At 63.3% G+C, this 112,936-nt stretch carries 105 protein-coding genes, 1 tRNA gene and 3 pseudogenes (2 of these 109 only partly in view); 56 read left to right on the plus strand and 53 right to left on the minus strand.

Translation table 11 applies throughout. The features are described from left to right. Window positions 1-514: the 3' portion of a ParB/RepB/Spo0J family partition protein gene (locus X771_RS154925; protein ID WP_023687600.1), read on the plus strand. Its footprint begins 374 nt before the window's first position; the window shows 514 of its 888 coding nt (coding positions 375-888); its start codon lies off the left edge, out of view; its stop codon occupies window positions 512-514. 272 nt (window positions 515-786) lie between these two features. Here the strand turns inward: X771_RS154925 and holA are convergent, their stop codons facing one another. Continuing rightward, window positions 787-1,830 (minus strand): DNA polymerase III subunit delta, encoded by a 1,044-nt coding sequence (gene holA, locus X771_RS154920; protein ID WP_023687601.1) that lies wholly within the window; start codon window positions 1,828-1,830, stop codon window positions 787-789. Between the two features lie 513 nt (window positions 1,831-2,343). Between holA and X771_RS154915 the strand changes: the two genes are divergently transcribed. The 4 genes from X771_RS154915 (at window position 2,344) to lpdA (ending at window position 7,622) form a co-directional block, all read left to right on the plus strand. Beyond that, window positions 2,344-3,576 carry a 3-methyl-2-oxobutanoate dehydrogenase (2-methylpropanoyl-transferring) subunit alpha gene (locus tag X771_RS154915; protein ID WP_023687602.1) on the plus strand — a complete coding sequence of 411 codons (1,233 nt, stop codon included), beginning with the start codon at window positions 2,344-2,346 and terminating at the stop codon, window positions 3,574-3,576. 2 nt (window positions 3,577-3,578) lie between these two features. Then, window positions 3,579-4,592 (plus strand): alpha-ketoacid dehydrogenase subunit beta, encoded by a 1,014-nt coding sequence (locus tag X771_RS154910; RefSeq protein ID WP_023687603.1) that lies wholly within the window; start codon window positions 3,579-3,581, stop codon window positions 4,590-4,592. Window positions 4,593-4,594: 2 nt separating this feature from the next. Then, on the plus strand, window positions 4,595-5,998 hold the full coding sequence (locus X771_RS154905) for a dihydrolipoamide acetyltransferase family protein (RefSeq protein ID WP_023687604.1): 1,404 nt from the start codon (window positions 4,595-4,597) through the stop codon (window positions 5,996-5,998). 235 nt (window positions 5,999-6,233) lie between these two features. Next, a complete protein-coding gene (lpdA, locus tag X771_RS154900) occupies window positions 6,234-7,622 on the plus strand; it encodes a dihydrolipoyl dehydrogenase (protein WP_023672169.1) in 1,389 nt (462 codons plus the stop codon). Window positions 7,623-7,782: 160 nt separating this feature from the next. Here lpdA and X771_RS154895 read toward each other — a convergent pair whose 3' ends face one another. Further along, window positions 7,783-8,886 carry a saccharopine dehydrogenase family protein gene (locus tag X771_RS154895; RefSeq protein WP_023672168.1) on the minus strand — a complete coding sequence of 368 codons (1,104 nt, stop codon included), beginning with the start codon at window positions 8,884-8,886 and terminating at the stop codon, window positions 7,783-7,785. Window positions 8,887-9,036: 150 nt separating this feature from the next. On the opposite strand from X771_RS154895, the gene X771_RS154890 reads away from it, so the two are divergent. Then, complete coding sequence (locus tag X771_RS154890; protein ID WP_023672167.1) at window positions 9,037-9,465, plus strand: Lrp/AsnC family transcriptional regulator; 429 nt, start codon at window positions 9,037-9,039, stop codon at window positions 9,463-9,465. 178 nt (window positions 9,466-9,643) lie between these two features. On the opposite strand, the gene X771_RS154885 is transcribed toward X771_RS154890, so the two are convergent. From X771_RS154885 to X771_RS154865, 5 genes are all read right to left on the minus strand, one after another. After that, on the minus strand, window positions 9,644-11,677 hold the full coding sequence (locus tag X771_RS154885; RefSeq protein WP_023687605.1) for an aldo/keto reductase: 2,034 nt from the start codon (window positions 11,675-11,677) through the stop codon (window positions 9,644-9,646). Window positions 11,678-11,706: 29 nt separating this feature from the next. Continuing rightward, the gene (gene ugpC / locus X771_RS154880) at window positions 11,707-12,786 is read right to left on the minus strand and encodes a sn-glycerol-3-phosphate ABC transporter ATP-binding protein UgpC (protein ID WP_023687606.1); all 1,080 of its coding nucleotides are present in this window, start codon (window positions 12,784-12,786) and stop codon (window positions 11,707-11,709) included. A 12-nt stretch (window positions 12,787-12,798) separates the two neighbouring features. Next, window positions 12,799-13,635, minus strand: a complete 837-nt coding sequence (locus tag X771_RS154875) for a carbohydrate ABC transporter permease (protein WP_023687607.1) — start codon at window positions 13,633-13,635, stop codon at window positions 12,799-12,801. Window positions 13,636-13,648: 13 nt separating this feature from the next. Further along, window positions 13,649-14,509: a sugar ABC transporter permease gene (locus X771_RS154870; RefSeq protein WP_023672163.1), complete on the minus strand. Its 861-nt coding sequence runs from the start codon at window positions 14,507-14,509 to the stop codon at window positions 13,649-13,651. Window positions 14,510-14,793: 284 nt separating this feature from the next. Then, window positions 14,794-16,062, minus strand: a complete 1,269-nt coding sequence (locus X771_RS154865; RefSeq protein WP_023687608.1) for an ABC transporter substrate-binding protein — start codon at window positions 16,060-16,062, stop codon at window positions 14,794-14,796. A gap of 106 nt (window positions 16,063-16,168) precedes the next feature. Between X771_RS154865 and X771_RS154860 the strand changes: the two genes are divergently transcribed. Beyond that, a complete protein-coding gene (locus tag X771_RS154860; protein ID WP_023687609.1) occupies window positions 16,169-17,038 on the plus strand; it encodes a helix-turn-helix domain-containing protein in 870 nt (289 codons plus the stop codon). A gap of 192 nt (window positions 17,039-17,230) precedes the next feature. Here the strand turns inward: X771_RS154860 and X771_RS154855 are convergent, their stop codons facing one another. From X771_RS154855 to X771_RS1000000169140, 3 genes and pseudogenes are all read right to left on the minus strand, one after another. Next, window positions 17,231-18,619, minus strand: coding sequence for an ATP-binding protein (locus X771_RS154855; protein WP_023687610.1), 1,389 nt, complete (start codon window positions 18,617-18,619; stop codon window positions 17,231-17,233). Window positions 18,620-18,675: 56 nt separating this feature from the next. Next, window positions 18,676-19,347 (minus strand): winged helix-turn-helix domain-containing protein, encoded by a 672-nt coding sequence (locus tag X771_RS154850; protein ID WP_023672160.1) that lies wholly within the window; start codon window positions 19,345-19,347, stop codon window positions 18,676-18,678. Between the two features lie 120 nt (window positions 19,348-19,467). Further along, a pseudogene (locus X771_RS1000000169140) lies at window positions 19,468-19,837 on the minus strand (hypothetical protein); the annotation flags it as partial. Between the two features lie 56 nt (window positions 19,838-19,893). Here X771_RS1000000169140 and X771_RS154840 point away from each other — a divergent pair. Beyond that, window positions 19,894-20,526 carry an isoprenylcysteine carboxylmethyltransferase family protein gene (locus X771_RS154840; protein WP_023687613.1) on the plus strand — a complete coding sequence of 211 codons (633 nt, stop codon included), beginning with the start codon at window positions 19,894-19,896 and terminating at the stop codon, window positions 20,524-20,526. Here the strand turns inward: X771_RS154840 and X771_RS154835 are convergent. Together X771_RS154835 and X771_RS154830 are read right to left on the minus strand one after the other, a co-directional pair. After that, window positions 20,520-20,735, minus strand: a complete 216-nt coding sequence (locus tag X771_RS154835; protein WP_023672157.1) for a hypothetical protein — start codon at window positions 20,733-20,735, stop codon at window positions 20,520-20,522. The two genes, X771_RS154840 and X771_RS154835, sit on opposite strands and share 7 nt — an antisense overlap. After that, on the minus strand, window positions 20,732-21,487 hold the full coding sequence (locus X771_RS154830; protein WP_023687614.1) for a COG4280 domain-containing protein: 756 nt from the start codon (window positions 21,485-21,487) through the stop codon (window positions 20,732-20,734). Before X771_RS154830 ends, X771_RS154835 begins: the two co-directional genes overlap by 4 nt. A gap of 137 nt (window positions 21,488-21,624) precedes the next feature. Here X771_RS154830 and X771_RS1000000168050 point away from each other — a divergent pair. Both X771_RS1000000168050 and X771_RS154825 read left to right on the plus strand, forming a co-directional pair. After that, window positions 21,625-21,732, plus strand: a pseudogene (locus X771_RS1000000168050) (ABC transporter permease); the annotation flags it as partial. 90 nt (window positions 21,733-21,822) lie between these two features. Then, entirely contained in the window at window positions 21,823-22,824 is a 1,002-nt protein-coding gene (locus X771_RS154825; RefSeq protein ID WP_023687616.1) for a LacI family DNA-binding transcriptional regulator, read from the plus strand. A 5-nt stretch (window positions 22,825-22,829) separates the two neighbouring features. Here the strand turns inward: X771_RS154825 and X771_RS154820 are convergent, their stop codons facing one another. Both X771_RS154820 and rocF read right to left on the minus strand, forming a co-directional pair. Continuing rightward, window positions 22,830-23,891: an ornithine cyclodeaminase gene (locus X771_RS154820; protein WP_023687617.1), complete on the minus strand. Its 1,062-nt coding sequence runs from the start codon at window positions 23,889-23,891 to the stop codon at window positions 22,830-22,832. Beyond that, window positions 23,888-24,823: an arginase gene (rocF, locus tag X771_RS154815; RefSeq protein ID WP_023687618.1), complete on the minus strand. Its 936-nt coding sequence runs from the start codon at window positions 24,821-24,823 to the stop codon at window positions 23,888-23,890. The genes X771_RS154820 and rocF overlap by 4 nt, the downstream gene beginning before the upstream one ends. Before the next feature lie 146 nt (window positions 24,824-24,969). On the opposite strand from rocF, the gene X771_RS154810 reads away from it, so the two are divergent. The 5 genes from X771_RS154810 to X771_RS154790 all read left to right on the plus strand — a co-directional run bounded on the left by X771_RS154810 (window position 24,970) and on the right by X771_RS154790 (window position 29,606). Continuing rightward, window positions 24,970-25,410, plus strand: a complete 441-nt coding sequence (locus tag X771_RS154810) for an Lrp/AsnC family transcriptional regulator (protein ID WP_023685065.1) — start codon at window positions 24,970-24,972, stop codon at window positions 25,408-25,410. Between the two features lie 99 nt (window positions 25,411-25,509). Next, the gene (locus X771_RS154805) at window positions 25,510-25,770 is read left to right on the plus strand and encodes a hypothetical protein (RefSeq protein ID WP_023672151.1); all 261 of its coding nucleotides are present in this window, start codon (window positions 25,510-25,512) and stop codon (window positions 25,768-25,770) included. A 230-nt stretch (window positions 25,771-26,000) separates the two neighbouring features. Next, complete coding sequence (locus X771_RS154800; RefSeq protein WP_023672150.1) at window positions 26,001-27,215, plus strand: glycosyltransferase family protein; 1,215 nt, start codon at window positions 26,001-26,003, stop codon at window positions 27,213-27,215. A gap of 1 nt (window position 27,216) precedes the next feature. Continuing rightward, window positions 27,217-28,461, plus strand: a complete 1,245-nt coding sequence (locus X771_RS154795) for a glycosyltransferase (RefSeq protein ID WP_023687620.1) — start codon at window positions 27,217-27,219, stop codon at window positions 28,459-28,461. Continuing rightward, on the plus strand, window positions 28,458-29,606 hold the full coding sequence (locus X771_RS154790; RefSeq protein WP_023687621.1) for a glycosyltransferase family protein: 1,149 nt from the start codon (window positions 28,458-28,460) through the stop codon (window positions 29,604-29,606). Before X771_RS154795 ends, X771_RS154790 begins: the two co-directional genes overlap by 4 nt. Here the strand turns inward: X771_RS154790 and X771_RS154785 are convergent. Then, window positions 29,584-30,255 (minus strand): class I SAM-dependent methyltransferase, encoded by a 672-nt coding sequence (locus tag X771_RS154785; RefSeq protein WP_081732427.1) that lies wholly within the window; start codon window positions 30,253-30,255, stop codon window positions 29,584-29,586. The genes X771_RS154790 and X771_RS154785 overlap by 23 nt on opposite strands. A 262-nt stretch (window positions 30,256-30,517) precedes the next feature. On the opposite strand from X771_RS154785, the gene X771_RS154780 reads away from it, so the two are divergent. The 3 genes from X771_RS154780 to X771_RS154770 all read left to right on the plus strand — a co-directional run bounded on the left by X771_RS154780 (window position 30,518) and on the right by X771_RS154770 (window position 34,697). Next, window positions 30,518-33,232 (plus strand): ABC transporter ATP-binding protein, encoded by a 2,715-nt coding sequence (locus X771_RS154780; protein ID WP_023687623.1) that lies wholly within the window; start codon window positions 30,518-30,520, stop codon window positions 33,230-33,232. 34 nt (window positions 33,233-33,266) lie between these two features. Then, complete coding sequence (locus tag X771_RS154775; protein WP_023672144.1) at window positions 33,267-33,734, plus strand: cyclic nucleotide-binding domain-containing protein; 468 nt, start codon at window positions 33,267-33,269, stop codon at window positions 33,732-33,734. Window positions 33,735-33,845: 111 nt separating this feature from the next. Continuing rightward, the gene (locus X771_RS154770) at window positions 33,846-34,697 is read left to right on the plus strand and encodes an MBL fold metallo-hydrolase (RefSeq protein WP_023687624.1); all 852 of its coding nucleotides are present in this window, start codon (window positions 33,846-33,848) and stop codon (window positions 34,695-34,697) included. Between the two features lies 1 nt (window position 34,698). On the opposite strand, the gene X771_RS154765 is transcribed toward X771_RS154770, so the two are convergent. After that, window positions 34,699-35,457 carry a polysaccharide deacetylase family protein gene (locus X771_RS154765; protein ID WP_023687625.1) on the minus strand — a complete coding sequence of 253 codons (759 nt, stop codon included), beginning with the start codon at window positions 35,455-35,457 and terminating at the stop codon, window positions 34,699-34,701. Further along, window positions 35,454-36,542, minus strand: coding sequence for a glycosyltransferase family 4 protein (locus X771_RS154760; RefSeq protein WP_023687626.1), 1,089 nt, complete (start codon window positions 36,540-36,542; stop codon window positions 35,454-35,456). The genes X771_RS154765 and X771_RS154760 overlap by 4 nt, the downstream gene beginning before the upstream one ends. A gap of 74 nt (window positions 36,543-36,616) precedes the next feature. On the opposite strand from X771_RS154760, the gene X771_RS154755 reads away from it, so the two are divergent. The 7 genes from X771_RS154755 (at window position 36,617) to X771_RS154725 (ending at window position 46,188) form a co-directional block, all read left to right on the plus strand. Next, a complete protein-coding gene (locus tag X771_RS154755) occupies window positions 36,617-37,795 on the plus strand; it encodes a DUF3095 domain-containing protein (protein ID WP_027050460.1) in 1,179 nt (392 codons plus the stop codon). Between the two features lie 303 nt (window positions 37,796-38,098). Continuing rightward, the gene (locus tag X771_RS154750) at window positions 38,099-39,439 is read left to right on the plus strand and encodes an adenylate/guanylate cyclase domain-containing protein (protein ID WP_023672139.1); all 1,341 of its coding nucleotides are present in this window, start codon (window positions 38,099-38,101) and stop codon (window positions 39,437-39,439) included. Between the two features lie 152 nt (window positions 39,440-39,591). Further along, window positions 39,592-41,487 (plus strand): ABC transporter ATP-binding protein, encoded by a 1,896-nt coding sequence (locus X771_RS154745; protein ID WP_023672138.1) that lies wholly within the window; start codon window positions 39,592-39,594, stop codon window positions 41,485-41,487. Beyond that, window positions 41,484-43,382, plus strand: coding sequence for an ABC transporter substrate-binding protein (locus tag X771_RS154740; protein WP_023687628.1), 1,899 nt, complete (start codon window positions 41,484-41,486; stop codon window positions 43,380-43,382). The genes X771_RS154745 and X771_RS154740 overlap by 4 nt, the downstream gene beginning before the upstream one ends. A 2-nt stretch (window positions 43,383-43,384) precedes the next feature. After that, the gene (locus tag X771_RS154735; RefSeq protein ID WP_023672136.1) at window positions 43,385-44,383 is read left to right on the plus strand and encodes an ABC transporter permease; all 999 of its coding nucleotides are present in this window, start codon (window positions 43,385-43,387) and stop codon (window positions 44,381-44,383) included. Next, window positions 44,380-45,561, plus strand: a complete 1,182-nt coding sequence (locus tag X771_RS154730) for an ABC transporter permease (RefSeq protein ID WP_031196756.1) — start codon at window positions 44,380-44,382, stop codon at window positions 45,559-45,561. The genes X771_RS154735 and X771_RS154730 overlap by 4 nt, the downstream gene beginning before the upstream one ends. Window positions 45,562-45,708: 147 nt before the next feature. Then, a complete protein-coding gene (locus X771_RS154725) occupies window positions 45,709-46,188 on the plus strand; it encodes a class I SAM-dependent methyltransferase (RefSeq protein ID WP_023672134.1) in 480 nt (159 codons plus the stop codon). Window positions 46,189-46,203: 15 nt separating this feature from the next. Here X771_RS154725 and X771_RS154720 read toward each other — a convergent pair whose 3' ends face one another. Beyond that, entirely contained in the window at window positions 46,204-47,619 is a 1,416-nt protein-coding gene (locus tag X771_RS154720) for an adenylate/guanylate cyclase domain-containing protein (protein ID WP_023685078.1), read from the minus strand. 301 nt (window positions 47,620-47,920) lie between these two features. Here X771_RS154720 and X771_RS154715 point away from each other — a divergent pair, with 301 nt between their 5' ends. The 3 genes from X771_RS154715 to X771_RS154705 all read left to right on the plus strand — a co-directional run bounded on the left by X771_RS154715 (window position 47,921) and on the right by X771_RS154705 (window position 50,770). Then, entirely contained in the window at window positions 47,921-48,742 is an 822-nt protein-coding gene (locus X771_RS154715) for a hypothetical protein (protein WP_023687629.1), read from the plus strand. 136 nt (window positions 48,743-48,878) lie between these two features. Further along, window positions 48,879-49,397: a GNAT family N-acetyltransferase gene (locus X771_RS154710; RefSeq protein ID WP_023672131.1), complete on the plus strand. Its 519-nt coding sequence runs from the start codon at window positions 48,879-48,881 to the stop codon at window positions 49,395-49,397. Next, window positions 49,397-50,770 (plus strand): hypothetical protein, encoded by a 1,374-nt coding sequence (locus X771_RS154705; protein WP_031195611.1) that lies wholly within the window; start codon window positions 49,397-49,399, stop codon window positions 50,768-50,770. The genes X771_RS154710 and X771_RS154705 overlap by 1 nt, the downstream gene beginning before the upstream one ends. Before the next feature lie 20 nt (window positions 50,771-50,790). Here X771_RS154705 and X771_RS154700 read toward each other — a convergent pair whose 3' ends face one another. After that, window positions 50,791-52,554 (minus strand): adenylate/guanylate cyclase domain-containing protein, encoded by a 1,764-nt coding sequence (locus tag X771_RS154700; RefSeq protein WP_023687631.1) that lies wholly within the window; start codon window positions 52,552-52,554, stop codon window positions 50,791-50,793. A 290-nt stretch (window positions 52,555-52,844) separates the two neighbouring features. Here X771_RS154700 and X771_RS154695 point away from each other — a divergent pair, with 290 nt between their 5' ends. Beyond that, window positions 52,845-56,063: an adenylate/guanylate cyclase domain-containing protein gene (locus X771_RS154695; RefSeq protein ID WP_023687632.1), complete on the plus strand. Its 3,219-nt coding sequence runs from the start codon at window positions 52,845-52,847 to the stop codon at window positions 56,061-56,063. A gap of 19 nt (window positions 56,064-56,082) precedes the next feature. Further along, the gene (locus X771_RS154690; RefSeq protein WP_023672127.1) at window positions 56,083-56,763 is read left to right on the plus strand and encodes a redoxin domain-containing protein; all 681 of its coding nucleotides are present in this window, start codon (window positions 56,083-56,085) and stop codon (window positions 56,761-56,763) included. Window positions 56,764-56,783: 20 nt separating this feature from the next. Here the strand turns inward: X771_RS154690 and X771_RS1000000165865 are convergent, their stop codons facing one another. Further along, complete coding sequence (locus X771_RS1000000165865; RefSeq protein ID WP_023687633.1) at window positions 56,784-59,006, minus strand: SAM-dependent methyltransferase; 2,223 nt, start codon at window positions 59,004-59,006, stop codon at window positions 56,784-56,786. 129 nt (window positions 59,007-59,135) lie between these two features. Continuing rightward, window positions 59,136-59,210, minus strand: a tRNA-Gly gene (locus X771_RS154685). A 217-nt stretch (window positions 59,211-59,427) separates the two neighbouring features. Here X771_RS154685 and X771_RS154680 point away from each other — a divergent pair. The 4 genes from X771_RS154680 (at window position 59,428) to X771_RS154665 (ending at window position 62,069) form a co-directional block, all read left to right on the plus strand. Continuing rightward, window positions 59,428-59,925, plus strand: coding sequence for a prolyl-tRNA synthetase associated domain-containing protein (locus X771_RS154680; RefSeq protein ID WP_023687634.1), 498 nt, complete (start codon window positions 59,428-59,430; stop codon window positions 59,923-59,925). An 80-nt stretch (window positions 59,926-60,005) separates the two neighbouring features. Next, window positions 60,006-61,013 carry a thioredoxin gene (gene trxA, locus X771_RS154675; protein ID WP_023687635.1) on the plus strand — a complete coding sequence of 336 codons (1,008 nt, stop codon included), beginning with the start codon at window positions 60,006-60,008 and terminating at the stop codon, window positions 61,011-61,013. Between the two features lie 111 nt (window positions 61,014-61,124). Then, window positions 61,125-61,796, plus strand: a complete 672-nt coding sequence (locus X771_RS154670) for an LON peptidase substrate-binding domain-containing protein (RefSeq protein ID WP_023685086.1) — start codon at window positions 61,125-61,127, stop codon at window positions 61,794-61,796. Window positions 61,797-61,826: 30 nt separating this feature from the next. Beyond that, window positions 61,827-62,069, plus strand: a complete 243-nt coding sequence (locus X771_RS154665) for a Trm112 family protein (RefSeq protein WP_023687636.1) — start codon at window positions 61,827-61,829, stop codon at window positions 62,067-62,069. 237 nt (window positions 62,070-62,306) lie between these two features. Here the strand turns inward: X771_RS154665 and X771_RS154660 are convergent, their stop codons facing one another. The 3 genes from X771_RS154660 to X771_RS1000000169145 are packed head-to-tail and all read right to left on the minus strand — an operon-like array spanning window position 62,307 to window position 68,048. Further along, window positions 62,307-65,579: an error-prone DNA polymerase gene (locus X771_RS154660; RefSeq protein ID WP_023687637.1), complete on the minus strand. Its 3,273-nt coding sequence runs from the start codon at window positions 65,577-65,579 to the stop codon at window positions 62,307-62,309. Then, window positions 65,576-67,054: a DUF6504 family protein gene (locus X771_RS154655; RefSeq protein ID WP_023687638.1), complete on the minus strand. Its 1,479-nt coding sequence runs from the start codon at window positions 67,052-67,054 to the stop codon at window positions 65,576-65,578. Before X771_RS154655 ends, X771_RS154660 begins: the two co-directional genes overlap by 4 nt. After that, window positions 66,996-68,048 (minus strand): hypothetical protein, encoded by a 1,053-nt coding sequence (locus X771_RS1000000169145; protein ID WP_023687639.1) that lies wholly within the window; start codon window positions 68,046-68,048, stop codon window positions 66,996-66,998. Before X771_RS1000000169145 ends, X771_RS154655 begins: the two co-directional genes overlap by 59 nt. Window positions 68,049-68,269: 221 nt before the next feature. Between X771_RS1000000169145 and X771_RS154645 the strand changes: the two genes are divergently transcribed. Continuing rightward, window positions 68,270-68,692 (plus strand): metallopeptidase family protein, encoded by a 423-nt coding sequence (locus X771_RS154645; RefSeq protein WP_023673918.1) that lies wholly within the window; start codon window positions 68,270-68,272, stop codon window positions 68,690-68,692. A gap of 91 nt (window positions 68,693-68,783) precedes the next feature. On the opposite strand, the gene X771_RS154640 is transcribed toward X771_RS154645, so the two are convergent. Further along, complete coding sequence (locus X771_RS154640) at window positions 68,784-68,990, minus strand: DUF1737 domain-containing protein (protein ID WP_023687640.1); 207 nt, start codon at window positions 68,988-68,990, stop codon at window positions 68,784-68,786. Between the two features lie 39 nt (window positions 68,991-69,029). Beyond that, window positions 69,030-69,911 (minus strand): CoA ester lyase, encoded by an 882-nt coding sequence (locus X771_RS154635; protein WP_023687641.1) that lies wholly within the window; start codon window positions 69,909-69,911, stop codon window positions 69,030-69,032. Between the two features lie 613 nt (window positions 69,912-70,524). Here X771_RS154635 and X771_RS154630 point away from each other — a divergent pair. The 4 genes from X771_RS154630 to X771_RS154615 are packed head-to-tail and all read left to right on the plus strand — an operon-like array spanning window position 70,525 to window position 75,549. Continuing rightward, on the plus strand, window positions 70,525-72,069 hold the full coding sequence (locus tag X771_RS154630; protein ID WP_023687642.1) for a DUF4173 domain-containing protein: 1,545 nt from the start codon (window positions 70,525-70,527) through the stop codon (window positions 72,067-72,069). A 4-nt stretch (window positions 72,070-72,073) separates the two neighbouring features. Beyond that, window positions 72,074-72,769: a response regulator transcription factor gene (locus X771_RS154625; protein WP_023687643.1), complete on the plus strand. Its 696-nt coding sequence runs from the start codon at window positions 72,074-72,076 to the stop codon at window positions 72,767-72,769. Beyond that, entirely contained in the window at window positions 72,757-74,352 is a 1,596-nt protein-coding gene (locus tag X771_RS154620; protein ID WP_023687644.1) for a HAMP domain-containing sensor histidine kinase, read from the plus strand. The genes X771_RS154625 and X771_RS154620 overlap by 13 nt, the downstream gene beginning before the upstream one ends. Window positions 74,353-74,382: 30 nt before the next feature. Further along, window positions 74,383-75,549 (plus strand): FAD-binding oxidoreductase, encoded by a 1,167-nt coding sequence (locus X771_RS154615; protein ID WP_023687645.1) that lies wholly within the window; start codon window positions 74,383-74,385, stop codon window positions 75,547-75,549. Between the two features lie 209 nt (window positions 75,550-75,758). Here the strand turns inward: X771_RS154615 and X771_RS154610 are convergent, their stop codons facing one another. Further along, a complete protein-coding gene (locus tag X771_RS154610; protein WP_023687646.1) occupies window positions 75,759-76,490 on the minus strand; it encodes a DUF72 domain-containing protein in 732 nt (243 codons plus the stop codon). Between the two features lie 144 nt (window positions 76,491-76,634). Beyond that, the gene (locus X771_RS154605) at window positions 76,635-77,060 is read right to left on the minus strand and encodes a GNAT family N-acetyltransferase (protein WP_023687647.1); all 426 of its coding nucleotides are present in this window, start codon (window positions 77,058-77,060) and stop codon (window positions 76,635-76,637) included. Window positions 77,061-77,227: 167 nt separating this feature from the next. On the opposite strand from X771_RS154605, the gene leuD reads away from it, so the two are divergent. The 5 genes from leuD to leuB all read left to right on the plus strand — a co-directional run bounded on the left by leuD (window position 77,228) and on the right by leuB (window position 81,151). After that, window positions 77,228-77,833: a 3-isopropylmalate dehydratase small subunit gene (gene leuD, locus X771_RS154600; RefSeq protein ID WP_023687648.1), complete on the plus strand. Its 606-nt coding sequence runs from the start codon at window positions 77,228-77,230 to the stop codon at window positions 77,831-77,833. Window positions 77,834-77,897: 64 nt separating this feature from the next. Continuing rightward, on the plus strand, window positions 77,898-78,815 hold the full coding sequence (locus X771_RS154595) for a hypothetical protein (protein ID WP_023687649.1): 918 nt from the start codon (window positions 77,898-77,900) through the stop codon (window positions 78,813-78,815). A gap of 337 nt (window positions 78,816-79,152) precedes the next feature. Next, on the plus strand, window positions 79,153-79,536 hold the full coding sequence (locus tag X771_RS154590; protein WP_031202537.1) for a RidA family protein: 384 nt from the start codon (window positions 79,153-79,155) through the stop codon (window positions 79,534-79,536). A 12-nt stretch (window positions 79,537-79,548) separates the two neighbouring features. Then, window positions 79,549-79,899, plus strand: coding sequence for a VOC family protein (locus X771_RS154585; protein ID WP_023687651.1), 351 nt, complete (start codon window positions 79,549-79,551; stop codon window positions 79,897-79,899). A 148-nt stretch (window positions 79,900-80,047) separates the two neighbouring features. Continuing rightward, the gene (gene leuB / locus X771_RS154580; protein WP_023671692.1) at window positions 80,048-81,151 is read left to right on the plus strand and encodes a 3-isopropylmalate dehydrogenase; all 1,104 of its coding nucleotides are present in this window, start codon (window positions 80,048-80,050) and stop codon (window positions 81,149-81,151) included. Window positions 81,152-81,159: 8 nt separating this feature from the next. Here leuB and X771_RS154575 read toward each other — a convergent pair whose 3' ends face one another. The 4 genes from X771_RS154575 to X771_RS154560 all read right to left on the minus strand — a co-directional run bounded on the left by X771_RS154575 (window position 81,160) and on the right by X771_RS154560 (window position 85,114). Next, window positions 81,160-81,537, minus strand: coding sequence for a MarR family winged helix-turn-helix transcriptional regulator (locus X771_RS154575; RefSeq protein ID WP_023671693.1), 378 nt, complete (start codon window positions 81,535-81,537; stop codon window positions 81,160-81,162). A 70-nt stretch (window positions 81,538-81,607) separates the two neighbouring features. Continuing rightward, window positions 81,608-82,036, minus strand: a complete 429-nt coding sequence (locus X771_RS154570; RefSeq protein ID WP_023671694.1) for a polyketide cyclase — start codon at window positions 82,034-82,036, stop codon at window positions 81,608-81,610. A gap of 191 nt (window positions 82,037-82,227) precedes the next feature. Then, a complete protein-coding gene (locus tag X771_RS154565; RefSeq protein ID WP_023687653.1) occupies window positions 82,228-82,950 on the minus strand; it encodes a DUF805 domain-containing protein in 723 nt (240 codons plus the stop codon). 325 nt (window positions 82,951-83,275) lie between these two features. Continuing rightward, on the minus strand, window positions 83,276-85,114 hold the full coding sequence (locus X771_RS154560) for a DEAD/DEAH box helicase (RefSeq protein ID WP_023687654.1): 1,839 nt from the start codon (window positions 85,112-85,114) through the stop codon (window positions 83,276-83,278). Window positions 85,115-85,538: 424 nt separating this feature from the next. On the opposite strand from X771_RS154560, the gene X771_RS154555 reads away from it, so the two are divergent. Together X771_RS154555 and X771_RS154550 are read left to right on the plus strand one after the other, a co-directional pair. Beyond that, window positions 85,539-86,573, plus strand: coding sequence for an aspartate-semialdehyde dehydrogenase (locus X771_RS154555; RefSeq protein ID WP_023671698.1), 1,035 nt, complete (start codon window positions 85,539-85,541; stop codon window positions 86,571-86,573). A 225-nt stretch (window positions 86,574-86,798) separates the two neighbouring features. Next, window positions 86,799-87,251: a GNAT family N-acetyltransferase gene (locus tag X771_RS154550; protein ID WP_023671699.1), complete on the plus strand. Its 453-nt coding sequence runs from the start codon at window positions 86,799-86,801 to the stop codon at window positions 87,249-87,251. Between the two features lie 3 nt (window positions 87,252-87,254). Here the strand turns inward: X771_RS154550 and X771_RS154545 are convergent, their stop codons facing one another. Then, window positions 87,255-87,662, minus strand: a complete 408-nt coding sequence (locus tag X771_RS154545) for an ACT domain-containing protein (RefSeq protein WP_023671700.1) — start codon at window positions 87,660-87,662, stop codon at window positions 87,255-87,257. Between the two features lie 356 nt (window positions 87,663-88,018). On the opposite strand from X771_RS154545, the gene X771_RS154540 reads away from it, so the two are divergent. The 3 genes from X771_RS154540 to X771_RS154530 all read left to right on the plus strand — a co-directional run bounded on the left by X771_RS154540 (window position 88,019) and on the right by X771_RS154530 (window position 89,388). Then, on the plus strand, window positions 88,019-88,429 hold the full coding sequence (locus X771_RS154540; RefSeq protein ID WP_023687655.1) for a DoxX family protein: 411 nt from the start codon (window positions 88,019-88,021) through the stop codon (window positions 88,427-88,429). Between the two features lie 14 nt (window positions 88,430-88,443). Next, window positions 88,444-88,971 carry an SRPBCC family protein gene (locus X771_RS154535; protein ID WP_023687656.1) on the plus strand — a complete coding sequence of 176 codons (528 nt, stop codon included), beginning with the start codon at window positions 88,444-88,446 and terminating at the stop codon, window positions 88,969-88,971. Between the two features lie 153 nt (window positions 88,972-89,124). Continuing rightward, window positions 89,125-89,388 (plus strand): YMGG-like glycine zipper-containing protein, encoded by a 264-nt coding sequence (locus X771_RS154530; RefSeq protein WP_023687657.1) that lies wholly within the window; start codon window positions 89,125-89,127, stop codon window positions 89,386-89,388. A gap of 88 nt (window positions 89,389-89,476) precedes the next feature. Here X771_RS154530 and X771_RS154525 read toward each other — a convergent pair whose 3' ends face one another. The 7 genes from X771_RS154525 to X771_RS154495 form a co-directional block, all read right to left on the minus strand. Continuing rightward, window positions 89,477-90,322, minus strand: coding sequence for an acyl-CoA thioester hydrolase/BAAT C-terminal domain-containing protein (locus tag X771_RS154525; RefSeq protein WP_023687658.1), 846 nt, complete (start codon window positions 90,320-90,322; stop codon window positions 89,477-89,479). 87 nt (window positions 90,323-90,409) lie between these two features. Beyond that, window positions 90,410-90,811: a 30S ribosomal protein S16 gene (rpsP, locus tag X771_RS154520; RefSeq protein WP_023671705.1), complete on the minus strand. Its 402-nt coding sequence runs from the start codon at window positions 90,809-90,811 to the stop codon at window positions 90,410-90,412. A 104-nt stretch (window positions 90,812-90,915) separates the two neighbouring features. Further along, a complete protein-coding gene (locus tag X771_RS154515; protein ID WP_023671706.1) occupies window positions 90,916-91,242 on the minus strand; it encodes a chorismate mutase in 327 nt (108 codons plus the stop codon). A gap of 7 nt (window positions 91,243-91,249) precedes the next feature. Continuing rightward, window positions 91,250-92,797, minus strand: coding sequence for a signal recognition particle protein (gene ffh / locus X771_RS154510; RefSeq protein WP_023687660.1), 1,548 nt, complete (start codon window positions 92,795-92,797; stop codon window positions 91,250-91,252). Window positions 92,798-93,180: 383 nt separating this feature from the next. Beyond that, window positions 93,181-94,131, minus strand: coding sequence for a type II CAAX endopeptidase family protein (locus tag X771_RS154505; RefSeq protein WP_023687661.1), 951 nt, complete (start codon window positions 94,129-94,131; stop codon window positions 93,181-93,183). 147 nt (window positions 94,132-94,278) lie between these two features. Then, window positions 94,279-94,878: a DUF1236 domain-containing protein gene (locus X771_RS154500; protein WP_023671709.1), complete on the minus strand. Its 600-nt coding sequence runs from the start codon at window positions 94,876-94,878 to the stop codon at window positions 94,279-94,281. Window positions 94,879-94,940: 62 nt separating this feature from the next. After that, window positions 94,941-96,038, minus strand: coding sequence for a putative zinc-binding metallopeptidase (locus X771_RS154495; protein WP_023687662.1), 1,098 nt, complete (start codon window positions 96,036-96,038; stop codon window positions 94,941-94,943). 294 nt (window positions 96,039-96,332) lie between these two features. On the opposite strand from X771_RS154495, the gene X771_RS154490 reads away from it, so the two are divergent. Next, a complete protein-coding gene (locus X771_RS154490) occupies window positions 96,333-97,130 on the plus strand; it encodes a lytic transglycosylase domain-containing protein (RefSeq protein WP_023687663.1) in 798 nt (265 codons plus the stop codon). Between the two features lie 100 nt (window positions 97,131-97,230). On the opposite strand, the gene X771_RS154485 is transcribed toward X771_RS154490, so the two are convergent. The 3 genes from X771_RS154485 to X771_RS154480 form a co-directional block, all read right to left on the minus strand. After that, window positions 97,231-97,695, minus strand: coding sequence for a hypothetical protein (locus tag X771_RS154485; protein ID WP_023687664.1), 465 nt, complete (start codon window positions 97,693-97,695; stop codon window positions 97,231-97,233). A gap of 45 nt (window positions 97,696-97,740) precedes the next feature. Next, entirely contained in the window at window positions 97,741-98,049 is a 309-nt protein-coding gene (locus tag X771_RS0133745) for a hypothetical protein (protein ID WP_156935980.1), read from the minus strand. Window positions 98,050-98,193: 144 nt separating this feature from the next. Next, window positions 98,194-99,417 (minus strand): argininosuccinate synthase, encoded by a 1,224-nt coding sequence (locus X771_RS154480; protein ID WP_023687666.1) that lies wholly within the window; start codon window positions 99,415-99,417, stop codon window positions 98,194-98,196. 187 nt (window positions 99,418-99,604) lie between these two features. Between X771_RS154480 and X771_RS0133750 the strand changes: the two are divergent. Beyond that, window positions 99,605-100,241: pseudogene (locus X771_RS0133750) on the plus strand (LysE family translocator). On the opposite strand, the gene X771_RS154475 reads toward X771_RS0133750, so the two are convergent. The 5 genes from X771_RS154475 to X771_RS154455 form a co-directional block, all read right to left on the minus strand. Beyond that, on the minus strand, window positions 100,213-100,680 hold the full coding sequence (locus tag X771_RS154475) for a hypothetical protein (protein ID WP_023687667.1): 468 nt from the start codon (window positions 100,678-100,680) through the stop codon (window positions 100,213-100,215). The pseudogene X771_RS0133750 and the gene X771_RS154475 sit on opposite strands and share 29 nt — an antisense overlap. Then, window positions 100,677-101,909: a 23S rRNA (adenine(2503)-C(2))-methyltransferase RlmN gene (gene rlmN, locus X771_RS154470; RefSeq protein ID WP_023687668.1), complete on the minus strand. Its 1,233-nt coding sequence runs from the start codon at window positions 101,907-101,909 to the stop codon at window positions 100,677-100,679. The genes X771_RS154475 and rlmN overlap by 4 nt, the downstream gene beginning before the upstream one ends. A gap of 115 nt (window positions 101,910-102,024) precedes the next feature. After that, entirely contained in the window at window positions 102,025-102,528 is a 504-nt protein-coding gene (locus X771_RS154465) for an invasion associated locus B family protein (protein ID WP_023671718.1), read from the minus strand. Between the two features lie 314 nt (window positions 102,529-102,842). After that, the gene (locus tag X771_RS154460; RefSeq protein WP_023687669.1) at window positions 102,843-103,205 is read right to left on the minus strand and encodes a YkvA family protein; all 363 of its coding nucleotides are present in this window, start codon (window positions 103,203-103,205) and stop codon (window positions 102,843-102,845) included. A 119-nt stretch (window positions 103,206-103,324) separates the two neighbouring features. Then, entirely contained in the window at window positions 103,325-103,621 is a 297-nt protein-coding gene (locus X771_RS154455; protein ID WP_023687670.1) for a 4a-hydroxytetrahydrobiopterin dehydratase, read from the minus strand. Between the two features lie 104 nt (window positions 103,622-103,725). Between X771_RS154455 and X771_RS154450 the strand changes: the two genes are divergently transcribed. Then, window positions 103,726-104,253: a low molecular weight protein-tyrosine-phosphatase gene (locus tag X771_RS154450; RefSeq protein ID WP_023687671.1), complete on the plus strand. Its 528-nt coding sequence runs from the start codon at window positions 103,726-103,728 to the stop codon at window positions 104,251-104,253. Here the strand turns inward: X771_RS154450 and thpR are convergent. Both thpR and X771_RS154440 read right to left on the minus strand, forming a co-directional pair. Beyond that, window positions 104,157-104,753, minus strand: coding sequence for an RNA 2',3'-cyclic phosphodiesterase (thpR, locus tag X771_RS154445; protein ID WP_023671722.1), 597 nt, complete (start codon window positions 104,751-104,753; stop codon window positions 104,157-104,159). The genes X771_RS154450 and thpR overlap by 97 nt on opposite strands. A gap of 182 nt (window positions 104,754-104,935) precedes the next feature. Next, window positions 104,936-105,580: an arylesterase gene (locus X771_RS154440; RefSeq protein WP_023687672.1), complete on the minus strand. Its 645-nt coding sequence runs from the start codon at window positions 105,578-105,580 to the stop codon at window positions 104,936-104,938. A gap of 104 nt (window positions 105,581-105,684) precedes the next feature. Here X771_RS154440 and X771_RS154435 point away from each other — a divergent pair, with 104 nt between their 5' ends. From X771_RS154435 to X771_RS154420, 4 genes are all read left to right on the plus strand, one after another. Next, on the plus strand, window positions 105,685-106,386 hold the full coding sequence (locus X771_RS154435; protein WP_023687673.1) for an ABC transporter ATP-binding protein: 702 nt from the start codon (window positions 105,685-105,687) through the stop codon (window positions 106,384-106,386). Continuing rightward, the gene (locus X771_RS154430) at window positions 106,386-108,935 is read left to right on the plus strand and encodes an ABC transporter permease (RefSeq protein WP_023687674.1); all 2,550 of its coding nucleotides are present in this window, start codon (window positions 106,386-106,388) and stop codon (window positions 108,933-108,935) included. The genes X771_RS154435 and X771_RS154430 overlap by 1 nt, the downstream gene beginning before the upstream one ends. Before the next feature lie 239 nt (window positions 108,936-109,174). After that, the gene (locus X771_RS154425; protein ID WP_023671726.1) at window positions 109,175-109,915 is read left to right on the plus strand and encodes a Bax inhibitor-1/YccA family protein; all 741 of its coding nucleotides are present in this window, start codon (window positions 109,175-109,177) and stop codon (window positions 109,913-109,915) included. Window positions 109,916-110,032: 117 nt separating this feature from the next. After that, window positions 110,033-110,614, plus strand: coding sequence for a GNAT family N-acetyltransferase (locus X771_RS154420; RefSeq protein WP_023687675.1), 582 nt, complete (start codon window positions 110,033-110,035; stop codon window positions 110,612-110,614). Between the two features lie 116 nt (window positions 110,615-110,730). Here X771_RS154420 and X771_RS154415 read toward each other — a convergent pair whose 3' ends face one another. The 3 genes from X771_RS154415 to acnA all read right to left on the minus strand — a co-directional run. Next, a complete protein-coding gene (locus tag X771_RS154415; RefSeq protein WP_023683844.1) occupies window positions 110,731-111,117 on the minus strand; it encodes a DUF2794 domain-containing protein in 387 nt (128 codons plus the stop codon). Window positions 111,118-111,699: 582 nt separating this feature from the next. Continuing rightward, window positions 111,700-112,479, minus strand: coding sequence for a thioredoxin family protein (locus X771_RS154410; protein ID WP_023683845.1), 780 nt, complete (start codon window positions 112,477-112,479; stop codon window positions 111,700-111,702). A 413-nt stretch (window positions 112,480-112,892) separates the two neighbouring features. After that, on the minus strand, window positions 112,893-112,936 hold the end of the coding sequence (gene acnA, locus X771_RS154405) for an aconitate hydratase AcnA (RefSeq protein ID WP_023687676.1). Its footprint extends 2,647 nt past the window's final position; only the last 44 of its 2,691 coding nucleotides appear in the window; its start codon lies beyond the right edge, outside the window — the gene reads right to left on this strand; it ends in the stop codon at window positions 112,893-112,895.

The raw sequence follows: 112,936 nt of genomic DNA on the forward strand, positions 1-112,936 counted from the left end.
AGAAAACGTGCAGCGCACGGACCTCAACCCGGTCGAAGAGGCGCTGGGTTACCAGCAGTTGATCGACGACCACGGCTACACACAGGCCGACCTCGGCAATGTCATCGGCAAGAGCCGCAGCCACGTCGCCAACACGCTGCGGCTGCTGAAGCTGCCCGACGTGATCCGCGACATGCTGGTCGACGGCGCGCTGTCGGCCGGCCATGCCCGGACGCTGGTGACGGCGCAGGATCCCGCCGGGCTAGCCAAGCAGATCGTCGAAGAAGGGCTTTCGGTGCGCCAGGCCGAGGCGCTGGCGCAAATGCCGGCGGGCGGCACGCCGCCCAAGGCAAAACCAGCACACGCCGCATCGGGCAAGGATGCCGACACGCTGGCGCTGGAAAGGCTGATGACCAACACGATCGGCATGATCGTGACCATCGAGCACAAGGGCAAAGGCGGCGCGATTCGCGTGGACTACCGCAGTCTGGAGCAGCTCGACGAGCTATGCCGGCGGTTGAAGGACGAGCGGTAGAGGGTTGGGGTTGCGCCATATTTAGCCGGCGAATGAAGTTCTGGCTTAGGATGAAGAAAGGGCTTGGCGGTTGCCTGCCCTTCTTTTTATTGGCGATTGCCGAAGGGATCTAACTGCTGATCTCCCCCCTTGAGGGGGAGATGGCCGGCAGGCCAGAAGGGTCGTCTCCCATCAAGCGCCGACCTCGTTTGTCGTTGCGAAAGGCGCCAGCGCTCCACGCGCCGCGACCCCCTCTGTCGCCTTTGGCGACATCTCCCCCTCAAGGGGGGAGATCACCGCTGCGCCAGCCTCGCGCTCTCCACCGCAATGCCGAGCAGCGCCTGACGCGCCAGCGCTTCCGACAAATCCGGCCTTCGCCGCGTCTGCAGCACGGCCGATTGCAGCCGGTTCAGCGCGCGGCTGAGCGCCTCGACGTTCCAGCGCTCCAGCGCCTTCTCCACCAGCTTGCGCCGCGAGAAAAACACCGGCGGACGGGCGCCGGCCACTGCCGAGGCGGCGTTGCGGCCGGCGGTGTCCATCTGGCCGCGCATGACCTGAAGCTGCTGCAGCTGCCGTATCGCCGAGGACAGTACCAGGAAAGGATGGCCGCCGGACAGGCAGTGGCGGGTGAAGGCGGTGTCGAAGTCACCGATCCTGCCCTCCAGCACAGCATCGACCGCGTCGTCGAAGGAGGCGCCGGAGACGTCGCCGGACATCGCCCTTACGTCGTCGAGGCTGATGTCCTTCTGGCCGTGGGCATAAAGCACCAGCTTTTCGATCTCGCCGCGCGAGGCCAGCCGGTCACCGCCGAGATTGCGGCGCAGCGCCTGGCGCGCATCGAGCGCCATCGACATGCCGGCCTTGCGCAGCTCGTCGTCGATGACGCTGTCGATGTCGCGGGCTTCATCGGCATAGCAAGGCAGCGCCATGGCGTTGTCGGCCGCCTCGACCACGGCGCGCAGCCCGACGCCCTTTTTGAGATCGCCGGCCTCGATGAGAATGATGGCGTCGCGCGCGGGCTCCGCCGTCAGCGCCTTGACGTCGTCGGCCAGCGCCTTCTGACCGCTGGCATTTCGCACCCACAGAAGCCGCCGGTCGGAGAACATCGGCACGGTGCGGGCTTCATCGAGCAGCCGGCCCTGGTCGCGATCGACCTCCGCGCCATCGAGCCGGACGACTGAGAACGGATCGTCGAGCGACAGGCCGGTTTTCGCGGCAAAGGCTTTGGCCCGCTCGGCGACCAAGCCGCGGTCGGGTCCGTAAAGCAGGACGATCGATATGCGCGCGTCCGGCTTCGCCAGCCACGAATCGACTTCGTATCCTTTTTTCTGCGCCATTAGCGGTGGTTAGCATGGGGAGAGGGCGGAGTGAACGTTCTCCAGAGAGTTCGAGACCCTATTGCCCTTCCTCTCCCTCCGGAGGGGGGGGAGGTGGCTCGGCGAAGCCGAGACGGAGTGGGGGAACCACCTGGCAATCGCCGCGAACGGACAAAGGAAGGGCACTATCTCAAGCGTTGCCTAGCGCCCAAGGGTCGACCCCCACTCCGTCGAGCTTCGCTCGACACCTCTCCCCCGATCGACGGGGGAGAGGAAAGCGCCAGTTCGCCGACCTTGATGCGTTCATCTCTCCCGGAGGCCGTGAAGTGACTATCTGCTGGAAATCCTGCAAAACTTTGCGCCTAATTGCGCGCCGCTCCCCAACATCGACAAGAAATTTCGCCGACATATCTGCATCTTGCGGTCGCCTGCCGGCCGTGACGCCGGATGGGTTGCGGCGCCCCATGAATTGGCGCTGTGCCGGGCGCGCGGATGTGCAAATATCGACGCCAGGCAAATGGGAGGACCATGGTCATGACCGATGCTGGGATGTTGCGGTTTCATGTGCCGGAGCCGGAAGTGCGGCCGGGCGGAACGCCCGACTTCTCCAACGTGCCGATCCCCAAGGCCGGCTCGGTGCCGCGACCGGACATCGATGTCGATCCGCGCACCATCCGCGACATGGCGTTTTCGATCATCCGTGTGCTCAACCGCACCGGTGAGGCGGTCGGGCCGTGGGCCGGGCTGCTCACCGACGAGGAGCTGCTCGAGGGGTTGCGCCACATGATGACGCTGCGCAGCTTCGATGCGCGCATGCAGATGGCGCAGCGCCAGGGCAAGACCTCGTTCTACATGCAGCATCTGGGCGAAGAGGCGGTGAGCTGCGCTTTCCGCAAGGCGCTGGCGCCAGGCGACATGAATTTCCCGACCTATCGGCAAGCCGGCCTGCTCATCGCCGACGGCTATCCGATGGTCACGATGATGAACCAGATCTATTCCAACGAGGCCGATCCGCTCAAAGGGCGGCAGCTGCCGATCATGTATTCGTCGAAGGAGCATGGCTTCTTCTCGATCTCCGGCAATCTGGCGACGCAATACATCCAGGCGGTCGGCTGGGCGATGGCTTCCGCTATCAGCAACGATTCGAAAATCGCGGCGGCGTGGATCGGCGACGGCTCGACGGCCGAATCCGATTTCCATTCCGCACTGGTGTTCGCCTCAACCTACAAGGCGCCGGTCATCCTCAACGTCGTCAACAACCAGTGGGCGATCTCGACGTTTCAAGGCATTGCGCGTGGCGGCTCCGGCACCTTTGCCGCGCGCGGACTCGGCTTCGGCATTCCGGCGCTGCGCGTCGACGGCAATGATTATCTCGCCGTGCATGCCGTGGCCAAATGGGCGGCGGAGCGGGCGCGGCAGAATCTCGGGCCGACGCTGATCGAATATGTCACCTACCGTGCCGGCGCGCATTCGAGCTCGGACGATCCGTCGGCCTATCGGCCGAAGACGGAATCCGACGCCTGGCCGCTCGGCGATCCGGTGATGCGGCTGAAGAACCATCTGATCCAACGCGGCGTCTGGTCGGACGAGCGTCACGCCCAGGCCGAAGCGGAAATCCTCGAGACGGTGATCGCGGCGCAGAAGGAAGCTGAAGGCCACGGCACGCTGCATGCCGGCGGCAAGCCGTCGACGCGCGAGATGTTCGAGGGCGTGTTTGCCGAGATGCCGCCGCATCTCAGGCGCCAGCGCCAGCAGGCGGGAGTCTGACCATGCCGAGACGGACCATGATCGAGGCGATCCGCGACGCCATGGACGTGTCGATGGCGCGCGACGAACGCGTCATCGTCTATGGCGAGGATGTCGGCTTCTTCGGGGGTGTCTTCCGCTGCACGGCAGGCCTGCAAGCGAAGTACGGCAAGAGCCGCTGCTTCGATGCGCCGATCAACGAATCCGGCATTGTCGGCTCCGCCATCGGCATGGCCGCCTATGGGCTGAAGCCATGCGTGGAAATTCAGTTTGCCGACTACATGTACCCGGCTTACGACCAGCTGACGCAGGAAGCAGCACGCCTGCGCTACCGCTCGAACGGCGATTTCACCTGCCCGATCGTTGTCCGCATGCCGACCGGCGGCGGCATTTTTGGCGGCCAGACGCACAGCCAGAGCCCGGAAGCGCTGTTCACCCATGTGTCGGGGCTGAAGACGGTGGTGCCGTCCAATCCTCATGATGCCAAGGGGCTGCTGATCGCGGCGATCGAGGATCCCGATCCGGTGATTTTTCTGGAGCCGAAGCGGCTCTATAACGGACCGTTCGATGGCCATCACGACCGACCGGTGACGCCATGGTCGAAGCATGAACTGGGCGAGGTCGCCGACGGCCATTACACGGTGCCGCTCGGCAAGGCGGCGATCCGCCGGGCGGGCTCGGCCGTCACCGTGCTCGCCTACGGCACCATGGTCTATGTCGCGCAGGCGGCCGTGGAAGAAACCGGCATCGATGCCGAGATCATCGATTTGCGGACCCTGCTGCCGCTCGATCTCGACGCGATAGTCGCTTCGGTGAAGAAGACCGGACGCTGCGTCGTCGTGCACGAGGCGACACTGACCTCCGGCTTCGGCGCCGAGCTGTCGGCGCTGGTGCAGGAAAATTGTTTCTACCATCTGGAAGCGCCGGTGGCGCGCGTTACCGGTTGGGACACGCCCTACCCGCATGCGCAGGAATGGGATTATTTCCCGGGGCCGGCCCGTGTCGGCCGCGCGCTTCTCGAAACCATGGGAGCCTAGGGATGGGCGAACACATCATCAAGCTGCCGGATGTCGGTGAAGGCGTCGCCGAGGCCGAACTTGTGGAATGGCACGTCAAGGTCGGCGACCTCGTGCGCGAGGACGCTTTGCTCGCCGCCGTGATGACCGACAAGGCGACGGTGGAAATACCTTCGCCGGTCGATGGCGAGATCCTGTGGCTGGGCGCCGAGATCGGCGACACGGTGGCGATCGGCTCGCCCATCGTGCGGCTGAAAGTGGCGGGGGAGGGCAATGTCGCCGAAGGCTCGAAATCGTCAGAGGTCACGGCGGCACCGACCCCCACCCCTGCCGGGGCGAGCCACGGGTCTCGCCCGTCCTCCGGACCCCCACAAGAGGGAGGCGTTTCGGCCACGAAATCCGACGCCAAGTCGCCACCACCTGCACCAGCAGCCAAAAGCGCACGGGCAGCTGAGACTGAATCCCCCTCCCCCTTGTGGGGAGGGGCTAAGGGTGGGGGTGCTGCGCCGACATCTAAAGGTGCGGCACCCTCCGGCGCGCCGCGCCCGGAGGGCGAAAAGCCCCTGGCGTCGCCCGCCATCCGGCTCAGGGCGAAGGAGGCGGGGATCGATCTGCGCCAGGTGTCGGGTACCGGCCCTGCCGGCCGCATCAGCCACGAAGATATCGAGGCATTCCTGGCACGCGGACCGCAGGTAGCGAAGGCGTCGGGTCTGGCGCGCAATGACAGCGTCGAGGATATCAAGGTCATCGGACTGCGGCGCAAGATCGCCGAAAAAATGTCGCTGGCGAAGTCACGCATCCCGCACATCACCTATGTCGAGGAGATCGACGTCACAGCACTTGAGGAGTTGCGCGCGGCGCTCAACAAGGAAAAGCGCAAGGGTGTGGAGAGGCCGAAGCTGACGCTGCTGCCGTTCCTGATGCGGGCGATGGTCAAGGCGATTGCCGACCAGCCCAACATCAACGCGCTGTTCGACGACGAGGCCGGCATCATCCATCAGCATGGCGGCGTCCATATCGGCATTGCCGCGCAGACGCCGTCGGGCCTGGTGGTGCCGGTGGTCAAGCACGCCGAGGCGCGCGACCTCTGGGATTGCGCGGCCGAGCTCAACCGCCTGGCCGAAGCGGCGAAGTCCGGCACGGCCAGCCGCGACGAGCTGTCGGGATCGACCATCACCATCACCTCGCTCGGCGCCATGGGCGGCGTGGCGACGACGCCGGTCATCAATCATCCTGAGGTGGCGATCGTCGGCGTCAACAAGATGATGGTGCGGCCGGTCTGGGACGGCACCCAGTTCATCCCGCGCAAGATGATGAACCTGTCATCGAGCTTCGATCACCGGGTGGTCGACGGCTGGGATGCGGCGGTGTTTGTGCAGCGGATCAAGGCGCTGATTGAGACGCCAGCGCTGATATTTGTGGATTGAGGGGCGGAACGACCGAGATGACGGCGGGACAGCGCCCCCCTCTGCCTTACCAGGCATCTCCCCCACAAGGGGGGAGATTGGACGTCACGCAGGGTTTCGCCAATCTCCATCGTTGCAGGAATGAGCGAAGCGAAGAAGCTGCTGATCTCCCCCCTCGTGGGGGAGATGTCCGGCAGGACAGAGGGGGGCGCGAAGGATCGCGACGGAACATTCCCTCGCATCAAAGGGTCACGCCATGAAAGAAATCTCCTGCAAGCTGCTGGTCATCGGCGCCGGGCCCGGCGGCTACGTCTGCGCTATCCGTGCCGGCCAGCTCGGCATCGATACGGTGATCGTCGAAGCCGGCAAACCGGGCGGCACCTGTCTCAATGTCGGCTGCATCCCGTCCAAGGCGATGATCCATGCGGCGGAAGAGTTCGAGAAGGTCGCGCATATGGCCGGCGGCAGCAGTCCGCTCGGCATTTCTGTGGCGGCTCCGGTGCTCGATCTCGGCAAGACGGTTGCGTGGAAGGACGGCATTGTTAGCCGGCTGACCGGGGGCGTTGCCGGGCTACTGAAGAAGGCCAAGGTCAAGACCGTCTATGGCTGGGCGACGTTCCGCGACGGCAAGACCGTCGCGGTCGAGACCGAGACCGGCACCCAGATCATCCGCGCCGAAACGGTTGTGATCGCCACCGGCTCGGCGACGGTGGAACTGCCGTTCCTGCCGTTCGGCGGCCCGGTGATTTCATCCACAGAAGCGCTGGCTCTCGGCGAGGTGCCGAAAAAGCTCGCCGTGGTCGGCGGCGGCTATATCGGGCTGGAACTAGGCATGGCGTTCGCCAAAATGGGCGCCGCGGTGACCGTGGTCGAGGCGCTGCCGCGCGTGCTGGCGCAATATGATGCGGAACTGACCCGGCCGGTGGTGAAACGGCTGGCCCAGCTCGGCGTCGAGGTGATGCTTGGCGCCAAGGCCGAGGGGCTCAAGGGCGACGCGCTGCTGGTCGAGACCGCGGACGGCAAGAGCACCAAAATCGCGGCAGACAAGATCCTGGTCACGGTCGGCCGCAAGCCGGTGACGGAGGGCTGGGGCCTCGATCAGATCGATCTCGACATGGCCGGCAAGTTCATCAAGATCGACGACCAGTGCCGCACCTCGATGCGCGGCATCTATGCCATTGGCGACGTCACCGGCGAGCCGATGCTGGCGCACCGGGCGATGGCGCAAGGCGAAATGGTGGCCGAGATCGTCGCCGGCCACAAGCGCAGCTGGGACAAGCGCTCGATCCCGGCCGTCTGCTTCACCGATCCGGAGCTGGTGACGGCAGGGCTAACGCCGGAGGAGGCGAAGGCTTCAGGCGAAATCAAGATCGGCCAGTTCCCCTTCGCCGCCAACGGCCGGGCGATGACGAAACTCGGCGAGGACGGGTTTGTTCGTGTTGTCGCCCGCGCGGACAACCATCTGGTGCTGGGCATCCAGGCGGTCGGGCAAGGCGTGTCGGAACTGGCGGCGGCGTTCGGCCTAGCGCTGGAAATGGGCGCGCGGCTGGAGGATATCGCCGGGACCATCCATGCGCATCCGACGCAAGGCGAAGGCTTCCAGGAAGCGGCGCTGAAGGCGCTGGGCCACGCGCTGCATATTTGAAGTGCGCTTACCCTTCCCCTTGTGGGGAGGGTCGATCCGCGTAGCGGAGCGGGGTGGGGGTCCTCGCCGACCGTCAGCGCTCACCCCCACCCCGTCTCGCCATCTCCGCTTCGCTCCGATTGCGCGCCGACCCTCCCCACAAGGGGGAGGGTGAAGTAGCTCAGCTTGCGAGCCGGCTCACCATCTCGTGCTGCGCATAAGCGCGCCCAAAACGATTGGCGAGAAACGCATCCAGCGCGATGTCTTCCTGCTTGACGAAACCGGTCGCCGGCAAGGTGCCGTCGGCCAGCATGTCGAGCACGGCGCAGATGCCGGACGCGGTGGTGATCTGGATTGCGCTGCGCACCTGGTTGCCGATGCGCTGCGAATAGATCTTGTTGGCGTAGGTTTCCTGCAGCAGGCGGCCATTGCGGCGGCCCGAGACGGTGACGAAGACGATGACCACGTCCTGCAGCGTTGCCGGCAGGGCGCTCTCGAAGATATCCTTCAGCACGTCGCGGCGGTGGCGCAGGCCGAGATCGTTGAGCAGCGCCTTCATGATCGCCGCGTGGCCGGGATAGCGGATGGTGCGGTAGTTCAGCGTGCGCACCTTGCCCTTCAGCGTCTCGGCCAGCGTGCCGAGACCGCCAGAGGTGTTGAAGGCCTCATAGGTGACGCCGTCGAGCGAGAACTCTTCGCGCTCCTCCAGCGGCGGCACCTCGATCAGCTCGCCCTCGACGATCGCCTCGCAGGGTTCGCAATATTCGTTGATGACGCCGTCGGTGCTCCAGGTCAGATTGTAGTTCAGCGCATTGGACGGGTATTGCGGCAGCGCGCCGACGCGCATGCGAACGCTTTCCAGCGTGTCGAAGCGGCTGGCGAGATCGTTGGCGACGATCGAGATGAAGCCCGGCGCCAGGCCGCATTGCGGAATGAAGGCGCTGTTGCCCGACTTGGCCAGCTCCTTGACGCGGCGGGTCGAGACGACATCCTCGGTCAAATCGAGATAGTGCACGCCGGTGGCGGCGGCCGCTTCGGCGATGCGCGTGGTCAAATGGAAGGGGGCGGCGCTCAGCACGGCGAAGGCGCCGGCAAGGGCGGCCTCGAGTGCGCCCGGCGCTGCGATATCGAGCTCCAGCCCCTCGACGCCGGCGGGAAGTTCGGCCGCGGCAAGCTGCGCCGCCGCGCGGTCGATAACGGTGACGTGGTAGTCGCCGCTGTCGGCGAGCATGCCTGCAATGGTGGAGCCGATCTTGCCGGCGCCGACGACGATGATTTTCTTCATGACCTTGCCCCTCGTGAAAACTCTTTGGCCCAGACCGCCGCGCGGTGGACGCGATGCCTTCAAGAATCGCAGCTTGCCTGTCGAAAGGAAGCGTGGGATCGTTCGAAATGAACCCTGCAATTGAACGATACGCCGACGAGGTTCGTCGAAATGCTCAGTGACGCCGAACAAAAACTGCTTTCCCTGCTGCGCGCCAATGCCCGCGCGTCGACCACTGAGCTGGCGCGCCAGCTCGGCGTTTCGCGCACGACGGTGCAGAGCCGGATCGAGCGGCTGGAACAGCGCGGCATCATCACCGGCTATGGCGTGCGGATGGCGCCGGACTACGAGCAGGGGCTTGTGCGGGCGCATGTGCTGCTCACCGTCACGCCCAAGCTCGCCGACAAGGTGGTGCGGGCGCTGCAGGCGCTGCCGCCGGTACGGACGCTGCACTCGGTGAGCGGCAATTTCGACATGATCGTCATCGTCGACGCGCCGTCGATCAGGGATCTGGATGCGTTGCTGGACGAGATCGGGGCGATGGACGGGGTCGAGCGGACGTCGTCGTCGATTATTTTGTCGACACGGATCGATCGGTAGGTGGAACGCATGAGCCGCTAATCTCCCCCGTGCGGGGGAGATGGCCGGCAGGCCAGAGGGGGTCGGTTCGACTGGGCTCGGCCTACCTGCCGCTGCAGAAGGAGGTTAGCGCTCCACGCGAGGCGACCCCCTCTGTCGCCTTCGGCGACATCTCCCCCTCAAGGGGGGAGATTAGCTGCTAAGCCCGCCGCCTTTCCGGCCCGCTATCCAGCCACGCCACATCCTCCGCCGACAGCCTGATATCCAGCGCCTTCAAACTGTCCTCCAACTCGTCCAGCGTGCGCGGGCCGATCAACGGCACCGACGGAAAGGGCTGCGCCAGCACATAGGCGAGCGCGATGTGGATCGGACTTTTGCCCAGGCGCTGCGCCAGCTCGATGGCGCGGTCGCGGCGGCCGAAATTTTTCTCGGAATACCAGACCCGCACCAGCTCCTCATTGTCCTGCTTGTCGCGGCCGGCGCGGTCGGTGAAGAAGCCGCGGCCCTGGCTCGACCAGGCGAAGTTGGGCATCTGCCTTTTCGTCAGCCAGGATTTCCAGTCGTCGGTGGACGAGGTGATGCAGCCGGCCCAGATCGGCTCCAGCATCTCGGCCAGCGAGAAATTGTTGGAGAGCACGCCGGGCTTCTGCTTGCCGGTGCGCTCGGCATAGGCAATCGCCTCGTCCATGCGCGCCATCGTCCAGTTCGAGCCGCCGAACGGGCCACGGATGCGGCCGGCCTTGACCTCGGCGTCCATCGCATCGACGAATTCGCCGACCGGCACATCGGGGTTGTCGCGGTGCATGAAATAGAGGTCGACATGGTCGGTCTGCAGCCGGTCCAACGACTGGGCGAGCTGCTTGCCGATGACATCGGGATAACAGAGCGGCGAGTGCGCGCCCTTGGCGATGATCACCGACTGCTCGCGCACGCCGCGATTCCTGAGCCACTGGCCAAGCAGCGTTTCGGTGTAGCCGGCGCCGTAGACATAGCCGGTGTCGAACAGATTGCCGCCGGCCTCGAAGAAGGCGTCGAGCAGGATTGCGCCCGACGAGAAGGTGCGGAAATCCTCGAAGCCGAGCGCCACCACGGAGGCCGGCTTCGACAGGCCCGGAATCTTGCGCTTGCCGATGGCGGTGCCGCCGGTGCGCAGCGGCCGGCCCGAAAGGGTGTTGGTTCGCTTAGCCGGCTTTTCGATTTCATATTCGAGCCCTACGGCAGCGCGCCATTTGTCGAGCACACGCAGCGTGCCGAGACTGTCGGCCCAGCCCATGCCCGGCCAGGCGAATTCCTGTTTGCCGGCCAGGATCGCCTCGCCGGCGGCGTCGACCTCAAAGGAATAGAGATGGCGGGTTTCGTTGAGGCTGATGGTCTCGCGCGTGTCGTCGGCGAGAATTACATCGATCCGGCCAGGGCCGCCATCGCGGTTGCCGCCGCCGGCGAACCAGAAATCCGGCACCTCGATGCGGCCCTTGGTGCCGAGGATGCGCAGGACATTGTCCTGTTTGAGCGAGATGCTGCAGGATACCTCGGCAACGATTCCACCGGGAAAATGCAGCAGCGCCGAGGCCCATTCGTCGACGCCGGACTTGCCGAGATGGGCGGTGCCGACAACCTTGTCCGGCTCGGCGAAGGGTTTGCCTGTGGCAGCGCCCGCGATCAGCCGCACCATGGAGACGGGATAGCCGCCGACGTCGAGAATGCCGCCACCGGCGAGATCGTTGGCGTAGAGCCGGTGCTCGGGCATGAAGCCCGGCATGGCGAAGCCGAAGCTCGACTTGATCAGCCTGACATCGCCAATGACGCCCGACTGGATCACCTCGACCAGCTTCGCCGTCTGCGGGTGCAGGCGGTACATGAAGGCTTCGCCGAGGAAGGTGCCGGCCTTGCGCGCGGCATGGATCATGGCGTCGGCCTCGAAGGCGGTCAGCGCCAGCGGCTTTTCGCACAGCACATGCTTGCCGGCTTCCGCCGCCTTGATTCCCCATTCGGCATGGCCGGGATGCGGGATGGCGATATAGACGGCGTCGACCTCGGGGTCGGCGAGCAGCGCGTCGTAACCGTCGAGGATGCGGGCGCCGGGAAACGTCTCGGCCAGGCCTGCCTTGCCGGGATTGCGGGCGCCGAGCGCCACGATCGTGCCGGTGCGCGAGCCTGCCACGCCGCGGGCGAACGCTTTGGCGATGTCGCCGGGCCCAAGTATCCCCCAGCGGAGGGGCGCGGTTGCAGTCATGATCATTCTCCTTGCAAGGCTGGAAGCGCTCAGCGCAGCCGCTGGCCGTCTTCATCGAACAGATAGGATTTGCGGATGGACACGGTGATCTCCTGGGTGTCGGGGACCTTTGCCGCGTCGCGCTGGATCACCAGGTCTTCGCCATGGGCGGTCCTGGCATAGATGAAGCTGGTGCCGCCGAGATGCTCGACCACGTCGATGCCGACGGTGAGGTCGGCTTCGCCTTCGCCGCCATTGCCGAAATGTTCGGGCCGCACGCCGACAATGACCTTGGCTCCTGTTTCTGGCACGGCGCCGGTCAACGGTTGCATAATGCGGGTCTTTTCCTCGCCTACCAGCTCGACGGTGACGCTGCTCGTGTTGCGCCCGACGACGCGGCCCTTGATGAAATTCATCTTCGGCGAGCCTACAAAGCCGGCGACGAACTGGTTGTCGGGATTGTCGTAGAGATCGAGCGGCCGGCCGATCTGCTCGACATGGCCGCCGCGCAGCACGACGATCCGGTCGGCCAGCGTCATCGCTTCGGTCTGGTCGTGGGTGACATAGATCATCGTCGTGCCGAGCTCCTTGTGCAGGCGCGAGATCTCGACCCGCATCTGGACGCGCAGCTCGGCGTCGAGATTGCTCAACGGCTCGTCGAACAGGAAGACTTGCGGTTCGCGCACGATGGCGCGGCCAATGGCGACGCGCTGGCGCTGGCCGCCGGACAATTGCCTGGGCCGCCGCGTCATCAACTCTGTGATGCGCAGGATTTCGGAGGCCCGCTTCACCCGCCGCTCGGTGTCCTCCTTGGGGTTGCCGGTCATCCTGAGGCCAAAGCTCAGATTCTGCTCCACGCTCATGTGCGGGTAGAGCGCGTAGGACTGGAACACCATGGCGATGCCGCGCTCGGCCGGCTCGACATCGTTCATCACCTTGCCGCCAATGGCGATCTCGCCGCCGCTGATATCCTCCAGCCCGGCGATCATCCTGAGCAGCGTCGATTTTCCACAACCCGACGGGCCGACAAAGACGACGAACTCGCCATCGGCGATATCGATGTTGGCGCCATGGATGATCTCATAGACGCCGAAGCGTTTTACGACATTGGTGAGGGTGACTGCCGCCATATCGCTCTAGTCCTACTTGACGGCGCCGGCGGCGATGCCGGCGATGAAATGGCGCTGCAGCAGAACGAAGACGACCAGCATCGGCACGGTCAGCATGACGGCGCCGGCCATGATGCCGCCCCATGAGACCTTGGTCAGGCCGATCAGCGTGCCCAGCGCCACCGGTGCGGTCATCGCGCCGGGCTGGCTGTTGATCAAAAGCGGCCAGAGATAATTGTTCCACGAAGCGAGGAACAGAATGATGGCGAGCGCCGCCAGCATCGGCCGCGCCAGTGACAAAGCGACGAACAGGAAGATGCGCCATTCCTTGACGCCTTCGACACGTGCCGCGTCGAAGAGGTCGGCCGGCATCATCGAGAAAGCCTGGCGCATGAACAGCACGCCCAGCGAATTGAACAAGGGTGGCACGATCAACGCAATCCAGGTGTTGGCGAGCTGGAAGTCGCGCGCCACCATGATGAATTGCGGGATCAGCACCACCGCATAGGGCAGCGTGATGGTGCCGAGGATGATCGCCACCACCGCGCCCTTGCCGAAGAACTGATAGCGGGCGAGCGCCCAGCCGGCCATCGAGGTCAGCAGCACCGAGAAGAAGGTGTAGGTCACCGCCACCGCCACCGAAATGCCGATGGCGCCGACGAAATTGGTGTCGCGCTGCAGGTTGTTGAAATTGTCGACGAAATTGCCGTGCGGCAGAAGCTCGATGCCGGGGCTGAAAATGCCGTTGTCGGGCATGGTCGAAAACACCACCATCATCCACAGCGGAAACAGCCAGATCACCGCCAGCGGCGTCAGGACCAGATGCAGCAGGACGCTACGGCCGAGCCGGCGTTGCGAGAGCGAACTCACTTCGGCTCCCCTCTCATTTCGGCTCTCTTGTCAGCCACAGCTGCACCAGCGTGATGGCGATGGCCAGCCCCGCCATCGTGTAGGCGACGGCCGAGGCGTAGCCGAAATTGAGCGAGCGAAAACCCTGGCGGTAGAGCAGCAGGCCAAGCGTCTCGGTGCCGCCGCCGGGGCCGCCGCGCTCGGTGATCAGGAACGGCTCGGTGAACAGCTGCATGGTGCCGATGATCGACAGCACGGCGCAAAACACGATGACCGGCTTGAGCAGCGGCAGCGTTATGTAGAAGAACTGCTTGAGCTTGCTGACGCGGTCGAGCGTCGCTGCTTCATAGACATCCTCGGGGATCGACTGCAGGCCGGCGAGCAGGATGATGGCGTTGTAGCCGGCCCAGCGCCAGGTTACCGCGATCATGATCAGCGCCATCGCCGGTGTGACGTTGGAGAACCAGTCGATCTTGGCCAGGCCGACGCCGGCGAGCAATTTGTTGATGATGCCGAAATCGAGATTGAACATCAGCCGGAACACGGCGGAATAGGCGACCTCGCCGACCACCACCGGAGCGAAGAAGGCGAAGCGGTAGAGGCCACGTGCTTTCAGCAGCGGCGAGTTCAGCAGCACCGCCATGATGATCGCCAGCGAGATCATCACCGGCACCTGGATGACGAGGATGAGCAGCGTGTTCTTCAGCGCGTTGAAGAAAGCGGGGTCGCCGATCAGGCGGCCCCAGTTGAACGTCGGCGCAAAGCGCCAGGGCACCGTGCGCGTCGCCTGGAAGGAAATCATGAACGAGGAGATGATCGGCCACACCCAGAAGATGGCGAAGATCAGGAGGTAGGGCGTGAGGAAGCGATAGGCCGTGGCGTTCTGGTAGCGCATGGTTTCCTCCTCCTTCCGCTTTCCCGGTTGATCCGGTGTGTTGTTGGCTGGCGTCAATTATTAAGGCTTGGCGCCGCCCCTCATCCCCCTGCCGGGACCTTCTCCCCGTATAGTGACGGGGAGAAGGGGCTTGTTGGGACGCCGCCGGCGATTGGCGAACTGTTGGGCGAGAGCGTCCCCTCTCCGTCACTATACGGGGAGAGGATGCCGGCAGGCAGGTGAGGGGCAGCGCCAACGGTCCGGCAAATTGCCCTATATCTGGCCCGCCAACATCTCCGCCTTGGTCACTTGATCGGCAGTCCCGTCGCCGAAGCGATCTGGCTGGCGGCGTCGTCGAGGGCGGCCTTGGCATCGGGATAGCCGCCGCCGAGATATTTGGTCTGCACGGCGCGCATGATGATTTCGGCGTCGCTCTGGAACGGCGTGCCGCGGCTCGGCACCACCTTGGGCAGCGTGGCGAGAATGTCCTTCCACACTGCCTGGCCGCCCCAATAGGGCAGGCCCTGCGAGACGTAGGGGTCGTCGAGGGCCGAGATCAGTGACGGCACCAGGCCGAAATCCCTGAGCATGGTGATCTGGCCTTCATTGGTCTCGAGCGTGTATTTCAGATAGGCGTAGGCGGCCTCCTTGTTCTTCGAGGCTGAGGTGATGGCGAGCGACGAGCCGCCGAGATTGGCCGCGCGCGGGCCGTCGGCGGTGAGGCTCGGCATCAGATAGACACCCCATTTGCCGTTTTCGCCGGCCGATTCGGTGCGGATGGTGCCCTCATACCAGCCGCCATAGACCTGGGTGGCGACGGTGCCGGCGGTGTTGTTGGTGATCTTGGTGCCCCAGTCGGCCGACGAGATGATGCCGGCGTCCTTCATGTCCTTGATCTTGGCCAGCGTGTCGACGCATTTCGGCTGGTTGACGGTGATCGACTGCCCATCGGCGGCGAAATAGCCGCAGCCCTGTTCGTTGGAAATCATGCGGAAGAATTCGGTGTCGCCGTTGAAATCGGCATTGGTCATGGTGACGCCGGGATTGGCGGCCTGGACCTTCTTGCCGGCGGCGATGAAGTCGTCCCAGGTCTTGATCGAGGCCGGATCGACGCCGGCCTTCTCGTAGAAGTCGCGGCGGTAGAAGGCGGCGACTGGGCCGGAATCCCACGGCATGGCATAGGCCTTGTCGCCGACCTCCAGTTCGGTGCGCTTGAAATCCGGGAATTTCTTCTGGTCGTCGGCGGTGTAGCCCAGCGTGTGCAAATCGACGAAGCAATCGGGGAACTGGCTCCAGTAGTTCTCGGCCTCGCCGTTTTCGATCGAGACGATATCGGGTAGGCCGACGCCGCCGGCCGCACAGCCGGCGATCGACTTGTCATAGGTGGGCTGGTTGCCGAGATCCTGAACGGTGACCTTGATGTCGGGATACTGCTTGTTGAAGCCGGCCACCGTCGCCTTCAGCGACGAAGCGGCGATATTCCAGCTCCAGATCGTGATTTCGCCGGACTGCGCCAAAGCCGGGGCTGAGCCCAGGCCAAGCGCCAGCGCGGCACAGATCAGTGTCGTGCGCATTGAAATCCTCCCATTTCATTTGCTCTCTCTTCGCGAGCATGGCTAGACTAGGCGGCGCGGAAGGCTTGTCCCTGACAACGGGAATAAAAGATGGGCGGAAAGTAAGATGCCGGAACGGCCGTTTTACCAGCCTGGCGCCAGCAGCGTCGAAGGCCTGCCGATGGCTTTGCAGATGTTTCACAACCATCCGCTGGTGATGCTGAAGCCGCATTGGCATGCCCAGGTCGAGGTCAATTTCATCGTCCGCGGCAGCGTGCATTACCGCATGAACGAGCACGAGATTTCGCTGTCGGCCGGCGACATGTGCCTGTTCTGGGGCGGGCTGCCGCACCAGATGGACGATCTCTCCGACGACGCCATCTATGCCGGCGCGCATCTGCCGCTGGTGCATTTCTTCCGCCTGCACCTGCCGACGGATGTCCGCCACCGGCTGATGACGGGCGCCACGCTGGTGACATCGGCGACCGACCAGGCCGACCATCACAATTTCGAACGCTGGAACCGCTATTTCCGCTCGGGCGATCCGGCGATAACCGAGCACGCCGTGAACGAGCTGCTGCTGCGGTTGGAGCGGGTGCGCTTCGAGCCCTACCAGCTGGTGCCGGAAACCGCCATCGGCCAGGAACCCGGCGGCCCGTTCGACCAGCAATCGCTGCGCAATGTCGGGCGCATGTGCGACTTCATCGCCGGGAATTTCCTCTACGAGATAGACTGCGTCGACATCGCGGCGGCGGCCGACATCCATCCCAAATACGCCATGAGCATTTTCAAGAAGTCGACCGGCATGACGCTCAACGAATATATGAACCTGTTGCGGCTGAGCTATGCGCAGGCGCTTTTGATGCATGAAGACGCCAATGTGCTGCGCGTCGCCATGGATTCCGGCTTCGGCTCGCTCAGCGCCTTCAACAAATCCTTCCGCAAACTGGCAGGGATGTCGCCCTCGGATTTTCGCCGGGGTGCGGTGGGCCGATAGGTTCAACGATCATCTTGATCAACCCGCAGCCGTTCCGGGTGGAAACATGTGCAAGGCTAATCGCGACCGCCTTTGTCGGATGCGATCATCAACTTGGAGAAAGTTGTCAGCGACTTGGCGTTTCATGAGCGCCTTCCCCCACTCCGTCGCTGCTTCGCTCGACGGAGTGGGGTCGACCTGGCTCTGGCGTTGTCATTTCAAGCCGGGACCGGTGCCCTCCGCCCGAGGAAACCCGACAATTACCGCCAGCCCAGGCCGGCGATCCTCCAGCGCAATCGTTGCACCATGCAGGTCGGCGATGGCCCGCACAAGGCTGAGGCCCAGGCCGCTGCCGGGCGTGGTGCGGCTGGAGTCCAGCCGGTAGAGCCGCTGGAACACTTTTTCGCGCTCCTGCGCCGGGATGCCGGGGCCATTGTCGGCGACCTCAGCCAGAATGCGGTCGCCTTGCCGCCGCACCGATAGAAGGATTGCCGTGCCATGGGGGCAATGCCGCAGCGCGTTCTCAACCAGATTGGCAAACAATTGCGTCAGCAGGTCGCGGTCGCCGTGGACCAGGCATGGGGTGCCGTGGACGATCGTGGCCGACAGCGACTTGCCGTCATCCTCGGCGACACCGGCGTAGATTTCGGCAATGGCATCGATGACGCCGGTGAGGTCGAGATCGACAAAGCGCGACTTGCGGGCGCCGGCCTCGATCTGGGCAATACGCAACAGCGCATCGAAAGTATCGTTGATCTGCAGGCTTTCCCCACGTGCCTCCGCCAGCTCATCGGCAACGGCCTCACCCCGCGCGGTCCTGTCGGCCGCAGCTTCCAAAATCATCTGCAGCCGGTTGAGCGGCGTCTTCAGATCATGCGCGATGTCGGCGCTGACCTGGCGCATGCCGTCCACCAGCGCCGCCAGCCGCTCCAGCGCGGCGTTGACCTGGCGCGAGACGCCGTCAATGTCGTCGCCATTGCCGAGCAGTGGAATGCGGGCGTCGAGCCGGCCGTTGGAGACATCGTCCATGGTGGTGGCAATGCCGTCGAGGCGACGCTGCACACGCGACGCCAGCAAGGCGCCGCCAGCCACCGCCAGCCCTGAAATGATCAGGGTGGCCCAGCCGAAGCTCATCAAAACGATGCGTTCCAGCTCCTCGGTTTCGGAGAGCGAGAAGGCGATTGTCAGGCTGTTGGGCCCGACCGAACCGGTCCAGGCGCGGTACATAGTGTCCGGCGCAACGCCTGGCAGGGAAGCGGCAAAATCCGAAAAGCCATCGGGAAGGTCGGCGGCGGTGAAATTCCCGGCCAGGCGATTGCCGGCGGGATCGGTGAGCGAGAACAGCTGTTCCTTGCTCGGGCTGAGCGCGGCGTGGCTGTCGACTGCCGAAACCAGATCCTCCCGGTCGTTTCCGGCATAGGTCACCGCCACGACCGAATAGGTCTCCTTGACCGACTGGTCGAGCTGCTCGGCAAGATCCGCGCTCATCAGCTGGTAGACGATGGCGCCTGACAGGATGAAGGCGAGCACGAACAGCAAGGCGAAGGTCAGGGCCAGCCGAAACGGCGTGCTGCGCAGCAGGCGAGAGCCTGTCTCAGTCATAGTGCGTTTCAGTCATGGCAAGCTTCAGTCATGGCAAGTTTCTGTCATGCCGCGCCTCAGTCGTGAACACTGTAGCCAGTGTTGCGCACGGTGTGGATCAACGCGGTTTCGAACGGCCTGTCGATCTTGGCGCGCAGCCGGCTGATATGGGTTTCGACGACGCTGGTCTTGGGGTCGAAGTGAAAATCCCAGACCCGTTCCAGAAGCATGGTGCGGGTGATGACGCGGCCCTCGCCGCGCATCAGCACTTCGAGCAGGCTGAATTCGCGCGGCTGCAGGTCGATCGCCTGGCCCTGCCTGGTGACGCGGCGCTGGATCAGGTCCATTTCGAGGTCTGCGATGCGCAGCGTCGTCTTCAGCTCCTGCACCGCAGGGCGACGGCCGAGCGCGTTGATGCGGGCGAGCAGTTCGGAAAAGGCGAATGGCTTGACGAGATAGTCGTCGCCGCCGGCCTCGAGCCCTTCAACCCTGTCGTCGACGCCGCCGACCGAGGTCAGAAAGATCGCCGGCGTGCGCACGCCCGCCGCCCGCACCGCCTTGATCATCGACAGGCCGTCGAGGCCGGGCAGCATGCGGTCGACGACGATCACGTCATAGGCGTCGCGTGTCGCGGCAAACAGCGCGTCATGCCCGTCGCGCAGCAGATCGCAGACATGCCCGGCTTCGCTCAGGCCCTTGACGACATAGTCTGCGGTCCTGGGGTCATCCTCAACAAGGAGAAGTCGCATCTCTGTTCCGGTCTGTTGCCGAGGCTTTGCCAGAGCGGCATGCTAGCACCGGCGGCGGTCCGTTCCTAGAATATCCGCCGGCGCCTGGTCGCTCGTGGTCGTTGCACATGTCCATAAGTGTCATCCGACCGGATCGCGCGCAGGGACAAGCATCCTGCGCAGCACGGCGTCTTTCAGAATAAAATGATGGAAGAGTGCCGCACCGGCATGAATGCAGATCAGAACGATGAATACCGGCTTTGCCCAAGTATGGACATCGCCCAAGGCAATCGTGGTGGTTTGCAGACGGACGCCCAAATTGTTGACCAGATTGTCGGTGATCAAGGTGCCGACGACGCTGATCAGCACCACCGCCAGCCAATAGGCATGGCACATAACGCTTCTGCGCGAATTGCAGCGCCAGCGCGACGACAAGGATGCCGGTCATGATCAGCGAGGTGACGGTCAGTCCGAAGCCAAGATTGACGGCCAGATAGTCGGCCGCCGTCTCGCTAGTGGGTGGCGAGACACCGGCGCTATGAGCCCTGCCGGGGTGCAGGAACTATGATGAGCTACGCTCCCCCCAAGCCGGCAGCGAAGGCGTTCGACCAGCACAAGCGCCTGCTCGTCATACAAGTGGCGGCAGCCCTCGCCGTCATGCTGTTGCTGTTCACCAAGCCCTTTCTCGTCGAAGGCTCGGACGGGCACGGATACATTGAGGCGCTGGGCATCGGCTTCGTGCTGGTCTGCTTCCTTGGCCGTCTGTGGAGCATTCTCTATGTCGGCGGAAGGAAGAACGACGAGCTGGTCACCATCGGCCCGTTCTCGATGAGCCGGAACCCGCTCTACTTCTTTTCCACGGTCGGCGCGGCGGGCGTCGGGTTGATGTACGGCTCGGTGCTGGTGGCGGCGGCGCTGGCTCTGGTGAGCTACCTGGTGTTCCGGGTGACGGTGCGCAAGGAAGCCGAGTTCCTGTTTGGAAAGTTCGGCCCCGCCTACAGCGTCTATGCCGAACGCACGCCGCCTTTCTGGCCGAACCCGCTGCTGTTTCACGATCAAGCCGAACGCCGGTTCTCGACAAAGGCGTTGCGGCGGACATTCACGGACGGGCTCTATTTCCTGGCGCTGTTCCCGGCCATCGAGACGATTGAGCAGTTGCGGATCAGCGGCATGCTGCCGGTGTTTTTCACCCTCTACTGACCGGAGCGCCGTGCCGCGCGGCGCACGCTGTAGAGCAGGATGACGAGGCAGCCGGGCAGAAGCAGGACGCCGCCGGCAAGCGGCGGCAACGCCAGCAGCTTCACTGCCGCGGCAATCGCTACGATCAACAGCAGCGCCAGCGTCGCAAGGCTGCCGTCGTCGATGAACATGCCGACGAGCTCCTTTAGAATGAGGCGGACGACGTTCATCGAGCAACTCCTTGTGCAGCCTTGGGGTAGCTGGCGCGCAACGAGCGCACCATGGCGAAGCACGCGACGGCGATGATTGCGAAGATGGCCAGCAGCGCCAGATCGGCGCCCGGCCAGTCGGTGCCCAGGCCTTCGCCGGTCCAGAAAATGCCGAAGCTTGTCAACATCAGGCCGACGGCGAATTTGAGCGCGTTTTCCGGCACCCGCGCCAGCGGCCTGTGCACCGCAAGGCCGATGATCGTTACCAGGACGAAGGCTGCCAACGCGCCAAGGCTGGCATAGAAGGTCTGTGCATGCGCGGCGCCGACGGCAATGACGATGAACACCACCTCGACACCTTCGAGCAGCACCGCCTTGAAGGCCGCGAGCCCGGCCAGATAATCGGCGCGGCGGTCATTGGCCTGCTGCTGCAAAGCGGCGGTTTCCTTTGAAAAGGCCGCGTCCTCGTCATGCAGGGCGATGACGCCGACACTGCGCAAAATGGCCTTTCTCAACCAGCGCATGCCAAACAGGACTAGGAGCACGCCGACGACGAACTGCAGCACCGCAATGGGAATCAGCGCCAGCAGCGGTCCGAAGGCCAGCACCAGAGCCGCCAGCACCGCCAGCGCCAGCGCCGCGCCTGTCAGCGCTGGCCGCCAGCTGCGGGTGACGCCTACCGCCAGCACGATGGTGAAGGCCTCGACCACTTCGACGAAGGAGGCAAGGAACGAGGCGGTCACGGTGGAAAGTATGGGCGTCAGGCCGTTCATGAAGGTTTCCTGTCTGCGGGAATCACTAGCCTGAGAAGGATACAGCGCTCCGGCGGAAGGGAGAACGCGCCGGCATCGTCGCCATGGTCTATCTGTTGCGTCAACATCGGTGGCCCGGTCGCCGGCGTCGCTACGAGCTGCTCGGCGTCGGCGACAATTTCAAGCCGATCGTGCTAGGCCTTGTCATTGTGCTCGCCGTCATTCTGGATGCCTATCGGGAAAAGCTGTTGAGGGTGATCCGATAAAGCGCGTCGCGCTTTTTGGTTTTTGTTTTATGGATGTCATTTTCCCAGATCCGCCGGACACTCCGGGCGACATGCACTAGGGGACAAGAAATGACGACGATTGCCGATGTCGCGCGCCATGCCGGAGTGTCGGTCGCAACCGTCTCGCATGTGATGAACCGCACGCGCCATGTCGAGCCTGAGACGGCCGAGCGCGTGCATTCGGCCATCGCCGCCTTGCGCTACAGCCCGAACACGCTGGCGCGCAGCCTGAGGCGCGGCGAGACCAAGACCATCGGCCTGCTGCTGCCGGACAATTCCAACCCGTTCTTCGCCGGCGTGGCGCGCCAGATCGAGGATGCCGGCTTCCTTGCCGGCTATACTGTGATCCTGTGCAACTCCGACGGCAGCGCCGAGAAGGAGGAGCGCTACCTCCAGGTGCTGATGGCCAAGCAGATCGACGGGCTGATCTTCGCCGGCTCGTCGGATCATGCGCGGGTGTTCTCCAGCCTTCTGCCCGGCGTCCCGGCGGTGCTGCTCGACCGCGAGATCCATTCGGTCAATGTCGATTCGGTGCTGGTCGATCACGATCATGGCGGCTATCTCGCCGGCCGCTATCTGGCCGGGCTCGGCCACGAGAAGATCGGCGTCATCGGCGGCCCGCGCGATTCCAGCTCCAGCCCGGCCCGCCTGCGCGGCTTCGCCAGGGCGCTGCAGGAAGCCGGCCTCGACCTGCCGCCGGCCTCGGTGGTGGATTCCGACTACCACTTCGCCGGCGGCCGCACGGCGATGGAGCGGCTGATGGCGCAGGCGCCGGGGATCACGGCGCTGTTTGCCTGCAACGATCTGATGGCCATGGGCGCGCTGACAGTGCTGCGCGGGCGCGGATTGCGGGTCCCCGGCGACATGTCGATGATCGGCTTCGACGACATCCCCTATGCCGTCACCACATGGCCGCCGCTGACGACGATCGCACAGCCGGTCGAGAAGATCGGCACCCGCGCCGTCAGCCTGCTGCTCGAGCGGGTTGCCGAGCCTGCGGCGCATTCGCGCCGCGAAGTGCTCACCCCGGTGCTCGTCGAACGGGAGAGCTGCGCGCCGTTGCGCGGCTGAAGCCCTCAGGCGGCGGCCGGCTGCAGCGCTGCCCTGAGCAGCATGCCGAAGAGGTCGCGCGGCTCGTCGGGATCGGCGAGCAGGTCGAGCTCCTCGTAGAGGCCGGTGGCCTGAAGCTGGTCGCGGACATAGCGCAGCGCCGAAAAATCCTCGGTGGCGAAGCCGACGGAATCGAACAAGGTGATCTGTTCCGCCGTCTTGCGGCCTTCCGCCTTGCCGGTCATCACCTGCCACAACTCGGTCACCGGATGGTCGGCGTGGAGCTGCTGGATTTCGCCCTCGATGCGCGTCTGCGGCGAGAACTCGACGAAGATGTCGGAGCGCAAAAGGATGTCGCGGTGCAGTTCCGTCTTGCCGGGGCAGTCGCCGCCGACTGCGTTGACGTGCACGCCGGAACCGACCATGTTGTCGGTCAGAATGGTGGCGGACAGCTTGTCGGCGGTCACCGTGGTGATGATGTCGACGCCTTCCACAGCATCCTGGCCGGTGGCGCAGATGGTGATGTCGAAGCCTTTGCCGGCGAGGTTGCGGGCGCATTTTTCCGAAGCCGAGCGGTCGATGTCGTAGAGCCGCAGCCGGTCGATGCCGAGCAGCGCTTTGAAGGCGACAGCCTGGAATTCGGACTGGGCGCCATTGCCGATGATGGCCATCGAGCGCGCGCCTTTCGGCGCCAGATATTTGGCCGCGACAGCGGAGGTCGCCGCAGTGCGCAGCGCCGTCAGGATCGTCATTTCGGTGAGCAGCATCGGATAGCCGGAGCCGACATCGGCGAGCACGCCGAAGGCGGTGACGGTCTGGCGCCCCTCGCGCATGTTCTTGGGATGGCCGTTGACATATTTGAAGCCGTATAGCCGGCCGTCGCTGGTCGGCATCAGTTCGATGACGCCGTCATGGCTGTGCGAGGCGATGCGCGGCGTCTTGTCGAACAGCTCCCAGCGGCGAAAATCCTCCTCGATATAGGCGGCGAGTTCGGTGAGGAACCGCTCGACGCCGATGGTCAGCACCAGCTTCATCATGCGGTCGACGCTGACGAAGGGGACGATGGCAAGGCGGGAAGGCTGGGTCATGCAATGCTTCCGGAATGGCTGCGGGTCGGGCGGTCCATGATGCGGCGGCCCATCAGGCTGGCGGCGAGGTCGACCATCAGCGTGGCGGTACGGCCGCGCTCGTCGAGGAACGGGTTGAGCTCGACCAGATCAAGGCTGGAGACCAGGCCGCTGTCGGACAGCATCTCCATCACCAGATGCGCCTCGCGGAAGGTGGCGCCGCCGGGCACGGTGGTGCCGACGGCCGGCGCGATGGAGGGGTCGAGGAAGTCGACGTCGAGGCTGACATGCAGCAGGCCGTTTGCCTTTTCGACGATGGCCAGGAAGGCGCGCAGCAAAGGTGCGACGCCGTGCTCGTCAATGGTGCGCATGTCGTGCACGGTAACCCCCGCTTCGCTCAGCGCCCGGCGCTCCGCCGGATCGACGCTGCGCAGGCCCATGACGCAGATGTGGGCAGGGTCGACGGCGACAGGCAGGTCCGGGAAATAACCGTTGAAGCCCGGCCGGCCGCTGGCATAGGCGAGCGGCACGCCGTGCAGATTGCCGCTGACGGTGGTATCGAGCGTGTGGAAATCGGGATGTGCGTCGAGCCACAGCACGAAGAGCGGCCGGCCGCGTTCGGCGGCGCGGCGGGCTATGCCCGACACCGTGCCGGCCGATATCGCGTGGTCGCCGCCAAGGAAGATCGGCATGGCGTTCCGCGAAGCCGCATAGGCGGTCTCGGCTATCGCCGCGGTCCAGGCGGAAATCTCCGGTAGGGCCTTCAGCGCGAGATTGCCATGGACGATTGCGCGCACGGCGGCCGGTTGCACCGCGCCCCAGTCCTCGACCTCGTGGCCGAGTTCCGACAGCACCGAGACAAGCCCGGCCGTGCGCAGCGCGCTCGGCCCCATCTCGCATCCCATCCTGCCGGCGCCGTCCTGCACCGGCGCGCCAACGATCCTGCAGCGCATGGTTTTTGGTGTCCTTGCAAATTGATTGGGCAATTGATGCGTGGAATGAACCATCCTGGACCGGCAGTTTGAACAAACGAAATTGGCATTTCGAGAAGAATGATTTATCATTCCGATAAGTCGCTTTGGTCAAAGTGGATAGAATCATGGACTTGCTTGACGAAAGGCTGGTCACGCTGCTCAGGCATGATGCCCGGCGCAGCATCTCCGATCTCGCGGTCGATCTCGGGGTGTCGCGCGCCACGGTCAGGGCGCGCATGGAGCGACTGGAAAAAACGGGCGAGATCATCGGCTACACGGTGGTGCTGCGCGCCGACGCCGTCGACCAGCGGATACGCGGCGTGATGATGATCGAGATCGAGGGCCATGCCGCCGACCGCGTGGTCCGGGCGCTCGGCGGTCTCGCTGAGGTTTCGACCATTCACACCACCAATGGCCGCTGGGACCTGGTGGTCGAACTCGGCACGGCCTCGCTCACCGATTTCGACGCGGTTCTGCGCCGAATCCGGCTAATCCCGGGGATAACCGGCAGCGAGACAAGTCTGCTGCTGGCAACGCCGAGGACGACAAGGGCGCGGCTGGCTTAGCCGCCGTTCCGGCCGGCGTGTTCACGCAAAGCTTTGGGCGGAACTGGCGAATGGGTCGCCTGGCTGACGAATCTCATTGGGGCCGCAGCTATGCTCCACATGACGGACGAAGCCGGCATGACGCGAGATTGCACCAGCTTCAACGGTGCACGGACCGGACGCTTGCCACAGGCCAAGGCTGATGGCAGGATAAAAGGCCGCAATGTGCGGCCTCTGGCGGCCGTTGTGTTTCGATGGATTATGAAGCATTTTCCCAAGGTGCGGGTTCTCCTCACAATGTGCGGCAGCCTCGTTTCGCCTTGGTCGCCCTTGATTTTTCGCAATGTGCGCTTTGCCTGCCTCAGGCCGCAGGGCATTTAATTCCACGGGGTCAAGCCTCATGACAGAGATTTGTGCTTGGGCCGTCTATCGTCGGCGAAGACAAGGCATGGCGCCACAATCAGCGCCCCCTGGCATTCGTGACCAGGTGAAGAATGCCGTTGCGTACCTCTCGCCCCCATGTTTCAAAACAGGTCGATAGACCCGCGAGAATGGTTTCGAAGCCTGCGGGGTTGCCCACGGTCCGGCGAGAATTCTAAAAGACGTTCACAATGACACAGCACGCAAAAGACGCACGAATTCTCATGTACAGCCACGACACGTTCGGGCTCGGCCATTTGCAGCGTTGCCGAACGATCGCGCATTCACTGGTCGGGGATTTCCGCGGACTTCAGGTGCTAATCATTTCGGGCGCCACCATCGCCGGCGCCTTCGACTACCGCGCCCGCGTCGACTTCGTGAAGATCCCCAGCGTCATCAAGCTGCGAAACGGCGAATACACCTCGCTGGAAAAGGACATCGATCTGCACGAGACGCTAAGGATGCGGCAGTCGATTATCCGCCACACGGCCGAGAGCTTCCGGCCGGATATCTTCATCGTCGACAAGGAACCGCTGGGGCTGCGCGGAGAGATCGAGGATACGCTGTCCTACCTCAAGACGCGGGGCACCACGCTCGTGCTTGGCCTGCGCGAGGTGATGGACGCGCCGCATTTGCTCGAAGCGGAGTGGGCACGCAGGGATGTGATGCGCAAGATCGGCCTGTTCTACGACAAGGTCTGGGTCTATGGCCCGCCGGATTTCTACGATCCGCTGACCGGCCTGGAGGTGCCGCCGGCGGTCAGGGCAAAGATGAAGTTCGTCGGTTTCCTGCAACGGAGCCTGCAGCAGAACCAGTTGCCCGGCCACCGGCCCGAGGGCGACTATATCCTGGTTACCACCGGTGGCGGTGGTGACGGCGCCGACCTGATCCACAACGTCATCGAGGCCTATCAGCAGGATCCGCGATTGCAGCACAGGGCGCTGATCGTGCTTGGGCCCTACATGCCGGCGCGCAAGCGCAACAAGCTGGTCAGGAAAGGGGCCAAGATCCCCTATGTCAAGATCATCGAATTCGACAACCGGATGGAAGAGCTGATTGCCGGCGCCAAGGCGGTGGTGGCGATGGGCGGTTACAACACCTATTGCGAGATATTGTCTTTCGACAAGCCGGCGCTGATCGTGCCGCGCGTCACGCCGCGCGAGGAACAGCTGATCCGGGCACGGCGCGCAGCCGAACTCGGCCTCATCGAGATGCTTTTGCCTGAGGAAGCCGAGGATGCCCAGCGGTTTGCCGATGCGCTGCAGGTTTTGCCGGGCCGGCCCCGCCCATCGCAGAGCAATGCGCATCTGACTCTGGAAGGGCTGCCTCATATTTCCGAAATCGTGGCGGAACTGCTCGACCGGCGGGCCGGCCATCACCTTTCGGTCATTGAAGGCATGAACTGAGTTGCAACACCGCAAGATCGTCGTGGTTCTGAAGGGCTATCCGCGGCTGTCGGAAACCTTCATCGCACAGGAATTGCTCGGTCTCGAGCGTGCGGGGTTCGACCTGATACTTTTCGCGCTCAGGCGGCCGACCGACGCAAAACGTCATCCCGTGCATGACGAGATCAAGGCCCCCGTCCACTATCTACCGGAATATCTGCACAGAGAGCCGCTGCGCGTGGTTCGGTCGCTGTTTGCCTGTCTGCCGCGGCCTGGCTTCTGGCGCGCGCTCAAATCGCTCGCTGCCGATATCCGCCGCGACTTTACCCGCAATCGCGCGCGGCGCTTCGGGCAAGCGCTGGTGCTGGCGGCCGAATGGCCGCAAGATGCCGGATGGCTGCATGCCCATTTCGCGCACACGCCGGCATCGGTGACGCGCTATGCCAGCCAGCTTCGTGGCTTGCCCTGGAGCTGCTCAGCCCATGCCAAGGACATCTGGACGTCGGCGGACTGGGATCTGGCCGGCAAGCTTTCCTCGGCGCGCTGGACGGTCACGTGCACGAAAACCGGCTTCGACCATCTGAAAAAACTCGCCAACGGCAGTTCGTCCGTGCATCTGAGCTATCATGGGCTCGACCTTGACCGCTTCGGCAGTTTCGGCGAGGCGCGAAAACAGCGTGACGGCTCGGCGCCGGCCGAACCGGTCATGATCTTGAGTGTCGGACGCGCCGTTGAAAAGAAGGGCTATGATACGTTGCTGGAGGCTCTTGCCCTCTTGCCTGGCGATCTGGCGTGGTGTTTCGAGCATATCGGTGGCGGCGAGGAACTGAAACGGCTGAAGGCGCTGGCGCAAAGGCTCGGACTGGAGGGGCGCGTCTCCTGGAAAGGCGCGCTGGCGCAGGAGGAGGTGCTTGAGCACTACCGCAGCGCCGACATCTTCGCTTTGGCCTGCAGGATCACCGCGGATGGCGACCGGGACGGCCTGCCGAATGTTCTGGTGGAGGCGGCCAGCCAGCGGCTTGCCTGCGTGTCGACCGATATTTCCGGCGTGCCGGAGCTTTTATCGTCGGATGAAACCGGGCTGCTGATTCCCTCGGAAAACCCGACTGCCCTGGCACAGGCGCTGGAGCGCCTGATCCGCGATCCCGTCCTGCGCGTCCGCCTCGGCGACGCCGCGGAGCGGCGCGTGCGAAGCAATTTCGATCATGTGGCAGGCATTGGACAGCTCAAGGAACTGTTCGAGCGGGAGTGGCGGGCCGCCGAATGAAGCGGCTGCGCGCTTTCTTCTATGTTCAGCACCTGCTCGGCATCGGCCATCTCGCGCGCGCCAGCCGCATTGCGGCGGCTCTGGTCGATGACGGGTTCGACGTCACCGTCGTGACCGGCGGAGCGCCGATCGCGGGATTTCCGGGATCGGGTGTAAAATCCGTGACCCTGCCGCCTGTCACCTCCGGTGACGAAGGATTTTCCGGACTTGTCGACCTGCAGGGCAAAGCCGTCGACGATGATTTCAAGACGCGGCGCTCAGAGATGCTGCTGCAGGCTTTCCGGGATTACAGGCCCGACATCGTCATTATCGAGGCGTTTCCCTTTGGACGCCGGCAGATGCGTTTCGAACTCTTGCCACTGATCGAGGCCATCGAAGCGACATCGCCCAGACCGCTGCTGGCGGCGTCCGTCCGCGACATCCTTCAGGAGCGCGTGAAGCCGAGCCGAAACGAAGAAACGGTCGATATCGTCAACAGGCATTTCGATCTTGTCATGGTCCATGGCGATCCGGCTTTCGCAACCATCGACAAGACATTTCCGCTGGCTGGGGCGATCAGGGCCGAGGTCGCCTACACCGGGCTCGTTGCCGCGCCGCCGACGCAAGCGGCCTCAGAGCGCTTCGACGTTCTGGTGTCGGTTGGCGGCGGGGCGGCCGGAAAGAGCCTTGTCAGATCCACCGTCGCGGCGGCGCGAAATGCCGATAACGCCTGGACATGGTGTTTGATCACCGGCCCAAACCTGCCGAAGGACGAGTTTGACGCGATTTCACGCGATGCCTCCCCACGCCTGTCCATCTTCCGGTTCCGCGAGGATTTCGCCAGCCTGCTGACCGGCGCCCGCCTGTCGGTCTCGCAGGCGGGTTACAACACGGTCTGCGATGTCATGCGCGCGGGGTGTCGCTCGCTGCTCGTTCCATTTGCAGCCGGCGGGGAAACCGAGCAGACGCGTCGCGCTCTGATGCTCGAAGAGCTCGGTCTTGCAACGGTGCTGACGGAACAGGACCTGACGCCTGAAGGTCTGGCGCATGCGATCGAGCAGGCGCTTGCGGGACCGCCGCCAGCCGCGCATCGTCTCGATCTGGAAGGGGCGCGGCGATCGGCGCAAATCCTGCGCGAGCGCTTCAAACAGTTCCAATCAGCATGAAGCGTGTATAATTTTTTGTCGGCAATTCGCCGGAGAACCTGATCTGCCGCAGCGCCGCCATTGCTTCGAAGGCTGCAAGTGACGCCACGCAGTTGATGTGCGTCGGCTCGCTGAAATAGTCGTTCGACTGCAGCAGCACGTTCGTACCCCGCGGAAGCAGGGCAAGCCAGGCGCTGAGATCGGCTATGTGTTCGCAGCTCGTATTGACCACCAGGTCGGGTCGGCCGGCGCCATAGTCGAGTGCGTACATATCTGCCGTCAGTGCTTGAAACCGCTCGCCGGCTTGCCGGTTGAGTGTCCGGGCGACCGCGCCGACTTCGGGATCGATGTCGATGCTGTCGATCGCCCCGATGTCGAAGCGGGCGTCGTTGAAAAGCATCGCCGGCAATACGCCGTACCATCCACCCAGAACCCATATGCGTTCGAACCCGCCGCCGTCGCTTTCGAACAGCCTGTCGAGCGCCCACATCTTGCAGGCGACCTGCTTGTGGTTGAAGGCGTTCGCGATATTGGCCTGCGGATGCTTGGCGATGACGCGCGCCAGCCCGGCCACGAGAGGGTGGTCGACGTAGGCGGCAATTCCCCGCGTGAGGTCCAGGGCTTGCTCATGCCCACCCATGCCGGCATTGCGTGGTTGCGTGACATCCATCATATTCGTCTTCTATGTTGGGATTTCGGGCGACACAACGCAATCTTGCCTCTTGCCTGTTCGACTTGCGGACGCGACTGTGCCGCAAGCCGTTTCGCCATTGCCCGGAGGAGGCCGATTGAATTTGTCCGGACCATCGGCGCCCATCCGCTTGGCGCGCAGCTGCCGCTTTGAGCTCGTCGTTGGCGGCGAAGACATGGCCGATACACCATTTGCCAGCAGGTGCCTTTACATTCCGCATCCTTCAAACTGACAATCGCATATGGAAACCAGCCTAGCCCGCTATATCTGGACGCACACCAGGAAGCAGCAGCTCTGGATATTGATGATCGTCGTGCTTTCGATGGTCCCGTATTTCATGTCGTTCGACCTGCCGAAGCTGATCGTCAACGGCCCGATCCAGGGCAAGGGGTTCGAGCAACCGGGCGCGACCCTGCCATTCATGCGGTTGCACTATAACCTGCCGTTCATCGGCGAGGTCCAGTTCTTCTCCGGTTTTCAACTGGACCGCACCTCGACCCTGCTTGCGCTCAGCCTTGTGTTCCTCTTGCTGGTCGTCATCAACGGCTTGTTCAAGCTCTACATCAACACTTACAAGGGCCGGCTCGGCGAACGCATGCTGCGGCGTATTCGTTTCGATCTGGTCGATCGTGTGCTGCGGTTTCCGCCGGTTTACTTCAAGCGGGTGAAATCCGCCGAAGTGGCGACCATGGTGAAGGACGAGGTGGAGCCGCTGGGCGGCTTCATTGGCGATGCCTTCCTGCAGCCGGTGCTGCTCGGCGGCCAGGCGCTGACGGCCATGCTGTTCATCATGGTCCAGAACGTCTGGCTCGGAATGATAGCGGTCGTGATCGTGGCGATCCAGATCGTGCTTATCCCGCGAATGCGGCGGCGGCTGCTCGTGCTCGGGCGCCAGCGGCAGTTGACGGCGCGCGCGCTTTCAGGCCGGGTTGGCGAAATCGTCGACGGCATCGGCGCGGTTCACGTCCACGATACGTCGAACTACGAGCGCGCCGACATAGCAGCCCGGCTCGGGCTCATCTTCAAAATCCGCTTCGATCTTTACCAATGGAAATTCATGGTAAAGTTCCTCAACAATTTTCTCGCGCAGCTCACGCCCTTTCTGTTTTACATGATCGGTGGCTATCTGGTCATCCAGGGGAGGTTGGATGTCGGCCAGCTCGTGGCCGTGATCGGCGCTTACAAGGACTTGCCCGGACCGATGAAGGAACTGATCGACTGGGATCAGGACCGGCAGGATGTCCAGGTCAAATATCAGCAGGTCGTCGAACAGTTCACCGTCGAGAATATCATCGCGCCGGAAATCGGAGCACTGACGGTCGACGATCCCGATCCGATGACCAAGCCGCTGTCGGCGGTCAGCCTGTCGATAGCAGACGATGGCGGCGCAATGCTCCTCAATCGCATCTCGCTCGAGGTCAAGCCGGGTGAGACGGTGGCTCTGGTCAGCACCGCAACAGGGGGAGCGGAGGCGCTTGCGGAAGCCTTTGCGCGGCTGACCTGGCCGGACAGCGGAAGGATCGTTTCGGGCTCCGATGACTTGCTTGATCTCCCCGAAGCCGTGACCGGCCGGCGCATGTCCTACGCTTCGTCGGATGTTTTCCTGTTCCAGGCAAGCCTGCGCGACAATTTGCTCTACGGTTTGAAGCATGCGCCGCTGACATCGGTGACATATGACGGCGCAGCGGCGGACCAGCACCGTTGGAATATCGACGAGGCGCGCCGGTCGGGCAATCCGGATCTCGATATCCGCAGCGACTGGATCAACTATGCCTCCGCCGGCGCCACCGGCCCGCACGACCTCTTCGAAGCCGTGCGCCGGGTGCTCGACGCGGTTCTTCTGTCGCGCGACATTCTGGATCTTGGCTTGCGCTCTTCGGCCGACCTCAAGCGCCACACGAAGCTTGCCGAGCGGATCGTCGAATTGCGTGCGGCGCTGCGAACCCGGTTGGAGGAAGAAGGCCTGAGCGCGCTGGTGGTTCCTTTTGAACCGGGCGCCTACAACAAGGAAGCGACGATCGGCCAGAACCTGCTCTTCGGCGCCGCGGCCGGCCCCGAACTGGCTCACAAGGCACTGGCGTCCAATCCCTATTTTGCTTCCGTGCTGAAGCAAGCCGGCCTCGACCGCACGCTCTACGAAATGGGCATGGAGATCGCCGAACAGGCGATCGAGCTGTTTGCCGACCTGCCGCCCGAACACCAGTTCTTCCAGCAGCTCGCCTTCATGAGCGCCGAGGAGATACCCGCCTACGAAACCTTGCTGCAACGGCTCAAGAATCGCCCCTACGATGCGGTTTCGGAGAACGACCGCGCCATGATGGTCACCTTAAGCTTTGCCTATATCGAGCCCCGGCATCGCTTCGGCCTGTTGACCGACGAGCTGATGAGCAAGATCATCGCTGCACGCAACCAGTTCTATGAAAACCTGCCGGCCGAGCTGGAGAAAGCTGTCGAACGGTTTGATCCTGCCAAATACATCGCCGCGGCCACCGTCATGGACAACGTCCTGTTCGGGCGTGTCGGCAACAACCATCCCGACGCGCCGGACCGTATTCGCTCCATCGTCTATGATATTCTTGACGAACTGGGACTTTATGCCGAGCTTCTGGATGTCGGCCTGGACTTCAACGTCGGCGCCGCCGGCAGGCGGCTGACCGGCGGACAGCGACAGAAGCTCGATGTTGCCCGCGCCTTGCTCAAGCGTCCCGATTTCCTCATTCTCAATCGGCCGCTGTCGGCGCTCGACCAGCGCGTGCAGGACAAAGTGTTGCGGAATGTGCTCGACGAAGCCAGACGCGACGGCCATTCGCCGGCAATTGTGTGGGTGGTGACGAATCCGGCAATGGCGACGATGTTCGACCGGGTTGTGGTCTTTGACTCAGGCCAATTGGTGGAAGACGGAACACACGAGACACTCTTGGCGGGAAACGGTATCTTCAAGGAACTTGTGTCATAGTCTGGCAAACGCGAATTCAGGAAGGTTTGCGACAATGCTGCTCAAGGATGAAGTTGGAATGCTGCAACGCGTTCCCTTGTTCTCTGGCATCGAGCCGACAAAGCTCAAGCTGCTCGCGTTCACGTCCGATCGCGTGAACTACAGTGCCGGCCAGATTCTTTTCCGGCAGGGCGACGAGGCAGACGCCGCCTATGTCATCCTTTCTGGCAGCGCGGATATTCTGGTCGATTCCGACAATGGGCCGATCAAAGTTGCCGAATTGCTGCCAAATTCGATCGTTGGCGAGATTGCCATATTGTGCAACAGCTCCCGTACTGCCACCGTCAAAGCGGCAAGTGAGCTGGAGGCCTTGAGAATCCGCAAGGACCATTTCCTGAGGCTTATGAAGGAGTTTCCCGAAATGACCATCGAGATATTGCGGGTTCTTGCCGATAGGCTAAGCAGTACGACCGCGGACCTGATCGACGCACGAACGGCCGAGAGCGATTCACAGTTGCACTGAAGCGGCGAGCCGCTCTGTTTCTTTGTTTGGATGCAGTTTCCGGAACCGTGTCACACCTTTCCTGGAACGACTCTGGCAGCAGTTGGTTGGCTACGATGGGCGAAAGGGTGCATGGACGACGATTTCTTCCTTGTCAGGTTTTGGGGCGTGCGCGGCAGCATTGCGGTGTCGGGGCCAGAATTTGCTCGCTATGGCGGCAACACGATCTGCATCGAGATGCAATGCGGCAATCATACGCTTCTGTTCGACGCGGGCTCCGGCCTGCGGCCTGCCGGCAGGACGCTTCGAGCGTCGGGCGTCACCGATTTCGACCTGTTTTTTACCCATTGCCATTACGATCACATCATCGGGCTGCCGGCTTTCAAGCCTATTTATGAACGAGGCATCAAAGTTACGCTTTGGTCCGGGCATCTCGCTGGACGCATGACGACGCGGCAGATGGTCGATGAATTCATTCGGCCGCCATGGTTTCCGGTGACACTCGGTGTCTGCAAGGCGAGCCTCGACTGCCGCGATTTCGCATCCGGAGACCTGCTTCGGCCACGCGAAGGAGTTGTTGTACGAACCGGTAGTCTTACCCATCCGGGCGGCTGCATCGGCTACCGGGTCGAATGGGGGGGCCGCGTCGTGGCGGTCATCACAGACACCGAGCACGAGCCGGGCAAACTCGACCAGGCGGTGCTCGGCCTGATCAGAGATGCCGACCTCGTCATTTACGACTGCACCTACACCGAGGAGGAAATGGAGCGCTACCGCGGCAACGGGCACTCGACATGGCAACAGGGCGTCAAGCTCTGCGAGGCGGCCGGCGCGCGCGGGCTTGCGCTGTTTCACCACGATCCGGCACGCACCGACGATGAGCTGGACGAGATGGAGAAACTGGCCAAGGACAGGTTTGCCGGCGCTTTTGCGGCGCGGGATGGCCAGACGCTCACATTTCCAGTCTTGCACAAAAAGCGCTGAGCTATTTTCCGGCGCTGCGTTCGGTCAATGTGCTGATCGGAAGCCATGCGCAGGCTTCGGTCCGCGCGGTGATCGTGAACAGCCGTTCGAGGAAAAGCCATGCCGATTCATCATGGACGAGATGGTGGGTGAGCAGGCCGACCGGTTCGCCGCCGTCGAATGCACGCTGCAATTGCGCGACGATGGCCTGAACCAACAGACCATGATCGCGGCAGCCGCGCGTGCCATGCCAATCCATGATGTCGACATTGCTGTTGATGACCGCCAAGGAAGCCGGCCTTGGCGGCCCGAACACCGACAATGCCGCAAATCCTATCGATCCGAGGTCGGGTACCAGGCCGGCGTCGATCCGGTTCCAGGGCGGCACCAGCATCGGAACCGCACGTGCGCCGTGCAGGCCGGTTACACGCGACAGCCCGCCGGCCAGCTCATCCAGCACCACCTCGCGTGGCCGATGCGCGCCGAGCTCCTGCTTTTTTTGACCCTCGGGCGCATGATTTCGGTGCGCCCAGCCATGAATGGCGACCGTGGCATGCGGCGCGGCGTCAAGCCGGACGACAAGCTTCCCGTCGGTCTGGGCCGGAATGACGGCCAGAGTGACCGGAACCGCGAAGTCACCGGTGAGGTCGAGCAACCGATCGAGCGCCGGCGTAGGATCCACGGCGTCATCGTCGCGCAGCCAGAACTCTGCCTTGCGGCCCGCCCGTTGCCGGTGCGCCAGCTCGTCCACCAGGGGCTGCCAAATCGGGTCGGATGTCATGACAACGGGATCATCTTGAGAAGTTCCGCCAGACGGGCCTTTGCAGCACCGAGAGAGCGTTCTTCGAGAACGAAACGTCTGGCCTCTGCAGCCATGACGGTTCTTTCGTCATTGTTGGCCAGAAGCCTTGCAATTGCGGAAGCGAACGCCGCTACATCGCCTGGCGGGGTGAGAAACCCGGTCTGGCCATGCCGCACGACCTCCGGCACGCCGGCAACGTCCTGAGCCACCACCGGAAGGCCGGCGGCCTGTGCTTCAAGATAGGCAATGCCATAGGCCTCGCCGTAACCCGGCCAGACGTAGATTCCCCCGCGATAGAGGACATCCGGCACGGCGACCGGCTCAATCGCGCCAAGCCATTCGATACGGTCGGCGGGCAAGCCGGCGAATTGCGCCTTTACCTCGTCACGGGCAGGTCCGTCCCCGACGACCGACAGCGTCCAGGGGAGGTGGCCGATCAACCCGAGCGCCTGCGCCAGCATGCGATAGCTCAAGACCTTGTCGCCCGGGCGCATCATGGCGACGGTCACGAGGCGCGTCGGATAATCCAGTACCGGCATTTCGTAGAATGCCGATGTGTCGATGAAGGGTGAAAGCATACCGAGAGCGGCGTGGGGAACAGCATCCGCCAGCCCCTGGCGATCCCTTTGCGTGAAGCAGATGTTCAGCGCCGCCTGCTCTATGGCTCGCGCCACCAATGCCTGGCTATCGGCCCACGAACCGGCGTTGCGCCGTTCGGAATAGGAGGCTTCGGCCGTCACATAGGGGACGGCAAAGGCCAACGCCAGCTCGGGCCCGATCAGGTCGGGCGCCTTGTAGTAGGGATGATAGGAGAACCAGAGATCGGGCTTGCCGTCGCGGTCCCAAAGCCTTGTCAGTCGCGCGGCTTCGTCCCGGGCCTCGATCATGAGCGCATCGAAACTTTTCGGTTCCGGCTGGCGTAGATAGAAGCGCAACTCCGATGCCAGTTCGACGCTATGCCCGCCATGCTGCAGCGCCTGGACCAGCATCCGTGCCATCTGGCGGTCGCCGGAGACAACGGGATGATTGGGCGACTTCAGCGGGGCGTAGAAGGCAATTCGCATCGCGCGATCCTATCATCGCAAAGCCTGCCCAAGTCAATTTCGAGGCATGATCGACTTCACCTTCAAGCGTTGGAATGTGCTATCTGATGCTTATGGAAACAGCTGTCGCGTCCGACCCGTTCGTCGCTTCTTTGCCGGTCTTCGCAAAGTTCGAAAGCGTTGCCGATATCGACAACTATCGGCCTCTCCCCGATGGCTGGGCGCTGGCCACCGCCGACATCGTCGGCTCGACCAAGGCGATCGAAGCCGGGCGCTACAAAACCGTCAATATGGCCGGCGCCAGCGTCATTTCGGCGCTGCTCAATGCACTGGGCCGGCAAGATCTTCCCTTCGTCTTCGGCGGCGACGGCGCGCTCGTGGCGTTTCCCGGCTCGGCGCTGGAGATCGCCCGTAACGCGCTGGCTTCTGTCCAGAGATGGGTGGCGGACGAACTGGACCTGACCTTGCGTGCCGCAATCGTGCCGATAAAGGACATAAGAGCGCAAGGCCTCGACGTTCGCGTGGCGAGGTTCCAGGCCTCCGAAGCAGCCTTCTATGCCATGTTCGCCGGCGGCGGCGGCAGTTGGGCGGAAGCCGAAATGAAAGCCGGGCGCTACCGCGTCGACCCCGCCCCGGCCGGCGCGCGGCCGGATCTGACCGGCCTCTCCTGCCGCTGGAACCCGATCGAAGCCCGGCATGGCGAAATTGTCTCGATCATAGCCGTGCCCGGGGCATCGCGCGACTTGCGTGGTTTCCAGTTTCTGGCTTCCGACATCATCACCCTTGCCGGCAGGCAGGAGCGCGATGGCCACCCGGTGCCGGTGGACGGTCCGGCCTACAGTCTCTTGCCCGCCGGTCTCGATGTCGAGGCACGGGCCACGGCGCCGCCGGGGCGGCGGTGGCTGGCCAAGCTGTGGGTGATCTTCCTGATGACGCTTACGGCCGTCACCGACAAATTGGGCTGGACGATCGGCGGTTTCGATCCGAAGGTCTACAAGCGCGAGGTGGCCAGCAATTCGGATTTCCGCAAGTTCGACGACGGCTTGAAGATGACCATCGACGTCGACGCGGATGTGTTGCAGCGGATCGAGAACCGGCTGAAACAAGCGGAAGAGGCCGGCATCTGCAACTATGGCCTGCACCGCCAGAAGTCGGCCTTGATGACATGCCTCGTCATCTCGCCGCTGCAGCGCGATCATGTTCACTTCATCGATGGCGCCGCCGGCGGCTATGCAATGGCTGCCGCAAGCCTGAAGGCGAAGGCGCCGGTCTGATGACGGCTTGGGGAATCGATTTTCCGCAATGCGCCGCGGCCATGGTTCTTGGGACCCGGCGAGCCCAACGGTGCCTGAGCCGACCAATTATTTGCGCGATGTCAGGATCGGGATTGCACTTCGCCGGCAGCCTCGCCACATAGTGTTGCAGGTGATTTGTGCGGTCGACGTCTGCTTGCTTCCTGCAAGGACAGTCATTCGGGATATTCTTCGCCGGCTTCTGCCCCCGAAGCCGGCTTCATTGACTTCGAGAATTTTGCGGATCAAAGGAGATGGCTCGTCTTCGACGGGTTTCGAGATAGCATGAGCACAGCGCAAGCAGAAATTTCCAACATTCTCATGGATAAGGTTGCCGATTGGCTGACCCAATCGGCGCTGGCGGGCGACGACCTGGAAACATTGGTCAAGGGTTTTTGTGAACGGCTGGCTGCTGCCGGCCTGCCGCTGAAGCGGGTGCATTTGAGCTTTTCGATGCTGCATCCGCTTTATGACGCGCTCGGTTTCACCTGGATTCGCGGCCAAGGCCTGGAAGTGGAAGGCTTCCGGAGTGAGAACGGCGTCCATTCCGACAGATTCCTAACCAGCCCATACTACCATCTGCTCAGCAACAAGCTCGACCATCTGCGGCGCCGGCTCGACCCGTCGGTGCGGTCGGAGTTTCCTGTTTTCGATGAGCTCAGGCTTATGGGCGTCACCGATTACATGGCTTTCGTCCATCCCTTCAATGGCGATACAAGTCAGGGCATGTTGGGGTCCTGGTCCACCGACAGTGCTTCAGGCTTCAGCGACAGCATGATTTCGGCGCTGCTGCGGATCCAGAACCATCTCGCCATAGCAAGCAAGATGGCGGTGCTCACCAAGCTCGCCGACAACATGATGACCACGTATCTCGGCGGTGACGCCGGCAGGCGCGTGCTGGACGGCCAGATCAAGCGCGGCGAGGGCGACACAATCCGGGCCGCGCTGGTGATGGGCGATATGCGCGGGTCGACAAGGCTCGCCGAAACCTCCGGCCGCGAAGTCTATATCGATACGCTGAACCAGTTTTTCGATGCCATCGCAGCACCATTCAATCGCAAAGGCGGGCAGATCATGAGTTTCCTGGGGGATGGATTCATTGCCGTCTACCCCTGCGAAAGGCACCGCGCGCAGTCAGAGATCGCCTGCCAGGCTGCTCTTGCGGCTGCGCACAAGGCCAGCATGCGCATGATGGAGCTCAATCTGCGCAGAAAAGAGCAAGGACTGGGCGACATAAAATTTGGTATCGGCCTGCATGTCGGCAATGTGATGTTCGGCAATGTCGGGCTTACCGACCGACTCACATTCTCGGTCTTCGGCTCGGCTGTAAACGAGGTCCAGCGTCTCCAGACCCTGACCAAGAAATATCCGCACAGCGTTCTCGCCAGCAAGGACTTCGCCGGCTATTGCGGGGCCAACAGTTGGCTGACGCTCGGCGAGGAGGAACTGGCGGGCAGCAAGCAGAAGCTGACGGTGCTTTCACCCGATCTGTCGGGTGCTCTCGCACTCGATGAAGACGCTGCGCTGCAGCCGTTTCACGATCGGATATCGGACGCCGAGCAGGTCATGCTGCTTCATCGCGATGCCGCGCGGCTGTCGGCGGGCGACCGGAGGAAGCTCCAGTAGTCACCACCATCCGATCTGGACGCCCTGGTATGCTGTCCGGCCGCCGGTCGCCGGGGAATTCGTTTCGAATCCAAGTTGCTCTGCGCTGACAATGCGCTAGTCTTGCTTTTTTGGGGCCGGTCGGGAGGCGCCAGATTGGGGCTGGTGTGGGAATGGATGCAGGCGTTGATCTGCTGCGGATCGAGGATGTTGGCATCTCTTTTGCCATTGTCGGGGGACCGTTGCATGCCGTCAGGCGGGCAAATCTTCGCGTCCTGCCCGGCAAGGTCACCGCACTTGTCGGTGAGTCCGGTTCCGGAAAATCGGTTCTTAGCCAGGCCGTGATGGGCATCTTGCCGAACACGGCCCATGTTCGCGGCCGTATCCTGTTTTCCGATCCCAAAAAGCCCGGCACGACGCAGGATATCCTGCAGATGCCGCGCGACGGACCCGAAATCCGGGCGTTGAGAGGCAGCCGCATCGGCAAGATCTTTCAGGAGCCGATGACATCGCTGTCGCCGCTGCACACGATCGGCAACCAGGTCAGCGAATCCCTGCAGATTCATACGCACATGGATCGGACGGAGCGCAAGGCACGGACCGAGGAAATGCTCGGCCTCGTCGGGTTCCCCAATCCCAAGCGCGCCTACGACATGTATCCGTTCGAACTTTCGGGAGGATTGCGGCAACGCGCCATGATCGCCATGGCGCTTATCTGCCGGCCCGCTCTGTTGATCGCCGATGAGCCGACGACGGCGTTGGACGTCACCATCCAGGCGCAAATCCTGCAATTGCTGCGCGGGCTTCAGACCAAGCTCAACATGGCAATGCTGCTGATCACGCACGACCTCGGGGTGGTTGCCAATGTCGCCGACGAGGTGGTGGTCATGTACCATGGCGAGATCATGGAAGCGGGCCCTGTGGAGGCAATATTCCGCCGGCCAGGCCACCCTTACCTGAAGGGCCTCATGGCAGCCGTCCCGCATTTCGACCTGAAGCCTGGCGAAAGGCTGAAGGCGCTCCGCGAGGTGCCGGTGAATGTCGGGACCCTGCTGGGCAAGCAGACGGCGCCGGAAGCGAAGGGGCCGGACGACATTCTGCTGTCGGTCAGGGATCTGAAAAAGGTCTACACCATCCGCAACTCCGGATGGTTCAGCGGGAGCCATCAGACCTCTGTTCGCGCCGTGGACGGCGTCAGCTTCGACATCAGGCGAGGTGAGTGCCTGGGCCTGGTTGGCGAAAGCGGCTGCGGCAAAACCACCGTCAGCAAGATCCTGATGCGGGCCGTCACCCCTACCGGCGGCTCCGTGATCTTCAACGGCCGCGACGGACCGATCGACGTCCTGGAAGCCGAGGGAGACGCCCTGCGCTTGCTGCGGGCGAAACTCCAGATGGTTTTCCAGGATCCGGTCTCGTCGCTTTCGCCTCGCATGACCGTGGAAAACATCTTGAGCGAGCCGCTGGAAATCCATCAACGTGGCAATGCCGCGTCCCGGCTAGCCACAGTCAAGAGCCTGATGCAGGCAATCGGGCTCGATCCGCGCTTCATCCAGCGTTATCCCCACAGCTTCTCCGGCGGGCAGCGTCAGCGTATCGGCATCGCGCGCGCGTTGGCGCTGGGGCCTGAACTGCTGATCTGCGACGAGCCGGTTTCGGCGCTCGATGTCTCCGTGCAGGCGCAGATCCTGAACCTTCTGAAGGACCTGCAGAAGGAACTGGGCCTGACCTACCTGTTCATATCCCACAATCTGGCGGTGGTGGACTACATGGCGGACCGCATCGCGGTGATGTGCGGCGGGCGTATCGTCGAGCTTGCACCGCGCGAAATTCTGCTCAGGAAACCGATCCACCCCTACACGCGCTCGCTGCTCGCCGCAGTCCCCTTCCCCGATCTCGACCGGCCGATGGATTTCAAGACGCTGAAGCTCGGCGGCGCTTCCGACACCAGCGCATGGGGCCCGCAATTCCGCGACGAGGGCGAAGAGGATATGCTGTCGCCGCTCGATCTCGGCGGCGGCCATCTCGTGCTGGCCCGACGTTCGGCCGATGTCAGCGAGTTACGCCATTGATCAGCCGCCGCACTGTCCTTGGTCTCATGGCTTCGGCATTTCTGCCGGGCACGGCGCGCGCCGGCGATCTGGAGCCGGATTTTCTTCAGCCGCAGCTGAAAGCCAGGGCTCTGCCACCACTCGCGGAGCGCCTGCCCAAAAGCCCGCGCGCGTTGAACCTCGCGGCGATGGGCCGGCAGCCCGGCCAGTATGGCGGCACGCTGCGTACTATCATCGGCAGCCAGAAAGATATCCGGATGATGACGATCTACGGGTATTCCCGGCTGGTCGGCTATGACGAAAAGCTTAACTTTCAGGCCGACATTCTCGAAAGTTTCGACGTAAAGGATGATCGCGTCTTCACGTTCAAGATTCGTGAAGGCCATAAATGGTCAGACGGCAGCCTGCTGACGCCGGAGGATTTTCGTTATTGCTGGGAAGATGTCTGGCTGAACGATGAGCTTTCGCAAGGGGGGCTCGCCCCTGCCCTGCTGGCGGACGGCAAGCCGCCACGTTTCGAGATCGTCGATCCGTTGACGGTGCGCTACAGTTGGGACGCGCCCAATCCCGACTTCCTGCCCAAACTTGCCGCTGCTTCGCCGACACCGCTTGTTTTGCCAGCCGCCTATCTCAAGCAGTTCCACAAGAAATATCAGGATCCATTCCGGCTCGCCGGCCTGATGAAGGAGAACCGGACCGCAAAATGGACGCTGCTGCACATCCGCATGTCGCGGCAGTATCGCCCGGAGAACCCGGATCTGCCGACACTCGACCCCTGGCAGAACCGGACCAAGCCGCCGGCCGAGCAGTTCATCTTCGAGCGCAACCCGTTCTTTCATCGAACAGACGAGAACGGCCGGCAACTGCCCTATGTCGACCGGATCATCATGAATGTCAGCTCGTCGGCGATCATCTCCGCCAAGACCGGTGCGGGCGAGAGCGACCTGCAATGCATGGGAATCGACTTCAGCGATTACTCCTTCCTGAAGGACGCGGAGAAGCGCTACCCGGTGAAGATGCATCTGTGGAAACGCACACAGGGTTCGCGGCTGGCGCTCATGCCCAATCTGAATTGTGCCGACCCGGTGTGGCGTGGCCTTTTGCGTGACGTGCGCGTGCGCCGCGCACTTTCGCTCGCTGTGGACCGGCGCGAGATCAACATGGCCGTCTTCTACGGATTGGCGCAGGAAAGCGCCGATACGGTCTTGCCGGAGAGCCCGCTCTACCGGCCGGAATTCGCGAAAGCCTGGGTCGCCCACGATCCCGACCAGGCCAATGCACTGCTTGACGAGGTCGGGCTTCAGGCCCGTGACGATGACGGCCTGCGGCTACTTCCCGATGGACGCCCGGCGCAGATCATCGTGGAAACGGCCGGCGAAAGCACGCTGGAAACCGATGCGCTCGAACTCATCACCGATCACTGGCGCAAGATCGGCATCGCTTTGTTCATCCGGACTTCGCAGCGCGACATCTTCCGCAGCCGTGCGCTTGGCGGCCAGATCCTGATGTCGATGTCGTCGGGCATCGACAATGGCGTGCCGACCGCCGACATGAATCCATACCAGCTGGCCCCCACCATCGACGACCAGCTGCAATGGCCGCTCTGGGGCGCTTACTATCTGTCGCATGGCAAGATGGGTGAGGCGCCCGATGTTCCTGAAGTGGTCGAGTTGATGGCTTTGCTCAAGCGCTGGAACGGATCGACCCAATCCAGCGAGCGCGCCGAAATCTGGAACTCGATGCTGTCGATCTACACCGATCAGGTGTTCTCTATCGGTACGGTGAACGAAACACTTCAGCCGATTCTGGTATCGTCGCGGCTGCGCAACCTGCCTGACAAAGCACTCTACGGCTACGACCCGACCTCCTATTTCGGTGTCTATTTGCTGGACACATTCTGGCTTGGAGGCTCCTGAGCGTGCTTCGATATCTTGTCTGGCGCATCGCCGTGATGGTTCCAACGCTGCTGGTCATATCGGCGCTGGTGTTCACCATCATCGAACTTCCACCGGGCGACTATTTCGACAGCTATGTCGCCGAGCTTCGGGCCCAGGGCGAAGCGGTGGATTCCGACCGCATCCAGATGATGCGCAAGGAATATGGTTTCGACCAGCCGCCGGTCATTCGCTACTTCTACTGGGTGGGCGGGATGCTGCACGGCGATTTCGGCTATTCCTTCGAATATGAGCTGCCGGTTCGCGACGTCGTCGGCGACCGAATGTGGCTGACCGTGCTGGTTTCCTTCGTCACGATCATCTTCACCTGGCTCATCGCCTTTCCGATCGGCATGTACTCCGCCACGCATCAATACAGCTGGGGCGACTACGGCCTGACTTTCTTCGGCCTTCTCGGCCTTGCCATTCCGAATTTCATGCTGGCGCTGATCCTGATGTATTTCGCCAACATCTGGTTCGGCACGTCCATCGGCCACCTCATGGACCAGCAATATCTCGGCGAGCCGATGAGCTGGGCCAAGGCGAAGTCGATCCTCGCCCATCTCTGGATCCCGGTCCTGATCATCGGCACCGGCGGCACGGCGAGCATGATCCGGCGGCTGCGCGCCAATCTGCTCGACGAACTGCACAAGCAATATGTCGTGACGGCGCGCGCCAAGGGCCTGCATCCGTTCAAGGCGCTGGTCAAATATCCGCTGCGCATGGCGCTCAATTTCTTCATTTCCGACATCGGCTCGATCCTGCCGGCCATCATCTCCGGCGCTGAGATCACGGCTATCGTTTTGTCTTTGGAAACGACCGGGCCGATGCTGATCAAGGCGCTGCAAAGCCAGGATATGTATCTGGCAGGGTCATTCCTGATGTTCCTTGCCTTCCTGACGGTTATCGGCGTGCTGATTTCCGACCTGGCGCTGGCGCTGCTTGATCCACGAATTCGTTTGCAGGGTGGCAGCACCAAATGAAGCAGGACTCGCCGCTGCCCGCTCCGGGTGCTCCACTGCAACACTACATTTCCGGCGCGCCCTTCGACCTGCAGTCGGTCGAGGCGATGACGCCGGAGCAATCGAAGGTCTTTCAGGCATCGCAGTTGCGGCTGATGTGGTGGAAATTCCGCAAACACCGGCTTGCGCTTATATCCGGCATATTCCTGGCAGTGCTGTATTCCGGGATACTGATCTGCGAGTTCCTGGCGCCCTACAATCTGCACTCGCGCAACATGGACTACATCTATGCGCCCCCGCAGCACGTGCATCTGTTCCACAATGGCGAGTTCGTCGGGCCGTTCGTCTATGGCCGCCAGATGACGCTGGATATGGACACGCTCAAGCGGAACTACATCGAGAAGCACGACGATGTTCAGCGGCTCCGTTTCTTCTGCAAGGGCGACACTTATCGGTTCTGGGGCCTGATCGAAGGTGACAGGCATTTTGTCTGTCCTGCCGAAAACGGGCAGCTGTTTCTGGCCGGCACCGACAGGCTGGGGCGCGACGTGCTCTCGCGCATGATCTATGGCGCACGCATTTCACTGACTATCGGCCTCGTCGGCATCAGTTTCAGCTTCCTGCTCGGCATCGTCATCGGCGGGCTGGCCGGCTATCACGGCGGTATCTTCGACCTGATCGTCCAACGGATAATCGAAGTCCTGCAATCGATTCCCAGCATTCCGCTATGGCTGGCCCTGGCGGCGATCATGCCGATAACGTGGAGTCCGATCCTGATCTATTTCGGCATCACCGTCATCCTCGGGCTGCTCGACTGGACCGGACTGGCGCGGGCCGTGCGTTCAAAGCTTCTGGCCTTGCGCGAGGAGGATTACGTTCTGGCCGCGCAGTTGATGGGCGCCGGAAGCAGCCGCATCATCAGGCGGCATCTCATTCCCGGCTTCATGTCGCATCTGATCGCGACGGCGACGCTCTCCATCCCTGGCATGATCCTGGGCGAAACGGCGCTGAGCTTCCTCGGGCTCGGCCTGAGGGCGCCGATAACCAGCTGGGGCATCCTGCTCACCGAGGCGCGCAGCGTCAGCGTGATCGCGTTCTATCCATGGCTGCTTTTGCCGATGCTGCCGGTCATCCTCGTTATCATGGCGTTCAACTTCCTCGGCGACGGCTTGCGGGACGCCGCAGACCCCTACAAGTGATATCGCTGTTCCACCGCGCGGCCTGCCGAACACTCCACCCGGTATGACGCTTGTCGGCGGCCGGTTGCGTTATTGCAGGGTTCGTCGTTCGCCTTTATATGCAGCAAGCCTCGATCGGGGCTGCTGGTTCAGGACACACAATCGCATATGAGTCGCCTCGATAATTTCATCAGCAGGATGACCGCGCAGCGCGACATTCTTAATCGAATCTGCCCCGAGGTGGCGAAGATGGAGGGGCTTGTGCTTGAGCTCGGCCTCGGCAATGGCCGGACATTCCACCATCTGCGCGAGCTTCTGCCCGGGCGCCGGATCGTGGTGTTCGACCGCGAAGTTGGCGCGCACACTAGCTCAATTCCCGAAGCTGAAAACCTCGTGCTCGGCGAAATACGCGAGACGGGCCGCAAGTTCATTGGCATCGAAGCCGCCCTTGTTCATGCCGACATCGGCACCGGCTATGACGATCGCGATGCAGTGACCGCTACCTGGCTTCCCGATCTGATTGCGAGCCTGCTTCGCGTCGGCGGCTTCGCGGTCAGTGGCACGCCGCTCGATCACCCGCTGCTGCAACACCTCCCGGCGCCCACTTCGGAGCCCGCCGACCGTTATTTCCTCTGCAAGCGCGTGTAAGCGGCAGAGAACTCTTCAGGGGATCGTATAAACCGCAATCTCCCGCTCGATGCCGCGCAGCGAGACCTCGTGCGGCACGGGCGTCAGCGCGTTCCTGTGCAACAAATCGGCAGTGAGATTGTCGTCGACCACCGCACGCGTGGCGAAGATCGCCTGTGCGTTGGCGAGGTTCTGGACCCGCGAAGCAATGTTGACCGTCTGGCCGAAATAATCCTGCCGCTCGTTCATGGACACGGCTATGCAGGGGCCGGCATGAACGCCGATCTTTAGCAGAAGGTCCTCGCGCCCGCTTTTGTCATTGAGCGCCCGCATGGCGTCGCGCATCCGCAGCGCCGCGGCAATCGCACGGTCAGGCGTCGCGAAGGTCGCCATCACCGCATCGCCGATCGTCTTCACAACCGCGCCTGCCTCCGCCGCGACGATCTCGTGCAGAACCTGGAAATGCTCGCGCACGAGATCGAAGGCTGAAAGATCGCCCACCCGCTCGTAAAGCTCGGTCGATCCGCGCAGATCGGTGAACAGGAAGGTCAGGCTGGTGATCTTCAGGCGCTGGTTGATGTCGAGCGTATCCGTGCGATAGAGATCCCGGAACGTCTGGTTGGTGAGCAGGCGCTTGGCGGTCACGAAGGGCCGGCGCTTGCCCAGGAAATCATGCAATACCGGGCAGGCGATGAAGACCGTCGGCAGCACGCGCGTGTCGGTCCTGTTTTCCAGCGAAATGCGCAATGGGCCGGGTTGCATCTCCAGCGTCTGGCTCTGGACATGGTCGCGGTCGAAGGCCAGAGAGAGGTTTCGCCGCTCTTTTGCCGGTTCGCCCTTCGCGTCGATGAACTGGGCCGAATGCGTGACCGGCTCGAAGACGATGATGAATTGGGGCGGAAGCTGGATGTGCAGAACCGCCTTTTCACCGGGCGCAAGCTCGATATCTTCCAGCGAGAACGCTTCCATTTTTTCCGCCAGATCCTCGTCCGGCAGATCGGCCCCGGACGCCCAGTAGATCTGGCGGTAATATTCCACCAACGGCAGTTCGTGTGGATTGTGGGCGGCAATCCTGCGCACACGGGGACTGACGGTGAATGTCACCTCGACCATCTCGTCGAGTGTCGGCGAATAGCCCTGGGAGCACAGCGCGCAGGTGTATTCGTCCTTCTGCATGGTTTTCAGCGTGGCGTTGGTGTCGAGCACGCCGCCACAGCCGGGGCACAGAACATTCCAGGAAATGTCGAAGATGCCCACCCGCGCCGCATGGAGAAAGGCGCTTATGGTGCGTTCCTCGTCGAGGCCATGCTTGCTGGCGAAGGCCAGCGCATTGATGCGGCAAAGTTCGCGGTCCTTGCCCTCGGCGATGGTTTGCCGGATTGCGTCGATTGCCTGCGGATCGACATCGGTCGATTGCCGCAGAAGCGAGAACAGATCCTGAGCTTCGGTCATCGTGCAGGCTCCGGAAATTGCGCCGCTAGAGCATGATGCCGAAAAGTGTGAAGCGGTTTTCGGACGACATCATCCTCTATTTCCTGATTTAGAGGCGGATTCAGATTTCAGGTCGGACAGACCTGAAATCATCCGGCTCTAGGCGTGTTGGCCGGACCGATCTTCGACCCGAACGCTCCATCATACTGCGAAATGAACCGTACGGCCATTCGAATGGACAAGCCTGGTGACAGGTCAATTTCCATTTGTTGAATTCCAAACTATGATAGCCCATGGGGCATTCATCTCTGGGGTTTTCTCCATGCCGACACGCGACAACCCGCCGTTTCCGGCGGCCCTGCGCCTTTTCTCGGCGGGGGTCATCATCGTCCTGATCGTCGGGGCCGGCCTGTTTTTCGCGCCCGCGCTGGTCAAGCCGCGCTGGCCCTGGGCCGTCACGCCGTTCAATGCCCGCTTCCTCGGCGGCTTCTACACCGCCGAAATGGCAGTGATGGCGGCGCTGCTGGTCTGGAATCGCTGGTCGCCCGGCAGGCTTGTACTGGTCATGGCCTTCATCTTCACCGTCATCGTGTCGGCGGCTTCGTTCATCAACCTTGGCTATTTCAACTTCGAGCGCAAAGCCCCCTGGCTATGGTTTCTGGTCTATCTTGCGTCGGCCGCTGTATCCGCGCTGTTCCTGTGGCGGGCAAGGGCCCGCCCTTATGCAAAAGGCGTGATGTTAAACCCCGCATGGCGCGCCTACCTACCGGTGGAAATGACGATCCTCGGGGTCTACGGCGTCGGCCTGTTGCTGTTTCCCCTGACATTCGGTGGCTTCTGGCCATGGCCGATCGATGCCTTCCACGCCCAGGTCTACAGTGCCATCTTCCTCGCGGGTGCAGGCGGCACCTATCTCCTCTGGAGAAGTGCGCCGCGTGAGGAATTGCTGGTGCTCGGCCTGGCGCAGTTTCTGGTTGGCCTGCTTGCCGTTCTTGGCCTCGTCATCACCGACGCCGCCGTGCACCGGATCGACTGGACGGCGGCCGGGACATTGTGCTGGCTTGCCCTTTTCGGCTGGATCGGCATCAGCGGTATCCTCAAATTCTACGCCGCCCCCCGGCATTTTGCCGCGCAATCGGCATAGGTCGCAGAGACGGCTGGATTTTCAGGTGACGTCCGGTGCATCGTGCCGGGCATATTGCCTCTGTCCTTTGTTCTGACGCAATTCCGGACGGAAAACCGCTCACACTTTTCCTGGAATTGCTGTAGCCGGAAAAGCCATGACCAGCACGCCACCCCTAGAGAAAATCCAGCCGCAGCTCCGGGCCGTCCGGCCAAGCGATGCCGAGGCGCTTTGCGCTATCTTCAATATGCCGGGCTTCCGCTGGGGCACACTCAGGATGCCATTCGAGATGGTGGAGCAGGTGGAGCGGCGCATCGCCAAGTCCGGCCCGGAAACCACCTGGATCGTTGCCGAGTCGGACGGCAAGGTTGTCGGCCATGGCAGCCTGGTCGCGCAGGGTTCGCCGCGCCGCTCGCATATCGGCGAGATCAATATCGGCCTTGACGATGGTTTTGTCGGCAGAGGCATCGGCTCTGCCATCCTAGGCGCGCTGCTTGACGTGGCCGACAATTGGCGCGCCCTTAAGCGGGTCGAGTTGACTGTCTATGCCGACAACGAACCGGCCATCCGTCTCTACACAAGCCATGGCTTCGAGGTCGAAGGCCGGCATGTGAAGGCCGGTTTTACCGACGGGCAGTACCACGACCTCCTGAGCATGGCCCGGCTGCGGTTCTGATGACCACCGTCCCTGCCCTTGCCCCTCCGGTGGACATTTTGGCCGTGCTGTCGCTGCTCTGCCCGGAGGTCGTGCGTGACATCGAGCAGAACTGGAATGCACCGGTTTCCGATTATGCCCGCCATCTGTGGCGGCCGGTGGCAAGGCCTGGATCGGCCCCGTCGATTGCTGCCCGCTCGATCCTGCGCGACGTCCTGCAGCAGCGCCTCGGTGCGATCATGCAGCCTGAAGCGATCGGCAAGGCCCTCAACGAATTCGACCACAGACCGGTTATCCAGTCCGGCCTGCACTGCCTGCTTCTGATGGATCGCATCACCTTCGATGCCCTGCTGCTTGCCTGGCTCGGCGCGGTCGAAAACAGGCTGTCGGCTTTTTTCGGCTTCATGGGAACGACCATGACCATGGAGACAACCGGCCGGGAGGGGCCGGGATGGCTCGATGTCGGCGACGACAAGGTCAATTTGTTTGGCATGGGGCGCCACAAACTGTGCCGCAAAAGCGCCTGCGCGGCCGGTCCCGTCGCCCTCAACGGGCGCGCGCTCGAAACGGTGGGCAATGAGACGGATGCCAGAAGCTGGCTGGGCACGCTGCTTGCCAGCCAGGACAAGGTGTTTGCAACCGCCGCCGATGCGCTGACAGAACTCAACGAGGATCTGGTCGCCGATTGGGATCGTTCCGGCATGGCTCGGCCGGTTTTCATCGATGATAGGCTGGCCGCGACTGTCGTGTCGCGGCATCTGGAAGATGAAGGCAGCCTTCTTTCCAGGCTGCTCCTCGAGCCCGCAAGGCGCCGGCGTCTCGACCATGCCTTGCAAGAAGCCGCATCGGGCCCATTTGGCAGGTTCCTGCCCAATGCCACGGACTATTTCTGGGGCATCCGCGAGCAGCGCGTGCGCAAGCTCGTCCTCGAGAACGGGCGGCTGATCGAGCCTGACAGGCCGCATGGTCTTTCCATCCCGTTCGAGCGGCCGCATCTCCAGCAGGCACTGCTGGACGGCCTGCTTTTGCCGGACTTGTTCCTGATGTTCCTTGCCCTTGCCATATTGCCGCGCGTGCGGGTTGTGGGCGGCCTGAGACAGATTGGCTATGTCGCGCTTTTCCACTCGATCCTGCTGGCTGCGCTTGATGAAAACGCGCCAGAAGAGCGCGATCTGGCCGCCGAGCTGCAGGTTCGGGAAAATGCCTGGGGCATGCGGGTCATCGATGAAAAGATCTCGGTCCGCGAGCAGCTTGCCGGACTGCCGGAAGGGGCGCTGTTCCCGGACCTGCTGCGGCAATACCGGTTGCGGACATTTGCCGAGACGACCGATGACCTGAAACCGGTTCGCGAAAACGCCCGATGGCGCAAGATCGGCCGGGCCTCGGGCCTCTGATCCGGCCGGGCTTTAGCCCGTCATTGCACCACGCCGGCCTTGCGGAGCCCCTCTACCATCAGTTCGAAATCGGCAGGGTTCTTGTAAGGCAAGACCTTGCGACGGTGTTCCAGCGAATAGGCGGGATTGACGCGAAGCAGGTCCTGCCATGCCGTATGGGCCTCCTCCAAACGGCCCAGATGGCCGTAGCATGCGGCCAGAAGCGCACGCGAGACGTCGGTGACAGCGTTGCGAGCCAGCCGTTGCAGCAAGAGGTCGACGGCCTCTTCGTACCTTCCCAGTTGAAACGATGTCAAAGCCTGGAAGTGCAGAAGCACATCCGGAAAGTATGGATTCAAGGTCTTTCCCCGGGCGAAACTCTCTAGCGCCTCCGCGGGTCTACCCGAATAATACAGCGCCTCGCCGCGGGCGACGTGCGCTTCGGCGAAGTTCGGATTGAGGGCTATCGCGCGCTCGACCTCGCCGATGGCTTCATCGTGCCGCCGTGTGTAAAGCTTGGCCGATGCCAGCGCCCAGTGCGCCCAGGGATCGCTGTCATCCAGCGTTACCGCTCGCGTTGCTGCCTCTTCCGCTTGCGCCATCGAGTCCGACGCACCCCACCTGTTGAGGTAATCGAGCCCGTACGTGAGGGCTAGGAAAGCGTGGGCAGAGGCAAATTTCGGGTCCAGTTCGATGGCCCGCTGCAAGAGCTCGCGGGCCGCGACGTTCGTGTCCTTCGTCAGCCGGTGCCACAGCTCCCGGCCCCGCAGGAAACAGTCATACGCCTCCGGGTTGCGCTGGTGTTCGGGCGCCAGCCGCAGACGGTCATCCTCGGTCAGATTGAGCGCCAGCGCACCGACGATGTGCTGCGTCACGTCATCCTGCACGGCGAATATGTCAGTCAGATCGCGATCGAACCGCTCCGCCCAAAGATGGCCGCCTGAGATTGCATCGATGAGCTGCGCGGTGATGCGTACCTTGTTCCCCGACTTGCGTACGCTGCCTTCAAGGACATAGCGCACGCCGAGCTTCGTGCCGACATCCTGCACATGGACGTTCTGGCCCTTGAAGATGAACGACGAATTGCGAGCGATGACGAAGAGCTGTGACAGTTTGGACAGCGCCGTGATGATGTCTTCGGAGATGCCGTCGGCGAAGTAGTCCTGTTCGGCATCACCGCTCATATTGGCGAACGGCAGCACGGCGATCGACAGTTTCGGCGGCGCTGCCGCAGCCGGAGGGCTCGTCGGGGTTTGCGAGGTCACGGCCACCTTGGCCCCGGCGCCGACCTGCAGCGAATACACCCGGATCGGCTCGGCGATGTTCTTGAGCTGTGTGCTGCCGAGATCGCTGACCGAGAGGTCAAGCCTGGCCTTGACCTGGCGATAGGCATCCTCGGACAGGCAGATGGCGCCGGGCGCCGCAACGCCCTCCAGACGCGAGGCGATGTTGACGCCGTCACCCATCAGGTCGCCATCGCTCTCTTCGACCACGTCGCCCAGATGGATGCCTATCCTGAACTCGATGCGGCGCTCCTGCGGTACGCCGGCATTGCGCTCAACCATACCGTTTTGAATCTCAACGGCGCAGCGCACGGCATCGACCACACTGCGAAACTCAACCAGTGCCCCATCTCCGGTACGCTTGATAACCCGCCCGTGGTGCACTGCAATGATCGGATCGATCAGGTCGCTGCGCAGTGCCCGCAACCGCGCCAAGGTACGATCTTCGTCCGCGCTCGCGAGCCGGCTGTATCCGACCACATCTGCAGCCAGGATTGCGGCCAGCTTACGGTTCTCGCTCATGGGTCGCCTCCTCATCTCCATCATAGCAGGAAGACGGCGGGACGAGGAAATTTTCGCAAATCACGGCCACGCAGCCGCCCGTATCGGCAGTGCTCCACCGCCGAACCCAGACCGATGCCCATTTGCGCTGCCGCTTGCCGGTTGACGACTATCGGTTCATCCTTGTGAATACCCCGGCCGTGACGAGCGTGGCGAGATCACGCGTCATGGCCCAAGGTCAAAGAGATAGAGCATGATGTCGTCCGAAAACCGCTTCACACTCTTCGGCATCATGCTCTGGTGAGGTGTCCATGAACTGCTCGGGCTGCGGTTTCGAGATCGAGGGCGGTTACGCCTTCTGTCCGAAGTGTGGCCGCCGCCAGCCCGTGCCATGCGCCAGTTGCGGCTACGCCTGCGCACCTGATTTCGAGTTCTGTCCTAAATGTGGGGCAAGCGTCGGTGCGTCCGCAAAAGCTGCCGAACGGCCTGCTCCGACACCAAGCCGCACCATTGCGCAGCCCTCTCGAGCTCCATCGCCGAACATCGAAAGCGAAGAGGGGCCGCATTCCGTCTCCGACGCCGATCGACGAACGGTAACGGTGCTGTTCGCCGATCTCTGCGGCTTCACGACACTCAGCGAGCAGCTCGACCCCGAGGTCATGCAGGCGCTGCAGAACGAACTGTTCAAGGAATTGACGGCGGCCGTGCAAGGCTTTGGTGGTTTCGTCGACAAATTCATCGGCGACGCTCTGCTCGCCTTATTCGGTGCGCCGGTCGCGCATGAGGACGATCCGGAACGTGCGCTTCGAGCCGCTCTCGACATGATCGCCCGGACGGCGCGGCTCGGTGAAAGCACCCGCCACTCCGGCTCGCCGCTGCTGCTCCACATAGGCATAAACACGGGTCCGGTCGTTACTGGCGGATTGGGCATCGGCACCGCCAAATCCTATTCGGTGACCGGCGACACGGTGAATACGGCGCAACGCCTGCAATCGCTGGCTGCACCGGGTGAGGTGCTGGTGGGCGAACTCACGCACAGGCTGACCCGGCATGCCTTCTCGTACGAGTCGCTGGGCGATGTCGTCTTTCGCGGCAAGGCTGGCAGTGTGCTCGTCCACCGACTGGATGCACCGCTTGCGGCGCCGCGTGCAGCGCGCGGGCTCGAGGCGCTCGGCCTCAGTGCGCCCATAATAGGTCGTGATGCGGAGCTCAACAGAATGCTGGCGAGCCTTGACTTGGCGTGCGGCGGCTCGGCCCAGCTTGTCCGCCTCGTCGGCGAAGCCGGTATCGGGAAGTCGCGGTTGGTGAAGGAGTTCGTCGCCCGCGTCGGCGACGAGGATCGTTTTCGCAACGTCGCCGTGCGGCAGGCCACGTGCTCACCGCTGGGTGAACAATCATTTGGCGCCCTGGGTGCAGTGGTGCGCAGCGCTGCCGGGATGATGCAAAACGACAATGGGGACGAAATGCGGGGCAAGCTCGCAGCCTTGCTTGCCGATCTCGGCCTGCAGGGCGAGGAGGCGAAGCGGCTGATGCCTTTGCTCTACCATGTGCTTGGCCTCGGCGACCCCGATGCCACCTTGCAGCATGTCGAGCCCGAGCAGCTGCGGCGGCAAATTCTCTACGCGGTCCGCACAATCATGGAACGGCGGCTTGCGTTGTCGCCGCTGTTGATTGTCGTCGAAGACCTGCACTGGGCCGACTCCGTCTCGCTCGAGGCACTGCGTTTCGTGATGGACAGACTGGAACGCACGCGGCTGATGTTGCTGGTCACGCATCGTCCGGCGTCGGACAACGACCAACTCGACTCAAGTCGGGTCAGCCACACAGCGCTCAGGCTTTCGCCGCTCGACAGCGATGACGGACGCCGCCTGGTGGCGGCGCTTTTCGGCGAGAGCTGGGTAAACGCCGCAGGAGGGCTTCTCGACCAGATCCTCGAGCGCGCGGGCGGCAACCCGCTTTTCTTGGAGGAGATCGTTCGCGGCCTTATCGATCGCGGTGTATTGGTGCGCGAGGGCCAGCAATGGCGGACCGTGGCAGGCGAAGTCGCAACCGGCATCCCCGCCACGATCCAGGCAATGTTGCTTGCTCGCGTCGACCGGCTGCCGCAAGAGGTGCGCCGGTTGGCCCAGGAAGCCGCGGTAATCGGCCCGCGCTTCGATGCCACGCTTCTGAAAGCCGTGGCAGCCGACCCCGGCCGACTGGAAGCGGGCTGCGAACTGCTTTGCGATGCGGAAATCATCGAGGAAGTTGCCGGATCAGGCTCGGTCTCGTCGCAAAGCTACCGCTTTACGCAAACATTGCTGCAGGACGTGATCTACCAGAATCTGCTCCTGCAACGCCGGACCGACATCCACCGCCGGGTAGGTGCCGCCCTGGAGCAACTGTGCGGCGACAAGCCGGAACGGTTCGAGGATCTGGCCGTGCTCGGTCATCATTTCGCTCAGAGCGCCGAGCGGGAGAGGGGCGCGCATTACCTGCAGGCGGCGGGAGATCGCGCTCGCATGATATACGCCAATGACGACGCCCTTCGTTTCTACGAGCGAGCACTGACTGCGTTGGGCGCGATCGGGCAAACACCGCTCAAACTGGCAATTGCAGAGCGCATTGCCGATTTGAGCGGCCCGGCAGGCCGCCGCGAGATTGCACACCGCCACTACGAGGCGGTGCTGCAGGCCTATCGCGAGTCAGCCGATCGTGTCGCGGCGGCGCGCGTTTTGCGCAAGATCGGTCGGCTGTTTTGGGACGTGGGCAAGCGGGACGACGCGGAATCGCGCTACGCTGAAGCGGCAGCGCTCCTCGATGGAGCGGATGCCCCGATCGAGCAGGCGCATCTCTGGCAAGAACGTGGCCGACAGGCGTTCCGCAGCGGAGATCACACTCTCGCGGCAAAATGGGCAGACGCGACGCTGGATTGCGTACGCTCTCTGACAACGGAACATGTCTCCGATGATGCCACCCTCGTGACCGCCGAGGCACTTAATACCAAGGCTGTTGCGCTGGCCGGTGCATGTCGAGAACGCGTTTTTTGGGAGGAGTNTCTCGGGGTGCTCTACACGACCATCGATCCGGCGAAGGCGATGGAGGTCTGTCGGCGCGGTCTTGAAGTGGCGCGCCGTATTGGCGATTTGGGTTTCCAGGCGCGCCTCCTCGCCAATCTGGCGGTAGCTTGTTGTACTTTCACGGATCGCTGTCCAACGGAGGGCGTGCCTGCTGCCGAGAAGGCCATCGAGATTGACCGGGCGCTCGACCAGCGCGAGCACCTGCCAGTGCCGTTGATCGTGCTTGGGCAGATCCACCAGTGCAACGGCCATCCGGAACTGGCGATCGGCTTGTTCCACGAAGCACTGGAGGTAGCCCGCGAAACGGGCGAGCCCCAACTGCTGTTTCCGTGCTATGATGGACTCGCAACGCTTAATCTCGACCTCGACAATCTGGCCGAGGCCGAACGCTACTTTTCCCTGGCGCAGGGTATATGCGCCCAGCACGGGCTCGACCCGGAAGCGCTTGTGGTGCTGCCTTTTCTCGACTAGCCGGGATAGGGGGTTGGACATGTCCGCGCCTAGTGGATTGATACCGCTTCAACCGGGCGACCGGGCGCCGAACCTGATACTCGACGCCATTACCCAGGAAGGCAAGATTGCGCTTGACGACTTTCGCGGGCAAAAACCGGTGCTGGTCGGCCTGTTTCGAGGTCTGCATTGTGCGTTTTGCCGGCGCCACATCGCCGCTCAGGCGCGTCTCGATCCGGAGCTGCGCGAAAAGGGCGTGGAGAGCCTGACGGTGGTCAACACGCCGATCGAACGGGCGCGGCTCTATTTCCGCTACCATCCAATGCCGAACCTGCTTGCGGCGTCGGACCCGGAACGCGCTTCACATCGTGCTTTTGGACTGCCCAATCTCGAATTCACCGAGAACGAGACGAACTGGCCGTACAAGGTCGCGATGGCAGCGGCACAGGACATGCGGGTCGACATACCTGGCGAATTGCCCGGTCCCATGGATCCGATGACAGCCGCCGCAATCCTCGACAAGAAGGACCACTACGAACTGACCGAAGCCGACGAGCAGATGATGGCCACGGGACACGGACAACTGGTTGGTCAGTTCCTGCTGGACCGGCAGGGGATCGTCCGCTGGAGCTTCACGGAGGTCCCGGAGGGTGGGCGATACATGTTTGGCGCCCCAAACCCGAAGGAGCTGATGTCAGCCGTGTCGCAAGTCGCCCAATAATGAACTGACAAGTTCACCGTTTATCCGAGCACGGCCTCGACAGTGGCGACAAAGTCATCGAGCGAGCGGTCGCCGCGAATCTCGATGCGCGGAAGGTCGATGAGATCGCTATGGAGGTCCGCCGGCCCGTGCCTGCGGCCGAAGCCTACTCGATAGCCGCACTCCCTAGCCAGCCGGCCAAGCCGTCGGTCGGTGACGGAGAAGGGGGCCGCGAACGCCCTGGTTGGCCGGCCGGTCCAGCGTTCGATGAACAGACGAGAGCGCAGGAGCTCGGCGGCCAGGTCAGCGCTCGACAGACCATCTATGGCGCGATGCGTCGCCATGTGGCTGCCGAAGAAGGCGCCTTCGGCAGCGAGGCGTCGCACCGTCCCGGCGCCCATAAGCGGCGTCGGCGGACCGATGTCGGTGTCCCACTTTGCACTTTCGCCCACCAGGTCCGTCACCAGGAACACTTCCGCGTTCAGGTCGTTGGCGCGCAAGATCGGCCAGGCATGGTCGGCGAAGTTCTGGAAGCCGTCATCGAAAGTGATGAGCACCGGGCGGCCGACGAAAGGCTGACGGTTGGCGATGGATGCTTCCAGCTGCTCGGAGCCAATGGCGTGAAAGCCATTGGCGCGCAGCCATCCCATCTGGCTGGCGAATGCGGCGGGCGTGAGCCGAAAGCGAGCGAGCGCGGCCGGACCTTCATCGGCAACGCCGTGATACATGAGGACAGGGATATGCTGGCGCTGCTCGTTACGTGCGACGTCGCGGCGCAAGGCTCGCGCCCCACCCCAGACGATATTTCGCGCGACGCCGATTTCGATGGGCGCGCGGATCGGCACATGATCGATCACCGGGTCCGTCGCCACATCGCCCGGCGATAGGCGGCGGAAGCGGTCTATGCGGTAGAGCTCGGTCTGGATCGATTGCTCGAGCACCAGGCCTTCGGTCGCTGCCAGCGTCTCGGAGATCGCCTGGGCACCGAATGTGTTCCAGTCGAAGCCCGTCTTTTCGACATTGTCACGCAGCACGAATGCGTGTGCGCTGATGAAACTACCGCCAGGCGCCAACGCCTCGGCAAATTTCTTGGCGATGCGCCGCAACTCGGCGAGATCGTCCAGATAGTAGAGCACCTCCGAACAGAAGATCAGATCCATCTCACCCGGCAGCGTGTCGGCAGCGAAATCGAGTACGCCGAACTCGACATTCGCCTGATTGTTGCATCGGGCGCGGGCTCGCTCGACGGCTATGGCGGAAATGTCGGTTGCGGCCAGATGGCTCACACGCGGAGCCAGCTGCCGCGTGAAATGGCCCTCCGCGCAGGCCAGTTCAAGCGCCCGCCCGATGGGACCGGGAGGCAGGATTTCGAGCTGGCGCTCGTATTTCTCCTGCTCATAGGACGAACCGTAGTTCCACGGATCCTCGGTCGCGAAATAGCTGTTCCAGAACGCCGTGCGATCCTTGTCGTGCTTGTCCGCGACCCGTGCGCGGCGCGGCGTAACAGGCTCTGACGGTTCAGCGCTCGACCGAACCAGGTCATGCGCCTGTGCGGCCAATTGCGCGAGTTTGCCGAAGTGGCTGTCCTGATCGGGCTCGCTTCCCGCCATGGCAAACGATACCTCGGCTGCAGGCGTGTTTGACGTGGTCGCGCCGGCGCCCTTTTGCGGTGCAGGCGATCCTCCCGCAAGCCGCTCAGCAGGCACTACATCCAGGATCAATTCAATCCAATGATCGCTCGTCACAGTCCCGAGTGCACCGAACTGCACGACAGCCTCGATCCGGCCATCCAGCATCAGATGGGCATAGATCTGATCGATGCCTTCCGGCAGTTCGGTCGCGGTCGGATTGCGAGCGTCGACGCGAATTCCGAGCGTTCGCGCCAGCCTGCGCGGCGTGGCAAGATCGTCGGGTTCGAGAAGCATTTGCTCAAGCTGGTACTGGACGCGGCGAGCCGCTGCGGGATTGTCCCAGATCTTGCTGAGTTCGATGATCAACGCTGTGATGGCACCGCCGAAGCTGTCCCACCGGGCAGCCAGTTGCCCCGGCACCGAAAGGCTTCCTGCCACAAGGCCATCGAAGATCACCTTGGCGATCTCACGCGCCCACTTGCGTCCCGCCGGGAGCGCGCGCAGGGGCTGCGGGTCTATCGAGCGCGAGCCTGAGCCGCATTCGGACGCGGCGTTCCGCAACGCCAGCCAAGCAAGCGCTTCGGATGCGGTGCCGCCTTTCGCCGAAATTGAACCCGAGGGATTGTGCGCCACGCCGTCTTACCTGCGCCTGGTTTTGAGGGAGAACAAGTGTCCCGCAACGCGCTTACATCGCCGGTCTGGAAAAAGCAAAAGGCGCCCCGAAAGGCGCCTCTTCATCGCTTGATTCCCCCTAGAGGAAACTGGAGCGGGTGAAGCGATTCGAACGCTCGACCCCAACCTTGGCAAGGTTGTGCTCTACCCCTGAGCTACACCCGCTCACACGGCCCTCGGGGCCGCAAGCCGGGCCTATATGGCTGAAGAGCGCGGCGATTGCAACAGGGAAATGACGGGCTTTTTGGTCGCGGCAAATCGCTTGGCGGAACCTTGTCGGCCACGCGGGTGGTTCATCGACTTCCCGCATGACGGTCTTGTCTCGGCGGCATCATTGGCCGTAAACGGCTTTGCCGCGCGCCGATACAGGGGAAGACCACCAATGCCGAAGACCGAAGCCGAGCTTTTCGCCTTTCTTGCCGATCTCGGCATATCCGTGTCGACCGTGCGCCATCCGCCGCTCTATACGGTGGCCGATTCGCAGTCGCTGCGCGGCGAGATACCGGGCGGGCACACGAAAAATCTGTTTCTCAAGGACAAGAAGGACAATTTCTTCCTGGTCAGCGTCGGCGAGGAGGCGGTCGTCGACCTGAAGCAGATCCACACGATCATCGGCGCCGCCGGCCGGGTGTCGTTCGGCAAGCCGGAGATGCTGATGGAGCTGCTCGGTGTCATTCCGGGCGCGGTCACCGTGTTCGGGCTGATCAACGACACCGAAAGACGGGTCAAAGTGGTGCTCGACCAGGATTTGATAGCACATGCGACAGTCAACGCGCATCCGCTGACCAATGAGGCGACGACGTCGATCGCGTCCGCCGACCTCATCAGATTCGTCGAGGCAACCGGACATGATGCTGCTATCTTGAAAGTCTCGGCTTGATCGCCACATGGATGGCGAAAACTGACCTCTAGTTAAGGACGTCGCGCTGCTCCGCTGGGCGCGATCGGAAGGGCGACGACATGAGCGACAACAACAATCCGTTTGGCGGCCAATTCGGCGGCAATTCTGGCCAGTACACCACGTCCGTGCAATATGGCGGCGCCGAGCCGGCCAAGTCGGCACTTGGCCCGACACCCGGCGCAGCACCTGCCGCTGGCGAGCTGATCAAGGACACCACGACCGCCACTTTCGCCGCCGACGTCATCCAGGAATCGCGCAAACAGCCGGTACTGGTCGATTTCTGGGCGCCGTGGTGCGGGCCCTGCAAGCAGCTCACGCCGCTTCTGGAAAAGGCGATCAAGGCCGCCGGCGGCAAGGTCAAGCTGGTCAAGATGAACATTGACGATCATCCCTCGATCGCCGGCCAGCTCGGCATCCAATCGATCCCGGCGGTCATCGCCTTCAAGGACGGCCAGCCTGTCGACGGCTTCATGGGCGCCATCCCCGAGGGCCAGATCGCCGAGTTCATCACCAAGGTCGGCGGCAAGGGCAATGGCGCGCCGCCCGTCGCCGAAGCACTGGCCGCGGCGGCGGAAGCGCATGCGGCGGGCGATGCGCAGACCGCAGCCGACATTTACGACGCCATCCTGGCGCAGGCGCCGGAGACGATCGAGGCGATTGCCGGGCTGGGCGAGCTTCTGTTCGAGGCCGGCGACAGCGACGGCGCCGAGGCGCTGCTGGCAACGGCGCCGGAGGCCAAGAAGAATGCGCCGGCACTTGCCGCGCTGCGTGCCAAGATGACGCTGGCTGCGGAAGCGGCAGCACTTGGCAATCCAGCTGAATTCGAGCAGCGACTGGCCGCCAATCCCGGCGACCACCAGGCGCGTTTCGACCTCGCCATGATCCAGAACGCCAAGGGCGAGCGCCATGCGGCGGCCGACAATCTTCTGGCGATTATAAAAGCCGACCGGACGTGGAACGAGGACGGCGCCAGGGCGCAGTTGCTGAAACTGTTCGAGGCCTGGGGCATGACCGACGAGGCGACGCTGGCGGCACGGCGCAAATTGTCGTCGCTGCTGTTTTCCTGAGCCGTTTGCCGGCCAAATTGCCGGGGCGTGGCTGTCGGGCCTTGCGGTCGGCGGCCGCCGCGCCAGATTAGGCCGATAACATCGCGCCCGAAGCGGGTCGGAGGAGTGAAGGTGCAGGTCGGAAACGCATTTTACCGGGTCGGCAAGGATCTGCCGGCAACCATTCCGGTGTTTCCGCTTGCCGGCGCGCTGCTGCTGCCGGGCGGGCGCATGCCGCTCAACATCTTCGAGCCGCGCTATCTGCAGATGGTGGATGAGGCGATCGCCGGCGCGCGGCTGATCGGCATCGTCCAGCCCAGCCTCAATGGCGCGTTGCGCGCCGACGGGGAGCCGGAACTGTGCAATGTCGGCTGCGCCGGGCGCATCATCTCGATGGCCGAGAGCGGCGACGGCCGCTATCTGGTTTCGCTGCAGGGCGTCTGCCGTTTCCGCATCACCAGCGAATTGCCGGTGAAGACGCCTTTCCGGCAATGCAAGCTGGCGCCGTTCCTCACGGATCTTGCCGAAGACCAGGCGGCAAGCGAGGTTGACCGGCCGGCGCTGTTGAAAGCGTTTCGCGCTTATCTGCAGGCCAACGATCTCGAAGCCGATTGGGAAAGCGTCAGCCGCGCCGAGAACACCATGCTGGTCAATGCGCTGTCGATGATGGCGCCCTACGGACCGGCCGAGAAACAGGCGCTGCTGGAGGCGCCCGACCTGAAAGCCCGCGCGGAGACGCTGATCGCCATCACCGAAATGGCGCTGGCGCGCGAGAATGAGGACTTTGGCTCCAGCCTGCAATAAGGGCTGAGCCGATGGCTGAAGGGGGATCCAATGGCTGCGGATGGGCGTGACGGCAAGTCGGTCAATGTCGATCCAAAATTGCTGGAGCTGCTGGCCTGCCCGCTGACCAAGGGGCCGCTGGCCTGGGACCCGGTGCGCGGCGAGTTGATCTCGCGGATCGCCAAGCTCGCTTATCCCGTGCGCGACGGCATCCCGATCATGCTGCCCTCGGAGGCGCGGACGATTTCGGCGGAAGACGTGCTGTCGCCGCCGCGATTGGGTGGGCCGGGCTGAATCAGAGCGTCGCTGAAGTTTGCTGAAGGCTGGCGGGACAGCGCCCTGAAGTCCTGCCGGACATCTCCCCCACAAGGAGGGAGATTGCTTGTCGGTCCCGCTTCGCCAGTCTTTATTGTTGAAAAATTGGCTGGATGGCGAAGCCGCCGATCTCCCCCAAGTGTGGGGAGATGCCCGGCAGGGCAGAGCAGGGCGCGAAGGATCATCGTCGCTTCGCATTCGATGAATAAGCTGCGCCTACTGAAAATTCCGCCCCTTGGGCATGACCCTTTCAGCTTTGTCCGAGAGGGTGGCAATGTCGGGCCGGGCAGCCGGCGTCATCTCTTCCAGCAGCACCGTCAGCCACGGCGTCAAATCCTCGATCTTCTCGGCGACGATGTGGATGACGTCGGATTCCGACTGCAGCTTGCCGGTGACCTTGACGAAGCGCGCGCCCATGACGATGGGCCGGAAACGGGTAAAGGTCCGCTCCCAGAAAATGACGTTGGCGACGGCCTTGTCGTCTTCCAGCGTCAGGAAGATCGCATTGCCCTTGCCGGGCCGCTGCCGCACCAGCACCAGGCCGGCGACCGAGACCCGCCTGCCGTCGCGCACCGAGCCGAGATTGGCATTGGGAATGACGCCGGCGCGGTCGAGCCGCTCGCGCAGGAAGGCGACCGGATGCGCCTTCAGCGACAGGCCGAGCGCGCGGTAGTCGTGGATGACGTGCTCGCCGAGCGGCATTGTCGGCAGTTTTGTCTCGGGCTCGAGTTCGCGCAGCCGGATCGCCGGCTGGTCGAACAGCGGCAGCCGTTCGGCGGCGCTCTTGCCATCCAGCGCGCGCACCGCCCACAAGGCTTCACGACGGTCGAGGCCGAGTGAGCGGAAGGCGTCAGCCTGCGCCAGTCTTTCGATTTCGCCGACATCGAGGCCCGAGCGCAGCCACACATCCCTGACGCTTGTATAGCCGGCGCCGCGCCGCGCGGTGAAAGCTTCCATACGCTTCTCGGCCAAGCCCTTGATCTGACGGAAGCCAAGCCGGACGGCGCACCGGGTCTTGATGACACCGCGCATTTCGGCATGGCGCCCCAGGATGCGGCCCGGATCGAATTGGGCTTTCTCCAGGGTGCAGTCCCAGTCGGAAAAATTGACGTCGACGTCGCGGATATCGACGCCATGGTCGCGCGCGTCGCGCACCAGCTGGGCCGGCTGGTAAAACCCCATCGGTTGCGAATTCAGGATCGCGGCGCAGAACACGTCGGGATAAAAGGTCTTGAACCAGCAGGAGGCATAGACGAGCAAAGCGAAGGAGGCGGCGTGGCTTTCGGGAAAGCCGTATTCGCCGAAGCCTTCGATCTGCTTGAAGCAGCGCTCGGCGAAGTCCTTGGTGTATCCCTTGCCGACCATGCCGTCGATCATGCGCTGGCGGTAATTGCCGATGGTGCCGGTGCGCTTGAAGGTGGCCATGGCGCGGCGTAGTTCGTCGGCTTCGCCGGGTTTGAAACCACCGGCGACGATTGCAATATTCATCGCCTGTTCCTGAAACAGCGGCACGCCGAGTGTCTTCTTGAGAATAGCCTCCAGCTCTGGCTTTTGATATTCAGCCGCTTCCTTGCCCTGCCGACGGCGCAGATAGGGGTGCACCATGTCGCCCTGGATCGGGCCGGGCCGCACGATCGCCACCTCGATGACCAGGTCGTAGAATTCGCGCGGGCGTAGACGCGGCAGCATCGACATCTGCGCGCGCGATTCGATCTGGAAGACGCCGAGCGTGTCGGCGCGGCAGATCATGTCGTACACGTCGTTCTCTTCCGGCGGCAGGGTGGCCAGCACATAGGGTCGGCCGTAATCATCCCGGGCCTTCGGATAATGGTCGGTGAGCAAGGTGAAGGCGCGCTTCAGGCAGGTCAGCATGCCAAGCGCCAGAATATCGACCTTCAGGATCTTCACCGCGTCGAGATCGTCCTTATCCCACTCGACCATCTTGCGCTCGTCCATTGCCGTCTTGACGATGGGGACGATCTCGTCGAGCCGGTCGCGGGTAATGACGAAGCCGCCGACATGCTGCGACAGATGCCGGGGAAAGCCCATGATCTCGTTGGCGTGGGCGATCACGTGACGGGTCGAGGTCTCGTTGCGGTCGAGGCCGCCGGCATGCGCCTCCTTCTCGCCGAGCTCCGAGGTCGACCAGCCCCAGATCGAACTGGAGAGCGCAATGCGGACATCGTCCGACAGGCCCATGGCCTTGGCCACCTCGCGCAGCGCCGAGCGGCCGCGATAGCTGATGACGGCGGCAGCCAGCGCGGTGCGCTTGGCGCTGTATTTGGAGTAGATGTACTGGATCACCTCCTCACGCCGCTCATGCTCGAAATCGACGTCGATGTCGGGCGGCTCGTTGCGCTCCTCGGAAATGAAGCGCTCGAACAACGTGTCGATGCGCTCGGGGCCGACCTCGGTGATGCCGATGCAGTAGCAGACGATCGAGTTGGCGGCCGAGCCTCTGCCCTGGCACAGAATGCCCTCATTGCGGGCGAACTGGACGATGTCGTAAACGGTCAGGAAATAGCGCGCATAATTCAGACGCTCGATCAGAGCGAGCTCCTCACTGATGCGCTGCAAGACGGAAGCGGGGACGCCCGCCGGATAGCGCGTGGCGGCCCCCTCCCTGGCCAGACGCTCTAGCTCGGCCTGCGGCCCAAGCCCTGATTGCGTCGGCTCGTCGGGATAATTGTACTGGAGGTCGCTGAGCGAGAAGGTCAGTTCGCCGGCAAAGCGCAGCGTCTCGGCCAGCGCCCGTGGATGGCGGCGGAAGAGACGGGCCATTTCCAGCGGCGGCTTCAGATGGCGCTCGGCGTTGGCCGTCAGCTCCAGCCCGACCTCGGCGACCGGCAAATTGAGGCGGATGGCGGTGAGCACATCTTGCAGCGAGCGGCGCTCGGCGCTGTGATAAAGCACGTCGTTGGTCGCCATCAGCGGCACGCCGGCGATGTCCGCCATGCCCGCCGCCTGCTCGATGCGGAAACGGTCATTGCCGCGATAATCCGGCGCCATGCCTAGCCGCAAATTAGCGCCGAAACGGTCTTTCAGTTGACGGACCAATGCCAGGGGATCGTCGGCATTCGCCGAGAGATCCGGCAGCACCGCCAGCGACAGCAGGTCGCCCCATTCGAGCAGGTCGCTGCGCTGGAGAAGGGTCGCGCCCTTCTCGTTTTCATCGCGCAAATTGGCTTGCGTCAGCATGCGGCAGAGATGGCCCCAGCCCTTGCGGTTCTGCGGATAGGCGAGAATGTCCGGCGTGCCGTCGCCGAACACCAGGCGGCAACCGGGGTGATAGGCGAGCTTCTCGACCTTGGCCTGCTGCCAGGCGCGCACGACGCCGGCCACCGTGTTGCGGTCTGCCAGTCCGATCGAGGAAAAGCCGAGGAATTTGGCCGCCACCACCAGCTCCTCCGGCTTGGAGGCGCCGCGCAGGAAGGAGAAGTTCGACTGGATGCCGAATTCCGCATAGGGGATGACGGTCAGCGCGTTCATGCGAAGACTCCATGCATGAACCAGCGCGGCGGCACCTGCGGGTTGCCATAGAGGCCTTGCCGGTAGAGCCAGTAGCGGCGGCCGTCGGCATCCTCGATCCGGAAATAGTCACGCGTCGATGTGAGCGGATCGCTTGACGTTTCACGCCACCATTCCGGCGCGATGCGTTCCGGCCCCTCGGCGCGCGCGACCCGGTAGAGAGCGCGGCGCCAGCGGAAATTCATCGGCGGACCCTCAGGCATTTCGGTGGCCGGCACCTCGATCGGCTCGGGCGAACGGAACAGCCGGATCGGCCGTTCCGGCGGGAAGATGGTTGCGCGCGGCGCGTCTTTCGAGCCCGGCTTCCTGAGCGGTGCTTTGCGTTGTGGCGCTTCCGAGAACGGGATGGTGGCGATGGCGCGCTCCGGCAGATGGCTCTCGAGGGCGACCGGTTTCAGCACCGCACTGTCGCCGAGCCTGGCTCGGATGCGGTCGGCAAAGAGTGCCATGTCGGCGCCGTCATCCTCGGTCTCGCCGGTCAAATCGGCCTGCTGCATGTCGAAGCCGGCGGCCGCCAGCACCGAAAGCCGCACCAGGTCGAAGCCGTAGCCGGCATCGATGTCCTGTTCGAGCGCGGCCAGCCGCTCATGGAACAGGCGCTGGATAAGCTTGGGTTCGCGCAACGGTCGCGAGGTACCGACAGCGATGCGGCTGACGGCGCCGTCGACGCGAAACAAAAGCAGCGCCAGCATCCTTGCGCCCTCGCCGCGGCGTTCGAGATCGGCCTTCAGCGTCACCGCCAGCAAGAGCACCAGCCGTTCGATCTCGGCGGTCAGCACGACCGGTTCGGCCAGGTGGCGTTCGACCGAAAGCGGGGCCACGGGCAGGCGCGGCGATACCGCCTCGTCGAGGCGGCCGAGCGCCTGGTCGAGCCGCAACAGCAAGGTCGCGCCGAAGCGACGGGCGAGCGGCGCGCGCGGCGCTGCCATGACCGCGCCGGCGGTCCGCAGGCCGACGCTTTCCAAGCTGGCGCGGATATCGGCCTCGATGCGCAGTGCCGCCAGCGGCAAGGGGGCGAGCAGCGCTTCCTCCTCGCCGGAGACAACGATGCGGTTGCCGCAGAAGCGCGCCGCCGCCCAGGCTGCACCCGGCGTCGCGGCCAACCCGGCGCGGACATCGAAACCCTGCTGGAAAAACCGCGCAAGGATGTCGTCCAGCATGGCGCGCTCGCCGCCGAACAGATGCGTGCAGCCGGTGACGTCGAGATAAAGGCCATCAGTACCGTCGAGCGCCACCAGCGGCGTATAGCGATCGCACCAGTCGGCGAGGCCTTCGAGCAGCCGGCGATCGGCGTCCGGATCGGCCTCGACGATGTCGATCGAGGGATGCATGGCGCGCGCATCGGCAATGCCCATGCCAGGCTTCAGATGCAGCGCCTCAGCCCGCTCGTCGAGGGCCGATATGCGCTGGGCGTTGCGGTCGCGATGGCTGATCACGAGCGGTGGGTGAGATGGCGGCAGATGATCCGAAGGCCGGGAACGCCACGACCGTCCCAAGCGCTGGCGCAGGATCCGTTCTGCCGCCAGATGCGGGAACCACAGCGACAGAATTCTCTGCCCGTTTTTCGCGGGGCTTTCTTTCTTCGAATGCGTGTTCATCGGGGTTCCACTCCAGTGTGAATTGTCCAGGCAGAGCGGTGCGGCTCTTGCCGATGCTGACGGTGAAGGCAGGGTGGCCGATCGAGCCGGCAAGCGGCCCGGCGATCGTCCGGCGCGATTTCGCTGGTGCAGCCGACACGATGAGGCGCACCGGGGCGGCGGTCGGCTCGGCTTCGCCGGCCTGGCGCAGCAGGAACACCGGCCGGCCGGCGTTTTGGGCGCGCGCGTGCAGCCGGCGCGTCGCGGTGAGGTCGAGCCGCTGCGGGCTGCCACGGATCTCGAGAATGATTGCGGCGAGCGCCGTCATCTTGGCGGCCTCCTCGGCTACCCACAGCGCATCGGTGAGTTTCGGCGCCTCGGAAAACAGCAACTGCTCCGGTGCGATACCGAACATGCCCTGCAATCCCCTGGCATAGGGAAAGCCGGCCTCGCGAAAAATCTCCGATGTGCCGATCCACAGCACGGGCAAGGGCTGGCCCTTGAGGATCAGGCTGACCAGCGACAGCACAAAGCCGGCGACGGCCCCGGCATTGCGGGTCTCAAGGCCATGGATTTCGCTCAAGGCGGCTTTCGGCAGGCCGCCGCTCAGCGCCGCATCGAGGTGCTCGACGCCGGTCGCCAGGAAAGCATTCGGCGAAGCCACGGCAAGCCCGCGCCGGATGATGGTGACATCGGCATTAGGTTCGGGCGCACCGCCGATAGCGCTGTCAGCGCGCGCACGAGGTCGCTCGCCGGCCGGCGCGGCCAGGCGCTCGGGCAGCGTTCCCTCGATCTTCGCGATCTGGCGGCGCAGGGCAAAAACAGTCTCCCGCGCCACGGCTGATGTCGCCATGACGGTCAATTTCTCTCATAATTGTTCCTGTTATGTTCTTATAGATTCCAGAGGGTGCCGAAAGAGTCAAGCGGAGTCAGAAGGAATTTATTCCTTGATCAAAGGTGGCGAGGCCAACCTTGGACTTTGGTCGCAGCCATTCGGCGCAAAGAATTGGCCAGGTACCCGTCCATTTGCCGAGTCCGGAGGGAAAGCCTATATGCCGGATCAAAGGACAAAGCATGGCCCGCATCTACAAGACCCGCACCTGGCACGATGAACTCTCGCCTTCGATCGAGGAGATCGAGTTTCTGGCGCTGGAGGCGTACGCACATCTGCCCGACGATTTTCGCAAGCTGACCGGCGAGATCGTCATCATGATCGCCGAATTCCCGACCGACGAGATCATGGACGATCTGTCGCTGGAGACGCCGTTCGACCTGCTCGGCCTGTTCGAGGGCCGCGGCATCGCCGAGCGCTGGAACCCGCAGACCGGCGAAGGCCCGAACCGCATCACCCTCTACCGCCGCGCCATCCTCGACTACTGGGCCGAGAACGAAGAGACGCTGGGCGACATCGTCACCCATGTGCTGATCCACGAGATCGGTCACCATTTCGGCCTGTCGGACGATGATATGGAAAAGCTTGAAGAGGCGGCGGAATAGCCCCCGCCTTTGTCATCCTAGGGTCTGCGTCGCGTCGCTTCGCTCCTTGCTTCGCCCTAGGATGACGAAGACGCGGAGGTTGACGCCTTCCCTACCAGTCGCTCAGCTTTGTATCCGGCCCGTATTCCTGGCCGTCAATATCCTTCACCACCGACTGGCCGCAGCGCATCGATTTGGTCTTCTTGTCGTAGGCGTAGGTCGGCGAGCCGTACAAATGCCAGCCCTTGCTCAGCGCCGCGGTCACCTTGTGGCAGAAGGTTGAATCGTCGGGGGCGGACAGAAAGCGGTAAAGTCTCATGGGTCAGGTCCTGTCGTGAGTTCGTCTTTTCGGGGCGGATCATGCGCCGATGGCGGCGGCCTTCGCCAGCAGTTTTTCGGCCTGTGCCAGATGCAGCCGCTCGACCATCCTGCCGTTCAGAGCAATCACGCCCTTGCCGGCATTTTCCGGCAAGGCAAAGGCATCCTTCACCGCGCGCGCCTCGGCCAGAGCTTCGGGCGCGGGCGCAAAGGCGCGGTTGGCGGTTTCGATCTGGGCGGGGTGGATCAGCGTCTTGCCGTCGAACCCCATGGCGGCGGCTTCCGTGCATTCGCGCGCAAACGCGTCGAGGTCGCGAAAATCGTTGGAGACGCCGTCGAGTATGTCGATGCCGCCGGCTCGCGCCGCCAGCACCATCTGCATCAGCCAAGGCACGAGGTAGCGCCGATCAGGCGTCGCCAGAATGCCGGTTTCCTTGACCAGATCGTTCGTTCCGGCGACGAAACAATTTAGCCGCGAAGCGCGATCGCGGCCGAGTTCGGCAATGGCGCCGATATTGAGCATGGCCTTGGGCGTCTCGATCATCGCCCAGAGCTTGACGCTGTCGGGGGCAAAATTGTCGTCGAGCACGTCGCCGACTTCGAGGATATCGCGCGGCGTGGCGACCTTGGACAACAGGATGCCGTCGGGCTCGAATTTCGCCGCGGTCAGCAGGTCATCGTTGCCCCATTCGCTGGACAGCGCGTTGACGCGCACGATCATCTCGCAGCGGCGTTTCGGTCGGCTGGCGAAAATGCCGGCCAGTTTGTCCCGCGCGGCGATCTTGTCTGAGGGCGCGACGGCGTCTTCGAGGTCGATGATCACGGCATCGCAGGCCAGCGTCGCGATCCTGGCCAGCGCCTTGTCGTTGGAGGCGGGGACGTAAAGCACCGAGCGGCGCGGGCGGTAAGGTTCGCTTGTCATGGCCGATCTATGCCGCGTGGGGGCGGGTGAGGCAAGCGTCCGACCGGTACCTGATGACGAGCCAACTGCGAAAGCTTGCGCTGCCCCGCCCGTCCCGCAGCAGTTGCGGAAGGGGGGCCTTTCCTCTCCCCCGTCGATCGGGGGAGAGGTGTCGAGCGAAGCTCGACGGAGTGGGGGTCGACCCATGCGCTCAGTGCCCTTCCGATGTCCGTTCGCGGCGACTGCCAGGTGGTTCCCCCACTCCGTCTCGGCTTCGCCGAGCCACCTCTCCCCCCTCCGGAGGGAGAGGAAAGGAGCCTGGCTGGGACAGCGCCAACGTCCGGAAAGATGGGGGGGAGCGCCCCGGCCGTAAGCACAGGTCCTGCACGAAAACTGCACATCTCTGCGGAAAACCTCCTCCGCTGCGCCCTGCCGTATCCATGCGCAGCCACCACAACAGCGGCATGCAACAGCGAAACCGTTGGTCCCTGCCCTATCGTCTCAGCAGCGAAAGCTGGTGGCTGGTCGATCCGCCTCGCACGGAGGCCGGCCTTTGCCTGGAGGCAAGCCTGCTCCCTTTTACCCCCAGACATCCGCCCGTCGGCCGGATCCAGCCCATCAGGAAAGTCCGAGCATGACGCAGTCCCTTTCCCCGACCTTTTGCCGCCGTTTCGGCATCGCCGTCCTGCTCGTGGCGCTGGCGGATTTTTTCTTTTACGGCCAGCCCGCCGGGATCACGGTGCTGCTGTTTGCCATCCTGATCGCCGGCGCGGTGGTCGCTGTGCATCCTGCCGCACTGAATTCCACCCGACCCTGGCTCAAGCCGGCCGCTTTGTTGGTCGCGCTGCTGCCGCTGGCCGAGAACGTCAGCCCGCTGTCGGTGGCGATAGCTGTCGTGGCGCTGGTGGTGTTTGCGCTGTCCCTGTCCGGGCGGCTGCGGCACGGCATCGCCCGCATTGCCGGCCAGGTCGCGCTGTTCCTGCTGGCGGCGCCGCTGCGCCTTATCCGTGACTTTTTCCAATGGCGCCGCACGGTGCGCCGGCTTGGCGGCCGCCGCATCCACCTGGCGTCCATCATCGTCTGGGTCATGCCGGTGACGCTGGGCGCGGTGTTCCTGCTGTTGTTCGGCACCGCCAATCCGGTCATCGAATACTGGCTGTCGCTGATCGACCTGATGAAGCTGCTCGATCTCATCCAGCTGGCGCGGATCGTCTTCTGGCTGTTCGTGCTCGCCGGCGTCTGGGCTTTCCTGCGACCTCGCCTGCCGCGCTTGCTGCGCCGACCCCCACGCCGCCTTCCACCTTTGGCGCCGCCTGCAGCCGTGGCCGCACCGGCCGCGACAAAATCCGCCACGACGATCGAGGCCGTCGTCTTCGGCAAGGCCGCGATCTTGCGCGCGCTGATCGTCTTCAATGCCCTGTTTGCGCTGCAGACCGGGCTCGACGCCGCCTATCTCTGGGGTGGGGTCGCCCTGCCGGACGGGTTGAGCTATGCCGCTTATGCGCATCGCGGCGCCTATCCGCTGATCGCCACCGCGCTGCTGGCCGCCGGCTTCGTGCTGGCGGCGCTGCGGCCGGGCAGCGAAACGTCAAGCGATCCGCTGATCCGCCGACTGGTCTATGCCTGGGTGGCGCAGAACATCGTGCTGGTCATTTCGTCGATTCTCAGGCTCGATCTCTATATCGGCGTCTATGCACTGACCTACTGGCGCATCGCGGCTTTCGTCTGGATGGGGTTGGTGGCGTCAGGGCTAGCACTGATCATTGCCCGCATCGCGCTTGGAAAATCCAACGAATGGCTGCTCTCCGCCAATCTTGCGACGCTATCGGCGACGCTTTATGCCTGCTGCTTCATCAACTTCGCCGCAACGATCGCCAATTTCAATGTCGACCATTCCCTTGAAATGACCGGCGACGGCACGCCTATCGATACCGAATATCTGCGCTCGCTTGGCGCTGCCGCCATGCCGGCGCTGGACCGCCTCTACATGCACCAATTCGGAAACCAAACCACCTATCTGGCCGATCAAATGATGATCGACGACACTATCGCCGAGCAGAGGCAGTGGCGCGCCTGGAGCTTTCGCGGCTGGAGGCTCGTGCAGGTTCTCGACAAGAGAGGTCCGCTCGTGCTTCCTCCACCTACTCAGCCCTCGCAACGTTCAGTGCCGGACCGTTAGATCCATGCCGCATCAGATCCTGGTCGCCGACGACGATCCGCACATTCGCGAGATCATCTGCTTTGCGCTGGAGAAGGCCGGCATGAAGACGCAAGCCGTGTCCGACGGCGCCGCGGCCCTGCAGGCGATCGAGCGCCGCGTGCCCGATCTCGTCGTGCTCGACATCGGCATGCCGGAGATGGACGGGCTGGAAGTCTGCCGGCGGCTGAGGCAGCGCTCCGATGTGCCGATACTGTTCCTGTCGGCGCGAGACGAGGAGATCGATCGCATCCTCGGGCTCGAAATGGGCGGCGACGACTATGTGACGAAACCGTTCAGCCCGCGCGAGCTGGTGGCGCGCGTCAACGTCATCCTGCGCCGCGCCCGCCCGGTGGCGCCGGACCCCGCCGATGACAAGAACTTTGCGCATGGCAAGCTCAGCCTGGTGCCGGCCAGCCACGGCGCCAGTTTCGACGGCAAGGCGCTGGCGCTGACGGCGATCGAATTCTCGATCCTGAAGGGATTTCTGGCGCGGCCGGCGCATGTGCTGGGGCGCGACCTGGTGGTCGCCAGCGCCTATGCCGCCAACATCCATGTCGCCGACCGTACCGTCGATAGCCACATCCGCAACATCCGCGCCAAGCTGGCGGCGGCAGGCTGTCTCGACGCCATCGAAACCGTGCATGGCGTTGGTTTCCGGCTCGGCCGATGCGGCGCCTGAGCGACGCCAAATGGATCGGCACCAAATGGCGGCCAAGGCTGGCCACGGTGGTTCTCGCCATCCTCATCATGGTGCTGGCGCTGCCGCTGGTCGGCCTGTTCTTCTTCCGGCTTTATGAAAACCAGCTGATCCGCCAGACCGAGGGCGAGCTGATCGCGCAAGGCGCCGTCATCGCGGCGATCTATGCGCAGGATATCAGCGACGCCGGCATTTCCCCGGACAGGCTCGGTGCGCCGATGAACGCGGAGAGCGGCGATGCCAGCCGTGGCGACGACTCGCCTTACCAGCCGATCGAGCCGAGCCTCGATCTCGCTTCCGACTACCTGCTGCCGACCCGACCCGCCGGCATCGCCGCGGCCATCGATCCAGCCTTCGCGGCGATCGGCGCCAGCCTGTCCGGCATTCTCGACACGACGCAAAAAACCACGCTGGCCGGCTTCCGGCTGCTCGATCCGCGCGGCGTTGTCATTGCAGGGCGCGACGAGGTCGGACTATCGCTGGCCAATGTCGAAGAGGTGCGCACCGCCCTTGCCGGCCACTACGCCAGCGTGTTGAGACAAAGAATTCCCGACCAGCCGCCACCGCCCCTCTATTCGGTCAGCCGCGGCACGAAAGTTCGCGTCTTTGTCGCCATGCCGATCGCGGTCGACGGCCATGTCGCCGGCGTGATCTACCTGTCTCGAACGCCGAACAACATCGTCAAGCATCTCTATGGCGAACGCGGCAAGGTGACGCTGGCGGCCATCGCCATGCTGTTCGGCACGCTGCTGATCGCGCTGGTGTTCCTGCGCACCGTCAGCCGGCCGATCTACGCGCTGATGGAGCGCACGAGGCGCATCGCCGCCGGCGACCGCGACGCCATCCGGCCGCTCGACCATCACGGCACGCGCGAAATGGCCGAGCTGTCCGCGGCCTTTCTCGACATGGCCGAAAAGCTGCAGGCGCGCTCCGACTCGATCCAGACCTTTGCCACCCATGTCTCGCACGAGCTCAAATCGCCGCTGACGGCGATCCAGGGCGCGGCCGAACTCTTGCGCGATTCCGGCGAGGCGATGGATGCCGCCGAACGCAAACGGTTTTCCGGCAACATCGTCAACGATGCCGGAAGGCTCAATCTGCTGGTGCGGCGCCTGCTCGATCTGGCGCGCGCGGAAAACCTGGCGCCGAGCGGCGAAAGCACATCGCTCGATGCGGCGCTGGCATTGCTGCCGGTGGACGGCAGACTGGCGGTTCGCGTCGAGGCGGGCGGCGACATCGGCCTGCGCATATCGGCCGAGAATGCAGTGATCGTGCTTGCCAATCTGATCGACAATTCCGCCAGGCACGGCGCGACCCAGGTTTTGCTGGCGGCTGCCAGCGCCGAAGGCAAGGTGACCATTGCGGTCAGCGACGACGGCGCCGGCATCTCGCCGAGCAACAGGGCACGCATTTTCGAGCCGTTCTTCACCACGCGGCGCGAGTCCGGCGGGACCGGCATGGGCCTCGGCATAGTGCTGGCCCTCCTGAAAGCGCATGATGGCACGATCGCGCTGGTTGACTCCGGGCGCGGCACGCGCTTCGAGATCATTGTGCCGGCGGCGTGAAGGATGCCGGCGGCCGGATTGGAGAACAAAGTGCGCTACGACACCGTCATCATCGGCGGAGCCATCGTCGGCTCCTCGGTCGCCTATTATCTGCGCGAGGAAGGCTTTTCCGGGTCCATCGCGCTGATCGAACGCGACCCGCAATTCGCCCATGCGGCAACGACGCTGTCCATGGCCTCGATCCGTCAGCAATTCTCGATTCCGGAAAATATCCGGCTGTCGCAGTTCACGCTAAACCTGTTCCGGCGGCTGAAGGAGACCTTCGGCACCGACGCCGATATCGGTTTTCGCGAAGGCGGCTATCTCATCCTGGCCGGCGAGGCCGGGTTGCCGATCCTGAAAGCCAACCACCAAGCACAGGTCGCCGAGGGCGCCGACATTCTGCTCGAGGATGCCGACCAGCTGGCAAAGCGCTTTGCCTGGCTGTCGACCGAAGGCATCAGCGCCGGCGCCTTCGGCCGTACCGGCGAGGGCTGGTTCGACGCTCATGCCATGTTGACGCTGTTTCGCAAGGCATTGCGTGACAGACAAATCGATTTCATCGCCGCCGATGTCACCGGCATTGAGAGGCAGGGCAACCGCGTCACCGGCGTGGACCTCGACAATGGAGAAAGACTGCAAGCCGGCATCGTCGTCAACGCCGCCGGGCCGAATGCCGGCAAGGTGGCCGGCATGGCGGGACTCGTGCTGCCCGTCGAGCCGCGCAAGCGCAACGTTTTCGTCTTCGAGGCGCGGGAAAAATACGCCGACATGCCGCTGCTGGTCGACCCATCCGGCATCTATGTCCGGCCGGAAGGCTCGGTCTATCTCACCGGCGGCGCCGAGCCGGAGGAGGGCGATGGCCCCGCCGACCCCCGGGATTTCGGCGTCGACTGGCCGCTGTTCGAAGAGGTGATCTGGCCGGTGCTGGCAACCCGCATTCCGGCTTTCGAAGCAATCAAGCCGACCCGCGCCTGGGCCGGCCATTACGACTACAACACGCTCGACCAGAACGCGGTCATCGGACCGCATCCCGAGGTCGAGAATTTCATCTTCGCCAACGGTTTTTCCGGCCACGGCCTGCAGCAGGCGCCGGCCGTCGGCAAGGCGCTGGCGGAGTTGTTGGTGCATGGCGGGTATCGGACGGTGGATTGCTCGGCGTTTGGGTACGAACGGGTGGCCGAAGGTCGGGCGTTTCGGGAATTGAACGTGATTTGAGGCGGGCGGAATAGGATCGCTCTGTCGAGTTCCCGCCCACCCCCCTCTGCCCTGCCGGGCATCTCCCCCGCAAGGGGGGAGATGGCAGCTTCGGCGAAGGCGCCATTCTTGCAACGTCGGAGATTGGCGAAAACGGTCGCGGCATCTGATCTCCCCCCTTGCGGGGGAGATGGCCGGCAGGCCAGAGGGGGGTGCTGTCCCGCGAGAGTCTAAGCAACCATCGCACTGACAGCCATCGCGTTGCCCAGCGCATGCCCGTTGGCCGTATTGTCAAAAATCCCCCACACCTCGGCGCCGGAATCTGCTGCTGCTTCCACTTGCCGCGCAAACCGGTCGAGCGTTTCGGCATCGTAACCCGAATAGTAGATCCGCGGCGCGCCGTGCCAGCGGAAATAGGCAAGGCCGGGCCAGCCACCTGGCCCTGCTGCCTCCGGAACCGAAGCCGGGTCGGCGGCGACCCGTGCGACCTGGTGACCGGCCAGCAGTGCGTCCGCCTCGGCACTGAACCAGGTGGGATGGCGCGGCTCGCATGCCAGCCTTGCCCGGATACGCCTGCCCAACATGTCGAAGAAGCCGCCGGCGACCTCCGGCTCGAAGGGCAAGCTCGGCGGCAGCTGCACCAGAAGCACGCTCAGCTTTTCGCCGAGACCTTCGACCTGCCCGAGAAAGTCCTCTGTCAGCCCCTCGCAATCGGCGAGGCGATGATCATGGGTCATGTTCTTCGGTGCCTTGACCGCGAAGCGGAAGTGCTCCGGCACGGCGTGCGCCCAGCGCTCATAGGTCTCGCGGCGGTGCGGCTTGTAGAACGTGGTGTCGATCTCGACGGCCGGAAAGCGTTTTCCGTAACGTTCGAGATGCGAACCGGATTGCGGAAAGTCAGCCTTGTATCGAGACGGAATTCCCCAGCCGGCGGTGCCTATCAGAGATCGGCGATTTCCCATCCTGCGGATTTGGACCGGATGAAGCGCGGGTCAAGGGCGACAAAGGAGGCGTTGCTCCGCGGTGTCCTGAACACCGTTCCGCATTGCCGAGAACCTTGCCCGCCTTGACTGCCCAACCCGATCGGCAATTGCGCTCGACGCTCGTCAGCCCTCGCGGGAGAACCAGAACGCGTCGGCCATTCGCGTCATGCCGATACGCTCATAGAAGCCGACGGCGTCGGGCATCGAGATCAGGCTGATGGCGACCGAAGGCCCAAGCTGCCGGCGGGCCGCGTCCATCAGGCCCTTGCCGATGCCGAGGCCTTGCGCAGATTGGGATACGGCGAGCTCTGAGACATAGCACACCCAGGAAAAGTCGGTGATGGCCCTGATAACGCCTATCAGCGGCCTGCCTTCGATGTCGAGCCGCGCCGTCAGCACCAGGTTCGCGGCCGAAAGCATCGCCTGCAGCCGGGCGTCGTCATCGACGGGGCGTGTTTCGCCGAGCGTGGATTCGACCAGCACGCGGCGGAATTCGGCGACGTCGAGCTCAGGCTCCCGGGCATAGATAATCTTCGATTGTGCGGTCATGGGCGCAAGGTGCACCAACGGCAGCTGGTTTTAAAGACAGTGCCGCGCCGATCTTTCGATCGGGGCCGCGCACCAACAGTTGCCTTTTATTTGCCGGCGGCTTTGTGTAAACCGGGCGCCAGCAAACCCTGACGCAACGAATTATCGATCAAGAACGGGCAAAAGCCATGGAAAAATTCACCAAGCTCACCGGCGTCGCCGCACCGATGCCGATCGTCAATGTCGACACCGACATGATCATCCCCAAGGATTATCTCAAGACGATCAAACGCACCGGGCTCGGCAGCGGCCTGTTCGCCGAAATGCGCTACAAGGACGATGGCTCGGAAAACCCCGACTTCGTGCTCAACAAGCCGGCCTACCGCAAGGCGCAGATCCTGGTCGCCGGCGACAATTTCGGCTGCGGTTCGAGCCGCGAACACGCGCCGTGGGCGCTGCTCGATTTCGGCATTCGCTGCGTCATCTCGACCTCGTTCGCCGACATTTTCTACAACAACTGCTTCAAGAACGGCATCCTGCCGATCACCGTCAGCGCCGAAGACCTGGAGAAGCTGATGGACGACGCCTCGCGCGGCTCCAATGCGACGGTGTCCGTCGACCTCGAGGCCAAGGAAATCCGCGGACCGGATGGCGGCGTGGTGACGTTCGAACTCGACGACTTCAAGCGCCACTGCCTGCTGAACGGTCTCGATGATATCGGCCTGACCATGGAGAAGGCCGGCGCCATCGCCTCGTTCGAGAAGAAGAACGCTGCCGAGCGTCCTTGGGCCTGAGTGGTACGAGATGGCCCGGCCGCCACAAAGCCGGGTTCGTGGCGGCTGAACGGAGGGGACAGTCATGACACGTTTTCTTCTTGCCGGCGCCTGCGCGCTGGCGTGGATGCTGATGCCGGTGGCCGGCGCGCAAGCACAGACCGACAAGATACTCGTGCCGGCAGAAGATCCGTCCGCCGCCGATCCGGGCGCGTCGGGCAATGCGGCCCTGGCGGACGATGACAGCCAGGGGCCGGTCCCGTTCGAGGGCGGGCAGCTGACCATCACCCAGCCGGAGCAGGATGGCGAAAAGGTGCTGGCCTATGACGGCGAGCAGCTGGCCAGCAATTACGACGTGTTCTTCGACAGAACAGTCAAGGTCGGCGGCGTCGACGTGGCGCTGGTCGATGTCGGCGACGGCGGCAACCAGTGCGGCCCGGCCAAGGTCATCGTCTGGAAGCCGGAAGGCGGCGAGATACAAAGCCTCAAGGTCGAACAGGACGAATGCGGCGCGCCGCCGGCGGCGGTGGCCGACAACGCCATCTATTTCGTGCCGTATCTGTTGCCGGGCGATACGAAGCAAGCGCTGCAATGGTCGCCCAGCGACGGGCTGACGATCTCGGGCGACCTGACCTACGCGCCGGAGCCGGGTACGGACTGGAAGGACGTCGATCCGGCCAAATACCAGAACATCATCGACGCCTTCCACAATGAGGCCGTCTACAAGGCGGCGAAGACGCTGCTCGGCGACACCATGCCCGACATGGCGACCAGCCTGCTGGTCGGCGGCGGCACCGAAAAGACGGCCTCCGGCGCCTTCTATGCCACCGGCTGCGTCCCGCATGCGTGCGGCAGCAGCGACGGTTTCATGGCGGTCGACCCGGTCAAGCACACGCTGTATTTCGCCCGCCGCGGCGACGATGGTGAGCCGCAGGCCTGGCCTGACGTGAAGACCTGGCCGGCGGATATCAGGGAAGCAATGGACAAGGCGCAGGGGAACTAGGTCTGACACAGCTGCGCCTGCGTGGTTTCGTCATCCACGGGCGAAGCGACGCGTAGCGGAGCGCAGACCCGAGGATCCATGCCGCGACCGTTGCCGGAGGGCGCGGCGGATCAGAGTTCTTCACCGTGGCGACGCACCGACGTCCCGGCATGGATCCTATGGTCTGCGCCGCGTCGCTTCGCTCCTTGCTTCGCCATAGGATGACGACGGGAGGGATGCCTCGGCTAATCCCCGAGGTTTGTGCTTTGCCTTCGTGACAACGATTCACTCGGTTTGGCCCACGACCGGCCCAGCTTTCCTCTGCTAGACGAGCACCTACGATTACGAGGAGACGCTGATGCGCACACTCATCTCCACCGGCTCCCCCTTCGAGAAAACCGCCGGCTATTCGCGTGCGGTGGTGCAGGGTGACTGGTGTTTCGTGTCGGGAACGACCGGCTACGACTATGCGACGATGGCCATGCCGGAAACGGTGGAGGCGCAGACGCGCAATTGTCTGGCGACCATCGCCGAGGCGCTGAGGGATGGCGGCTTCGACATGGCCGATGTGGTGCGCGCGCATTACTACATCACCGACCAGGCCTTCGTGGACGTGGTCTTCCCCATCCTCGGCGAGGCTTTCGGCGAGATCAGGCCGGCGGCGACGATGATCGTGTGCCAGCTCAACAAGCCGGAAATGAAGATCGAGGTCGAAGTCACGGCGCTGCGGCGTACGGCTTGAGGAGGCAAAGCCATGACGGTCCGGCGCATCGTGGCCAATATCGGGACGCAGGACGCGGCGGCGGCGAAACGCTTCTATCAGGACGTGCTTGGCCTCGATGTGCTGATGGATCAGGGCTGGATCGTCACCTTAGGCTCCGACGCACGGATGCAGGTGCAGATCAGCTTCATGGCCCAGGGCGGCTCCGGCACGCCGGTGCCGGACCTCTCCATCGAGGTCGACGATGTCGATGCGGCGCTGCAAGGCATGAAGGCCGCCGGCTTTGCCGTCGAGTATGGTCCGGCCGACGAACCCTGGGGCGTACGGCGGTTTTATGTGCGCGATCCGTTCGGCCGGTTGGTGAATATTTTGTCGCACAAGTGATTTGTTCCTCTCCCCCGCCTCTGGCCACGGCGAGGAACCCAGGTCTTGAGACGCGGGCGCCGTCGTAGCGTTCTTCATCCCCTTGCGCGGCAAGCTCTTGGCGTTTAGCAAGGCCGCGGTTTCTCCAAACAGCATCGGACGGTTCTCCATGGCTTCGAAAAATCTTCTCCTGCTCGCCGGCGACGGCATCGGCCCCGAGGCGATGGCCGAGGTGAAGAAGCTGATCGCGGCCATGAACGCAAAGCTCGGCAGCGGTTTTGCCACTGATGAAGGCTTGGTCGGCGGCTGTGCCTACGACGCGCATGGCGCGGCGATTTCGGATGCCGACATGGCAAAGGCGATGGCTGCGGACGCCGTGCTGTTCGGCGCCGTCGGCGGGCCGAAATGGGACAAGGTGCCTTACGAGGTGCGTCCCGAGGCCGGGTTGCTACGGCTGCGCAAGGATATGGAGCTGTTCGCCAATCTCCGGCCCGCCATCTGCTATCCGGCGCTGGCCGCGTCGTCCTCGCTGAAGCAGGAAGTCGTCGAGGGCCTCGACATATTGATCGTGCGCGAGCTTACCGGCGGCGTCTATTTCGGCGAGCCGAAGCAGATCATCGATCTCGGCAACGGCCAGAAGCGCGGCATCGACACGCAGGTCTACGACACGTTCGAGATCGAGCGCATTTCCGGCGTCGCCTTCGAGCTGGCGCGCACGCGCAAGAACCACGTGACATCGATGGAAAAGCGCAACGTCATGAAATCCGGGGTGCTGTGGAACGAGGTTGTCACCCAGACCCAGAAGACTCGCTATGCTGACGTCAAGCTCGACCACATGCTGGCCGATGCCGGCGGCATGCAGCTTGTGCGCTGGCCAAAGCAGTTCGACGTCATCGTCACCGACAATCTGTTCGGCGACATGCTGTCCGACATCGCCGCCATGCTGACCGGATCGATCGGCATGCTGCCGTCGGCCTCGCTCGGCGCGCCCGATGTGAAGACCAAGAAGCGCAAGGCGCTGTACGAGCCGGTGCATGGCTCGGCGCCCGACATTGCGGGACAGGGCATCGCCAACCCGATCGCCATGATCGCGTCGTTTGCCATGTGCCTGCGCTACTCCTTCGGCATGGTCGATGAGGCCGACAAGCTCGAAGGCGCCATAGCCGCCGTGCTCGACGACGGGCTGCGGACGAAGGATATTATGTCCGAGGGCATGACCGAAGTCGGCACTGTCGCAATGGGCGATGCCATCATCGCCAAGTTCCTGGCTTAGCGGCCGACTCAGCGGATCTCGCCGGCCAGCCGTTTCAGCAGGCCGACGAGTTGCGCCTCATCCACGGCTGAGAAAAAAGCAGCGTCGGCGGCTTCGACGGCGACGATAGCGCGCTGGACTGCGGCCGTCCCCGTCGTGGAGACGCGGATCACCTTGGCGCGGGAATCCCGCGGGTTGGTGTCCCGCACAATCAGTCCCTTTGCCTCGAGCCGGGCGACGACGTCCGATGTCATCTTCACCTCGGTGCCGGCCTGGGCGGCGAGCTGCACCTGGTTAGGCGGCTCGCCATAGCGGCCGAGCCACATCGCCGAAGCCAGCAGCACGAACTGGACATGCGTAAGGTCAAGCGGGGCCAGCGCCGCCGTCATGACGCGCTGCCAGCGCATGGTGGTTCGCCAGAGCAACAAGCCGGGGCTCTCGGATGGTCCGCTGAAGCGCGTTTGCAGATCCCCCCGATCAGCCACCGTTCGCCAACTCCCTTGCCTGCTCGAACAGTTTGGCCATCGAAGTGTCGAAATCGCCGCTGATCTGCGGCCCGAGCTCTGGTCCGACCTCGGCGGCCGATGGGCCGGAAATCTCGAGGCGATGCGTCACTTGAGTGCCACCCTCGACCGGCGTCAGCGTATGCCTGAACAGCAGTTTCGTGTCGCCGAACGAGGTCTCGTCGGCATACGTCACAGTGTCGACAAGATCGACGATCGTCGATTCGAAGGTGTCCTGCCCGACGGGCGTTACAGAGAGGCGGGTGCCCTTGGCGAACGGGCCGTGCAGCACGAAGGTATCGGACCCTTCGTAGGTGAGGCGGCCTTCGTGCAGCGCCTTGAGCGCGTTCCAGATGGCCTGCGCCGAAAGGGGGGAAATTGCGGTGTACTCGTTGGTCCACATTTGTCTTGGCTCCATCATCCGTTTTCGATCGTCGATTTGATGAGTGCACAGATTATCTGTGCGCAGACTAAACGGCAAGAGAAATATTTTGTTCGTCCGGTCAAAACAGCAGCTGCCTTCCTGGCTGCGACCTAAGCCATTGTTAAATCGCGGCTGTCCGCAAACAGCCGGCAGTTCATTTCTGGTGCGGTCTAGGCTCCGCCTCCTCCAGGCACCGGCCCCCACTGGTTTTCGTGGGCCTGGGTCGGGATCAATCCGAGTATCAGCGCGAGGATCAGCGTAGCCGGAGCGAACATGAAGGTGATTGCGAAGTAAGGTATTGCCAGCCAGCCGGTCAGGCCGATGTCGTGCAAGCGGCGCACGACGAGCCCGACCCAGGGCAGGAACGTCGCTAGCCAAAACAGCCCCCAGACGCCGATCATCACAATCGGCCAGTTGCCGGCATCGAAATTGCCGACGGCCTGGTCGGCGAGGCCGCCGGCAATTCCGACCAGGATGAAGCTGACGGTCCAGAACAGGCAGTAGCCCCAGAATTCCTTGCGGCGGGCGCGTTCGGCGAAGTTGATGTAGTTGCGCGTCACGCCTCGCCAGAAATAACCCGGCAGTCCGCTATCGCGAACCGCGCCGTCTTCCGCCAGGCGGCCGAAATGCTGTGGCGCGGCTGAAGCGGCAGCCGCCTTGGGCGGCGCGGCGCTTGCCGCTGGCGCAGCGGTGGCGGGACTGGCGGGCTGGGCGCGGATTGAAAAAACGTCGCGCGCCTGACCGCTTGCCGGCAGAAACTCGACCACTGCGCCGTTCGCGATCACGGTATCACGGCGCAGATCCTCGCGCGCGAAGGTGTAGCGGTTGCCGTCCGCCCCGGTGATGAAGCCGAAACCCTGGGCCTCGTCATAGTGAAGAACTTCGCCGCGCATTTAGCCTCGCCCCCGTGTAGGCACAGACTGTTCAAAGTTGCGGCGGACTGCAAGGGGTTGGACGAAATGGAGGGTAAACGGTTCAGGCATGAGTTGCTTCATTTTCCCGTCCGTTGGCGCTGCCCCTCACCTGCCTGCCGGCATCCTCTCCCCGTATAATGGCGGGGAGAGGGGTCGCTGTTATTGACGATTCCGCCAATCGCCAACGTTGCAAGAAGAGCGCCAAGGCTGCGGTCAGCCGTTTCTCCCCGTCACTATACGGGGAGAAACGCCAGGCAGGGCAATGAGGGGCAGCGCCTGCATCTGTAATTGGCCGATAAGAGCCTCAAACCGGCCGCTTCTTCGGTTTCTTGTTCTTCGGCGGTCCAGCCTTGTCGAATTTCGGTTTCCCGGCCCAAGGCTTTGCATCGCCGGCGGGCCGTTCCCGCTTCTCGAATTTCGGCTTGTGTGCGCTTTGCGGCGCCTCGAACGGTCGCTTGCCGCGATGCGGTTTCTTGTCCGGCTTCGGCGCCTGGTAGCCGGCCCGCGACAGGTCGGGCGTGCCGTCCAGGCGCTTCACCACGATGTTGCCCTGCAGCTTCTTGTCGGGGCCGATGGCGGCGAGGAAGCGATCGGCCCAGTCGGCCGCGATCTGCACGTAGGTCTCATCCTGCTGCATCTTGATGGAGCCGATCTCGCGCTTGGAGATGTTGCCGGTGCGGCACAGCATCGGGATCAGCCAGCGCGGCTCGGCATTTTGCTTGCGCCCGATCGACAGCGAGAACCAGACACTGTCGCCGAAGTCGTCGCGCCGGCTTGGCGCTTCATCGCGCTCGAATTTTTCGCCCGCCGGTTTGTCACGCGAAGGCGTGAACGGTGCGACATCCGTAAGCTCCTCGGGCGCCGAGCGGCTGGCGCGGCATTGGCGCACGAAGGCGGCGGCCACCTGTTCGGCGCCATGCTTGGCCAGAAGCGCGTCGATGAAGCCGCGCTCGTCCTCGGCAATCGGCTCTTCGAAGGCTGGATCGGCAAGGATGCGCTCGTCGTCGCGCTTGATGACGTCGTCGGCGGAGGGCGGGCTCGCCCATGTCGCCTTCAGCCCTGCATTCTGCAGCAGCCGTTCGGTGCGCTTGCGGGCGCCGTTGGGCACGATCAGCGCGCTGACGCCCTTGCGTCCGGCTCGGCCGGTTCGGCCGCTGCGGTGCAGCAGCGTTTCGGGATTGGTCGGCAGATCGGCGTGGATGACCAGTTCGAGATTGGGCAGGTCGATGCCGCGCGCTGCGACGTCCGTGGCAATGCAGACCTTGGCGCGGCCGTCGCGCATCGCCTGCAGCGCGTGGGTGCGTTCGTTCTGGCTGAGCTCGCCCGACAGTGCGACGACGGAAAAATTGCGGTTGTTGAAGCGTGCCGTCAGATGATTGACGGCGGCGCGGGTGTTGCAGAACACCAGCGCGTTCTTCGCCTCGTAAAACCGCAGCACGTTGATGATGGCGTTCTCGCGGTCGGGATAGGCGACATTCAGCGCCCGGTATTCGATATCGAGATGCTGCTTTTCCTCGCCGCCGGCCGAGATGCGTACGGCGTCGCGCTGATAGCCTTGCGCCAGCGTGGCGATCGAGCGCGGCACGGTGGCCGAAAACATCAGCGTGCGGCGCTGAGCCGGTGCGGCATCGAGGATGAATTCGAGGTCCTCGCGAAAGCCGAGGTCGAGCATCTCGTCGGCCTCGTCCAGCACCACGGCTTTCAGCGCCGACATGTCGAGGGAGTTGCGGGTGATGTGGTCGCGCAGGCGGCCGGGCGTGCCGACGACGATGTGGGCGCCGCGCTCCAGCACGCGCCGTTCGGAGCGCATGTCCATGCCGCCGACGCAGGACGCGACGGTGGCGCCGGTCGGCGCGTAGAGCCATTGCAATTCGCGCATCACCTGCAGAGCGAGCTCGCGCGTCGGCGCCACGGCCAGCGCCAGCGGTGCGCCAGCCTGGTCAAAACGCTCGGCGCTTCCAAGAAGGGTCGGCGCCAAAGCCAGGCCGAAGGCAACGGTCTTGCCGGAGCCGGTCTGCGCCGACACCAGCGCGTCGGCCTCGCCGAGTTCCAGCACGGCCTTCTGCACCGGCGTCAGCTCGGTATAGCCGCGTTTTTCCAGCGCCTCTGCCAGCGCAGGAACGATACGTTCGAAATTGGACATCTCACTCTTTCGGAATTCGGGGCATGGGCTCATCATGCAGCATATGCCGGGGCTGGCGCCACGCCAGCCAAACACTATTTGGGCGTTCGTACTTCTTGCGGCCGCTATTGTACAGGGCAAGCGAGTGCCTTGCCGCAATTGACTCCTGACGCAAACCGCGTAAAAGCCGGCATCGAACGGGATCATTTTCGATGCGCGGCCTTCTGATGGCTCTTCTTGCATTCGACTTCCCCGGCCACAATCATGGGGCCGGGCGCGTTGGCGCGTCTTACCGTTCCAGCAAAACTATGGCCAAAACCACCACCAAAACGGTGTGATTCCCTTGGCCTAACCACCCTCTCCCGGGTCCGGCCCGGGGGACGAAACCCGCATTGGCCGGCGGGTTTTCTCCAAAAACCAAGCGGAGAGGGACAGGAGATTTCTGATGAGTTTCAAGGTTGCGGTAGTCGGCGCCACGGGCAATGTGGGTCGCGAAATGCTCAACATACTGGAAGAGCGCGGCTTTCCGGTAAGCGAAGTCGTGGCGCTGGCCTCGCGGCGCAGCCAGGGCACCGAAGTGTCGTTCGGCGACCGTTCGCTGAAGGTCAAGACGCTCGACCAGTATGATTTTTCCGACACCGACATCTGCATCATGTCGGCCGGCGGCAACGTCTCGAAGGAGTGGTCGCCGAAGATCGGCAAGCAGGGCTGCGTCGTCATCGATAACTCGTCGGCCTTCCGCTACGACCAGGACGTGCCGCTGATCGTGCCGGAAGTGAACCCGGATGCGATCTCGCTGTTCACCCGCAAGAACATCATCGCCAATCCGAACTGCTCGACGGCGCAGCTGGTCGTGGCGCTGAAGCCGCTGCACGATGTCGCCACCATCAAGCGCGTCGTCGTCGCAACCTATCAGTCGGTATCCGGCGCCGGCAAGGAAGGCATGGACGAACTCTTTACACAGACCCGCGCGGTGTTCGTCGCCGATGGCGTCGAGGTCAAGAAGTTCACCAAGCGCATCGCCTTCAACGTCATTCCGCATATCGACGTCTTCCTCGACGACGGCTCGACCAAGGAAGAGTGGAAGATGGTCGCCGAGACCAAGAAGATGCTCGACCCCAAGATCAAGCTGACGGCGACCTGTGTGCGCGTGCCGGTGTTCATCGGCCATTCCGAAGCCGTCAACATCGAGTTCGAAAAGCCGATCACCGCCGACGAGGCGCGCGATATCCTGCGCGAGGCGCCAGGCTGCCAGGTCTTGGACAAGCGCGAGGATGGCGGCTACATCACGCCGCTGGAATCGGCCGGCGAGGACGCCACCTTCATCTCGCGCATCCGCGAGGATTCGACCATCGACAACGGCCTGTCGATGTGGATCGTCTCCGACAATCTGCGCAAGGGCGCGGCGCTCAACGCGGTGCAGATCGCCGAGCTTCTGGTCGAGCGCGGCCTGATCCAGCCGAAGAAGAAGGCGGCCTGACGGCTGGTTTGTTTTCGCTCACGGGGTTCGGCCTTCGGCCGATTCCGTTTATCGCTCACGGGCCGTATCGCCGCTGCCGCGGCTGGCCCTCCGCGGGGCGCCGGAAAGCCGGCGGCCCGTAGTCGCGGGCTCGGCCTTCGGCCGAAGCCTTCCTTCTCCCCGTTCACGGGGAGAAGGTCCCGGCAGGGGGATGAGGGCAGCGCTGACCTCTGTTGAGAAACGCCTTTGAACGATCCCACCAAAATCGTGCTGCGCCCCGCCACGGCTTTGGATGCCGCGACCATCGCCATTGTCATGCGGGCCGCACTTGGCTCGTTCTCCTGGATGCCGGTCATCCACACGCCGGATGAGGATCTTGCCTTCATCCGCGAGATCGTGCTGTCCCGGCAGCAGGTGACGGTCGCCGAGGCCGGCACCGGCATTGTCGGCTTCATTGCCCTGAGCGGCGATTGGGTGGAACAGCTCTATCTCGACCCCGCCTGGACGGGGCAAGGCATCGGCAGCCGGCTGCTGGTGCAAGCGACCGCCGCGCTACGGATCGTTAAACTGCATTGCTTCCAGGCCAACACCGGCGCGCGTCGCTTCTACGAGCGCCATGGCTTTCGCCCCGAGGCGTTCGGCGCGGGCACCACCAACGAAGAAGGCCTGCCGGATATTCTCTACGTGCGTCGAGCTTGATATTCAGCCGGCGTTATCCTTGGCCAGTTGGCGCAATAACTCCATCGCTTCCTCGGCCCGCTCAGCGGGCACGAACAGATGGTCATGATAGAAAGCAGAGACCGGATTGACGCCCATGCCGGCGGCGGCCAGCCGGGCGGTGATGGCGGCGAGGAAGCCGACGGCTTCCAGCGAGGAGTGGACGTTCAGGGTGATCATGCGGCAGCGGAACGAAGCGGTCAGCCCGGCCGCCCGTGCCGCGTCCTCGGTCACGATCAGTGTCACACCCTCGCGCTCGCGAAAGACCATCACGGGATCGAGGCCTGCCTGCCGGCTGATTCCAGGTGTGAGCGTAGCGAACACGTAGACGTCCGGCAGCAGTTCCGGCGTCATCGCCGCCAGCAGCTTTTTCAGATCAGTCTCGCCGGCCATTCGCTCGTCTCTCGCCCAGCCCTATCAATAGCCGTGACTGGTGGATGTCGATAGTCCGTCAAGGTGGAGGGACAGCGCCCCCCTCTGCCCTGCCGGGCATCTCCCCCGCAAGCAGGGAGATCGGCGGTTTCGATGCTCCGCTCATTCATGGAACATTGCCGAAGCGGTCGAGCGTGTAATCTCCCCCCTTGCGGGGGAGATGGCCGGCGGGCCAGAGGGGGGTGTGAAGGATCGCCACGCAGCGGCTTTTGCTTGCTGCTACCCAAAAAGAATCCGCACCCTGTAGGATCGCCGCCCCATCGCTCGTCCTTGGTCCGAAGCCAGCAAACGGCTCGAACCGCTTAGGAGGGAACACCGTGAGTATTTCTCAAACCATGCCCGTCTCGTCGGGCGCCCTGTGGACCGGCCGCGTGCTCAGCGGCCTCATCATCCTGTTCATGATCTTCGACGGCGTCATCAAGCTGCCGCCGCTCGATGTCGTCACCCAGACCATGGTGCCGCTCGGCTGGCCGGCCGATGTCAATGTCGCGCGCACGCTCGGCATTATCGGGCTGATCTCGACCGCGCTCTATGCGCTGCCCCGCACCTCGGTGCTCGGCGCCATCCTGCTCACCGGCTATCTCGGCGGCGCCATCGCCACAAATATGCGCGTCGGCAGCCCGTTGTTTTCGCACACGCTGTTTAGCGTCTATCTCGGCATCATCCTGTGGGGCGGTCTCTATCTGCGCGACCCAAGCGTGCGCGCCCTGATCCCGTTCAGCCGTTAAGCGAGGAGAAAAACATGCTCAGCACCATTCTCATCCTCCTGGTCGTCATCATCGCCGCCGTGCTCATCTATGCGGCGACGAGGTCGAATGATTTCGTCACCGCCCGCACCGCCCGCATCAAGGCCGCGCCGGAAGCGATCTTTCCGCTGATCAACAATTTCAAGCAGTGGCCGGAATGGTCACCCTACGAAAAGCTCGACCCGCTGATGAAGCGCACGCTGTCGGGCGCTGATGCCGGCAAGGGCGCCGCCTACGCCTGGGAAGGCAATGCCAAGGCCGGCAAGGGACGCATGGAGATCGTCAATTCCGTGCCATCCTCGCTGGTGTCGCTGAAGCTCGACTTCGAGAAGCCGTTCCGGGCCAGCAACAGCGTCGACTTCACCCTGAAGCCCTCGGGCGACACCACCGCTGTCACCTGGGCAATGCGCGGCAACCGGCCCTTCATTGCCAAGCTGATGGGCCTGTTCATGAGTTTCGATACGCTGATCGGCAAGGATTTCGAGGCTGGCCTCGCCAATCTGAAAAAGGCAGCCGAAAAGTAGAAAAGCCTGGATTTTCAACAAGCTCGGCGGCGGTCGGCACGAATGTGACCGGCGCGGACACCGCGATCTCTCACGTCATCGGGATCAAATCAGCCGTCTGGGAGTTAGAGCCGTGGCGGCGAGGACGGCGATCCGCGTGAGAGAGGAACGATAATGAAAAGAGCGATGATCATTCTGGTACTGGCGACCGCGCTGGGCGCGTGCTCGCAAACCGAAAAGGGTGCCGCGGTCGGCGGCCTCGGCGGCGCGGCGGTTGGCGCAGCTGTGGCAAATGATCCGGTTCAGGGGGCCGTCGTCGGCGGCGCCGTCGGCGCCGTGGCCGGCGCGCTGATCGGCCGTGCCAGCGAAAGCGGTCAATGTCGCTACCGCGGCCGGAACGGGCGCACCTATATCGCCAGCTGCCCCGACGGTTATTGAACACAGCCAGGTCCAACATTGGAAACCGGCGGCTATAGATCGCCGGTTTCGCTGTTGCCCAAGGCAGCTGGACCATTGGCTGCCTGCGCTACAGCAATCCCCGGATATGCTCCCAAGCCAGGCGGCCCAGGCGCGTGTCGGCGTCGTCATTGCCGCCATGGGCATGCAGCCTCGAGCGCGGCGTGATTTCGCCCGGCAGCAGAATGCGGTGGCCGGCGTCGGGCACTGAGACGAGGCAGGTGGTCATTGCGGTGTCCTGGCGACGCCGAACGATCGACTGGGCAAAATCCAGCGATGGCCATAGCGCGTCGTCGCCGCCCGCAACCAGAACAATGTCGGCTGAAATAGCTTCGACGGGAATGGCAGCCTTGGCCGCTGCGTCCTTGAAGGTTTGCAAGGCACGCAGGAAGAGCCCCCGGTAGGACACCAGACCATCGACATACTCAGCGTTCCAAGCGGGATTGCTTGGGACAAACGGCAAAGGAATCCCCTCGAGCGTCCACGACGATCGTTCCGGCCAGCTGACGCCGTCGCGGCCCGGCCCGATATTGCCCCAGACCACCGATGTCGGGCTGATCGCAACCACGAGGCCGATGCGTGGATCGTGAGCCGCCGCAAGCAGGGAGGCCTCGGCGCCTTTCGAGGTCCCGACATAGACGATGCGCCGGCATCCCATCTGGACAAGATAGTCGGTCGCCGCGAAAAACGTTTCGAGCGGGATCTCGCAAATGCCGGGCACCTGACCTTCGCCGCCAAACCATTGCAGCGCGAGAGCGGATGCTCCTTCCTTGGCAAAGAGCCGGGCCCGGGTGACGTCGATGCGGCCGCTCGATCCGCTGAGCACGACGACGCCTGTCGTGGCGCCGGCGCATCGCAACAGCGTTCCGGCTACGCCGCCGAAAAGGGTCTCTTCCGTGACGGTCCGCTCAGTCATCTTTCGTTCGAACGCATATGACATCGCCGCACATTAGCAAAACGGCGGGCACAGGCCCGCCGTTTTGTCGATGCGATGACGCGATGCTTATTCGGCGGTGGCGGCTTCCGCTTCGGCCGGGGCTGCAGCAGCGGCGGCAACGGCGGCGGCAGCGTCTTCCTGGGCCTTCTTCAGCAGAGAGGCGCGTTCCTGCGCCTTCTTGCCGGGCTCGGCCTTCTTCGGGTTGGAGCGGGCTTCGCGCTTGAGGAGGCCGGCCTCATCGAGGAAGCGCAGCACGCGGTCGGTCGGCTGAGCGCCGTGCGACAGCCAATGCTTGACGCGGTCGGCGTCGACCTTGACGCGCTCGCCGTCCTTGGGCAGCAGCGGGTTCCACGAGCCGATCGACTCGATGAACCGGCCGTCGCGCGGCGAACGGGCGTCAGCAATGACGACGTGGTAGTAAGGGCGCTTCTTCGAGCCCGCACGGGCCAGTCTGATCTTCAAGGGCATTTCATTTCTCCTAAATTTCTGATTTCAGTGTTGGGTTAATGGCTTTGTCTGGTGCAGGTCGTTGTCCCAAAACCGCTGCGCACTTTTGGGCGACATGCACTTTGTTAGCCGGTTTTGCTTGCGCCGTTGGACGCGGCGATCTGCTCGTGATGGCGGATCACTTCGCGGACGACGAAGTTGAGGAATTTTTCCGCGAAATCGGGGTCGAGATGAGCGTCCTTCGCCAGCTGGCGAAGGCGGGTGATCTGCTCCTGCTCGCGCGCCGGGTCGGCGGGCGGCAGGCCATGCTCGGCCTTGAGCACGCCGACCGCCTTGGTGCAGCGGAAGCGCTCGGCCAGCATATGAATGAGGGCGGCGTCGATGTTGTCGATCGAGGCGCGATAGCCGGCCAGGATGGTGCGTGCGTCGGCCATGTCTTTTTCTTCGTTCATAGCGTCCTCACTTCTTCTTTCCGAGGCCGGGCAGACCACCGCCGCCAAGGCCGGGAAGCTTCATGCCGCCGGGCAGACCGGGCAGGCCACCGCCGCTCGGGGTGGGCGGGCCCTTCATGCCGCCAAGGCCGGGCATCTGCTTCTGCAAGGCTTCGAGCTGCTTGGGATCCATCTTGGAGAGGTCGGGCATGCCGCCGAGGCCCATCTTGGAGGCAAGGCCGCCCATCATGCCGCGCATCAGGCCGCCGCCTTTGCCCTTGCCGCCCATCGCCTTCATCATGTCGGCCATGCCGCGATGCATTTTCAAGAGCTTGTTGATCTCGGCCGCATCCGTGCCTGAGCCGGCGGCGATGCGCTTCTTGCGCGAATGTTTCAGCATGTCCGGATTGGCGCGCTCGGCCTTGGTCATCGACGAGATGATGGCGAGTTGGCGGCCGAACATCTTGTCGTCGAGGCCGGCGGCCGCCATCTGGTCCTTCATTTTGCCCATGCCGGGCATCATGCCCATGATGCCGCCCATGCCGCCCATTTTCGACATCTGCTGAAGCTGGCCGGCAAGGTCGTTCAGGTCGAACTTGCCCGACTGCATCTTCTTGGCCATCGCCGCCGCCTGCTCGGCGTCGATGTTTTCGGCGGCCTTTTCGACCAGCGAGACGATGTCGCCCATGCCGAGGATGCGGTCTGCAATACGCTTGGGGTGGAATTCCTCCAGCCCGTCCATCTTTTCGCCGGTGCCGATCAGCTTGATCGGCTTGCCGGTGACGGCGCGCATCGAAAGCGCGGCACCGCCACGGCCATCGCCGTCCATGCGGGTCAGCACCAGGCCGGTGATGCCGACGCGCTCGTCGAAGCTTTTGGCAAGGTTGACGGCGTCCTGGCCGGTCAGCGAATCCGCGACCAGCAGGATTTCGTGCGGGCTCGACATCTTCTTGATGTCGGCCATCTCCACCATCAGCGGCTCATCGATATGGGTGCGGCCGGCGGTGTCTAGGATGACGACGTCATGACCGCCGAGCTTGGCTGCCTGGACGGCGCGCCTGGCGATGTCGACCGGGTTCTGGCCCGCAATGACAGGCAGGGTCGCGACTTTGACCTGCTCGCCGAGCTGGCGCAGCTGCTCTTGCGCCGCGGGCCGCCGCGTGTCGAGCGAGGCCATCAGAACCTTCTTGTTCTGGCGCTCGGTCAGGCGCTTGGCGATCTTGGCGGAGGTCGTCGTCTTGCCGGAGCCCTGCAGGCCGACCATCATGATGACGACCGGCGCCGGCGCATTGAGGTCGATGGCGACGCCCTCGGCGCCGAGCATGTCGACCAACTCGTCATGGACGATCTTGACGACCATCTGTCCAGGCTTGATCGACTTGACGACGGCGGCGCCGACGGCCTTCTCGCGCACCTTGTCGGTGAAGGAACGCACCACTTCCAGCGCAACGTCGGCTTCGAGCAGCGCACGGCGCACCTCGCGCAACGCCGCCGAGACATCAGCCTCCGATAGCGCGCCGCGGCCTGTCAGGCCGTTCAGGATGGAGCCAAGGCGCTCCTGAAGTGATTCAAACATTGGTCAACCCGCCGCGCGAGAGCGCCTTGGATTCATGGTGATCCCTGTCGGGCCGATGGCCCTCCACGCCTCTTGTGCGCTCCTGCAGCGATTCAAACATTCCGTTTCCTTTTTCTCAGGCACCCCGATGGTGCCCGAGAGGTAGTGCGTTCGCGCCGCTCATCCAAGCAAAGCTCAAAACCAAAAAGCACCCGGGGGCGCTCAGCGCTGCCGGGTGTTGGCCTCCAGGATCTGTTTACAGCACCCACCTCAAAAGGTTTTGGCGTCCTGGTCGGCTTGCTCGGAGGGATACTCGTCGCGGATTTCGGGGCTGTAGACAGGAAATCGGCCGAAGAGTCAAGACAAGGGCGGCTTCCCGGTCTCTGGATCGGTCCCTGTTTAGTTCACCCTGCATCCCGAGGGTCGGCCGTAACCTTCAGCGGCGAGCGCGGGTGCAGAAGCAGCAGGATCGTCAGCAAGGTGCAGACGATACCGATGGCGGCGATGATGACGGCATCCGTCGTCGTCCAGTCCGGACCTTCCAGCGGCTTGGCGTTGAACAGGGCGAAGGAATTGTAGTTCTCCTGATGCGAGATCAGCAGGAAGCCGGTGAGATTGTTGCCGAGATGGGCGCCGAAGGCGGCGCCGAGATTGCCGGTGACATAAACCACCAGCGTCAACAGCAAGGCGAAGGCGGCGATCGAGGCCAGCACGCAGGCGTTGATGGCGGGGGTCGAGCCCGGGCTCCAATGCAAGAAGGTGAACAGCAAAGCGGGCAATAGCGCCCACACGTAAGGGCTCTCGAAGCGCCTGGCCAGGCCGCGCAGCAGATAGCCGCGAAACAGCATCTCCTCGGACGAGGTCTGCAGCAGGGTCAGCGCCACGATCGGGAGCAGGAACAGCAGCCAGGTCGACAGGTTGATCGTGCCGCGGGCGATTTCGGGCTGTAGCCAGTAGAGCAGGATTTCGGAAAGCGCCGATGTGATCAGCACCGCGACCAGGCCCTTGAGGAAGCCCGACAAGGACACGCGGCGACTGGCGCCGAAAAGCGCCGAGAGCGGCTCGCCATGGACGAAACGCATGGCAAGCCAGAGGCCGAGCCAGATGCCGGTAAACGAGGTGAGTGCGGTGAGTATGCCGATGGGCGAGGCCAGAAAGCCCTGAAGCGGCCCGCGCGGGTCGTCCGGCAATACATGCCAGACGATCGCGACATAGGTGCCGCCAAGCACCACAACCAGGGTGATCGCCACCCAGAACAGGACGACGACTGCAGTTCCAATTATCAGCCGCGGCAGGTTCGTCTTTTCGGTGGCCGTGTTGCTATAGCGCTCGAAGGCGGCTGGATCTGATATCACGCGAGTTCCTCTGCCGAACGCATCGGGTTGCATGATCTAGGGGATCGTCGGCTCTCGCGCAATTGCTGCTGTTCAGCGACCCTTTTGCCGCCCTCAGCCTCGGCAGGAGGGCGGCACGAGTTCACTTGTCATTCTTTCCAGGCAAAATCAGCGCACGACGTACATGATGCGCCGTGTCTGCGGGTCGACCAGCGCCTGCTGGCCATTCACATAGACGTAGCGGTAGCGGTAGTCGGGGATTTCGCGCAGTTCGACCGTGTCGGGCAAGGTGGCACCGGTCACCACCTCGCCCTCGAGATAGACAGGATCGAGCCGGTGCGTGCTGACATAGGTGCCGACTTCCGCCGGTGGCCTGTCGATGGCGTCGACGGGGCCGTCGTCGGACAGAATCGCACCGGTATAGGTATCGGGATAATCATCCTGCGGCGGTGTAACCACGGTGATGGCGGCGTTGGCGGGGCGGCGTGTCAGAACGACCCGGTTGCCGCCGAAATCGGCCGTGACATAGTCGGAATAGACCCAGCCCTGGCCTCCGGCTTCGGCAATGGTGCACCATTTGCTGTTTTCGATGCAGCCATTGAGCGTCGCCGACTGGCCGGCGGCGAGCACGCCGATCACAGGATATTGCGGGCCGGGGCCGGCGCGCACATTAAGATCGGTGACGGCCGAGACGGCGGTATCGGCGAGTGCCGCACCCGACATCGCGACAAGCGCCCCGGCGACGGCCGGAAACAATATGCGTCTCATGGTTTCTCTCCCTTTCATGGTCCCTCGCGACACCCAACGAAACCAGAGCGCATGCGTTCCGGCTAAAATACCGACGCCAGCTCACGATTTGTTCCGGTTTCTTTCGGCAAACCGGTCAAAAGCTCATGCACGAAGCTGAGTTTCTGCGCCGTCACGTCCGAAATGACGAAGGGATAGAGGTCGGGCAGGCCCATGCAGCGGTTGATCGAGTTTGAGGCTTCCGAGAGTACCAGCCAGCGGGCGAGAATCTTTTCGAACGGCTCGGGCACGGCGTCAGGTTCCGCGGGCGCCGCCTGCAACCGGCCGCCGGTGTCGCCTTGCGGCAGCACATTGGTCTCCATCGTCTCAAGCTGGCCGAGTGGAAAATTCAGCGCGTGCACCATCTCCAGCGTGTCGGTGATGTGGAGATGGTGCGCCCAGGTCTCGGCCCAGTCTTCCCATGGATGCGACGTCGCATAGGCGGAGATGTGGTTCTGCTGCCAGTCGGGCGCAGCGCCATTGGCGTAATAGGCCTTCAGCGCCTGCTCGTAGTCGGGGCGTTCGTCGCCGAACAGCGCCCGGAAGGCATCGAGCCGTTGCGGCACGTCGCGGATGAGCCGGTCCCAGTAGTAGTGGCCAAGCTCATGACGGAAATGACCAAGCAGCGTGCGGTAATTTTCGCCCATCTCGACGCGCCGCCTCTCGCGCTCGGCCGAGTCCGCCTCGGCGACGTTGAGCGTGATCAGGCCGTTGTCGTGGCCGGTAAGGATGCGTTCGCCGCCGGGACCGCCGCCGATCGGATCGGCAATGAAGTCGAAGGCGAGGCCGATTTCATCGCCGTGCTTGTGCTTGGGCGCTACCGGAAGGCCGAAGGCGAGCAGCGAGTAGACGGCGCGCTTCTTGGCCGCCTCGACGCGTATCCAGCGGCGGCGGTTGCCGTCGACGGAGAGGTCGGGGATCAGCTGGTTCAGCACGCAGGCGCGGCAGTAGGTATGGCCCGGTTCGGCCATCCAGTTGCAGGCGCATTCATCCGCATTGGTGCAGTGGAAGATGCCGTCGACATCAGACAAGGCAAAGCGCGCATGCTCGGGATCGTAAAGCACGAGACTCCCGCAATTCAGGCACTGCGCATTCTCGAAGTAGAGGCGGTGGCCGCAATGCGGGCAGTCGAACAGTTTCATGTCGATCTCAATGCGTCAGGCGTTGGCGTATGGCGTCAGAGGAGGAATATGGTGCGGAGCGGCGCCTCGCCCAAACGCCCGCCACGGGCCGCCGTTCCATGCCCCCGTCACCTCTTTTTACCCGAGCAGCGAATTCGCCTGCCCCGCGCCCGGGCGTTTCGGCCACAATAAGCACTTGATCGTAAGCAAATTCCGCTGCATTGGCCAGCGTAGCGCCGGGGGTACGGTGACAATGGCGCGTTTCGCTGGCAAGTTCGCAACCGGGACGTGATTCAGGCAATCAGGAGAGAAAGCATGGCATTGCTTGCCAAGGGAAAGATTATTGCTGCCGCGGTGGTCGCGGTACTCGCGCTGGCGACGGGCGCGCAGGCGGCGGCCAGCTGCGGCAAGACCGGCGCGGGCTTCGAAGCGTGGAAGCAGGACTTTGCCGCGCAGGCCAGGTCCGAAGGTGTCGGCGGGAAGGGTCTGGCTGCTCTGGCCGGTGCCAGCTACGCGACAAAGACAATCTCCGTCGACCGCGCCATCCACAAGGCTTTCAGCGGTTCGGTGGACGCCTTCATGAAGCGTCGTGGCGGAGCTGCGATCATTTCCAGGGGCCGTGCGCTGAAGAAGTCGAATGCGGCGATGTTCGACAGGATCGAGAGCAATTACGGCGTGTCGCCGGGCGTGTTGCTGGCCATCTGGGGCATGGAAACCGGCTTCGGAGCCTCCCTGGGCAACCAGAACACGGTCTCCGCCATTCTGACGCTTGCCTATGATTGCCGTCGCCCGGGGTTCTTTTACCCGCATGCCATTGCGGCGCTGAAGCTGGTCGATCGCGGCGCGCTGAGCGCCTCGTCGGTTGGGGCTGCGCATGGCGAGATCGGCCATACGCAGTTCCTGCCCGGCAATGTCCTGAAGTACGGCGTCGGCAACGGAAATCTGCGCGACAAGGCGACGGCCTTGGCTTCGACGGCCAACTTCCTCAAGGCTCATGGCTGGCGGGCGGGTGCGAGCGCGAGTGCGAATATGGGCGCCATCGCCGGCTGGAATTCCGCCAGCGTCTACCAGCAGGCCATCGCCCAGATCGCCGACGCGATCGACGGCAACTGATAGAAACCTCTATTCGATGGAGAGCCCGGCCATGTGCCGGGCTCTTTGTTAATGAGAACGTCAGAATCCAATCGCTCGAAACGACTCCTGCACACTGCTCTCAATAATGCGCGTAGCCGCTCAACGGGCATTTTTGGGAGATGGGAACCTGGAAGGCGCCATCGACACCGCTGCAGTTGCGGTACTTGGACGTTCGCGGCGCGGTGGCTTTCGCCCTTGACCTGCCCTTAATGTCCACTCCTGTCGGTTGGTCCGCGTGCGCGTAGCCGCTTAACGGGCATTTCTGGGACGCGGGAATCTGGAAGGGGCCGTCAAAACCATTGCAGCTACGCAAGTTGGACGCCCGTGTCGTCTTGGCGCGCGTGGCAGCCTTTGGCCTGCCTTTAATGTCCACCGAGGTCGGTTGGTCGGAATGCGCGTAGCCGCTTAACGGGCATTTCTGGGACGCGGGAATCTGGAAGGGGCCGTCAAAACTTTTGCAGGTGCGCAACTGCGGTGCTGCCAGGGCCTGCGATCCGCCAAAGACGATTGCGGCCGAAAGCAAGAGAAAAATACTGGTCTTCATTGTCGAACTTCCTCTGTCCAGCACGTAATTTAGATCGGACCGCTGTCAATCGCCTTTGATGACCTTCCAGATGTCCGTGGACTGGTCGAACTGGAGGCGGTTTATGTCGGAGAAGGTCAGCCGGCCGCTCTTCATGGCATCGACAAGGCGCCGGCATAGCAAAGGCGGCATGCCTTCCAGGGAAACGCCCATGAAAGCGGCGATCTCGTGTTTGGCCGATATGTTCGATATGGCCACCTTGCTGATGCAGCGCTCGTACGCCGCCTTGGGATACTCACTCACTTGCTCCTGTCCGGTTTGGCAACCGGCAAGCATGGCGGCCATTGCAGGCAACACTAAAAACCACGGCTTCATGTCAAATGCCCCCATCGATCATGATGAGAGGCTAGATACGGCTGCGCAAATATCAAGCATTAAAAGGCGGGTACGTCTTTTGCAATAGTTGGGCGCAAATAAAACTAGGCATCTCCGCCGGGTTTCCTGGAATAGTAGTTGGGCTCAACCCTTGCGGTTGCGCGCGGCCAGCGTTCTCAGCCGCAGCGCGTTGAGGCGGATGAAGCCGGCGGCGTCCTTCTGGTCGTAAGCGCCGCGGTCATCCTCGAAGGTGACCAGCGCGTCGGAATAGAGCGTCTTCTTGGATTTGCGGCCGGTGACCATGACATTGCCCTTGTAGAGTTTCAGGCGCACCGTGCCTTCGACGTCTTCCTGGCTCTTGTCGATCATCGCCTGCAGCATCAGCCGCTCGGGCGAGAACCAGAAGCCGTTGTAGATCAGCTCGGCGTAGCGCGGCATGAACTCGTCCTTGAGGTGGCCGGCGCCGCGGTCGAGCGTGATCGATTCGATGGCGCGGTGGGCGACGATCAGGATGGTGCCGCCGGGGGTCTCGTAGACGCCGCGCGATTTCATGCCGACGAAGCGGTTCTCGACCAGGTCGAGCCGGCCGATGCCATTGTCGCGGCCAAGATCGTTAAGCGCCGTCAGCATGGCAGCCGGCGACAGTTTCTTGCCGTTCAGCGCGATCGGGTCGCCCTTCAAGAATTCGATTTCGATCTCGGTGACCGCGTCCGGCGCCTCCATCGGCGAAACGGTACGCTGGTGGACGAATTCCGGCGGCTCGCTCCACGGGTCTTCCAGAACCTTGCCCTCGGAGGACGAGTGCAGGAGGTTGGCGTCGACCGAGAAGGGTGCTTCGCCGCGCTTGTCCTTGGCTACCGGGATCTGGTGCTGCTCGGCGAAGTTGATCAGGTCGGTGCGCGACTTGAACGACCAGTCCCGCCACGGCGCGATGACCTTGATGTCGGGGTTCAGCGCATAGGCGGAAAGCTCGAAACGGACCTGGTCGTTGCCCTTGCCGGTGGCGCCATGCGCAATAGCATCGGCGCCGACCTCCTGGGCGATCTCGACCAGGTGTTTGGAGATCAGCGGCCGGGCGATCGAGGTGCCGAGCAGGTAGGTGCCTTCATAGACGGCATTGGCGCGAAACATCGGGAAGACGAAGTCGGCGACGAATTCCTCGCGGACATCGACGACGCGGATATCCTTGATGCCCATCATCTCGGCCTTCTTGCGCGCCGGCTCCAGCTCGCCACCCTGGCCGAGATCGGCGGTGAAGGTGACGACTTCGGCGCCGAGCTCGGTCTGCAGCCATTTCAGGATGATGGAGGTGTCGAGACCGCCGGAATAGGCGAGCACGACCTTCTTGACGTCTTTTGTCTTGGGCATTGCTGGGGACATTTTGGCGGTTCCGCGATGAGTTTCGCGGGCGAGGTATCACGGCATTTCCGGCCAGCGCAAGGGATGAACGGGCTCCGGCCGCCGCAGCCGCTGGACCAGATGCCACGCCAGTCAGTTGCTGGCGTGAGCGGGGAGGCTGCGTTATAGACCGACGATCATTCGCCAGGGCCTACCGATGTCCTTCATTCCCGACACCACCACGCTGGTCCAGTTCGCCATCGCCACCATGATCCTGGCGATCACGCCGGGGCCGGATATGACGCTGTTCGTCTCGCGCACACTGAGCCAGGGCCGCGCCGCCGGCTTTGCCTCGCTGGCGGGTGCTCTGTTCGGAACGCTGATCCATACAACTTTGGTGGCGGTCGGCATCTCGGCGCTGATCGTCGCCTCGCCAATGGCCTTCCTGGTGCTGAAAGTCTTCGGCGCCGCCTATCTGGTGTTCCTGGCCTGGCAGGCAATCACCAAGGGCTCGGCGTTTTCACCGCAGAAGAAGAACGGGCCGCAGATTTCGCTGTTCCGCAGCTGGGCCGCCGGACTCGGCGTCAATTTGCTCAACCCGAAGATCATCCTGTTCTTCATGACGTTTCTGCCGCAGTTCGTCTCGGCTCACGATCCGAACGCGCCGGGAAAACTGTTCTCCCTCGGCCTCATGTTCATCGTGCTGTCGATCCCTGTGACGGCGCCGATGGTGTTTGCCGCGGAAAGGTTTTCGGCGGCGATGAAGGCCAGCCCGCGGGTGACGCGGGTGGTAGACTATCTCCGGTGTGTTTTCGGCCTTCGCGCTCAAGATCCTGACCGCTCAGGCGAAGTAGCGGCCTGCCACCAGCTTCCGGCCCAGCGGCCGGCGCTTAGCCAGTAGAAGATGCCGCCGACCATGCCGCAGCCGATCACCGCGGCGATGGCGTGCGGTTTGGTGACGTCGAAATCCACGTTCTGATGAACGAAGCCGAGGAAGGCCGCGGCCACGACGCCGCCCGCGAGTGCATAGAACAGCCAGTCGCGGCGGCTGAGGACCTCGGAGATCAGGATTGCGACCACCGCCGGTATGAAAGCGAAATAGGCGACAAACAGCGCCACGAACGGAATCGAAAAATGGAGCGCCGTGGCCATCATCGGGTGCGCATCGTCCGGCTTATAACCGACGGAGGCCAGGAACAGCACGTTGAGAAAGGCGCTCGCCGCCAATGAGGCGACGACATAGCCGAACAGGATGACAGCGAAACGGAGGATATAGGCGAAGAGGCGGCTCACGCCTCGCCATGCCCCGCAATCATCATGGCTTCCAGCGCCAGGCGGTCGACCTTGCGCATGCGTTCGGAGTCCGATTTGAGCTGCCCGCAGGCGGCCAGGATGTCGCGGCCGCGCGGCGTGCGGATCGGCGAGGCATAGCCGGCATTGTTGATGTAGTCGGCAAACTTCTCGATCGTCTCCCAGTCCGAGCACTGATAGTTGGTGCCCGGCCACGGGTTGAACGGGATCAGATTGATCTTGGCTGGAATGCCTTTGAGCAGCTTGATCAGCCCCTTGGCGTCCTCGATGGAATCGTTGACGTCCTTCAGCATCACATATTCGAAGGTGATGCGCTTGGCGTTGGACAGGCCGGGATAGGCGCGGCAGGCCTCGATCAGTTCCTTCAGCGGATACTTCTTGTTGATCGGCACAAGCAGGTCGCGCAGATCGTCATTGGTGGCGTGCAGCGAGATCGCCAGCATGACCCCTATCTCCTCGCCGGTGCGGAAGATCTCGGGCACCACGCCGGAGGTCGAGAGCGTAATGCGGCGCTTCGACAGCGACAGTCCGTCGCCGTCGGAGGCAATCAGCAGCGCCTTCTTCACCGCCTCGAAATTGTAGAGCGGCTCGCCCATGCCCATCATGACGACGTTGGAGACTTTTCTGCCCTCGGCAGGGACGATGGCGCCGTCGGGTGTGTCGCGGTCGGGGAAATCGCCGAGCCGGTCGCGGGCGGTGAGCAATTGCGCCAGGATCTCTTCCGCCGTCAAATTGCGCACCAGCTTCTGCGTGCCGGTGTGGCAGAACGAACAGGTCAGCGTGCAGCCGACCTGCGAGGAGATGCAGAGCGTGCCGCGGCCTTCTTCGGGGATGTAGACGGTCTCGATCTCGACGGGACGGCCGGCGCCGCGCGGCGGAAAGCGGAACAGCCATTTGCGCGTGCCGTCGGAGGAAATCTGCTCCTCGACGATTTCGGGCCGGGCGACGGTAAAATGCTTGTCGAGTTCGGCGCGCAGATCCTTGGAGATGTTGAACATGCCGGCAAAATCGGAGACGCCGCGCACATACATCCAGTGCCAGAGCTGTTGGGCGCGCATTTTCGCCTGGCGCTCGGGCACGATGCCGGCACTGATGAGGGCCTCGCCGAGCTCGGTCCGGGTCAGGCCGATCAGCGACGGCTTCTCGGGCGTGGCGCGGGTGCGCAACGCGTCGCGTGCGCCCTCATTGGTGAGATCGAAGGAAATGGTCATATCAGTGCCGATATAAGCGAATTGCGGCCGATTTCATCCATCGTGCCGAAAAGAAGCGCGGCGCATAGCACAGGTTGCGGCGAGAGTCATGCGGCGGGAACCGCGCTAATTTAGCCTACTTGCACTTGGCGATCGACGTCAGCGCGGCCGAGATGCCTTTCAGCGAAAACACATAGGTTGTCGGATTGCCGCGGCCAGACTTCGCCGAGACCTTCATGTCGGTGCCAGTCTTCATGGCGGCGATCAGCACAGGCTCTTCGGCGGCGTTCTCGACCCAGGCCGACTTGCCGCGGGTGAACATCGAGAACGTCTTCTTGTCGATGGTGACGGTGGCCTTGGAGCCTTCCTGGAACGTGTAGCCGGCGATGAATTGCGGCTCGTAGGACACTTGCTGGCCCGGCCGCTGGCTGACGAAGAAGAACATGTCGCCGTGATCGAGCGTCGGCGGCTGCTTGTCGGTCGGCACGGTGAGCACATAGCAGACCTTGCCGCCCTGCGCCTGGTAGCTGTAGGTGCCCCAGGCATTGTGCTGGCCGATCTTGGTCGCCTGCTGCGCCAGCGCCGGCGCGGCAAAAGCCACCAGGACCAGGCTCGAGACTAGTGCAATCAATCCGCGCATCGCTTTTCCCGTATTCCAAATGGTGCGGGGCAGGCCGGCTTGGCGTCCTGCCCGTCGCTTCATTTTGATTTAATCTGGGTTACCAAACGGTGAATTTCCCTCGGAAAAGGACATTCACCCATGGAAACCACCGCCATTTCCGCGCCGCTTCTTGAAAAAACGGCTTTCGCAATGTCCCTGCGGCGACTTGGAGGCCACGAAAGCGGCAAGAGTTTGACTTTTCCAACGGCCGCAGCGGAACCCGAAGCCAAGCCGCTATCGTCCTGTTTGAGCGGAGGATTTCTTCTGAACCCAGTTGCCAACGCGACGCCGATTCAGCTCTTGTCGGCGATCGCCTCCTTGGCGGCCTTGCGGTGCGCAGGGGTGATATGGGCGCTTACCGCGGAGATCGCGGCGGTCAGCACGGCGATGTCGTCGGTGAAGCCGAGGCCGAAGACGAAATCGGGTATGACGTCGACCGGCAGCACGAAATAGCCAAGCGCTGCCAGCAATATGCCCTTGGCACGCAAAGGCGTCTTCCTGTCGAGCGCGCAATAATAGCCGGCGACGACCTCTTCCATGAACGGAATCTGCCGGGCGGCCTTCTTGGCCGTGCGCCAGAATTTGGCGCGCACTTCACTCTCGTCGCCGAGCTTGCTGCCGAAGCCGAAGAAATCAAAACCGGGCTGCTGCGCCATCAATCCTCTCCTTGCCGGCCGTCGCGCTACGCGTTGCGCGCGGCCGCCACGGAAAATGTGGTGAAAGTCCCGGTCCACTGCAAGAGGATGGCGCCGATTTGGCGTTGCCGCCCCAGCGTTCAGCCGCCTGCATACCCATTCATCTTCTTGGCCAGCGCGATGTCGAGCGCGGTGACACCGCCGGCATCATGGGTGTTGAGCGTCACGTCGACAGTCTTGTAGACGTTCGACCAGTCGGGATGATGGTCCATCTTCTCGGCGGCCAGCGCGACGCGGGTCATGAAGGTGAAGGCTTCGGAAAAATTCTTGAAGACAAAGCTGCGCTTGAAGGAGGCGCCATCGGCTGCCTGCGACCAGCCAGGCAGTTCGGCCAGTGCGGCGGCGATGGCGTCCTTGCTGAGTTTCTCTCTCTTCATGATGATTTCCCGTGCTATCCCAGATATCGACCCTCACCATAATGCAAGTCGCCCAAAAGTCCTTTGCGTTTTGGGCTTCCAAATGCACGAACGGCGCATATCGAATGAGCGTAAAGCCGATAAATTCCATACTCTTCGTCTGCCTCGGCAACATCTGCCGTTCACCCCTGGCCGAAGGCGTGTTTCGCGCCGTGCTGGCGGAGCGCGGCCGCGACATGGTGCTGGACGATATTGTGCTGGACTCTGCGGCGACCGGCGGCTGGAACCTCGGCGAAGCGCCCGACCCGCGCTCGATCACGATTGCGGCCCGCCACGGCATCGACATATCAGGGCAGCGGGCACGCAAGGTCAGGCCGGGGGATTTTTCGCGCTTCGACCTGATCCTCGGCATGGATAGGCAGAATGTCCGCGACCTCAAGGCGTTGGCGCCAGCCGGTGCGCGCGAACGTATTCATCTCTTGGCAGAGTTTGCGCAGGGCAAAACCCGCGACGTGCCGGATCCCTATTATGATGGGGCCGAAGCGTTCGCTTCGGTCTACCGCATGATCCGCGAAGCGTCGGAGGCGCTGGCGACGAGATTGGTGGCGCGGGCGTCGACGCCGGAGAGCGGCCACGCCTCCTCGACAATGTAGGGACCGCCGCCGACCGAATCGCGCGACGACATCAGCACGAAGCGGCCGACGCGAAACGGTAGCGTCGCAAAATTGCCGCGCGCAGACAGGTACTGGGCGACGTCGAGCGGGCTCGAATTGCGCAAGCGTGCCAGCGTAACATGCGGGGTGAACTTGCGCGGGTCGGCGGGCAGGCCGAGCCGCTGGCAGATGCGGTCGATTTCGCTCTGCAGCGCCGAAAGGTCGGGCGAGGCGAAGACGCCGGCCCAGACGGCGTGCGGCTTCTTCTGGCCGAAAGCGCCAACTCCGGACAGGGTGAGCGAGAAGGATGGGCGGTGCACCCGGTCGAGCGCGTTGGCGATTTCGTCGGCGATATGGCCTTCGACGTCGCCGATGAAGCGCAGCGTCAGATGGTAGTTTTCGACATCGATCCAGCGGGCTCCGGGCAGGCCGCCCCTGAGCAGGGACAGCGAAAGAGCGGCGTCACGAGGTATTTCGAGGGCGGTGAAAAGACGCGGCATGGTGAGCCTCCCTTCCTCGAATCGAACTGTGCCCCTAGCGAATCATCGATAGTCAAACGGGGCAAGTGGTTTGTTGGTTGCAGGCATTTTTACGAACAGGCGACCCGGGCCCTCTGCAGCCCGGTCTTTTGTTTCAAAGTTCGCGCGAGGCGAACGCCGCGTTATTCTCGTCAGGCCGGCGTTCAACCGCCACCCTGAACTGCCGCAACAGCCTTCTCCACGGCGGGCAGGATGCGCTCGACCATCACTGCGACGCCCTTCGGATTGGGATGCAGGCCGTCCTCCAACTGCAGGCCGGACTGTCCGGCGACGCCATCGAGAAAGAACGGATAGAGCGGCACATCGTATTTCGCGGCCAGCTTTGGATAGATCGCATCGAAGGCGTTCTGGTAGTCGGCGCCGAGATTGGGAGCGGCGCGCATGCCGGCCAAAAGCACCGCGATCTTGCGCGCTTTCAGCTTCGCCAGCATGTCGTCCAGGTTCTTTTCCGTAATGCTGGGCGAGACGCCGCGCAGCATGTCGTTGGCGCCGAGTTCGAGGATAACCAGCCTTGTCCCATCCGGCACCGACCAGTCAAGCCGCGCCAAGCCGCCGCTCGAGGTGTCGCCTGAAACGCCGGCGTTGGCTACGGTGACGTCATGGCCTTTGGCGCGCAGCGCAGCTTGCAATTTGTCGGTAAAGCCATCGCCAGGCCCGAGGCCGAAACCGGCCATCAGGCTGTCGCCGAAGCCGACGATGGTGAACGTCTCGGCGCGCACGGACGAAATGGCGCCGCAAAGGGTGACGAAAAGGACGAGCCCTGCGGCATTCAAGCGTTTGAAAGATATCTTGCGTTTGAAAGACATGTGGCAGGCCCCATATACCCGAGGAATTCTTCCGGCGGCGGCTTCCGGCAAGCAGAGCCTTCATCCTGATATAGGACGCTTTAATTGTGACAGAAGCCGTCATCGCGCTGAAAGACATATCCCTGACCCTGGGCCAAGGGGCTTCGTCGGTGCATGTGCTGAAAGGCGTCAGCCTTGACGTGACGCGCGGCGAGGCGACCGGCATTGTCGGCCCTTCGGGTTCCGGCAAGTCGACCTTGCTGATGGTGCTTGCCGGGCTGGAGCAGGTCGATTCGGGGACGGTGCGGATCGCCGGCGAATTGCTGAACGGCAAAAGCGAGGATGAGATCGCATCGTTTCGGGGCCGAAACATCGGCATCGTCTTCCAGTCGTTCCATCTCATTCCCAACATGACGGCGCTCGAAAATGTCGCGGTGCCGCTGGAACTGGCCGGCCATGCCGATCCGTTCGGTGTCGCGGCGCGCGAGCTGGCAGCGGTGGGCTTGAGCGACCGCGTCACCCACTATCCGGGCGAGCTGTCCGGCGGCGAACAGCAGCGCGTGGCGATCGCCCGCGCGCTGGCGCCGTCGCCGCGCATTCTCATCGCCGACGAGCCGACCGGCAATCTCGACCAGGCGACGGGGCGGCAGGTTGCCGACCTTTTGTTCGCCAAGGCGGCCGAGCGCGGCATGACCTTGGTGCTGGTCACGCACGATCCGGCCCTTGCGGCGCGCTGCTCGCGCCAGGTGTCGATGCGCTCGGGCCGCATCGAGGATGCGCCGGTAGCGCAGGTCAAGGTGCCGGCCTGATGCCACTGTCGCAGACGCTGAAGCTCGCGTTCCGCTTCTCGCTGCGCGAGATGCGCGGCGGGTTGTCGGGTTTCCTGATCTTCCTTGCCTGCATTGCGCTCGGCGTCGCTGCAATCGGCGGGGTCAATTCGGTGGCGCAGGCGATCACCGCAGGCGTTGCAGGCCAGGGCCAGACGCTGCTTGGCGGCGACTTGCGCTTCCAGCTCAACCAGCGCGATGCGACGCCAGCCGAAAGCACCTTCCTCGACCGCCTCGGCACTGTGTCGCACAGCGCCAATATGCGCTCGATGGCGCGGCTGGATGACGGCTCCGACCAGGCGTTGGTTGAGGCCAAGGCCGTCGACGACGCCTATCCGCTCTATGGCGCGCTCGAGACCGCGCCGCAGCTTGGCAGAGAGGATTTGTTCGGCGAGAAATCAGGCGTCTTTGGCGCCGCCGCGCCCGACCTGTTGTTCGACCGGCTGAATGTGGAGATCGGTGACCGGCTGAAGGTCGGCAGCGCGACATTCGAATTGCGGGCCAGGCTGGTGAGCGAACCGGATGCGGTGTCGGACGGTTTCGGCTTCGCGCCGCGGCTGATGGTTTCGATGCAAGGGCTCGCCGCCTCTGGTCTGATCCAGCCAGGCAGCCTGGTCGAGAATGCCTACAAGGTTCGGCTGCCGGCCGGCGCCAGCGAGGCCGATCTCAAGGCCATCCAGGATCGGGCGGCGAGCGATTTCCCCGAAGCCGGCTGGTCGATCCGCACGCGTTCCAATGCCGCGCCGGCGCTGTCAGCCAACATCGAGCGCTTCTCGCAATTCCTGACGCTGGTCGGGCTGACGGCGCTGGTCGTCGGTGGCGTCGGCGTTGCCAATGCGGTGCGCGCCTATCTCGACGGCAAGCGCGGCGTCATCGCCACCTTCAAGAGCCTTGGCGCCTCGGGCGGCTTCGTCTTCACCGTCTATCTCGTGCAGATCCTGATGATCGCCGGCCTCGGCATCGCGCTTGGCCTCATCCTCGGCGCCGCCATGCCGTTTGCTGCCAGCGCTGCGCTCCAGTCGGTCATTCCGGTGCCGGCTAAAGGCGGCTTCTATCCCGGTGCGCTGGCTCTTGCCGCGCTGTTCGGGCTGCTGGTGACGCTTGCCTTCGCGCTGTTGCCGCTCGGCCGCGCCCGCGATGTGCCGGCGACCGCGCTGTTTCGCGAAATGGGTTTTGAGGGCCGCGGCTTTCCACGCCTGCCCTATCTTGCCACGGCGGTCGGCATCGCGCTCGCTTTGGCGGCGCTCGCCATCCTGTTTTCCGGCGACCGGCGCATCGCCTTGATCTTCGTCGGCGCGACGGTCTTTGCGTTTCTGGTGTTGCGCCTGGTCGGTGCGCTGGTGCAGTGGGTGGCGCGCAAAAGCCCGCGTGTGCGCTCGGTCGCGCTCAGGCTCGCCATCGGCAACATCCACCGGCCCGGCGCGCTGACGCCGTCCGTCGTGCTGTCGCTGGGCCTCGGGCTGACGCTTTTGGTGACGCTGGCGCTGATCGACGGCAATATCAGGCAGCAGATCTCCGGCAGTCTGCCGGAACGAGCGCCGAATTTCTTCTTCGTCGACATCCAGAATAGCGAGGTCGATGCCTTCTCGACATTGATCGGCAAAGAGGCGCCGAAGGGAACGTTGGTCAAGGTGCCGATGCTGCGCGGCCGGGTGATGGCGCTGAACGGCGTTAGTGTCGACAAGGCCAATGTGCCATCGGAAGGCGCCTGGGTGCTGCGCGGCGATCGCGGCCTGACCTACGACGCCAAACAGCCGGCCAATGCGACACTGACCGAGGGCAACTGGTGGCCGGAGAACTACAGCGGCGAACCGCTGGTCTCGTTCTCCAACGATGAAGGCAAGGCGCTCGGCCTGAAGCTCGGCGATACCGTCACCGTCAATGTGCTCGGACGCAATGTAGCGGCCAGGATCGCCAATTTCCGAGAGGTGCAATGGGAGACGATGGGCATCAATTTCGTCATGGTGTTCTCGCCCAGCACCTTTGCCGGCGCCCCGCATGGCTGGCTGGCGACGCTGACCGAAAAGGATGCCACGGCAGCAGAGGATGCCCGCCTGCTCAACGCCGTCACCCGCGCCTTCCCGGCGGTGACGACAGTTCGGGTCAAGGACGCGCTCGACGTCGTCAACCGGCTGGTCGGCCAGCTCGGCACGGCGATCCGGGCCGCGGCCGGCGTGGCGCTGATCGCTTCGGTGCTGGTGCTGGCCGGCGCGCTCGCCGCGGGAAACCGCGCCCGCATACACGATGCCGTGGTGCTGAAGACGTTGGGCGCCACGAGGCGCACGCTGATCGCGGCGTTTTCGCTGGAATACATGCTGATCGGCCTGGCCACCGCGGTGTTTGCGTTGGCTGCCGGCGGCATCGCCGCCTGGTACATCGTTGCCCGCATCATGACGTTGCCGTCGCATTTCATGCCGGAGGTGGCAGTGGCGACCTTGGTGTTTGCGCTGGTGATCACGGTCGGCATCGGCCTTGCCGGCACCTGGCGGGTGCTCGGGCACAAGGCGGCGCCGGTGCTGCGCGACCTCTAGGCCCAAAACGGCAAGGTTGGCCGAATCTGCCGTTTCCGATTAAATCTTGGTAATGTGCAGTCATGGAAGCCCAAGAAAACCGGCTTCCTGCGATTCACCAAGCGTTGCAGCCTGTTACGGTCTTGTTCTTGACGTCAAGAACCATCATATTTCGCCACAGGCATGCTGGAGCCCCGCCAGCGGCGCCCAGGTCCGAAAGGGCCTGACACCGTACGGGGCAGAAGCAACAGAGGATTCCAATGGCTGAGCCCATTCGCAACTACCAGACTTCGGCCGTGCCGGGCGCGCGCGCCGACATCGACCAAGGCCTGCGCACTTACATGCTCAAGGTCTACAATTTGATGGGGCTTGGCCTCCTCATCACCGGCGTCGCCGCCTGGGGCGCTTTCCAGCTCGCCGTCACCGGCGACGGACAGCTGACCGCTTTCGGCACGCTGATCTATGCCAGCGCCTTCCGCTGGGTGGTCATCCTGGCTCCGCTCGCCGCCGTCTTCTTCCTGTCGTTCAGGATCCAGTCGATGAGCGTGGCCGCGGCGCAAACCACCTTCTGGGTCTATTCGGGCCTGGTCGGCCTGTCGCTGTCGACCATCTTCCTGGTCTACACCGGCGCCTCGATCACTCAGACCTTCTTTGCCACGGCGGCCGCCTTCGGCGCGCTGTCGCTCTACGGCTACACGACCAAGCGCGACCTTTCGGCGTTCGGCTCGTTCCTGGTCATGGGCGTGGTCGGCCTAGTGATCGCCATGCTGATCAACATCTTCCTGCAATCGTCGGCGCTCGGCTTCGCCATCTCGGCGATCGGCGTGCTGATCTTCGCCGGGCTCACCGCCTATGACACGCAGACCATCAAGGAAATGTACTACGAAGGCGATCAGGCCGACGTTGCCGGCCGCAAGGCGATCATGGGCGCGTTGAGGCTATATCTCGACTTCATCAACCTGTTCATGTTCCTGCTGCAGTTCATGGGCGATCGCCGCTAGGCGGTCTTCCCATCAGGCAACTGGACCAGCTGATATCAAGAGGGCGGCCAACGGCCGCCCTTTTCTTTTGTGCCGGCCTTTGCTGTCATGGAGGCAGATGAATCGTCTGCATAAATCATGAGCACTATTTCCATCCGCACGGCCTTGGAAGGCGACCTCGGCCGAATCACCGAGATCTACGGCGATGCCGTGACGCATGGCACCGCGAGCTATGAGCTGGAGCCGCCCAGCCGCACTGAGATGGGTGGGCGCTTCGACAGCCTGACGGCGGGGGGCTTTCCCTATCTGGTGGCGGAACGAGATGGCGCGCTGCTCGGCTACGCCTATGCCGGCGCGTTCCGGCCGCGCCCGGCCTACCGCTTCATCGTAGAGGATTCCGTCTATGTCGCGCCTGATGCGAAGGGCCAGGGCGTCGGGCTGCTGCTGATGCAGGCGCTGATTGAAGCCTGCCGTATGGCGGGCTTTCGCCAGATCGTCGCGGTGATCGGCGACGGCCATCCAGACAGCGCCTCGGTGCGGCTGCATGAAAAGCTCGGCTTTCGCCATTCCGGTCGCCTGGAAGGCTCCGGCTACAAGCATGGGCGCTGGCTTGACACGGTGTTCATGCAGCTGTCGCTGAATGGCGGCGTAACGGTTCCGCCCGATCCGCATTCGCTGCCGGAGCGGAAGTTTCGTGAGAGCCTGAGGAGGGGGAATTGAGGAGTTGAAGAACTGAAGAATTGAGGATTTGAATAGCTGAGAACAAACCCGGCGGTATTTCGACCGTTACATCCTCTTTCTTCAATTCTTCAGTTCTTCAATTCCCCAATTCTCAATTAGGCCTGGACAATCTTCAGCTTAGCATCGAAGACGTTGAGCACGCGACCGAGTTCCTGGCCGCGCTTGAGGATTCGGCCGCCGGCGGCGATGACGGCGAAGGCGCCTTGCCGGCGTGCCAGTTTCGGATCCTTGACGATCTGGAACAGCGGCACTTCGCTGGCCCGGCGGAAGACTGAAAACACAGCCCGATCAGACAGATGATCGATGGCATAGTCGCGCCATTCGTTGGCGGCGACCATGCGTCCGTACAGCCTCAGGATCTCGTCGAGTTCACGCCGGTCGAAACGGACCGGCTGGTCGAGGCGTTCGCGTCGCGCCTCGTGCAGCGGGATCAATATTGCGGATGCGTCCCCATCCTCCGTCCCACCGCTGCGATCGGTCATCCCGCGATCCCTTTGAAAATGAATATCGCTTGCAGAAGTTGGCGTGTTCGCCGGGGAATTGCAAGGCCCGGCTAACCATCCCGGGACTGCGCTGTTTTCGCAACGTCCAGTCACTTTTATAAAACGCGGTGTTTGAATTGGTGATGCCTCGCCACATTTCCGCCATTTTTTATCCGCGCTCATGCCCCAATGTCCGACGAATTTACCGGCGTTGCCTGAGACGGTTCGGTCCGGCACCGGCTCGTAAACCCCAAGCCCCCCGCCCACGGGTCTGCGTCGGATCGAACCAACCTCGGACTTTCCTCAGGGAGAGACCGGGTGCGACGATCCCAAAACCTAAATGACCGACGTCAGAAGCAAGCTGACGTCGGTTTTTTTGTTTTTGGCTGCTTGAAGAATTTGCTGGAGCTGCGGTGCCCAGTTTGCGGGCGCATCCCCTCACCCGGATTGCCAGCCGAATTGCAACAGCAATTCGGGCCAATCCGACCTCCCCCGAGCGGAGAGGAGTTCGCGCCAGCGCTGATTCAGCCTCTTCTCCCCTCGGGGAGAAGGTGGCCGAGAGCGGCCGGATGAGGGGGCCTCTTAAGGCTTGTGAATAAACGCCGCGCCCAGAATAGGCCCCGGCAGGCCGTCCTTGCCGACCGATTGCAGCAGCACGGCGCAGCCGCCTTTCTTGGCGATCTCGGTCATCGGCAACTCGTAGCGCTGCGCCTTGCCGTGCCACATGCCGGCGGTCTGGATGCCGGTGACGGCGTTCCAGTAGGTCATGCTGCGGCCGGTGTTCTCGCCCTTGGCGATGGTCACCGTCTGCGGTGGTTCGAAATAGACGATGACGACATGGGCGTCGCTGGGGCCGCTACCGGCGTCGCCGGCATCGATCATGACGCGATCGCTGGTGCGGCTGACCTTGACGCTGACCCGCATGCCTTCACCGGATTTCTCCATGCGGGCAAGCGCGCCGTCGACCTCCTTGCGGCTGGCGCCGTTGACATGGCTGCGACCATTGATGACGGCTTGCGGCGTGTAGACGGAGCGGGTGCCGAAGGCGCGCATATAGTCATATTGCCGGTCAGTATTGTCCTTGCTGCTCAGCGTGTCCTGCCAGCCGAGATAGTCCCAGTAATTGACGTGGTAGGCGAGCGCGACGACGTTGTCCTTGGCCGCCAGCTCGGCAAAGAACGCGTCCGCCGGCGGGCAGGAATTGCAGCCCTGGCTGGTGAACAGCTCGACCACGCCCAAGGGCCTGTCAATCTGCGGTTTGTCGGTCTGGGTCGTTCCCGATTCCTCGGCGAACCCGGTCCCGGCAAGCGCCGAGAAGGCCAGCGCAAAAGCCGCAAGCCGCAGAGGGTGTCGAGGTGCCATGATCGTTCCGATTCCCGCCGGTGACGCCGGCCTTGTTCTGGTTGCCCAGATTTGTGGCAGAAGCGACAGTCAACGGGAAGTCACGTTGCGGTGAAATTTTTGCTGCCGCAACCATGGGTATGGCCATCACAGGGGGAGCACTTCACCGCCCGGTTCGATCGGGAGCATGGCATCAGGAGCGTGGGGCAGATCTTGCTGAGCCCAGCCGGTTTTTACTCCTGTCGTACAGGGCGGGGCTTCGATCGGGTCGGGCAATGCTTTGGAAAGACTGGGAGTAGGGAGTAGGGAGTAGGGAGTAGGGAGTAGGGAGTAGGGAGTAGGGAGTAGGGAGTAGGGAGTAGGGAGTAGGGAGTAGGGAGTAGGGGATGTCGTTCCCCGCTACCGCCCAATCCCTACTGCCTAAGCCCTGGCCGCTACGCGGCCAGATCGCGCAGCACGTATTGCAAAATGCCGCCAT

Source organism: Mesorhizobium sp. LSJC269B00 (assembly GCF_000502815.1).
GTDB lineage: Bacteria > Pseudomonadota > Alphaproteobacteria > Rhizobiales > Rhizobiaceae > Mesorhizobium.

What these genes read in the sequence shown, in the direction of transcription:
- lpdA (WP_023672169.1), top strand. Translation starts at nt 6,234, where the DNA reads ATGAAAGAAATCTCCTGCAAGCTGCTGGTCATCGGCGCCGGGCCCGGC.
- X771_RS154555 (WP_023671698.1), top strand. Translation starts at nt 85,539, where the DNA reads ATGAGTTTCAAGGTTGCGGTAGTCGGCGCCACGGGCAATGTGGGTCGC.
- X771_RS154610 (WP_023687646.1), bottom strand. Translation starts at nt 76,490, where the DNA reads ATGGGAAATCGCCGATCTCTGATAGGCACCGCCGGCTGGGGAATTCCG.
- X771_RS154700 (WP_023687631.1), bottom strand. Translation starts at nt 52,554, where the DNA reads ATGAGCGAGAACCGTAAGCTGGCCGCAATCCTGGCTGCAGATGTGGTC.
- X771_RS154895 (WP_023672168.1), bottom strand. Translation starts at nt 8,886, where the DNA reads ATGAAGAAAATCATCGTCGTCGGCGCCGGCAAGATCGGCTCCACCATT.
- X771_RS154525 (WP_023687658.1), bottom strand. Translation starts at nt 90,322, where the DNA reads ATGACTGAGCGGACCGTCACGGAAGAGACCCTTTTCGGCGGCGTAGCC.
- X771_RS154835 (WP_023672157.1), bottom strand. Translation starts at nt 20,735, where the DNA reads ATGAACGTCGTCCGCCTCATTCTAAAGGAGCTCGTCGGCATGTTCATC.
- X771_RS154645 (WP_023673918.1), top strand. Translation starts at nt 68,270, where the DNA reads ATGGCCCGCATCTACAAGACCCGCACCTGGCACGATGAACTCTCGCCT.
- rocF (WP_023687618.1), bottom strand. Translation starts at nt 24,823, where the DNA reads ATGCGCTGCAGGATCGTTGGCGCGCCGGTGCAGGACGGCGCCGGCAGG.
- X771_RS154415 (WP_023683844.1), bottom strand. Translation starts at nt 111,117, where the DNA reads ATGACCGATCGCAGCGGTGGGACGGAGGATGGGGACGCATCCGCAATA.
- X771_RS154585 (WP_023687651.1), top strand. Translation starts at nt 79,549, where the DNA reads ATGACGGTCCGGCGCATCGTGGCCAATATCGGGACGCAGGACGCGGCG.
- X771_RS154705 (WP_031195611.1), top strand. Translation starts at nt 49,397, where the DNA reads ATGACCACCGTCCCTGCCCTTGCCCCTCCGGTGGACATTTTGGCCGTG.
- X771_RS154460 (WP_023687669.1), bottom strand. Translation starts at nt 103,205, where the DNA reads ATGGCGCAGCAGCCCGGTTTTGATTTCTTCGGCTTCGGCAGCAAGCTC.
- X771_RS154575 (WP_023671693.1), bottom strand. Translation starts at nt 81,537, where the DNA reads ATGCGCTGGCAGCGCGTCATGACGGCGGCGCTGGCCCCGCTTGACCTT.
- X771_RS154890 (WP_023672167.1), top strand. Translation starts at nt 9,037, where the DNA reads ATGCTCAGTGACGCCGAACAAAAACTGCTTTCCCTGCTGCGCGCCAAT.
- X771_RS154570 (WP_023671694.1), bottom strand. Translation starts at nt 82,036, where the DNA reads ATGTGGACCAACGAGTACACCGCAATTTCCCCCCTTTCGGCGCAGGCC.
- X771_RS154825 (WP_023687616.1), top strand. Translation starts at nt 21,823, where the DNA reads ATGACGACGATTGCCGATGTCGCGCGCCATGCCGGAGTGTCGGTCGCA.
- X771_RS154625 (WP_023687643.1), top strand. Translation starts at nt 72,074, where the DNA reads ATGCCGCATCAGATCCTGGTCGCCGACGACGATCCGCACATTCGCGAG.
- X771_RS154715 (WP_023687629.1), top strand. Translation starts at nt 47,921, where the DNA reads ATGCCGACACGCGACAACCCGCCGTTTCCGGCGGCCCTGCGCCTTTTC.
- X771_RS154420 (WP_023687675.1), top strand. Translation starts at nt 110,033, where the DNA reads ATGAGCACTATTTCCATCCGCACGGCCTTGGAAGGCGACCTCGGCCGA.
- X771_RS154545 (WP_023671700.1), bottom strand. Translation starts at nt 87,662, where the DNA reads ATGGCCGGCGAGACTGATCTGAAAAAGCTGCTGGCGGCGATGACGCCG.
- X771_RS154680 (WP_023687634.1), top strand. Translation starts at nt 59,428, where the DNA reads ATGCCGAAGACCGAAGCCGAGCTTTTCGCCTTTCTTGCCGATCTCGGC.
- X771_RS154865 (WP_023687608.1), bottom strand. Translation starts at nt 16,062, where the DNA reads ATGCGCACGACACTGATCTGTGCCGCGCTGGCGCTTGGCCTGGGCTCA.
- X771_RS154720 (WP_023685078.1), bottom strand. Translation starts at nt 47,619, where the DNA reads ATGACCGAAGCTCAGGATCTGTTCTCGCTTCTGCGGCAATCGACCGAT.
- X771_RS154855 (WP_023687610.1), bottom strand. Translation starts at nt 18,619, where the DNA reads ATGACTGAGACAGGCTCTCGCCTGCTGCGCAGCACGCCGTTTCGGCTG.
- X771_RS154870 (WP_023672163.1), bottom strand. Translation starts at nt 14,509, where the DNA reads ATGCGCTACCAGAACGCCACGGCCTATCGCTTCCTCACGCCCTACCTC.
- X771_RS154840 (WP_023687613.1), top strand. Translation starts at nt 19,894, where the DNA reads ATGAGCTACGCTCCCCCCAAGCCGGCAGCGAAGGCGTTCGACCAGCAC.
- X771_RS154455 (WP_023687670.1), bottom strand. Translation starts at nt 103,621, where the DNA reads ATGAAGAGAGAGAAACTCAGCAAGGACGCCATCGCCGCCGCACTGGCC.
- X771_RS154915 (WP_023687602.1), top strand. Translation starts at nt 2,344, where the DNA reads ATGACCGATGCTGGGATGTTGCGGTTTCATGTGCCGGAGCCGGAAGTG.
- X771_RS154785 (WP_081732427.1), bottom strand. Translation starts at nt 30,255, where the DNA reads ATGGATGTCACGCAACCACGCAATGCCGGCATGGGTGGGCATGAGCAA.
- X771_RS154495 (WP_023687662.1), bottom strand. Translation starts at nt 96,038, where the DNA reads ATGAAACTGTTCGACTGCCCGCATTGCGGCCACCGCCTCTACTTCGAG.
- X771_RS154805 (WP_023672151.1), top strand. Translation starts at nt 25,510, where the DNA reads ATGACGGACGAAGCCGGCATGACGCGAGATTGCACCAGCTTCAACGGT.
- X771_RS154910 (WP_023687603.1), top strand. Translation starts at nt 3,579, where the DNA reads ATGCCGAGACGGACCATGATCGAGGCGATCCGCGACGCCATGGACGTG.
- X771_RS154560 (WP_023687654.1), bottom strand. Translation starts at nt 85,114, where the DNA reads ATGTCCAATTTCGAACGTATCGTTCCTGCGCTGGCAGAGGCGCTGGAA.
- X771_RS154535 (WP_023687656.1), top strand. Translation starts at nt 88,444, where the DNA reads ATGCTCAGCACCATTCTCATCCTCCTGGTCGTCATCATCGCCGCCGTG.
- X771_RS154490 (WP_023687663.1), top strand. Translation starts at nt 96,333, where the DNA reads ATGGCATTGCTTGCCAAGGGAAAGATTATTGCTGCCGCGGTGGTCGCG.
- X771_RS154410 (WP_023683845.1), bottom strand. Translation starts at nt 112,479, where the DNA reads ATGGCACCTCGACACCCTCTGCGGCTTGCGGCTTTTGCGCTGGCCTTC.
- X771_RS154630 (WP_023687642.1), top strand. Translation starts at nt 70,525, where the DNA reads ATGACGCAGTCCCTTTCCCCGACCTTTTGCCGCCGTTTCGGCATCGCC.
- X771_RS154810 (WP_023685065.1), top strand. Translation starts at nt 24,970, where the DNA reads ATGGACTTGCTTGACGAAAGGCTGGTCACGCTGCTCAGGCATGATGCC.
- X771_RS154425 (WP_023671726.1), top strand. Translation starts at nt 109,175, where the DNA reads ATGGCTGAGCCCATTCGCAACTACCAGACTTCGGCCGTGCCGGGCGCG.
- X771_RS154620 (WP_023687644.1), top strand. Translation starts at nt 72,757, where the DNA reads ATGCGGCGCCTGAGCGACGCCAAATGGATCGGCACCAAATGGCGGCCA.
- X771_RS154850 (WP_023672160.1), bottom strand. Translation starts at nt 19,347, where the DNA reads ATGCGACTTCTCCTTGTTGAGGATGACCCCAGGACCGCAGACTATGTC.
- holA (WP_023687601.1), bottom strand. Translation starts at nt 1,830, where the DNA reads ATGGCGCAGAAAAAAGGATACGAAGTCGATTCGTGGCTGGCGAAGCCG.
- X771_RS154710 (WP_023672131.1), top strand. Translation starts at nt 48,879, where the DNA reads ATGACCAGCACGCCACCCCTAGAGAAAATCCAGCCGCAGCTCCGGGCC.
- X771_RS154905 (WP_023687604.1), top strand. Translation starts at nt 4,595, where the DNA reads ATGGGCGAACACATCATCAAGCTGCCGGATGTCGGTGAAGGCGTCGCC.
- X771_RS154640 (WP_023687640.1), bottom strand. Translation starts at nt 68,990, where the DNA reads ATGAGACTTTACCGCTTTCTGTCCGCCCCCGACGATTCAACCTTCTGC.
- X771_RS154530 (WP_023687657.1), top strand. Translation starts at nt 89,125, where the DNA reads ATGAAAAGAGCGATGATCATTCTGGTACTGGCGACCGCGCTGGGCGCG.
- trxA (WP_023687635.1), top strand. Translation starts at nt 60,006, where the DNA reads ATGAGCGACAACAACAATCCGTTTGGCGGCCAATTCGGCGGCAATTCT.
- X771_RS154790 (WP_023687621.1), top strand. Translation starts at nt 28,458, where the DNA reads ATGAAGCGGCTGCGCGCTTTCTTCTATGTTCAGCACCTGCTCGGCATC.
- leuD (WP_023687648.1), top strand. Translation starts at nt 77,228, where the DNA reads ATGGAAAAATTCACCAAGCTCACCGGCGTCGCCGCACCGATGCCGATC.
- X771_RS154515 (WP_023671706.1), bottom strand. Translation starts at nt 91,242, where the DNA reads ATGAACGAAGAAAAAGACATGGCCGACGCACGCACCATCCTGGCCGGC.
- X771_RS154635 (WP_023687641.1), bottom strand. Translation starts at nt 69,911, where the DNA reads ATGACAAGCGAACCTTACCGCCCGCGCCGCTCGGTGCTTTACGTCCCC.
- X771_RS154430 (WP_023687674.1), top strand. Translation starts at nt 106,386, where the DNA reads ATGCCACTGTCGCAGACGCTGAAGCTCGCGTTCCGCTTCTCGCTGCGC.
- X771_RS154725 (WP_023672134.1), top strand. Translation starts at nt 45,709, where the DNA reads ATGAGTCGCCTCGATAATTTCATCAGCAGGATGACCGCGCAGCGCGAC.
- X771_RS154590 (WP_031202537.1), top strand. Translation starts at nt 79,153, where the DNA reads ATGCGCACACTCATCTCCACCGGCTCCCCCTTCGAGAAAACCGCCGGC.
- thpR (WP_023671722.1), bottom strand. Translation starts at nt 104,753, where the DNA reads ATGCCGCGTCTTTTCACCGCCCTCGAAATACCTCGTGACGCCGCTCTT.
- X771_RS154485 (WP_023687664.1), bottom strand. Translation starts at nt 97,695, where the DNA reads ATGAAGACCAGTATTTTTCTCTTGCTTTCGGCCGCAATCGTCTTTGGC.
- rlmN (WP_023687668.1), bottom strand. Translation starts at nt 101,909, where the DNA reads ATGACCATTTCCTTCGATCTCACCAATGAGGGCGCACGCGACGCGTTG.
- X771_RS154450 (WP_023687671.1), top strand. Translation starts at nt 103,726, where the DNA reads ATGAGCGTAAAGCCGATAAATTCCATACTCTTCGTCTGCCTCGGCAAC.
- X771_RS154745 (WP_023672138.1), top strand. Translation starts at nt 39,592, where the DNA reads ATGGATGCAGGCGTTGATCTGCTGCGGATCGAGGATGTTGGCATCTCT.
- ffh (WP_023687660.1), bottom strand. Translation starts at nt 92,797, where the DNA reads ATGTTTGAATCACTTCAGGAGCGCCTTGGCTCCATCCTGAACGGCCTG.
- X771_RS154500 (WP_023671709.1), bottom strand. Translation starts at nt 94,878, where the DNA reads ATGAGACGCATATTGTTTCCGGCCGTCGCCGGGGCGCTTGTCGCGATG.
- X771_RS154820 (WP_023687617.1), bottom strand. Translation starts at nt 23,891, where the DNA reads ATGACCCAGCCTTCCCGCCTTGCCATCGTCCCCTTCGTCAGCGTCGAC.
- X771_RS154775 (WP_023672144.1), top strand. Translation starts at nt 33,267, where the DNA reads ATGCTGCTCAAGGATGAAGTTGGAATGCTGCAACGCGTTCCCTTGTTC.
- X771_RS154885 (WP_023687605.1), bottom strand. Translation starts at nt 11,677, where the DNA reads ATGACTGCAACCGCGCCCCTCCGCTGGGGGATACTTGGGCCCGGCGAC.
- X771_RS154830 (WP_023687614.1), bottom strand. Translation starts at nt 21,487, where the DNA reads ATGAACGGCCTGACGCCCATACTTTCCACCGTGACCGCCTCGTTCCTT.
- X771_RS154730 (WP_031196756.1), top strand. Translation starts at nt 44,380, where the DNA reads ATGAAGCAGGACTCGCCGCTGCCCGCTCCGGGTGCTCCACTGCAACAC.
- rpsP (WP_023671705.1), bottom strand. Translation starts at nt 90,811, where the DNA reads ATGCCCTTGAAGATCAGACTGGCCCGTGCGGGCTCGAAGAAGCGCCCT.
- X771_RS154605 (WP_023687647.1), bottom strand. Translation starts at nt 77,060, where the DNA reads ATGACCGCACAATCGAAGATTATCTATGCCCGGGAGCCTGAGCTCGAC.
- X771_RS154750 (WP_023672139.1), top strand. Translation starts at nt 38,099, where the DNA reads ATGAGCACAGCGCAAGCAGAAATTTCCAACATTCTCATGGATAAGGTT.
- X771_RS1000000169145 (WP_023687639.1), bottom strand. Translation starts at nt 68,048, where the DNA reads ATGGCGACATCAGCCGTGGCGCGGGAGACTGTTTTTGCCCTGCGCCGC.
- X771_RS154760 (WP_023687626.1), bottom strand. Translation starts at nt 36,542, where the DNA reads ATGCGAATTGCCTTCTACGCCCCGCTGAAGTCGCCCAATCATCCCGTT.
- X771_RS154770 (WP_023687624.1), top strand. Translation starts at nt 33,846, where the DNA reads ATGGACGACGATTTCTTCCTTGTCAGGTTTTGGGGCGTGCGCGGCAGC.
- X771_RS0133745 (WP_156935980.1), bottom strand. Translation starts at nt 98,049, where the DNA reads ATGAAGCCGTGGTTTTTAGTGTTGCCTGCAATGGCCGCCATGCTTGCC.
- X771_RS154660 (WP_023687637.1), bottom strand. Translation starts at nt 65,579, where the DNA reads ATGAACGCGCTGACCGTCATCCCCTATGCGGAATTCGGCATCCAGTCG.
- X771_RS154565 (WP_023687653.1), bottom strand. Translation starts at nt 82,950, where the DNA reads ATGCGCGGCGAAGTTCTTCACTATGACGAGGCCCAGGGTTTCGGCTTC.
- X771_RS154465 (WP_023671718.1), bottom strand. Translation starts at nt 102,528, where the DNA reads ATGCGCGGATTGATTGCACTAGTCTCGAGCCTGGTCCTGGTGGCTTTT.
- X771_RS154800 (WP_023672150.1), top strand. Translation starts at nt 26,001, where the DNA reads ATGACACAGCACGCAAAAGACGCACGAATTCTCATGTACAGCCACGAC.
- X771_RS154755 (WP_027050460.1), top strand. Translation starts at nt 36,617, where the DNA reads ATGTGCTATCTGATGCTTATGGAAACAGCTGTCGCGTCCGACCCGTTC.
- ugpC (WP_023687606.1), bottom strand. Translation starts at nt 12,786, where the DNA reads ATGGCGGCAGTCACCCTCACCAATGTCGTAAAACGCTTCGGCGTCTAT.
- X771_RS154690 (WP_023672127.1), top strand. Translation starts at nt 56,083, where the DNA reads ATGTCCGCGCCTAGTGGATTGATACCGCTTCAACCGGGCGACCGGGCG.
- X771_RS154665 (WP_023687636.1), top strand. Translation starts at nt 61,827, where the DNA reads ATGGCTGCGGATGGGCGTGACGGCAAGTCGGTCAATGTCGATCCAAAA.
- X771_RS154595 (WP_023687649.1), top strand. Translation starts at nt 77,898, where the DNA reads ATGACACGTTTTCTTCTTGCCGGCGCCTGCGCGCTGGCGTGGATGCTG.
- X771_RS154780 (WP_023687623.1), top strand. Translation starts at nt 30,518, where the DNA reads ATGGAAACCAGCCTAGCCCGCTATATCTGGACGCACACCAGGAAGCAG.
- X771_RS154480 (WP_023687666.1), bottom strand. Translation starts at nt 99,417, where the DNA reads ATGCCCAAGACAAAAGACGTCAAGAAGGTCGTGCTCGCCTATTCCGGC.
- leuB (WP_023671692.1), top strand. Translation starts at nt 80,048, where the DNA reads ATGGCTTCGAAAAATCTTCTCCTGCTCGCCGGCGACGGCATCGGCCCC.
- X771_RS154765 (WP_023687625.1), bottom strand. Translation starts at nt 35,457, where the DNA reads ATGACATCCGACCCGATTTGGCAGCCCCTGGTGGACGAGCTGGCGCAC.
- X771_RS154860 (WP_023687609.1), top strand. Translation starts at nt 16,169, where the DNA reads ATGCCGGAACGGCCGTTTTACCAGCCTGGCGCCAGCAGCGTCGAAGGC.